The following is a 107,822-nucleotide window of genomic DNA, read 5'->3' on the forward strand; positions in this document are numbered from 1 at the left end:
GACGCCACGAGGAGCCGACATCGCACCCGACCAGTCCACGATCCCGCTGAGACGGTCGTCCTGCCACACGGCGTTCCCGCTCCAGAAGTCGCCGTGGGTGAGCACGCGAGCCTGGTCGGTCGTCGGCCAGACGGCGCGCGCAGCACCGGCCAGACGGCCCGCGACGCGGTTCGGTGCCCGTCCGTCGTCGGGCAGCCCGGTCGGATCGAGCTCGTGCACCCGTGCGAGTGCGGCGCCGAGCTGGTCGGCGGCGGATCCGAGGTCGAGGTCGGCGGGCGGCACGGAGCCGGGCAGGGCCGAGGTGACGACGGTCGGCAGCCCGTCGACGGTGCCGTGCGCGAGGAGGCGGGGCGCGAGGACGCCGAGGGGCTCCAGTCGTGCGAGCACCGCCGCCTCGCGGAGGACGGCGTCGTCGCCGCGTGGGAAGGTCCGTACGACGACGTGCTGCTCGCCGTCGTCGGCCAGGACGGTGCGGGCGTGCTGTCCGCCGGTGAGTACGCGCACGGCGTGCAGCGGCCGTCCGACCAGTGCGCTGCCGCGGTCGACGACGGCTTGCTCGACGACGCGTTCCTGCTGGCTCGTAGCGGTCACCGGGCAAGGGTAGCGAGCGCCCGATGTCACGGAACGGTAACGGCGAGAAGTCGTCCCAATCCACTCCGGGCAGGGCGTCGAATCCCCTGCACAGACCGGGAACCACCCGGAGCGCTCACCAGCCGCAGATCGCTGGTTCTCGACCCGTCGACGGGTCGGTTCGGCGCGCCATCGAACGCCGCGCCGAGCGCGACACAGCAAAGGACAGAACATCATGCGCAAGAGCCTGAAGACCACGATCACCCTCGCCACGACCGGCGCGCTCGTCCTCGGTGGCGCCGCGTTCGGTGTCGGTGCCGCGAACGCCTCGACCCCGTCGGTGCACACCGTCTCCTCCAGCTCGTCGAAGATCCCGGCGCCGGTCGCGTCGGTGCCCGAGGTCCTCGGTGGCACGACCGCGGTGAAGCTCGACTCGGGCTTCACCGACGCGCTGACCGCGCTGAAGCTCACCCCCGGGGTGTCGGGCAACGCCAAGCTCGAGGACGGGTCGGTGTCGTTCCCGATCACGGCCGGTTCGGTGACGTACTGGAACCCGGACGGCTCGTACCGTCCGTACGTGCAGGGGCTGCTCAACCACGACGACTCGGGGCTGACGCTCAAGGCCGGTGACACGACGGTGACGCTGGAGAACTTCGTGGTGAACCCGGGTTCGTCCAAGCTCTACGGTGACGTGCTGGTCAACGGCAAGGTCGCCGCGGCGAACGCGTACCTGTTCGAGCTCTGGGGCGGCACCCTCAAGCCGCTGCAGCTCGAGGGCGACAACGCGATCCTGACCGGCACCACGGTCCACGTGTCCGAGGACGCCGCGGGTCTGCTGAACAAGACCTTCGGCACCGACGCCGTCAAGCGCGGCCTGCTCGTGGGCACCGCGACCATCACCGCCAAGATCAAGTAACACCCCGCACCACCACGCAGCAGCGCCGCCCCCGGACCACGGGGGCGGCGCTCTCGTGTGTTCAGCGCAGCAGCACGAACGACCGCAGCGGAGCGGGCTCGACGTCGTGCGCCTCGACGAACCCGAGTGACTCGTAGAACGCCCGCTGCCCGGGTTCGGCGTCGGTGAGCAGCACCGTCTGGCGCACTTGGTCGTACCGGCGGAGCACCTCGGCGAGCAACGCCCGGCCGACCCCGGTCCGCTGGTGCTCGGGGCGCACGAGGACGTCCTGCACGTACACGATCGTCGCCCCGTCCGACACCGTGCGCACGAGTCCCACCAGCACGCCGTCCACGCGGGCGGTCACCACGAGGTGCGCACCCGACACCGCGGCCTCGAGCAGGTCGGGATCACGGGTGTAGGCCGACCAGCCGACCGATGTGTAGAGGCCGATCAGTTCGTCCGAGGTCGGCACGTCCGTCGCGATGGTCACCATGCGCCCATCGTGGCAGGCCTCAGTCGGTCGCCTGACCCTCCGGCACGAGCGCCTGCACGCTGAGCAGCGGCGCGTCCGACGACCGGCACGCCTGGCGCCCCTCGTCCTTGAGGAACAGCGACGTCTTCGACCCGGGCGGGTAGACCCGGTAGCCGTCGGGCGTCACCGGGGAGCAGTCCGCGGCGGAGTAGTTGCCGGCCTGCCCGATCTTCAGCGGCGCGACCGCGACCTGTCCGGGGCGGAGCGTCACGGTCGGGTGCGGCGACGAGCGGTCGAGGGACGCTGCGGCACCGATCTGCTGGCCGTCGCCGCCACCGACGAACGAGACGCCCGGCCAGCCCTGCAGCGTGCACGTCGACGAACCCGTGTTCGTGAACGCGAGGTGGATGATCGTGCTCCCGGCGGCGCCGCCGCTGCCCGGCTGCTCGGTGAGCGACAACGACGACGCGGCACACCGGGCGACCCCGCCGGACGACGACCCGGTGCCGGACGACGAACCGGTGCCCGACGACCCCGACGCGGACGACGACGGCGTCGAGGACGGCGTCGGCGTGGCCGTCACGGTCTCGGTGGCCGTCGCCGTGGCGCTCGGCGTCGCCGCACCTCCGCCGGCACACCCGGCGAGGACGCCGACGGCGATCAGCCCGACGGCGACGGACAGGACCCTGGGGACGGTGCTGCGCTGCATGGACCCACGCAACCACCGTCGAGCGACCCGGACTCGGGCGGTGTCCAGCCTCCGCGAGCACACTCGCGGTCACCGGCACGGGAGAGCCCGTGCCACGGACGACGGAGACCGCCATGACGGACAAGCACGAGCAGGCACGCGGCGACGAGGGTCGCGCGGACGGCGTCGAACCCCGCGCCGGAGCCTTCACCGACAGCGAGATCCCGGGCGAGCAGCACGTCACGAGCACCGAGCCGGTCGGCGAGTTCGTGTCGAGCGACATCCCGGGCGAGGGCCGTCCGACGCCGGACGGCGAGCAGGGTGAGTACGTCGAGAGCGACATCCCCGGCGAGCCGGAGCCGACCGGCACCGAGGGCGTCGGCCACTACACCGACAAGGACGAGTAGCCCGGGTCGTGCCCGTCAGTCGACGAGGTCCGCGGCGACGAGCCGCCGGAGCGTCTCGACACCGGCGGGCGGGCACCGGTCCGCGTCCGCGGAGGTGACCCACTCCACCTCGTCCACCTCTGCCGAGGCGACGGGCGTGGCGGAGTCGAGCGTGCCTCCAGGCCGGACCGTGAACAGCGCCATCGCGACCATCGTGCCGGGCGCCTGCCCGTGCGCGGGTTCCGTGACCGTCTCGAACGGCTCGACGTCCTGTGCCGTCAGGTGCAGTCCGGTCTCCTCGTACGCTTCGCGGAGCACCGCCTCGACGTCGGTCTCGCGCGGCTCGGTCTTGCCGCCGGGCAGGTAGAGGACGTCGCGCCCCCGCGCACGTACCATCAGGACCCGCCGGTCGCGCACGAGGAGCAGCGCGCTCACGCGCAGCGTGGGGACGGCCGGAGGGCCCACGCGCCCCGGTTCCGCCGCGCCGCGGAGCTTGCGGAGCGGCGTGGCGGCCGTGGGCGTGGGGCGGCTCAGCTCGCGTCCGCCTCGTCGGTGCGGTCCGCGTCGTCACGGGCGGGCGCGGTGCGCTCCGCGAGCGGCACGACCGGGCTCGGCACCTCGGTCTCGGGGGCGGGCTGCACGCCGAAGAGCGCGTCGAGCGCACCGACGAACTCCTCGCCACGACCGGCGCGACCGAGCTCCCGTGCGCGGACCGAGGGCCGGTGCAGCAGCACGCCCACGAGGTGGCGGAGGGCACGCTCGGTCTGCTCGACGGACTCGGGGTCGCCGTCGCGACGCTTCGCCCGGTCGATCTCGTCGTCGAGGATGTCGAACACGTGCTTGCGGAACGCGACGAGTGCGGGGGTGGTCGACTGCTCGAGCGCCTGTGCGCGGAAGCGCGACACGGCGTCGTCGACCATCGCGCGGGCCTCGGACTCGGCGTTCAGCTCGTTGATCGGCGCGTGGATGCTGATGGTCTCGAGGTCGAGCAGCTCGACGCCGTCGACACCGGCCGCGGCGGGGTCGACGTTGCGGGGGAGCCCGAGGTCGATGACGATCCGACGGACGCCGTCGTCGAGGTCCGCTGGTGCGACGACCGGGACCTCGCTCGAGGTGCAGGTGATGACGACGTCGCTCGACCCGATGGCCTGGCGGAGGTCACGCGCGGCGACGAGGTCGTGCTTCGCCGCGAACCAGGACGCACGACCAGAGGGCGAGAACACCTGGATGTTCGCGGCGCCCTTGTCGCGCAGCGCCGCGATGGTCGTCGCGGCGTAGCTGCCGGTGCCGATCAGGAGGACGCGGGTCTGCGCCCAGTCGGTCACGCGGGAGGACGCGAGCTGGAGGCCGAGGCGGACGAGCGACCGTCCGGCGGCACCGATGCGCGTGCGGGTCTTGACGCCGCGGGAGGTGTGCGCGGCCTCTTGGAAGAGGCGCTCGAGGTCCGAGGTGGTGGTGCCGTTCGAGCGGGCGTCCTCGAGGGAGCGACGCACCTGTCCGGAGATCTCGGTCTCCCCGACGACGACGGACTCGAGCCCGCTGGACACCGCGAAGAGGTGCTGCACGACGTCCTTGCCGCCGAGCACCCGGACGGAGTCGCGGAGTTCGGTCGGGGAGAGGTCGCTGGCGGTGGCGACGGCGTCGACGGTGGCCGAGACGGCGGAGTCACGGTCGTCCCCCGCGATGTCGAGGTAGGCCTCGAAGCGGTTGCACGTGGCGAGGACGACGGCTCCGTCCAACACGTCGGAGTCGGTCACGAGACGGCTCGCGGCGGTCGGTGCGCCGATGCTCAGTCGCTCCAGGAGATCGAAGCTGGCGTTGCGGTGCGACGCCGTGAGACAGATGAGCACGTGTTCCATGGTAACCCGCGCTCGGTGTGCCGGCGGTTGGCTGCACGGATGTGCGGGAACCACCCGGACAGCCGGTGGGAGAATCGTCCGGTGACCGACGCCCCCGCCTCCGCCCTCCCCGGGACGCACCCCCTCACCTCCGGCCTGACCAGCGGTTCCCCGCTCGTCCGTGCGCTCCGTGGCGACCGACCCGAGACGCTCCCCGTGTGGTTCATGCGGCAGGCCGGGCGTTCGCTGCCGGAGTACCGCGAGCTGCGGGTCGGCACGGCGATGCTCGACGCCTGCCTCGACCCGGCGATGGCGTCCGAGATCACGCTCCAGCCGGTCCGTCGGCACGGGGTCGACGCCGGGATCTTCTTCAGCGACATCGTCGTGCCGATCAAGCTCGCGGGCGTCGGCGTCGAGATCGTCCCCGGTCGCGGTCCGGTCCTCGGCTCCCCGATCCGCACGGCAGCCGACGTGGACGCCCTGCAGCCCCTCGACCCGGCGTCGCTCGCACCGATCACCGAGGCCGTCGCGCGGACGGTCGCCGAGCTCGGGAGCACGCCGCTCATCGGGTTCGCCGGCGCGCCCTTCACCCTCGCCGCCTACCTGGTCGAGGGCGGTCCGTCGAAGGACCACATCCGCGCCCGCACGCTCATGCACGCCGACCCGGAGACGTGGTCCCGCCTGCTCGCCTGGGCGGCGGACGTGTCGGGGGCGTTCCTCCGCGCGCAGGTGCTCGCCGGAGCCTCGGCCGCGCAGCTCTTCGACTCGTGGGTGGGATCGCTGCCGCGTGCCGACTACCTCGCGTCCGTCGCGCCGCACTCCGCCCGGGCGCTGGAGCACGTCGCGGACCTCGGCGTCCCACGGATCCACTTCGGCGTCGGCAGCGGCGAGGTCCTGCACGACATGACCACCCTCGGGGGCGACTCCGTCGTGGTCGACGGCGTCGGGGTCGACTGGCGCATCCCCCTCGACGAGGCCGTCCGCCGAATCGGCACCGACGTCACCGTGCAGGGCAACATCGACCCGGCGATGCTCTCCGCTCCCTGGTCGGTGCTCGAGGCCCACGTGCGCGACGTCGTCCGTCGCGGCGGATCGGCCCGTGCGCACGTCGTCAACCTCGGGCACGGCGTCCCGCCCGAGACGGACCCGACCGTGATCACCCGCGTCGTCGAGCTCGTGCACTCCCTGGGCTCCGGCCGGACGGCGGGGGAGCCGGCGTGACCGACGTCGTCGTCGTCGGTGGTGGAGTCGCCGGCCTCGTCGCCGCGCGGGACCTCGCCAAGGCGGGTGCCCACGTGGTGCTCGTCGAGGCGTCCGGCGTGCTCGGCGGCATGGTCCGTCGGCACACGGTCGCCGGCATCGACCTCGACATGGCCGCGGACTCCTTCGCCACCAGGACGGACGCGATCAGCCGGCTCGCGATCGAACTCGGACTCGGCAACGACATCGTGACGCCGGACCAGCGCGGCGCGTGGCTGATGACCCGCGACGGTCGCACCGCGCCGATCCCCGCCACGGGCCTCCTCGGCATCCCGAGCACCCCGATGGCGGCCGACGTCCTCGCCGTGATCGGGCAGAAGGCCGGACTGCGGGCGCAGATGGACTCCCTGCTGCCGTCCCCCGTCGGCGCGAAGGCGGCGTCGCTCGGCGAGCTCGTCCGGAAGCGGATGGGCGAGCGGGTGCTCGACGACCTCGTCGTCCCGATCGCCGGCGGCGTGCACTCTACGCACCCCGACCGCCTCGACCCCGACTGTGTGGCGCCGGGGCTGCGCGCCGCGCTGCTCCGGGACGGCTCGCTCGGCCGCGCGGTGCTCGCACTCCGCTCCCGTGCCGCTGCCGGCTCCGCCGTCCAGGGCATCCGCGGCGGCATCGTCCGTCTGGTCGACGAACTCGTGGCGGACATGGAGACCTACCGGGTCGACGTCCGGCTCAGCACGCGCGCGACCGCCGTCGCCGGACACCACGTCGAGGTCACCGGAGCGGACGGCGAGACCGAGACGCTCGTGGCCGACCACGTCCTCTCCTCGACGGCCGACCCGCAGCGCACGGCGGCGGCCGACCGCACCGGCATCGAGCTCGTGACGCTCGTCGTCGACGAACCCGCCCTCGACGCCGCTCCGCGCGGGACGGGCATGCTCGTGCACCCGGACGCCGAGGGGGTCGGTGCCAAGGCCCTGACGCACGCCACCGTGAAGTGGCCCTGGCTCGCCGAAGCGACGGGCGGTGCGCACGTCCTGCGCCTCAGCTACGCGACGCACGCCGACGTGTCGGACGTGGCCACGAGCCTCCCGGTCGACCCGGCCGACCCTGCCGGCGTGCGCGCCGTCCGCGACGCCGTCACCCTGCTGGGCGTGCGGTTCGGGACGGACCGCGTCCGTGGCGCTGCACGCGTCCGGTGGCACGGCCCGGACACCACCGCCGCCGGCCTCGCCGAGGGCGTCATCGGCATCGGGGAGACCTCGAGCGGTCGCGGGCTGTCGGGCATCGTCGCGTCCGCCCGGACAGCCGCTGAACGCATCCTGGACGACGCGGACCTGTGAACCTGGGCGGACCGAGCGGTGCCCGAGGGCTACTGTTGGGGAGACGCCGGACGTATACCGCTCGGCGCATGACCACCGCACACTGACCCAACGGAGGAATCGCACATGCGAGGCAAGCTCCTGTTCGTCGCCGGCGCAGCACTCGGGTACGTCCTGGGATCACGAGCCGGAAGGGCGCGGTACGAGCAGATCAAGACCGTCAGCGGCAAGATCTGGAACAGCAACGGCGTCCAGAAGGGCGTCCACACGGCTGAGGAGTTCATCGCCGACAAGACCCCGGACGTCGCGGAGTTCGTCGGCGAGCAGACCAAGAAGGTCGTCCGCAAGGTCGGGCAGAAGAAGGACGCTCACACCTCATGACCGACACCCGCGACCGCAAGCCGCGTTCGCTGTTCGGTCTGGTCGGCGACGTCCCGAAGCTCGTCAAGGAGCTCGTGACCGGTGAGCTCAACCTGCTCAAGGCCGAGATGCTGGCGAAGGTCAAGATCTTCGCGCTCGCGGCCGGGCTCCTCATCGCGGCGCTCGTCATCGTGCTGTACGCGATCGGCGTCCTCCTGACGGCAGCCGTGATGGGCCTCGCGACCGTGATGCCGGCGTGGCTCGCCGCGCTGGTCGTCGCCGTCGTCATGCTCGTCGTCGCGGCGATCCTCGGGCTGATCGGGTGGAAGCGCTTCAAGAAGGGGCTGCCGATCACGCCGAAGCGCACGATCGACAGCGTGAAGAACGACGTCAACGCGGTGAAGGGCCTCGGCAAGAAGCCGACCCCGGGGACGCAGTACGGATCGCGCAAGCCCGACGTCGGCGGCCGGTTCTGACGCCGACCCCCGGCAGCGACCGAGGTCGCGCAGACACCACCAGCACCAGCACCACCGACGGAGGAACCGTGACCGACCAGCACGACGACTTGGCCGACCGCGTCGCGGCGACCCGCGCGCAGCTGTTCGACACCCTCGACGCCATCGAGGACAAGCTCAACGTCCCGAAGCAGTTCGGCATCGCCGCCGCGAAGGTGAAGCGGCGCGCGGACGAGAACCCCGTGCCGTACCTGGCCGGGCTCGCAGCCGGCGTGGCAGTGGTCGGGGGTATCGTCGTAGCGGTGCTCCGACGGCGGTGACCGGCCGACGCATCGCCGCCGCGCGGGTCCTCCTCGTCGGGCGCTCTTCGGCAGGGGCCGAGGTAATCCCTGGCAACCGATAGGACAAAGGACCCATGAGTTCCACCGTGCCCGCTCCGGGCGACGCACACGAGACCGACCCGGCCTCCGGCATCGACCCGAACCTCCTGACGGCCTACGCCCTGTGGGCCGTCTTCCGCCGTCCGGTCGGGGCGGTGACCCCGGTCGGTGACGACGGTGTCGCCGAGCTCGACGGCGTCGTGTCCGCCGCGGCCGACCGCGGCGTCACGATCCGCGGCTTCTACGACGTCTCCGGCTTCCGTGCCGACGCCGACGTCATGATCTGGCTCCACGGCGACGACGCGCAGGCGATCCAGGCCGTGCTCCGCGAGATCCGTCGCACCCCGCTCTTCCGCGACGCCGAGCCGGTCTGGCACGCCATGGCCATGCACCGCGAGGCCGAGTTCAACAAGCGGCACACCCCCGCATTCCTCCGCGGCAAGGACCCCGAGGCGTGGATCACGGTGTACCCGTTCGTCCGCTCCTACGAGTGGTACCTCCTGCCGGAGGACGAGCGCTCGAAGATGCTCCGCGACCACGGCATCGCCGGCGCGAAGTACCGCCGTGTGCTGACGAACACCATCGCGACGTTCGCCCTGAGCGACTACGAGTGGATCCTCCCGCTCGAGAGCCCCGACCTGGTGGACCTCGTCGACCTCATGCGCGACCTGCGCTACACCGAGGCACGCCTCCACGTGCGTGAGGAAGTGCCCTTCTACACGGGTCGTCGCGTGACGACCGCCGAGCTGCCGGAGGTGCTGTCGTGACCGACACCAGCCAGATCACGAACGGACACGGAGCCGTCCTCGCCGCGACGCCCGCCGCGGTCGACGGACCCGAGCACGTCGAGGTCCCGACCGCGTACGACGCGATCCTCCTCGCCGGGTTCGGCGGTCCGGAGGGCCAGGACGACGTCATCCCGTTCCTCCGCAACGTCACCCGTGGCCGCGGCATCCCGGACGAGCGGCTCGAAGAGGTCGCGCACCACTACCGGCACTTCGGCGGCGTCAGCCCGATCAACGCGCAGAACCGCGCGCTGAAGGCGGCGCTCGAGGCCGAACTGGCGGAGCGCGGCATCGACCTGCCCGTGCTGTGGGGCAACCGCAACTGGGACCCCTACCTCGAGGACGCCTTCACGGAAGCCGCAGACCGCGGGCTGACGAACCTCATCGCGATCGCGACGAGCGCCTACTCGTCGTTCTCGAGCTGCCGGCAGTACCGCGAGGACTACGCCCGCGTGCTCGACGCCACTGGCCTCATCGACACGATCAAGATCGACAAGGTCCGGCAGTTCTTCGACCACCCGGGCTTCGTGCGGCCGTTCGTGGACGGCGTGCGTGACGGCCTCGCGAAGGCGATCGCGGAGAACGAGGGCCTCGACCTCGGCACCGAGTTGCACGTGCTGTTCTCGACGCACTCGATCCCCTCGGCCGACGCCGCCCGCTCCGGGCCCGACTTCCGCGGCTTCGACGAGCACGGCGCGTACGAGGCGCAGCACCTCGCTGTCGCCGAGGTCGTCCTCGAGCAGGCGTGGAACGAGCTCGTCGAGCAGCCCGAGCACGCACACCTCGCCGGGACGTCGAAGCCCGCGTGGAAGCTCGTCTACCAGTCGCGCTCGGGCCCCCCGACGCAGCCCTGGCTCGAGCCGGACATCAACGACTACATGAACGAGGAGCTCCAGGGCGGACCGACCCGCGCCGTGCTCATCGTCCCGCTCGGCTTCGTGAGCGACCACATGGAGGTCATGTGGGACCTCGACGAGGAAGCCACCGAGACCGCACAGGAGCTCGGCTTCTGGTCGGTCCGGACGCAGACGCCCGGCGTCGACCCGGCGTACGTCGCCGGGCTGATCGACCTCGTGCTCGAGCGCGTCAACGGCGTCCCGACGTCGGAGCGTCCGCACCTGACCGACCTCGGCCCCTGGTACGACGTCTGCCGACCGGGCTGCTGCGAGAACGTGCGCGCCGGCTTCAAGCCCGCCGCCGCCGGCCTGGCACCGTGAGCGAGCAGGCAGCAGCCGAGCGGCCGGCAGCCGAGCAGGCGCCGGCCGGTCCGGCACCGATCCGTCTCGGCACCCGGGCCAGCCGGCTCGCGATGTCGCAGTCGCAGGACGTCGCCGACCGCCTCGCGAAGGCGTCCGGCCGTCCCGTCGAACTCGTCGAGGTGACCAGCGAGGGCGACACGAACCGTGCATCGCTCGCCAGCCTCGGCGGCACCGGGGTCTTCGCCAGCGCTCTGCGCGAAGCACTCGTCGCGGACGAGGTCGACGTCCTCGTGCACTCCCTCAAGGACCTCCCGACCGCGCCGTACCCGGGGCTGACGATCGCGGCGGTGCCGAAGCGTGCCGACGCCCGTGACGTCCTCGTGGCCCGGAACGGCGCCACGGTGGACTCGCTGCCCGAGGGTGCGAAGGTCGGCACGGGGTCGCCCCGCCGGGTCGCGCAGCTCAAGGCCAAGCGTCCGGACCTCGACGTGGTGGACATCCGCGGCAACATCGACACCCGCCTCGGCCGGGTGGAGGACGACCTCGACGCGGTCGTGCTCGCCGCCGCGGGACTCGGGCGCATCGACCGACTGAGCGCTGCCACGGAGCTCCTCGACCTCGGCTTCTGGCCGAGTGCGCCCGGTCAGGGAGCGCTCGCGGTCGAGATCCGGTCGGACGAGACGGACCGGAACCTGCTCGCCGCACTCCGGAAGCTCGACCACGCGCCGACCCGCCTCACGGTGACGGCCGAGCGCGAGGTCCTGGCGAAGCTCGAGGCCGGGTGCTCCGCGCCGATCGGTGCGACCGCGGTCGTCGACGCCGAGCTCCTGCTCGTCAGCGCGACGGTGTACCGCCCCGACGGCTCCGAGTACCGCACGGCGTCGCACGCGGCGCACCTCGACGGGTCTGCGCAGGAACGCCTCGACGAGGCCCTCGACGTCGGCCGCCGTGTCGCCGCCGAACTGCTCGAGAACGGCGCGGCCGGACTCGCCGACCTGGCATCGTCGGTGTCGGACGCCCCGGCCGACGGTGACCACTCGGCCGGACCCGGACTGGCCACCCCGGCCGCCGCGCAGCCCGCCGACGACGACGCGACGTCGAGCACCGGCTCCGGCACGGCGACCAGCACGGACTAGCCACGGACGGCGACACTCCCGTGCACGACGAGCCGCGGCCACCGGTCGTGCTCGTCCCGCGCGGTGGTGCGTGGGGTGCCACGGTCGCCGGGGCTGCGCGCGCACGAGGACTCGATGCCGTCGTGGTCCCGCTCATCACCGACGCACCCCCGGAGGACCCGGCAGCCCTCGACGCGGCGCTCGCGCGCCTGGCGGCGGAAGCCGGGAGGCACGACTCCCCGTCCGCCGTCGGCACCGGTCCCGACGGGGCCGGGTCGCCAGCCCCCTGGCTCGCGGTGACCAGTGCGACGGCCGTGCGGATGGTCGCCGGACGCATGCCGAGCCTCCCGGCCGGGGTGCGCGTGGCCTGTGTCGGCCAGGCGACCGCGCGGGCCGCGCGGCAGGCGGGCTGGCGCGTCGACGTGGTGCCGGACACGGAGTCCGCTGCCGGACTCGTCGCCGCCTTCCCACAGCCCGCCGGACGTGTCCTCTTCCCGCGTTCCGAGCTGGCTGCGCCCACGCTCGTCGAGGGGCTGCGGGCCCGCGGGATCGACGTCGAGGACGTGGTCGCGTACCGTACCGTGGGGACCGGTGACGAGCCGGTCCGCCTCGACCGGGCACCCGACGCGGTGCTCGTCACGAGCGGCAGCGTCGCCTCGCAGGTCGCCCGCCGCATGACCCCGCTCGACCCGGGCACGCGCATCGCGTGCATCGGCCCCGGGACCGCAGCGGCCGCGCGCGAGGTCGGTCTGCCCGTGCACGTCGTGGCCCGCAGCCGTTCCGCCGACGCCCTGCTCGACGCCGTCGCCGAGGCACTCCGAACCGAAGCGCCCGAAGCACCCGAAGCCCCAGAACCACCCCGATCAGGAAGGTCATCGTGACCGGACAGTTCCCCCAGGTCCGCCCCCGCCGGCTCCGCGCCACCCCGGCCATGCGACGCCTCGTCGCCGAGACGCGCCTGCACCCGGCCGAACTCGTGCTGCCGATGTTCATCCGCGAGGGCGCGACCGAGGCCGTGCCGATCTCGAGCATGCCCGGGGTGTCGCAGCACTCGCTCGACTCGTTCCGGCGCGCGCTCGTCGAGGCGGCGGAGCAGGGGGTCGGCGGCGTGAACCTGTTCGGCGTCCCGACGTCGAAGGACGCCGAGGGGACCGGTGCGACCGACCCGGACGGCATCCTCAACGTGGCGATCCGCGTCGCGCGCGAAGAGGTGGGCGACGCGCTCGTCGTGCAGTCCGACCTGTGCCTCGACGAGTTCACCGACCACGGGCACTGCGGGGTCCTCGCGGCGGACGGCTCGGTCGACAACGACGCGACGCTGCTCCGTTACCGGGACATGGCGGTCGCGCAGGCCGAGGCCGGCGCCGAACTCGTCTGCATGAGCGGCATGATGGACGGCCAGATCGCCGCCGCACGGGACGCCCTCGACACCGCCGGCCACAGCGGCACGGCCCTGCTGGCCTACTCGGCGAAGTACGCCAGCGCGTTCTACGGGCCGTTCCGCGAAGCCGTCGCGTCCTCGCTGCAGGGTGACCGCCGGACGTACCAGATCGACGCCGCGGACGGGCGCCAGGGCCTCCGCGAGGTGCTGCTCGACATCGAGGAGGGCGCCGACATCGTCATGGTGAAGCCCGCGATGAGCTACCTCGACGTGCTCGCGCGGACGGCGGACGTCTCCGAGGTCCCCGTGTGGGCGTACCAGATCAGCGGTGAGTACGCGATGATCACGGCAGCGGCCCAGAACGGCTGGATCGACCGCGACGCCGCCGCGATGGAGGCACTGGTCGGCATCAAGCGTGCCGGTGCCGACGCGATCCTCACCTACTTCGCGGTCGAGGTCGCGCGGAAGCTCAACCAGGAGGCCGGCCTGCGCACGTCCGGCAGCACCGCGGCGGTGTCCGGCGTCGCCTCGACCGGGAAGGCCCCCGAATGACCACCACGACGACCACCACCAACGACCAGCTGTTCGGGCGTGCGAAGAACAGCATCCCCGGAGGCGTGAACTCGCCGGTGCGCGCCTACGGTTCGGTCGGTGGCACGCCCCGGTTCCTGACCGCCGCGAAGGGCGCGTACGTCACCGACGCCGAGGGTCGTGAGTACGTCGACCTCGTGGCGTCGTGGGGGCCGGCGATCCTCGGCCACGCGCACCCCGGCACGGTCGAGGCCGTGCAGCAGGCGGCCTCACGGGGGCTCTCGTTCGGTGCGTCGACGCCGGGCGAGACCGAGCTCGCCGAGCTCGTCAAGCAGCGGGTCTCGGTCGACGGCGACGGGCCGATCGAGAAGATCCGCATGGTGTCGACGGGCACCGAGGCGACGATGACGGCGATCCGCCTCGCCCGCGGGTACACCGGCCGTGACCTCCTGGTGAAGTTCGCCGGGCACTACCACGGGCACTCCGACTCGCTCCTCGCCGAGGCCGGGTCCGGTGTCGCGACGCTCGCGATGCCCGGGTCCGCCGGGATCACCGCCGAGACCGCCGCGCAGACGCTCGTGCTGCCGTACAACGACCTCGACGCCGTCCGTCGCGCGTTCGACGAGCACTCCGAGCGCATCGCCGCCGTGATCGTCGAGGCCGCCGCCGCGAACATGGGCGTCCTCGCCCCGGAGCGCGGGTTCAACCGTGCCCTGGCGCAGATCACGAAGTCGCACGGAGCGCTCCTCATCGTCGACGAGGTCCTCACCGGCTTCCGTGTCGGCAGCGCCGGGTGGTGGGGCCTCGAGGCGTCGAAGGTCGTGCCCGACGGTGCCGGTTGGAAGCCCGACCTCGTGACGTTCGGCAAGGTCATCGGCGGTGGGATGCCGCTCGCCGCGCTGGGTGGCCGTCGCGAGGTGATGGACTTCCTCGCGCCGCTCGGCCCGGTGTACCAGGCGGGTACCCTCTCCGGGAACCCGCTCGCGGTCGCGGCGGGCATCGCCACCCTGCGTGCCGCGACGTCGGAGGTGTACGCGCACCTCGACCGCACCGCTGCCACGATCGCGACCGCGACGAGCGAGGCGCTGTCCGCCGCTGGGGTCGCCCACACCGTGCAGCACGCCGGGAACCTGTTCTCGTTCGCGTTCACGGAGACCGCGCCGCGGAACTACGACGACGTCCGTGCGCAGGAGGCGTTCCGGTACGCGCCGTTCTTCCACAGCATGCTCGACCAGGGCGTGACGCTCCCGCCGAGCGTCTTCGAGGCGTGGTTCGTCACGGCGGCGCACGACGACCGTGCCGTCGGCCGGGTCCTCGACGCGTTGCCCGCCGCGGCGCGCGCGGCGGCGGCCGCCACGGCCTAGCGGCGCGCCCGGCGGGCGGCTGGTCCCCGCGGGACCGGCCGGGAGGCGCGGGTCGCCTACACCGCTCGGCGAGCGTGCCAGCGCCCCTCCGCACGCACGATGGCGAGCGGGAAGTCGAAGGCGTGCGACGCCGCGGACGAGGTGATCACGTCGTCCGCGGTGCCCTGTGCGACCGCACGACCGTCGCGCAGCAGCATCGCGTGCGAGGTCGAGGTCGGCAGGTCCTCGAGGTGGTGCGTGACCATCACGCTGCCGAGTTCGGGGTGCCGGTGCCGGAGCGCATCCACGGTCTCGAGCAGGTGCTCGCGCGCGGCGACGTCGAGTCCGGTCGCGGGTTCGTCGAGCAGCAGCAGCCGCGGTTCGGCCATGAGGGCACGGGCGATGAGTGCCCGACCGCGTTCGCCCTGGGACAGCACCGGCCACCGTGCGTCCCGGCGTGCGGCGAGCCCGACGTCGGCGACGTGCTGCTCGGCGGCGGCCACCTGGTCGGCCGTCGGGGTCCAGCGCAGCATGAGGTCGGTCGTGCCGGTGACGCCCGTGAGCACGGTCTCGAGCACCGTGAGCGGCGAGGTCATCCGGTGCCGAGGGTCCACGTGCCCGATGCGCTCGCGGAGTTCCCGCACGTCGACCCGTCCGAGCCGGCGCCCGAGCAGCTCGACGGTTCCGGCCGTGGGGTGTCCGGTCGCGCCGAGCACGGCGAGCAGCGTGGACTTGCCGGCACCGTTCGGCCCGAGGAGCGCCCAGTGCTCGCCCTGCCGGACGGTCAGGTCGACGTCGTGCAGGAGGTCGCGGCCGGACCGCGTCACCCGGACGCCGGTGGCCTGGATGAGGGTGTCGGTCACGACGCGGCGCCGGTCGTCAGGACGTCGCGCCGGCGGCCCGCAGTTCCTCGGCCTGGTGCTCCGCCGTCGCGGTCAGCGCACGGATGGCCGCGGCTGCACCGTCACCGTCGCGCTTGGCGATCGCCGCGCGGAGCGGCTCGACGGCGTGCTGGTAGTCCCAGAACTCCCACGGGCCCTGTGCCAGCGAGAGGAATCGTGCGCGGGGCAGCAACGACTCGGACAGCTTGTCGAGGAGCTGGTTGTCGGCGGCGCGGATCAGGAGCAGCATGACCTGCTCGATCTCGGCGTCCATGCGCTTGTCGTGCGCGTCGGCGTAGCTGCGGACGGCCTCGAGGTGGTCCACGAGGGCCTTCGCCGCGTCGTCGTCGAGCTGCGGGACGCCCCAGCGGGCGGCCATCTCCATGAACCCGCCGAGGACCTGCGTCGTGTCCGTGGCCTGCTTGCCCGTGGGGGTCGCGATACGTGTGTAGCGGTTCGCCTCCATCTCGACGAGGCCGTAGTCGACGAGCTTCGCGATGGCCTCGCGGATGGGGGTGCGACTCACACCGAGCCAGGCGACGAGTTCGTCGTCGTTGAGTCGTTCGCCGGCCTGCAGCGTGCCGTCCTGGATCGCGGCGAGCATCTTCTCGAGCACCACGTCGCGCAGGAGCTTCCGCGGCGAGTTCTCGACGGTGGACTTCGGGACCGGCATCGGTGCTCCTCACGGGTCAGACGTGTTGTACTCCAATCCTAACGTGTCAATGTGCAAGCGTTTGTGAAATGATGGCGTAGCAGTATTTCGGTCGTTCACGTCGCCGTCACGTCGACGACCGTCCGACCGTGTACTCGTCCCGCGACGACCTCCGCTCCGACGCCGATCGCATCGGGCAGGGACACCGTCCGGGTGACGTCGGCGAGCAGCGCCGGGTCGAGATCGGTCGCGAGCCGGTCCCACGCCCGCTGCCGCAGCGCGTGCGGCGCCTCGACCGAGTTGACGCCGAGCAGCGACACCGCTCGCAGGATGAAGGGCATCACGGTCGTCGGCAGCGCGGAGTCCTGGGCGAGTCCGCACGCCGTGACCGCCCCGCCCCACCGGGTGGCGGCGAGCACGTTGGCGAGGGTCGCGCCCCCGACGCTGTCCACCGCGCCCGCCCACGTCGCACGCTGCAGGGGCTTGCCGAGGTCCGACAGCGCGGCCCGGTCCACCACGTCCGTCGCGCCGAGCCGACGCAGGGAGTCGGCGTTCGCCACCCGCCCGGTCGATGCCGTCACCGAGTACCCGCGGGCCGCGAGCAGGGCGATCGCCACCGTCCCGACCCCGCCGGACGCACCGGTCACGAGCACCGGCCCGTCGTCGGGCGCGACCACCCGCTCCAGTGCGAGGATGCTGAGCTGCGCCGTGAATCCCGCGGTGCCGATCGCGGCGGCGAAGGAGTCCTCGATGTCGTCGGGCAGCACCACCAGGGCGTCGGCGGGCACCACGGTGTGGGACGCCCACCCGCCGTGCCGGGTCTCACCGAGGCCGGCGCCGTTGCACGTCACCCGGTCACCGATCGCGACGCCGTGCACGCCCGGGCCGAGGGCGGACACCGTGCCGACGACGTCGATGCCGGGGACGAGGGGATCGACCCGCGCCACGCCGGGGTTCCCGGCGAGGGCGAGGCCGTCCTTGTAGTTGACGCTCGACGTCGTGACGTCGACGAGGACCTCGCCCTCGGCGGGGTCCGGGAGGTCGACCTCCGTGAGGGCGGGCGGGGCGGAACGGGAGACGAGGACGGCGCGGGTCACCTGTCGGACGCTACCCCGTGCCTCCAGGCCGGGTCGTCACCACGAGTCTCGGGCTCGCGGGCGGCACTCAGCCGAACATGATGGCGGCTTCGTCGTACCGATCCTGGGGAACGGTCTTGAGCTCGCCGAGCGCCTCGTCGAACGAGACGTGCACGATGTCGGTCCCCTTGAGCGCGACCATGCGACCCCACCGCTCCTCGACGACCGAGTCGATCGCCGCGAGCCCGAGCCGGGTCGAGAGCACCCGGTCGTACGCCGTCGGCGTTCCGCCGCGCTGGATGTGCCCGAGGGTCGTGGCGCGGGTCTCGATGCCCGTCATCTCCTCGATGAGTGGCGCGAGCCGCTCCCCGATCCCGCCGAGCCGCGGCCGGCCGAAGGCGTCGAGTCCGCGCTCGGTGTGGGCGTTGTCCTCGTGGTCGGGGACGAACCCCTCCGCGACGACGACGAGCGGCGCACGGCCGCGGTCGTAGGCGGCGCGCACCCACTGCGCGATCTGCTCCATGCTCGTCTTCTGCTCGGGGATGAGGATCGCGTGGGCGCCCGCGGCCATGCCGGAGTGCAGGGCGATCCAGCCGACGTGGCGGCCCATGACCTCGGCGACCATGCAGCGCGAGTGCGACTCACCCGTGGTCCGGAGGCGGTCCATGGCCTCGGTCGCGATCGCGACGGCGGTGTCGAAGCCGAAGGTGTAGTCGGTGGCGCCGAGGTCGTTGTCGACGGTCTTCGGGACGCCGACGATCTTGAGCCCCGCGTCGGTCAGCCGCTTCGCTGCCGCCAGGGTGCCCTCGCCGCCGATCGCGACGATGGCGTCGATGCCGTGCCGCTCCAGCGTCCGCTCGATGTTCTCCACGCCGCCGCGTTCGCCCTCGAACGGGTTCGTGCGGCTCGTCCCGAGGATCGTGCCGCCCTGCTTCGCGATGCCCTGGATGTCCTTGCGGCCGAGCGGGACGATGTCGCCGTCGACGACGCCCCGCCAGCCGTCGCGGAAGCCCACGAACTCGTGTCCGTGGATCGCGATGCCCTTGAGCACGATCGCGCGGATGACCGCGTTGAGGCCGGGGCAGTCGCCGCCGGAGGTGAGGATGCCGATGCGCACGGGAACTCCATCGTCGGTGGTGGTGGGACACGCCCATCATGACTGACGGTGGTTCCGCATTACCATCCTGGGGTGTCCCTCGCTGTGTCCGCCACCGCCGTCGGTTGCGTCGACCACGCAGCCGGACGGATCGACACGGTCTACCGACCCACCGGGGCGGTGGACGTCCGCGCGACGCTCCGTCCCCTGCAGCGCGGTTCCGGTGACCCCGCCTTCCGTGTGGTCGGTGCGGACACCTGGCTCGCGCTCCGGACGCCCGCGGGGCCGGCGTCGGTGCTCGTCCGCCGGGCCGGACCCGACGCGATCGCCGTCTCGGCGTGGGGCGACGGCGCCGAGTGGGCGGTGGCGCACGCCCCCGAGATGCTCGGCCGCGGTGACGACTGGTCCGACCTCGACGTGACCTCGCACCCGTTCCTCGTCGACGCCCGGCACCGGCAGCCAGGCCTGCGCCTGCTCCGGACGAACGCGGTGGTCGCGGCCCTCGTGCCGGCGATCATGGAGCAGAAGGTGACCTCGCGGCAGGCGTGGCGCGCGTGGCGGTACCTCCTGCGGCGCTTCGGGACGCCCGCGCCCGGTCCGGCCCCGGCCGACATGTGGGTGCAGCCGACCGCGTCCGGGTGGGCGGCGATCCCGAGCTGGGAGTGGCACCGTGCCGGCATCGAGCCCGGGCGTTCGGCCACCGTGATGCGCGCGATGCGGGTCGCGCCGGCCCTCGAGCGCACCCTGACGCTCGGCCGTGGTGGCGCGGTGGTGTCCGACCGGCTGCAGTCGGTGCCCGGTGTCGGCAGGTGGACCGCCGCCGAGACGGCCCAGCGGGCGCACGGGGATCCGGATGCTCCGAGCGTGGGCGACTACCACGTGCCGGCCCTCGTCGGGTGGGCGCTGACGGGCGGTCCGGTCGACGACGACGGGATGCTCGAGCTGCTCGAGCCGTACCGCGGTCACCGGGAGCGGGTCGTGCGGCTCATCGGGGGCTCGGGCTTCCGGAAGCCGTCGTTCGGGCCGCGCATGACGATCCAGGACCACCGGCACCACTGAGCGTCGACACAGTCGCCGGACACACGCCGTCCGCACCCGTATCCTCCTGTTGAGAACCGATCTCAGGAGGAATCATGACCGACACCGACCCCACTCCGGCACCCGGCGACGACGAGCACCGCATCGCCGAGCACGACGTCTCGGAGCACGACCACGAGCACGACGGCGGCGAGCACGAGACCGTCGAGCACGGCGACCACGTCGACTTCGTCCACGACGGCCACCGCCACGCTCGGCACGAGGACCACTACGACGAGCACTGACGGTCGCTGACGCGACCACAGGACGGACGGGAGGCCCGTGGCGGCGCCGCCACGGGCCTCCCGTCCGCGACCTGGTCGCCGCGCGCGGCGACCGACGCCGTGCCGCCGTCACCCGGACCGCCTAGTGTCGACGTTCGTGAGTGCTGATCGTCATCGTCGCCGCGCGTCCCGGGTCGTCTCGATCGGCGTCGTCGCCGCGCTCGCCGCGTCCCTCACGGGATGTGGCGAGGGCTCAGGCGTCGACGCCGACTACGCGAAGATCTGCCGCGACAACGCGACCCAGAAGCGGCTGCCGGACGACGACTGCAACAACCACGGCGGGCACGCGGGCTGGTACTTCCTGCCGCTCAGCAGCAGCCGGACGACGAAGGTCCCGGCGGTCGGCGACCCGGTGTCCGGCGGACGGACCTCGCTCCCGGCCGGCAAGACCGCGGAGTCCGGCGTCTCCTCCCGCGGCAGTTCCGTGTCGAAGGGCGGCTTCGGCGGGTCCGGTGAGCACGGCGGGTTCGGTGGCTGATGGAGCGCGTCGAGTTCACCGAGCGGCCGGACTGGCAGCGGAAGATCCAGCAGACCGGGCTGGTCTACTCCCGGTCCGAGCGCGAGGACGGGACGGCGGTCGAGTACTGGAACGACGGCGCGGCCTACGTGTTCACCCTCCCGGAGGTCGAGGCGCTGGAGGAGCAGACCGAGGAACTGCACCGGATGAGCCTCGAGGCCGCGCGGTACCTGGCGTCCGGCGAGCTCGGCACGCTCGGGCTCACCCCGGAGGGCTTCGAGCTCGCGTCCTGGTCGCTCGATCAAGGCGAACCCGACGTCTACGCCCGCTTCGATCTCGCCTACGCCGGTGACGGGTCGCCCGCGAAGCTCCTCGAGTACAACGGCGACACGCCGACCGGGCTGATCGAGGCGTCGGTCACGCAGTGGCACTGGCTCCGTGACCGAGTCGGCTCCGGTGACCTGCCCGCCGACACCGACCAGTGGAACGGCATCCACGAGGCGCTCGTCGCACGCTGGCGGACGCTCCTGCACGAGTCGCTCCGGGCGGAGGAGGGCGGGCGCCTGTTCGTGGCGCACTCCGACCTCGACACCGCCGGTGAGGACTGGGACACCGTCGCCTACATGCGGGACCTCGCCGGTGAGGCGGGCTGGGAGCACACCGGCATCGAGATGAAGGACGTGGGCTGGCACGCCGCCGCCCGCCAGTTCGTCGGCAACGAGGAGCCCGTCGGGTCGTCGCGGAGCGCCTACACCCTGCCCGGTGACGCGCCAGGCATGCAGTGGCCGGTGATCCGGAACCTCTTCAAGCTCTACCCGTGGGAGGACCTCGTGTCGGGCGACGACCGGGCGTCCGGTGACCAGGAGTTCGGCGCGTTCCTCGTGTCCGACCGGGGCCGCCTCGGCCGCTGGTACGAGCCGGCGTGGAAGATGTTCCTCTCGAACAAGCTCCTGCTCGTCGCGCTGTGGCGGCTCTTCCCGGGCCACGACAACCTGCTTCCCTCGTTCGCCGACGGACCCGGTGGGATGACGGATTTCGTGGTGAAGCCGGTGTTCGGACGCGAGGGCGACGGCATCGCCGTGCACCGCGCCGACGGCTCGGTGACGTCGAACGGCACCGAGTACCGCCGCGCGGGTACCGGGGGCGAGCGGGTGTGGCAGCAGTACCACGAGCTGCCGGACTTCCCCGGCCGGAACGGGCACAACCACCCGGTGCTCGGGTCGTGGGTCGTCGACGGGCAGTCGTTCGGCGTCGGCATCCGAGAGTCCGACGGGCCGATCACCGACTACTGGTGCCGGTTCGCGCCGAACCTCATCCGCGTCTGAGCGCCGTCACGCCGGCACGACCACCGGACGGACGGGGTGCGGCGCGTCAGGGGTGGCGCGTGCCCTCGCCGGCGAGGACGGCTCGGTAGCCCTCGCGGAAGGTCGGGTACCGCGGTGCCCAGCCCGTCGAGCGGAGCAGCGCGTTCGAGAGCCGCTTGTCCCCGCCCGCCTGCCGCCCGTCGCCGTCACCGCGGACGGGTTGGTCGACGCCGAGCTCGGCGGCGAGGAACCGGAGCACGTCGTCGAGGCGGACCGGCTCGTCGTCGGTCCCGAGGTAGGTCGGCGCCGGGTCCTCCACGGCCGCGAGGTGCACGAGCGCCGCGGCCGCGTCGTCCCGGTGGATGCGGTTCGTGTGCGGGGAGGTGTCCGGCGCGAGTCGGGCGCTGCCGGAGCGGACCTGGTCGACCAACCGCTCGCGACCGGGACCGTAGACCCCCGACAGCCGGAGCAGCACGGCACCGGGTGCGCGCCGTCGGAGCAGCTCCTCGGCCTCGACGAGCACGGCGGCCGTCGGGGTGCTGCCACGGACCGGGGTGTCCTCGGTGACCTCGCTCCCGTCGTCCACGTCGTACACCGCGGTCGAGGACACGACGACGATGCGCGGTTCGGCGGTGGCTGCGTCGACGCCGTCGAGGACGTTCCGGAGTCCGTCGACGTAGGTCGCCCGGTACTCGTCGACGTCCCTGCTGCCCGCTGCGGTCGCGACGACCACGAGCGCGGTGTCGTCCGGGATCGTCGGGACCTCGTTCCGGAGGTCCGTGCTCCGACCGACCAAGGGCGCCGGCAGGAGCTCGGCGCGTCGACGTAGGCCGATCACGTGGTGGCCGAGCGCGGCGAAGCGGAGACCGGCCTCGGTCCCCAGGTCGCCGCAGCCGGCGACGACGACGGTTCCGTGGTGCTGCACGGGTCCACTGTGCCAGGCGTGGGCAGACGAAACGCGCGCGTTTCGACGACGCACGTGTCGATCGACGCGCGGGACGTCGGGACGCGCGCGGTTCGTGCGCCGTAGACCGGGTCAGACGGGCTGCAGCGGCTCCGGGGCGCCCTCGGGCAGCTCGACCCGGACGGTGTCGCCCGGTCGGACGGTCCCACCCGTGAGCACGACGGACATCACGCCGCCCTTCCGCTCCACGGACCCGTCCTCGGCGCGGCCGAGCACCGCCTTGAGCAACCCCGGCTCGAACCCGTTGATCTGCTGGCACGGGTTCCGGAGGCCCGTCACCCGCACGCTCGCGGTCTCGCCGAGGTGCAGGACGGTCCCGGTCGGCAGCCCGAGCAGGTCGATGCCACGCGTCGTGACGTTCTCGCCCATGTCGCCCGGAGCGACCTCGAACCCGGCGTCCGCGACCTCGTCGAAGAGCTCGGCGTGCAGCAGGTGCACCTGGCGGAGGTTCGGCTGCGAGGGGTCCCGCGCCACCCGGGACCGGTGCTGCACGGTGGTGCCGGCGTGGGCGTCCCCCTCGATGCCCCACCCGGCGACGAGCACGACCTCGTCCACGAGCGGCTTGCTGAAGTGGTGACCCCCGTCACGGGCCACGGCGACGACGATCGGTGACTGCGCTCCCACACCCTCAGCCTGGCACGGATCGACACGCCGATCGAGACCCGGTGAACGATCCGGTCCGCTGTCTCGTCGTGAAGGGTATGGGACTCCGCACACGCACCAAGGTCATCATCGGCATCGCCTCCGGCGTCGTGGTCGTCGGCGCCGCCGCAGCGATCGCCGGCCCGGTCATCTACGCGAACACCGTCAACGGGCAGGCCGCGGCCGCTCCGTCGCTCAGCACCGCGCCGTCCGGCGGCACGGGGAAGCTCCCCGCGTCCGAGGCGGACGGCAGCTGGAAGTCCACGGGCGACTCGTTCGCGGGCTACCGGGTGCACGAGACGCTCCAGGGCCAGGATGTGAACGTGGTCGGACGCACGAAGGACGTCGAGGGCACCGCCGAGGTCAGCGGCGGCTCCCTCACGAAGGCGACCGTCACGGTCCAGGTCGCGAAGATCAGCACGCCGGAGTCCGCGCGCGACGAGTACTTCCGGAACACCGCGCTGCAGACCGACCAGCACCCCACGGCGACCTTCACGCTGACGAAGCCCGTCGACGTCTCCGGCGCGCTCGACGGCTCCACCCAGGACGTCACCCTCACCGGCACCATGGACCTGCACGGCGTCGAGAAGCCCGTCACCGCCGACGCCCAGGTCGCCGTGGCGGCGGACGGCACGGTGCAGGTCGCCGGCAGCATCCCGATCACGTTCGAGGACTACGGCGTCCAGGCCCCGTCGCTCGGCTTCGTCACGGTGGACCCGAAGGGCTCCGTGGAGTTCTCCCTCGACCTGGAGAAGTGATGGTCACCGGACGCTCCGCCGACGAGCTGCTCGCCACGCTCCACCGGGAGCACGGCGACGCGCTCACGCGGTACGTCCGGCACCTGACGCGGGACGGGCACACCGTCGAGGACGTCGTGCAGGAGACGATGGTGCGCGCCTGGCAGCGACCGGCCGTGCTCGAGCGGACGCCCGACAGTGTCCGGGCATGGCTCTTCACGGTCGCGCGGAACCTCGTCGTGGACGACGCCCGGTCGGCCCGGAACCGACACGAGCACGGCACGGAGCAGCCGGTCGACCGTGCCGAGGCCGACCGCACCGACGCCGTGCTCGACCGCATCGTCGTGGCGGACGCGCTCGCCTCGCTCAGCCCGGAGCACCGTCGGGTGGTGGTGGACGCGTACTGGCTCGGCCACACCGTGCCGGAGATCGCCCGGCGGCACGACATCCCGGAGGGCACCGCGAAGTCGCGGCTGCACTACGGTCTGCGGGCCCTCCGGCTCGCACTGCAGGAACGAGGAGTGACCCGATGAGCGACGACCGCTACGCCGAGTGGGACGCCGCCTACGTGCTCGGCTCGCTGCCGGCGGACGAGCGGCTCGAGTACGAGCGTCACCTCGAGACGTGCGACCGCTGCGCGGCCGCCGTCGCCGAGCTGGTCGGACTGCCCGGCCTGCTCGGGAAGCTCCCGGCCGACCAGGCGGTCGAGATCGCGGTGCCGGACGGGAGGCCCGACACCGGTTCCGAGGGCACCCTCTCCTCCGTGGCCCACCGGGTCCGTCACCGTCGGCGCCGTCGTCGGGTGTGGGTCGCCGCCACCACGGCGGCGGCCGTGCTCGCAGCCGTGCTCGGCGGGCTCGCGGTCGGGACCGCACGGGTCGACCCGGCGTCCGTGCAGGCCGCCTCGCAGAGCGCTGCCGACCGGTACTCGCTCGTCGGTGCCCGTGGTCTCGACGTCGACCTCGCCGTCAGCGGCGAGCCGTGGGGCACGCGCTTCGACTGGGGCTGCTCGTACGGCGGGAAGTCCTGGGCGTCGGACGGCTCGGTCCAGTACGACCTCGTCGTGGTGCGTGACGACGGCACGGCGGAGACGGTGGCCTCGTGGTCAGCGGCAGGGGAGGACGCCCGCGGGCTGTCGGCCTCGACGACCGTGCCCCGAGGCGACATCGCGAGCGTGCAGGTCCGGCTCCGCGGCGACGACCGCGTCCTCGCGGACGTCGACCTCTAGCGGTCCGCTGCTTCCAGGTCCACCGGACCGATCGCGGTGTGGACGCGCGCGCTGACGGTCCGCAGCGTGCCCGCGTCGGTCCCCACGGGCCTCCAGAACAGGTCCTCCAACGCGGCCGTGTGCGCACGGATGCCGGACAGCACCGCGCGACGGCCGTCGGGGGTCATCGAGACCCAGCTGCCGCGGCCGTCGGTGGGACAGTCGGCCCGCTCGACCAGACCCCGCGCGACCATGCGCGTGACCTGGTGGCTGACGCGGGACTTCTCCCAGCCGATGCCCGCGGCGATGTCCCGCACGCGCAGCCGGTGGTCGGGGTCGCGGTGCAGCCCGATGAGGATCTCGAACTCCGGGATCGAGATGCCCGCCCCCTCCTGCACGGCGTGGTCGAGCGCCCGGTCCAGCCGTCGCCAGGCGTCGTGGTAGGTGTCCCACGTGACCCAGTCGTGCCCCTCGTCGTCCTGCGTCACCATGCTCGACAGCGTATCGACGGATGCCCGGAGCGACGCCGGTTTCATCCGTCCGGATGACCCTCCGACGACGCACGGCGTGCTCCGAGGGAGCGTCGGTGCGGCGGCATACGATCGGGACATGCCGACCCCCAGCATCGCCGACTGCACCGACGACGCCGTGGCCCTCGTGCGTCGCTGGCTGGCGGCCTCCGCGGGCACCAAGCCGGACCCGGGTGCGGCACGGCTGGCGGGGGTGCTCCGCGACGAGCAGGGGCTGGACTTCACCCGCGGCTTCGTCGACCGGGTGATCCGACCGGAGGACCCCAGGGTCGCCGCCCGCAACCTCGAGAAGCTCAGCCAGGACGTCCCCGAGTTCCTCGCCTGGTACCTCCGCGGCGCGGTCACGCTCGGCGGCGGGTTCGCGACGATGGCGCCGTGGGCCGTGATCCCGACCGCGCGGCGGATCCTGCGCCGGATGACCGGGCACCTCGTGATCGACGCAACCGCGGCGAAGCTCGGTCCGGCGCTCGCGAAGGTCGGCGGCGCGGGCACCCGACTCAACGTCAACCTGCTCGGCGAGGCCGTGCTCGGCACCGCCGAGAGCGACCGTCGACTGCAGGGCACGACGGACCTCCTCGCCCGCGACGACGTCGACTACGTCTCGATCAAGGTGAGCTCGGTCGTGCCGCAGATGTCGGCGTGGGCGTTCGACCAGACGGTCGAGCGGGTGGTCGACCGGCTCGTCCCGCTGTACCGCCTCGCCGCCGCTCCGCTCGCCGAGGGTCGCCCGGCGAAGTTCATCAACCTCGACATGGAGGAGTACCGCGACCTCGACGTCACGCTCGCGGTGTTCACGACGCTGCTCGACCGCGACGAGTTCGCGGGGCTCGAGGCCGGCATCGTGCTGCAGGCGTACCTGCCCGACGCCGCAGGGGCCCTCGACCGGCTGACCACGTGGGCACAGGCACGCCGGGCCCGAGGGGGAGCGCCGGTCAAGGTGCGGCTCGTCAAGGGTGCGAACCTCGCGATGGAGCACGTCGACGCGATCCTGCACGAGTGGCCGCTCGCGACGTGGGGCAGCAAGCGCGAGACCGACACGGCCTACCTCCGGATGCTCGACACCGCCCTGACGCCGGAGCGCACCGACGCCGTCCGGGTCGGGGTCGCCGGGCACAACCTCTTCGACCTCGCCACCGCGTGGGTGCTCGCGCAGCGCCGCGGGGTCACCGACGCGGTCGACGTCGAGATGCTGCTCGGCATGGCGTCCACGCACGCCGAGGCGGTGCGCGCCGACGTCGGCCGGATCCTGCTCTACACGCCCGTCGTGCAGCCGGAGGAGTTCGACTCCGCCATCGCCTACCTCGCCCGACGCCTGCAGGAGAGCGCGAGCCCCGAGAACTTCATCTCCGGAGCCTTCGACATCGACCGCGACGCCAGCGTCTTCGACCGCGAGCACGGCCGGTACCTGGCCTCGGTCGCCGCCCTCGACGAGCCGGTGCCCGCGACGAACCGCACGCAGGACCGCCGTCGCCCGCTCGGTGAACCCGAGCACCGCGACGCCTTCCGGAACGCCCCCGACACCGACCCCTCCATCGCCGCCAACCGCAGCTGGGCGCTGGACGTCCTCCGACGTGTCCCGAAGTCCCAACTGGGCGCGCAGACCATCCGCGGGGCCAAGGTCGTCGACCGGTCGACGCTCGAACGGATCGTCGCCCGGACCGCCCAGGCCGGCGTGAACTGGGGACGGCAGGACCCGACCGACCGCGCCGAGCTCCTCGACCTCATCGGGCACGAGCTCGAGACCCGCCGCGCCGACCTCATCGAGGTGATGGCCGCCGAGACGGGCAAGACCATCGGCGAGGCCGACGTCGAGGTCACCGAGGCCGTCGACGCCGCCCACCACTACGCCGAGAGCGCCCGACAGTTGGCCGCGCTCGACGGGGACGGCGCCCGGTTCGTCCCGCCCCGGCTGACCGTCGTCGTCCCGCCGTGGAACTTCCCGGTCGCCATCCCCGCCGGTGGGGTGCTCGCCGCGCTCGCCGCGGGCAGCGGGATCGTGCTCAAGCCCGCGCCCGAGGCCAAGCGGTGCGGTGCGCTCCTCGCCGACGTGCTCTGGGACGCCGGGGTACCGCACTCGCTCCTCCAGCTGGTCGACCTCGACGAGGACGCCCTGGGCCGCGAGCTCGTCGCCCACCCCGCGGTCGACCGCGTGCTGCTGACCGGCAGCGCCGACACCGCCCGCTCCTTCCGGTGGTGGCGCGCCGGCCTCCCGCTGACCGCCGAGACGAGCGGCAAGAACGCGATCGTCGTGACGCCGAGCGCCGACCTCGACCTCGCCGTGCAGGACGTCGTGCAGTCGGCGTTCGGGCACGCCGGGCAGAAGTGCTCCGCCGCGTCGCTCGTCGTGCTCGTCGGCTCCGTCGGCGAGAGCGAGCGGTTCCGACGCCAGCTCGTGGACGCCACCCGGACGCTGCGGGTGGCCTGGCCGGACGACCCGAGTGCGCAGGTGGGTCCGGTGATCGCCGAGCCGACGGGCAAGCTCCGCGCCGGACTCACCGAGCTCGGCCCGGGGGAGTCCTGGCTCGTGCAGCCGGAGCCCCTCGACGACTCCGGACGGCTGTGGTCCCCCGGCATCCGCGACGGCGTCCGACCCGGCAGCGACTTCCACCAGACGGAGTACTTCGGCCCGGTGCTCGGCATCGTGCGGGCGGAGACCCTCGAGCAGGCGGTGGCGATCCAGAACGGGACCGACTACGGCCTCACCGCGGGCATCCACTCGCTCGACGTCGACGAGGTCGCGGACTGGCTCGCCACCGTGCAGGCAGGCAACCTGTACGTCAACCGGGGCATCACCGGCGCGGTCATCGGTCGGCAGCCGTTCGGTGGTTGGAAGCGGTCGTCGGTCGGCACCGGCACCAAGGCCGGCGGGCCGTTGTACGTCGCGACGCTCGGCCGCTGGGAGCGCACCGAGCGGACGGTCCACAAGAGCATCCAGCTGCACGGGCTCCCGCCACGGGTGACGGCCCTCATCGAGGCGGCACGGAGCGGGCTGTCGTTCGAGGAGTTCGACCAGGTCCGTGCGGGTGCCCTGAGCGACGTCCGTGCCCGCGAGTCACGGTACGGCCGCTCGCACGACGACTCCGGGCTCGTCGTGCAGCGCAACGTGCTCCGCTACCGCCCACAGTCCGTGATCGTCCGGCACGCGGAGGACTCGGCGACGGGCGACCTCGTCCGGGTGCTCGCCGCCGCGACCGCCGCCCGCGCCCACCTCATGCTGAGCACGTCCCGCCCGCTGCCCGGACCGCTCACGCAGTTGCTCGCGTCCTCCCGGTCCCCGCTCGACGTCGTCGACCACGTGGTCGAGAGCGACGAGGAGTTCCTCGCGCGGGCGGCGTCCGGCGCGGTGTTCGACCAGCGGTGGAGCGACCCCGACGACGAGCAGCAGGACGCCCTCGACCAGGTGCTCTCCCAGCCGGACGACCGACCGCGCCACACCGCGTTCGGCGGCCCGGGGAGCCGCATCCGTCTGCTCGGCGGCGACCCCCTCGCCCTCGAGGAAGCCCTCGGCGTCAGCGTGGACACCGCGATCCACGACGCACCCGTGGTCGAGTCCGGAGTCATCGAGATGCTCCCGTTCCTCCGCGAGCAGTCCGTGTCGATCACCGCGCACCGCTTCGGCGACCTCGACCCCGACTTCCAGGAGCTCCGTGTCTGACGACCGCACGCTCCACGTCGAGGGCCTGTTCAACGCCCGAGACCTCGGCGGACTCCCGCTCCGCGCCGGCGGCACGACCCCGCCCGGCAGGATCGTCCGGTCGGAGAGCGTCGACCGGGTCACCACCGAGGGGTGGCGGACGCTCCACGACGCCGGGATCCGGACCGTCCTCGACCTCCGTGCACCGTCCGAGCGGGCGAAGGACACCGGTCCCCGCCCGGAGTGGCTCACGACGGTGGTCGTCGACCACGACGGGCTCGACGACGCCCCGGGGTTCTGGGAGGCCTACTGGGAGACCGGGCTGGTCGGGACGCCGCTGTACTACGGGCCGCACCTCGCGGAACTGCCCGAGCGCACCGGCCGTGCACTCGCCGCGATCGCGGACGCGCCCCCGGGCGGGGTGCTCTTCCACTGCGCGGGTGGCCGCGACCGCACCGGCATCGTCGCCCTCGCGCTCCTCACGATCGCGGGCGTCCAGCCTTCCGCCGTCGTCGACGACTTCCTCGTGACCGTCGAGACCGCTCCCGCCTTGTACGAGTCGATCGGCGTGCCGCTCCCGGAGGGGAAGATCGAGGCGCTCTGCGCGGAGCACGGCACGACCGTCGCGGGCGCGTTCCGCGCTGCGGTCGACGGGTTCGACGTCGACCGCTTCGTCGAACGGTCGGGTCTCGACGCGGACCGCCTGAAGGCCCTGCGCACGTTCCGCGCGCACGTCGCGTGACGCGACCCTCCGACTGGAGGCCCGGCGCACGTTCCGCGCGCACGTCGCGTGACCGACGACCTGTCCCGGGGCCCTGCCCGCGTGCCGTGCGCGCGTCACGCGACCCGTGCCTCCCGTCAGTCGCGTCCGCGACGGTGGTGCAGTTCGACCGCACCGCCCTCGAACGTCGTCGTGCCGACCAGGTCGAAGACGGACGTCGGGGCCGCGACCGGCAGGAGCGGCGTGCCCGCGCCGAGCGCGACGGGCATGACGGTCACGCGCAGTTCGTCGAGGAGGCCGGCCTCCTGGTACTGGGCGGCGAGCAGCCCGCCGCCCACCACCCAGACGTCGCGACCGGCGGCGGCCGCGACGATCGCGTCCTGGTGCCCCGTGACGTCACCGGAGACGAACCGCACGTCCGCGCCGGAGGGGACGGCGAGCTCGCGACTCGTGAACACCCAGGTCGGGCGGTCCAGGTACGCCCACGTGTCGTCGTGCTCCAGGAGCCACTCGTACGTCGTCGCTCCCATGACGAGCACGCCGACGGCGGCGAAGAACCGGTCGTGGTGCTCCTGGAACGGCTCGAACCCGAACCGGAGGAGCCAGTCGAGGTCGTCCCCGGGGGCGGCGACGAAGCCGTCGAGGGACGACGCGACGGAGTAGATCGTGCTCATGGCGGGACGGTACCGACCACCGCCGACAGACCGTCAGCGGTGGCGCCGACCGTGCCCGTGTCCGACGGCGGCGACCTCCGCGACCGTGAGGACCGCCGCGAGGAGCACCTGCACGGCCGCGAGCCCGCGCAGACGACCACCGAGCAGCGCGACCGGGACCATCGACGCGCCGTGCAGCACGTCCACGACGGCGCTCGCGGTGTGGGCGTCCCGGGAACCGGACCGCGACACGAGCACCGCCTGCGCCGTCTGCCGCACCGCGAGCACCGCGTCGAGCACCGGTGTCCCGCGCCGGCCGACGAGCCGGACCGCGTGGCCACCGGCGACCGCGAGCCGGAGGACCTCGACCGTCCTCACTTCCGACGCCCCGCCGCGAGCGCGATGACCCCGACGGCACCGAGCGCGGCGCCGAGGATGCCGTTGCCGAGCCGGCGGTGCTCGACCCACCACGTCTGCGGCGACCAGGCGTGCGCCGAGTCGTCGAACACGCCGTGTGCTCCGTGGTCACCGGGGATCGGGTCGTAGAGGTTGACACCGAGTGCGGCGCCGTCCTTCTGCGGTGCCTGCTGCCCGGACACCAGGGTCTTCGCGGCGTACCAGTCGGCGAACCGTCCGCTGATGCGGTTGCCGAGGATCGTGTAGACGGTCGACTCGCCCACCCACGTGCGGCGTCGGGGCCGTTCGGCCGTCGTGGCGATCGCCCGTGCGCCCACCTCGGGCTGGTAGATCGGCGCGACGGGCTGCGCCTGGTGCGGCAGCTTCGACTTCACCCACTGGAACTGGATCGTGTTGAGTGCCGGCATGTCGACCCGGGAGATCGCGACCTTGCTGCCCTGCTCCTCGAGCTCGGACACGACCGACTCGGTGAACCCGACGATCGCGTGCTTGGCGCCGCAGTACGCGGCCTGCAGGGGGATCCCGCGGAAGCCCAGTGCCGAACCGACCTGGATCACCTGGCCCCGATCGCGGGGGACCATGCGGGACAGTGCCGCCCGGGTGCCGTTCACGCAGCCCAGGTAGGTGACGTGGAGCGCCCGTTCGAAGTCGTCGGGGTCGGTGTCGAGGAACCGTCCGAAGACGCCGACCATCACGTCGTTCACCCAGAGGTCGATCGGCCCGAGCTCGGCTTCGACCCGGTCGGCCGCGGCCTCGACGGCCTCGCGCTCGGAGACGTCCACGAGCACCGCCAGCCCGCGGCGTCCTGCTGCCTCGACCTCGGCGACCGCAGCGTCGACACCGTCCTTCCCGCGGGCGAGGACCGCGACGTCCCAGCCCCGGGCGGCGAGCTCGCGCACCGTCGCCCGTCCGAGTCCCGCCGAACCACCCGTCACCACAGCCACACGTGTCATTGACCCGTTCTACCGGGCGTGGTGCCGCTCCCCGCCCAGCCGCGGTGTCCCCCGGTGCCGCGCGCGGGAGGACGGCCACGAGGATGATGGGCCGGTGGACACCCGAGCAGAGGACACCGTCGAGGAGGCGCCGCCGCCCGGCTGGGTCCTGAACACCCCGACGCGGATCCACGAGGTCTGGACGCTCCCGGTCTGCCTAGTGGCGCTCGCCGTTCTCATCGCGCTGCTCGGGACGCGGTTCGGCGAGGTGCTCGGCGCGGTCGTGTGCGTGACGTGTGCCGTCGTCGTCGCAGCCGGTGCGGTCGCCCTGGCCGTGGCCGGACGGACGGCGTACCACGGCCAGGACCTCCGGGCTTCGTGGCGGCTGCACGTCGTCCGGGTGGCCGTCGGCGTGACCACGGCCTCGATCGTCGCGATCGGGACGTTGGTGATCGGCCTCCCGTTCGGCTGGCTCTTCGGCGCCGTCGGCTGGGTCCCGACGATGTTCCGCTTCGCACGCTCGGTGCCCCGGATCGACCGGTTGCTCGTGGCCTGGGCATCGGTCTTCATCGCTGTTTCGTGCGCGGTCCTGTCCGTCGCCGGACTCACTGTCCACGGCTTGCCGGAGCGTCTCTCCGCGGTGTGGATCGGTCCCGGTGCGATCCTCGCAGCGCTCGCCCTCGTGATGGCAGTCGTGCAGTTCGCCGTCGCCGAGCGCACGCCTCCGGACCGCCCCCTCAGCGCCCCAGACCGAACCGCGTCGTGACCCCCGGCGCGTAGAGCACCGAGTCCGGCTCGAGCTCCGTCAACGCGAACGGCAGCCCGGCCGCCGCGACGAGGTCGTCCCGCAGGTGCACGACCGACGCCCGGTGCAGCGGCCACGTCTCGTGCTCGTTCGGCCAGAAGCGCGTCCGGCCTGCCCGGTGCACGTGCATGCCCCAGCGTGCGGTGAGGAAGGTCTCGAGGGCGGTCGGCTCCTCGATCCGCGAGCCGATCCGTACGTCCACCACCGACCTCGTGTGCGTGCCGTGCCGACGCATCGCGTACGCGGCCCGGTCCGGCTCCGGTCGGCGGAACTCGGCGTGCGCCCACCAGTACGGCAGCGCCGTCGCGGCCCGGGCACCGAGGGTCGGCAGGAGCTTCCCGGCGTCGAGCGAGAGGAACACGACGCCGTGCCGGCCCTGGTCGTCGACCGTGTAGACGCGGACGTTCACCTCGACGAAGTCCCCGACGCGACCGACCCGGACGGGCGGGAACGCGGTGTCGGTGAACCGGAACGCGATGAGGCCCACCCACGTGGTCGTGCCGTCGTCGACACCGTCCGCACCGAGCGTGTCGGGCCGGACCCCGGCCGGGAGGTGCTGGGCGACGGCCGAGATGTCCACCCGCCAGTGCACGAAGACGACGTCGAGCCAGTCCTGTTGGATCCACGGGCGACCCGGCAGCCGCGGGGCCACCGCCGAGATCGCCGTCACCGGGTGTCCGCTCCGCCCGCGGGCGCGGCGTCGTCCCACCCCTGCTGCGGGGTGTCGCACGTGCCTCGGAAGACGTACTGCGACGGCCGCTTCCGTTCGCTCGACGTCCAGTCGATCGCCGGACGTCGACGCTCGGGTGGCAGGTACCCGATCCGGTACACGGCCATGAGCTCCAGGGACGGGGGGACCCGCAGCAGCCCCTCGATCTCCTCCCACGCTCCCGGTGTCTCCATCGGGAAGGACACGAACTGGATGCCGAGGCCGAGCTCGGTGGTGGCGAGCCAGATGTTCTCCATCGCCGCGCCCATGCTGAACACCGAGTAGAAGCCGGACAGCTCCTCCTTCGGGTACTCGTGCCGGTCGAGCATCACGCCGAGCAGCAGCGGCGACCCGGCCACGAGCTTCCGGTTCTCCTCGCCGAGGGTCTGCGGCACGCGGAGGGTGTTCATGAGCAGCTGCCCGCGCTTCGTGAACACCTGCTTCGTGAACGGCTTGAGCGGCCCGGGGAGCTTGTCGAACAGCATCCCGTCGCGCCGCTCGTCCATCTCGGCCTGCGAGAACCGGAAGTAGGGCTTGTACCGCTCGAAGAACGTGCCCTCGGCCATCGTCCGCGTCATCGACGACCCGCTGATCTGCGCGACCCGGTCGATCGTCGCCCGCTCCTCGACGAGCACGAACCGCCACGGTTGGCTGTTCAGCTGCGACGGCGCCCGCCCCGCGAGCTCCATCAGCAGCCGCTGGTGCTCCTCGGACACGGGGTCGGGCAGGAACGCCCCGTTGGTCGTGCGTCGGCGTCGGATGGCTTCGAAGAGCTCCACTGCTACCTCTCTGGTCGTCGGCGCGCGAGCATCGCCCCCAGGTAGGACGGTGCGGCGGCGACCGCGACTCTCCAGTGTGCTCCGGCGCGGGGGTTCGTGCGTGGAGCGACGGCGAGCGGGACGAGCGCGGGGAGCAGGAAGAGCGCGCTGCGGTCGCGGGTCCAGACGGGTGTCGTCGCGGCCGCTCCGGTCAGGGTCGCGGTGACGACGAACAGTCCGTGGTGCACGACCCGGAGCTTCCTCGTCCGGATGAGGCGCAGGGCCACGGCCGTGCCCCAGAGGCAGTTGGCCACGTACGCGGCGGTCGCGGCGGTGACCATTCGACGGGCCGTCACGGACCGTCCGGGAGGCACGCCGCGCCTCCCGGCTGTCGTCTTCCGTCCCACAGGGGCGAACCTACGCGCCGGAGGCGCCCCGTCGTCAGGCGGATTCGCGGGTGACCAGCTTGGACAGCACGATGGCGCTGCGGGTGTGGTCGACCTGCGGTGCGAGCCGCACCTTGTCGAGCGCCTCCTCGAGGGCGGGGAGGTCACGCGAGCGCATGTGCACGACGGCGTCGGCGCTGCCGGTGACGGTGCCGGCGTCGATGACCTCGGGGACGCTGTCGAGCAGCGACCGCAGTTCGTCGGGCGAGACGGTGCCGCGGCAGTAGAGCTCGACCCAGGCCTCGGTGCCGCGGTCCTCGACGGCGGGGTCGACCTTGATCGTGAAGCCCTGGATGACCCCGTCGGCGACGAGTCGGTCGACGCGACGCTTCACCGCGGAGGCCGAGAGTCCGACCACCGACCCGATGTCGCCGTAGCCGGCGCGGGCGTTCTCCCGGAGTTGATCCAGGATGCGGTGGTCGAGCGAATCCATTGCACCAATGCTACGCGGACTTCTTGCACGCCAGGTGGGTCCCGCGCACGAAACGTGCGTCACCCGAACGGGTGCCACTGCCCCGCAGTGTGGGGGACTGCACCTGCTGGACGGTGTGTGCAAGACTCGGGACCGGCGTCGACCTGGTCCGCTACGGCGAGTGAGCCTGCATCTCGCCGGAGCTCTGCAACTCGTCCAGTGGTGGTTCCTGGCAGGCTCGGGCCCCGGTCCCCAGGAGGACTGATGTCGAACACCGCTCCCGAATCCCTCGCCGCTCCGGCCCGTGTCGCCACCAAGCGCACGATCCTCATGTGCAAGCCGACCCACTACACGGTCAGCTACCGGATCAACCCGTGGATGCACCCCGAGGAGCCGACCGACACGTCGAAGGCCGTCGAGCAGTGGCAGTCGCTCGTCGACGTCTACGAGCAGCTCGGCTTCGACATCTCGTACATCGAGCCGATCGAGGGCCTGCCGGACATGGTCTACGCGGCCAACGGCGGGTTCGTGCTCGACGGCGTCGCGTACGGCGCGAAGTTCCAGTACCCCGAGCGCCAGCCCGAGGGGCCCGCGTACATGGACTGGTTCCGCAGCGCGGGCCTGACCGTGGCCGAGCCCGAGGAGACGAACGAGGGCGAGGGCGACTTCCTGCTCATCGGGGACACCATCTTCGCCGGGACCGGGTTCCGCTCCGACAGCACCTCGCACGAGGAGCTCGCGACGATCTACGGCCGCGAGGTCGTCACGCTCAAGCTGATCAACCCGAACTTCTACCACCTCGACACGGCCATCGCGGTGCTCGACCCGGAACCCGCGGCCGACGGCACCTCGAACATCGCCTACCTCGAGAGCGCCTTCGACGACGCCTCGCTCGCGATCCTGCGCGAGCGCTTCCCGGACGCGATCATCGCGACCGAGGAGGACGCCGCGATCCTCGGCCTGAACTCGTACTCCGACGGGTACAACGTCGTGATCGCGTCCCGTGCCACCACGTTCGCGGAGCAGCTGCGGGAGAAGGGCTACAACCCGATCGGCGTCGACCTGTCCGAGCTGCTGCTCGGCGGTGGCGGCGTGAAGTGCTGCACGCTCGACCTGCACCCGGTCGGCACCGGCAACTCGGTCGCGCGGTCCTGATGAGCACCGCGACCGGCACCGCCACCGCTGCTGCGCTCGCCGTCGAGGACCGCTCCCTCGCCCACAACTACAGCCCGCTGCCCGTCGTCATCGCGTCGGGTGACGGGGCGTGGGTGACGGACGTCGACGGGAAGCGCTACCTCGACGGGCTCGCCGCGTACTCCGCGGTGAACTTCGGCCACGGCAACGCCCGCCTCCTCGACGCCGCCCGGGCCCAGCTCGACCGGGTCACGCTGACGAGCCGCGCGTTCGTGAACGACCGCCTCGGGCCGTTCGCCGCGGCCCTCGCCGACCTGACGGGCACCGACATGGTGCTCCCGATGAACACCGGAGCCGAGGCCGTCGAGTCCGCGATCAAGGTCTCCCGCGCCTGGGGCTACCGCGTGAAGGGCGTCCCGGCCGACCGTGCCACGATCATCGTCGCGTCCGGGAACTTCCACGGCCGCACGACCACGATCGTCTCCTTCTCGGACGACCCGTCGGCCCGTGACGACTTCGGGCCGTTCACGCCCGGGTTCCGCACGGTGCCGTACGGCGATGCCGCGGCGTTGCGAGCAGCGATGGACGAGACCGTCGTCGCCGTGCTGCTCGAGCCGATCCAGGGCGAGGGTGGCGTGGTCATACCGCCGGCGTCGTACCTCCCCGCCGTCCGCGAGGTCTGCGACGAGTTCGGCGCCCTGCTCGTCGCCGACGAGATCCAGTCCGGCCTCGGCCGCACCGGGCACACCCTCGCGGTGCAGCGCGTCGGCGTCACGCCGGACCTCATCACGCTCGGCAAGGCGCTCGGCGGCGGGATCGTCCCGGTGTCCGCCGTGGTCGGTCGCCGCGACGTCCTGGGCGTCCTGCGCCCGGGCGAGCACGGCTCGACGTTCGGCGGGAACCCGCTCGCCGCCGCCGTCGGCTCCGAGGTCGTGGCGATGCTCGGCGAGGGCACGTTCCAGCAGCGGGCCCTCGACGGCGAACCGCTGCTCCGCGGTCTGCTCGACGACCTCGTCGGCCAGGGCGTCGTGACGCACCGCGTGGCCGGGCTCTGGGCCGGGATCGACATCGACCCGGCGCTCGGCACCGGCAAGGAGATCGCGCACGACATGGCCGACCGCGGCGTCCTCGTGAAGGACACCCACGGCTCGACGATCCGCTTCGCGCCGCCGCTCGTCGTCACCGACGACGAGGTGCGCCACGCGATCGACGTGCTCGGCGAGGTCCTGCGCGTCCGCAGCTGACGGGGCGGGCGCGCGCCGTGCCTCCCGGCCGGCGGGTGCGCGCGCCCCGCGAGTCGCACCACGAAAGCGACATCGAACCAGGTCCGCGGCCCGGTTCGATGTCGCTTTCGTGGTTCATCGGACGCGACCGCGACCGCGCCCCCCGCCCCGCGTCAGACCGCCCAGCGCTCCGCGAGCTCGTCCATCAGCCCGTCGAGCCGTTCGTCGACGACCTGCTCCTCCGGGTGCGCCTCGTACCAGGCGATCACCTCGCGCACGCCCTGACGGTAGGGGATCCGCGGCCGGTACCACGGCACGAGCGAGCGCACCTTGCTGTTGTCGAACACCGAGCTGTTCGCCTTGTCGCCGAGCAGCGCCGCACCCCACTCCGGGTCCACCGCGTTGATCGCGTCCGCGGGCACGTGCACGATCTTCAGGTCGTCCACCCCGGCAGCGGCCGCGATCTCCTCCGCGATCTGGTTCCAGGTCGGCGCCTCGTCGCTCGTGATCGTGAAGGCCTCGCCGATCGCCGAGGCGTTGTCGAGCAGCCCCGTGAAGCCGACCGCGAAGTCCCGGCTGTTCGTCAGCGTCCACAGCGACGAGCCGTCACCCGTGATGATGATCGGCTTGCCCGCGCGCATGCGGGCGACCGCGGTCCAGCCGCCGGTCAGCGGGAGCTTCGTCTCGTCGTACGTGTGCGACGGCCGGATGATCGTGACCGGGAAGTCCTGCTCGCGGTACGCCTGCACGAGCAGTTCCTCGCACGCGATCTTGTCGCGCGAGTACTGCCAGTAGGGGTTCTTCAACGGCGTCGACTCCGTGATCGGCAGGTGGGTCGCCGGGGTCTGGTACGCCGACGCCGAGCTGATGAACACGTACTGCCGCGTCCTCCCGGCGAAGGTCTCCACGTCGGCCTGCACCTGGTCGGGGGTGAACGCGATCCAGTTGATGACGACGTCCCACCGACGGTCGCCCAGCGCCTCCGCCAGGGCGGCGCGGTCCGAGACGTCGGCCTGGAGGCGCGTCACACCCTCCGGGATCGGCCTGCCCCCGGTGGTCCCCCGGTTGAGCACCGTCACGTCGAACCCCTGCTCGACGGCTTCGCGGACGCACGCGGCGCTGATCACGCCGCTCCCGCCGATGAACAGGACACTCGCTCCGGTCATGGATGCTCCCTCGCTCCCCGCGGCACCGCGTTGCGCCGCACCCCTGCGATCCTGCACCTCCTCCGCCGCGTACCGTCACGGTTCGGACCGCGCCGATGCGGTCCACGACAGGAGTGACACGCACATGGAGTACCGCTACCTCGGCAACTCGGGCCTCAAGGTCTCCGAGATCACCTACGGCAACTGGCTGACCCACGCCTCCCAGGTCGAGAACGACGCGGCCGTCGCCTGCGTCCGGGCGGCGCTCGACGTCGGCATCTCGACGTTCGACACCGCCGACGTCTACGCGAACACCGGCGCCGAGACCGTCCTCGGCGAAGCGCTCAAGGGGGAGCGGCGGCAGTCGCTCGAGATCGCCACGAAGGTCTTCGGCCCGACCGGACCGAAGGGTCACAACGACACGGGGCTGAGCCGGAAGCACATCCTCGAGTCGATCGACGGGTCGCTCGAGCGTCTGCAGACGGACTACGTCGACCTCTACCAGGCGCACCGGTTCGACCACGAGACCCCGCTCGAGGAGACCATGCTCGCCTTCGCGGACGTCGTGCGTCAGGGCAAGGCGCTGTACATCGGCGTGAGCGAGTGGACGGCCGAGCAGCTCCGGGCGGGGCACGAGCTCGCCGACGACCTCGGCGTGCAGCTCATCTCGAACCAGCCGCAGTACTCCGCGCTCTGGCGGGTCATCGAGGGCGAGGTCGTGCCGACGTCGAAGGAACTGGGCATCTCGCAGATCGTCTGGTCGCCGATCGCCCAGGGCGTCCTGACCGGGAAGTACCAGCCGGGTCAGCCGCTGCCGGAGGGCTCGCGTGCGACCGACGACAAGGGTGGCGCGAAGATGATCCAGCGCTTCATGAACGACGAGGTGCTCACGGCCGTGCAGGAGCTCAAGCCGATCGCCGACGAACTGGACCTGTCGATGGCCCAGCTCGCGGTCGCGTGGGTACTGCAGAACGAGAACGTGGCGTCGGCGATCATCGGGGCGTCGCGGCCGGAGCAGGTGCACGACAACGCCGGCGCTGCCGGGGTCACGATCCCCGCGGAGCTGATGTCACGGATCGACGACGCCCTCGGCGGTGTGGTCGAGCGGGACCCGGCGAAGACGAACGACAGCAGCCCGAAGACCCGCGAGGCGTAGCGGAAGCCCCGCGCAACCACTGCGGGACACCACGGAACGCGAAAAGGCCCCCTACCGGAGTAGGGGGCCTTTCACCGTGGCTGGACACGGCATCGATCCGTGGACCTTTCGATTTTCAGTCGAACGCTCTACCAACTGAGCTATCCAGCCGTGGCGACCCTGACGGGACTTGAACCCGCGACCTCCGCCGTGACAGGGCGGCACGCTAACCAACTGCGCTACAGGGCCATGTTGAATTACTGTCTTGCTTGAACTGCTGTCTTGCTCGGTGTTGCTCTGCCTGCCTGCTCACTCACGAAGAGTGACCCCAACGGGATTCGAACCCGTGCTGCCGCCGTGAAAGGGCGGTGTCCTAGGCCACTAAACGATAGGGCCGCAAGCGGTGCAGTGCGCTACCGATGGACAAGCATACGGATGCCCCCCGGGTTTCACAAATCGAGCGGCCTCGGCGTGGCATCCCCGGCGTGTCGCGTGGGCCCGACCGGTCCGCGGGCATTCACTCACCGTGGAGCACCAGGCTCCGATCCGTGCCGTCGGTGCCCGCGTGCGAGCATCGTCGTCGCACCGTGCTGCCCCTCGCACGAGGGGTGACCGGCTGCGACACCTGTTGTTACTGTTGCGTCTGTTAACAGTGTTACGTGCGTGAGCCTTGCCGCGCTGTTACGAAATCGAGACACATGTCGACCTCACCGTTCTCCCTCCGCTCCCGCAGCCGCCTCGTCGCCGCAGCGGTCGCCGTCGCGCTCACCGCGGGGACCCTCGCCGCGCTCACGCCGAGCGGGCCGGCCAGTGCCGCGAGCTACCCGAGCTGGGACGACGTGGAGAAGGCCAAGGCCTCCACGCAGGCCCAGCAGGACAAGGTCTCCGAGATCAAGTCGTTGATCGAGACCCTGAAGGACGAGGCCGCCGCGAAGCAGAAGGCCGCGGAGGCAGCAGGCACGGCCTACCAGACCGCGCAGACGGAGTACGACCAGGCGACGCTCAAGCAGCAGAAGCTCCAGGGGCAGGCGGACGAGGCGAAGAAGACCGCCGCCGCGTCGGAGGCCCAGGCCGGCCAGCTCGCGGCACAGCTCGGTCGTGCGAGCTCGAGCGACGTCTCGACCGACCTCCTGACGCACCCGGGCAAGTCCGGCGACCTGCTCTACGAACTCGGGGCGATGTCGAAGCTCAGCGAGCAGGCGGACGGCATCTACGCGCAGGCCTCGCAGGACCGCGGCACGGCCCAGGGCCTCGCCGACAAGGCGGACGTCGCGAAGCGTGCCCTCGGCTCCCTCGCGGACGCTGCCGAGGCGAAGATGCAGCAGGCACAGGGCGCTGCGGACGCCGCCCAGACCGCCGTCGACGCGCAGAACGACAACCAGGACCGCCTGGAGGCGCAGCTCACCCTCCTCACCACCAAGCAGCACGGGGTCGAGGCGAAGTACCGCAAGGGGGTCGAGGAGGAGAAGAAGCGGCAGGCGCGCATCGCCGCCGCGGCCGCCCGTGCCGCCGCCCGCGCGGCCGCGACGAGCCAGGGCGGCTCGGGCGGTGGGGCGCCGAACTCGTCCGGCTGGGTCCGCCCCGCCGGCGGCTACCAGACCAGCGGGTTCGGCATGCGCGTCGACCCGTACACGCACGCCACGGCACTCCACGCCGGCGTCGATCTCGCGCCCGCCTGCTACTCCCCGATCTACGCCGCGCACGACGGCACCGTGACCTTCGCGGGCAACGGCGGCGGGTACGGCAACGAGGTCGTCCTGGACAACGGCGGCGGCATCTCCACGGCGTACGGCCACATCGTCGACGGCGGGATCCTGGTCGCCTACGGCCAGCACGTCAGTGCCGGACAGCAGATCGCGAAGATCGGCTCGACCGGCTGGTCGACCGGGTGCCACCTCCACTTCGAGACCCGGGTCAACGGCGCCGCCACCGACCCGGTCCCCTTCATGGCAGCGCGGGGGATCTCGGTATGACCGCGAGCGTCGCCAGGAGGCGTTGACCCGACCCATGAAGCAGCCCGCCCGGTCCCTGACCTGCACCGCGGTCGTCGCCGTCCTCGGCATCGGCCTGTCGGTCGCCCTCGCCGCTCCGGCACAGGCGACCCCGTCGGCTCCGAGCTGGGACGACGTGCGGGCTGCGAAGTCCGACGCGGCGGCGGCGCAGCAGACCGTCGACGAGCTGGGGTCGCGCCTCGAGGACCTGCAGGACGAGTCCGACCGTGCGTCGATCGCCGAGCAGCAGGCTGCGCAGACCTTCTCGCTCGCGGCGTCGGAGCAGCAGGAGGCCCAGTCGGACCTCGACGACCTGGCCGACCAGGCGAAGCGCGCGAAGGCCACGGCCCGTGACTCGGCGGCGCAGGTGGCCGGGCTCGTCGTCGAGCTCGCCCGGACCGGCGGCGGGGACCTGTCGACCTCGATGCTCGTCGACACGCGGGACGCGAAGGACCTGCTCTACCGCGTCGGCACGATGTCGCACCTGTCCGAGCGCTCGGCGACCGTGCTGGCGCGGGCGCAGGCCGACCAGAACACCGTCGACTCCCTCGCCGCCCAGCAGCGGCAGGCGACGACGGCGCTCGCGCAGGCGACCGACGCGACGAAGTCCGCGCTCGCGGACGCGAACGACGCGGCGTCGGCAGCGCAGGGGCGGCTCCAGCGCGAGCAGGACCAGCAGGAGGTCGTCCTGAAGCAGCTCGCCTACCTCAAGGGCACGAGCGTCGCCACGGAGACCGCCTACTGGAACACGCAGCAGGCGAAGCGGGCCGAGGTCGAACTCGCCGCGCAAGCAGGGCCGACCGCGGGCGACACCGGTGCATCGACGACGAGCCCGGCGGCCGGGGGATCGACCTCGACGAACCCGGGCACCGGCAGCGGCTCGACGACGGCGAACCCCGGCTCCGGCGGCGGTTCCACGTCGACGAAGCCCAGCGGCGGCGGCTCCTCGACCAACCCGGCACCGAGCAACCCGTCCCAGGCGAACCCCGCCCCGAGCAACCCGAGCCCGGCGCAGCCCGCTCCGTCCAAGCCGCAGCCGAGCAAGCCCACCCCGGCGAAGCCGACCCCGACACCGCCGCCCAGCAGCCCCTCGAAGGCGGCCGGCGCGATCGCGTTCGCCCGCGCGCAGCTCGGCGACGCGTACAAGATGGGCGAGGCCGGCCCGAACCTCTGGGACTGCTCCGGTCTCGTCATGGGGGCGTACGGCTCCCAGGGCGTCGCGACCGGTGGCCACAACGTCGTCTGGCAGTACAACTACTTCGCGTCGATCGGTCGGCTCGTCCCGCTCTCGCAGCGGCAGCCGGGCGACATCCTCTTCTACTCGAACAACGGAACCGCCAGCGGGGGTTACCACGACTCGATCTACACCGGCAACGGCCAGATGATCGAGGCCGCCAAGCCCGGCGTCGGCGTGGTCGAGCGCGCCGTGTGGCTCCCGAACCAGCTCCTGCCGTACGTCGCCCGCCCCACCGGCTCGCTCTAGACGGACAGACAGACCGACAGACGGACGGACGAAGGGCCCCGTACTCACCAGGAGTGCGGGGCCCTTCGTGTGGAAGACGGTCAGTGACCGGCGGGCACGTAGGCCTCCTGGCCGGCCTGCACGATCGCCTCGGCCTCGGCAGCGTCGCCCCAGCCCTCGGCCTTGACCCACTTGTTCGGCTCGAGGTCCTTGTAGCGCTCGAAGAAGTGCGCGATCTCGGCCTTCGTCTGCTCGTCGACGTCCGAGATGTCCTGGATGTGCTGCCAGCGCGGGTCCTTCGCGGGGACCACGAGGACCTTCGCGTCGTTGCCGGCCTCGTCGCTCATCTTGAAGACGCCGACCGGGCGGACCTTGACCCCGACGCCCGGGAAGACCGGGTACTCGAGCAGGAGGAGCGCGTCGACGGGGTCGCCGTCGTCCGCGAGCGTGTTCTCGAAGAACCCGTAGTCGGTCGGGTACACGAACGAGGTGAACAGCACGCGGTCGAGGTACACGCGACCGGTCTCGTGGTCGACCTCGTACTTGTTGCGGCTGCCCTTGGGGATCTCGACGACGACGTCGTACGCGGCCATGTTGCGCTCCTGAGTCTGATGTGCGGGGGGAAAGCGCGGCTAACGTTACCGGGTGAACACTCCGCGTCCCCGGTTGGACCCCGCCGTCGCCGAGACCCGGCGTGCGGTGCGCACCCTGCTCGAGACGGCCAGCGCGGAGGGCATCGTCGCGGACGGCGACCTCGTCCTCGTCGCACTGAGCGGGGGAGCGGACTCGCTCGCGCTCGCCGCCGCGACCGCGTTCGAGGCGCCGAGGCAGGCGCTCCGCGCCGGCGCGGTCATCGTCGACCACGCGCTCCAGGCGGGCTCCGCGGACGTGGCGAGCCGTGCCTCCAGGCAGGGTGCGGAGCTGGGTCTCGACCCGGTGTCGGTCCGCCGGGTGGCCGTCGGTTCCGCAGGTGGGCCCGAAGGGGCCGCCCGGGAGGCACGGCACGCCTCGATCGCGGAGGTCGCCGCCGACCTCGTGTCACCACTGGTGCTGTTCGGCCACACGCTCGACGACCAGGCCGAGACCGTGCTGCTCGGTCTGCTCCGCGGGAGCGGACCGGACGCCCTCTCCGGCATGCCGCCGCTCGCCGTCCGCACGTCGGGACCGGCCTACGGCCGTCCACTCCTCGGCGTCCGCCGGCACACGACGCGGGCTGCGTGCGTGGCCGCCGGGCTCGCGCCGTGGGACGACCCGCAGAACGACGACCCGGCGTACGGGCGCGTCCGGGTGCGGAACGCGCTCATGCCGGCGCTCGAACGCGAGCTCGGGGCCGGCGTCCCGGAGGCACTCGCCCGCACCGCCGACCAGCTGCGGGAGGACTCCGCCGCGCTCGACCACTTCGCCGAGGAGATGGCGGAGGACCTCGCGGAGCACTCGGAGGCGGGGATCTCCCTGTCGGTGCGCGGGCTCGCCGCGAACCCGCCCGCGCTGCGGCAGCGCCTCGTGCGGCTCGCCGTCGAGGGCGAGTTCGGTGTGACGCTCTCGCGGGTGCAGACGCTCGAGGTCTGCCGACTCGTCACCGACTGGCACGGACAGGGCCCGATCGACCTCCCGGGCGTCCGGGCGTCGCGGGACGGCGACCGTCTGGCGTTCAGCGCGTCGTCCTGACGGTTACCCTGGACCGGTGGAACTCTCCGACGTCCAGGCAGACCTGTCCGAAGTGCTCTTCACCCCCGAGCAGATCGACGAGAAGCTCGCCGAACTCGCCGCGGTGGTCGACCGTGACTACGCGGGGAAGGACCCCCTGCTCGTCGGCGTGCTGAAGGGTGCCGTCATGGTGATGGCCGACTTCTCCCGCCACCTCAAGATGCAGGCACGCATGGACTGGATGGCGGTGTCGTCGTACGGCTCCGGCACGAAGTCGTCCGGCGTGGTGCGGATCCTCAAGGACCTCGACACCGACCTGCACGGCCGCGACGTCATCATCGTCGAGGACATCATCGACTCCGGCCTGACGCTGTCCTGGCTCAAGCAGAACCTCGAGTCCCGCGGGGCCGCGAGCGTCGAGATCGTCGCGCTGCTCCGCAAGCCCGAGGCCGCCAAGGTCGAGGTCGACGTGAAGTACGCCGGCTTCGAGATCCCGGACGCGTTCGTGGTCGGGTACGGCCTCGACTTCGACGAGCGCTACCGCAACCTGCGCGGCATCGGCGTCCTGGCGCCGCACGTCTACTCCTGAGCGCGTCCGACTGACCCGGGCGGGGCGTGGAGTTCGCCCGCAGAGGACACCCATTCTCGCCACAGAATCGCGGCCGTATGCTGACCTGCACGCAACTTCGGCAGAGAAAGGTGTCGGGCGACCTGCCCGGATCACATGGACTTCAAGCGAATCCTCCGCGGGCCGTACATCTACATCCTGATCGCGCTCGTGGGGATCTGGATCGGGTGGGCGGTCATCAGTCAGGCCGGCACCCAGCAGATCGACACCCAGAAGGGCCTGCAGCAGCTCGCCGACGACAAGGTCTCGTCCGTCGTCGTGAACTCCACCGAGCAGCGTGTCGACCTCAAGCTCAAGGACGGCGCGACCGAGCAGTTCTACTACGCGACGCCGCGTGGTGCTGACGTCATCAAGGCCGTCGACGACGCCAACCTGCCGGACGGCTACACCGACCGCGTGCAGCAGGGGAACTGGTTCCTCTCGCTCCTCGGCATCGTCCTGCCGTTCCTGATCATCGGCGCGCTCTTCTGGTTCCTGCTCTCGAGCGCCCAGGGCGGCGGCTCGAAGGTCATGCAGTTCGGCAAGTCCCGCGCGAAGATGAACAACAAGGAGAACCCGCAGGTCTCCTTCGCGGACGTCGCCGGCTCGGACGAGGCGATCGAGGAGCTCCACGAGATCAAGGAGTTCCTGCAGGAGCCCGCGAAGTTCCAGGCGGTCGGCGCGAAGATCCCCAAGGGCGTGCTGCTGTACGGCCCTCCCGGAACCGGCAAGACCCTGCTCGCGCGGGCCGTGGCGGGCGAGGCCGGCGTGCCGTTCTACTCGATCTCCGGTTCGGACTTCGTCGAGATGTTCGTCGGTGTCGGTGCGAGCCGCGTCCGTGACCTCTTCGACCAGGCCAAGCAGAACGCCCCGGCGATCGTCTTCATCGACGAGATCGACGCCGTCGGTCGTCACCGCGGCGCCGGCATCGGCGGTGGCAACGACGAGCGCGAGCAGACGCTGAACCAGCTCCTCGTCGAGATGGACGGCTTCGACGGCAAGACCAACGTCATCCTGATCGCCGCGACCAACCGTCCCGACGTGCTCGACCCCGCGCTCCTGCGCCCCGGCCGCTTCGACCGGCAGATCGGCGTGGACGCCCCGTCGCTCGGCGGCCGCAAGCAGATCCTCGAGGTGCACGCGAAGGGCAAGCCGCTCGCCGCGAGCGTCGACCTCGAGCTCCTCGCCCGCAAGACGCCGGGCTTCACCGGTGCGGACCTCGCGAACGTCCTCAACGAGGCCGCGCTGCTGACCGCCCGCTCGAACGCGCAGCTCATCGACAACCGGGCCCTGGACGAGGCCGTCGACCGCGTGATGGCCGGCCCGCAGCGTCGGACGCGCATCATGTCCGACCAGGAGAAGCTCATCACGGCGTACCACGAGGGTGGACACGCCCTCGCGGCCGCGGCGATGCGGCACACCGACCCCGTCACGAAGATCACGATCCTGCCGCGCGGCCGTGCCCTCGGCTACACGATGGTGCTCCCGCTCGAGGACAAGTACTCCGTCACCCGCAACGAGCTGCTCGACCAGCTCACGTACGCCATGGGTGGTCGCGTGGCCGAGGAGATCGTCTTCCACGACCCCACCACGGGTGCGTCGAACGACATCGAGAAGGCCACCTCCACGGCCCGCAAGATGGTCACCGAGTACGGCATGAGCCGTGCGGTCGGGTCCGTCAAGCTCGGGTCGGGTTCGAGCGAGCCGTTCGTCGGACGCGACATGGGTGGCAGCGGCGGTCGCGACTACTCGGAGAACATCGCCGAGACGGTCGACGCCGAGACCCGTGCGCTGCTCGAGGCCGCGCACGACGAGGCCTACGAGGTCCTCAACGCCAACCGCGACATCCTCGACCGCCTGGCCGGCGAGCTCCTCGAGAAGGAGACGCTCGACGCGCCGGAGCTCGTGGAGATCTTCAAGGACGTCCGCAAGCTGCCCGAGCGCCCGCAGTGGCTGTCGAGCGACAAGCGGCCGGTCTCGAACCTCCCGGCGATCGAGTTCCCGGGGAAGGCGGCCTCGACCGCTGCCGAGCCGAGCGACACCGAGTCGTCGTCGAAGCCCCGTCGTCGCCCGTTCGGCAACCCCGGTATCGCCCCCGCGTAGGCCGGTATGACCGACCTGCCGACGAGACGCTCGCGTCGCCTCGCCGAGGCGGACCGTGCTCGCGCCGCAGAGCACGAGGCGCGCGCCGCCGCGGCGGAGCCGCCGACGGTCGCGATCGACCTCCGTGCACCCGCGCCGGTGCCGGAGATCGTGACCGGCCGTCGGCGTGACCGCGCGCCGGAGCAGCCCGCCGAGGACCGCACGCGCGTCATGGGGATCCTCAACGTCACGCCGGACTCGTTCAGCGACGGCGGACTGCACCAGGCGTACGACGACGCCGTGCAGCACGCCCGTGACCTCGTCGCAGCCGGGGCCGACCTCGTCGACGTCGGTGGGGAGTCCACCCGGCCCGGCGCCGAGCGCGTCCCGGTCGACGTCGAGCAGGACCGCGTCGTCCCGGTCGTCCGCGAGCTGGTGTCCGAGGGCATCGCCGTCAGCGTCGACACGATGAACGCGTCGACGGCCGAACGCGCGGTCGAGGCCGGCGCGGCGATCGTGAACGACGTGTCCGGCGGGCTCGCGGACGACGACATGGCCCGGGTGGTCCGCGACACCGGTGCCGGCTTCGTCGTGATGCACTGGCGTGGGCACAGCGATCGGATGTACCGGAACGCCGAGTACGCGCACGCCGTCGAGGAGGTCCGTCGCGAGGTCGAGCACCGCGTCGCCGAGCTCATCATCCTCGGCGTGCGTGAGGAGCAGGTGGTCATCGATCCGGGCCTCGGGTTCGCCAAGCAGGGTGTCCAGAACTGGGAGATCCTGGCCGGCTACGAACGCTTCGCCTCGATCGGGCTGCCGGTGCTCGTCGCCGCCTCCCGCAAGCGGTTCCTCGACGGGGTCGGCAGCGCTGCCGGCGCACCGCCGCGGGACCGCGACCTCGCCACCGCCGCCATCAGCCTGCTCGCCGCCGAACGCGGCGCGTGGGGGGTGCGCGTGCACGACCCCGCACCGACCCGTGCGGTACTCGACGTCTGGGACGCCTGGAGGGCAGCACGATCGTGAGGGACACCATCCGACTGACCGGGGTCCGTGCCCGGGGGAACCACGGCGTCTTCGACCACGAGCGCGCCGACGGACAGGACTTCGTCGTCGACGTCGCGGTCGAGGTCGACGCCCGGGTGTCGTCCGGCTCCGACGACCTCGCCGACACGGTCCACTACGGTGTCGTCGCCGAGCAGGTCGTCGCGGAGATCGAGGGCGGTCCGGTCGACCTCATCGAGACGCTCGCCGAGCGCATCGCCGCCGCCGTCCTGAGCCACCGGGCCGCGCTCGCGGTCGAGGTCACGGTCCACAAGCCGCAGGCGCCCATCACGGTGCCGTTCACCGACGTCTCGATCACGATCCGGCGGGCCCGCGGTGGCGCCCTGCCCGAGGGCGACGACGCCCGCGCCGAGGAAGAAGAGTGAGCCGCGCGGTCATCGCGCTCGGCGCCAACCTCGGTGACCGGGGCAGCACCCTGCGCGCCGCGGCCTCGGCGATCGCGGCGCTCCCCGGCGTGACCCCGGTGGCTTCCAGCCGTGAGGTCGAGTCCGTGGCCGTGACGCTCGACGGTCGCGACGAGACGAAGCCGCGCTACCGGAACGCCGTCGTCGTCGTGGACACCGACCTCGAGCCGCAGGCGCTCCTCGACGCGCTGCACGGCATCGAGGACGAGCACGGCCGCACGCGCGAGGTCCGGTGGGGCGACCGCACGCTCGACCTCGACGTCGTGGCGATCGACGACCTGGTGATCGACACGGCCACGCTCACGGTGCCGCACCCGCGCGCGGCCGAGCGGGCGTTCGTGCTCGCGCCCTGGGTCGACGCGGACCCGGCGGCGGTGCTGCCGGGCGCCGGGTCGGTGGCCGAGCTGCTCGACACCATCGGCGACGACACCGAGCGCGTCGACGAGCCACGCCTGTTCGACGACGCGACCGCGCAGGGCGCCGCGACCGTCCCGGCCACCGCGACCCGCGGGGTCGACCCGACCCGCGCCTCCAGGCCGGGGGAGCACGCATGAAACCGACCCGCGCCTCCGTCCTCGTCAGCGTCGCGGTCGTCGCCGCCGTCGCGGGCTTCGCCGTCGACGCCGTCCTCGCCTCCCGTGGCGCCCCGACGCTCCTGCTCTCCGTCCCGCTCGGCCTGACCCTCGCGTTCATCGGCGTCGCGGTCGTCCTGATGGCCCGCCCCGTCCGACGTCACGCCAAGGAGGGCGTCCTCCGGCAGCGCCCGGTCGACCCGCTGTACGCGACGCGGGTCGTGGTCCTCGCGAAGGCGTCCAGCATCGGCGGCGCGCTCTTCGGCGGGTTCGGCATCGGGCTGTTGCTGTACCTCCTGACCCGCAACGTCACCCCTTCGCTAGGCTCGACCCTGCCGAACGCCGTGGCGCTCGGCGGAGCCGTCGTCCTGACGGTGTGTGCCCTGGTCGCCGAACGGATGTGCATCGCACCGCCCGGCGACGACGACCAGGACGACCACCGCGGCGGCTCGGCGGCCACCAACTGAGGGAGCGGAGCCCGCGATGCCGAGAGAACGACTCGACGAGCCGGGCCTCGGCCTGACCGGCACCACCTGGACCCGGGTGTCGCCGAAGCTCGTGTGGACGGAACTGGTGACCACCGTCGCGATCGGTGTCGTCGTGACCGCGGGGTGCGTGCTCCTCGGTGTGGTGAACGGCGGGTTCGACCGGACCGCCGGCACCGTTTGGACGCTGATCGGCATCGCCGTCGGCATCGTCGCGCTCGTCACGGCCGTGCTCACCCCGCGACGGGTCCGCTCGATCGGGTACGCGCTCCGGGACGACGACCTCGTCTTCCGTCGCGGTCTGATGTGGCAGCGCTTCACAGCCGTGCCGTACGGCCGCATGCAGCTCGTCGACGTCGCGCGTGGCCCGCTCGACCGGGCGCTCGGCATGAGCGAGCTGAAGTTCGTCACCGCTGCGGCCGCGACGAACGTCCGGATCCCCGGGATCCCCGCGGCGGACGCCGACGACCTCCGCGACCGCCTGGTGGAGCTCGCCGAGTCCCGCCGCGCCGGACTCTGAGGGGGTCGTCGTGACCTTCCGCCCCGGACCTCCGCCGCCGACCCCGCCGAGCCAGGTCGGCAACGCCGCAGCAGCGGCCCCGCTGACCGACGGGGAGTGGCACCGGCTGCACCCGCTGACGCCCCTGCTGCGCGGCGGCATCTTCCTCATCGTCGTGCTCGGCTACGTGCTCAACAGCTTGCGCGACCAGCTCGTCGAGTTCTTCATCCCCGGCGGTGGACCGTCCGACGACGGCGACCCGGTCCGCTACGTGTACGAGCACGGGGCCGTGGGCTGGGTGCTGCTCGGCATCGCGGTGCTCCTGGTGTTGCTGATCGGGCTGTTCTACCTGTCGTGGCGGATGCACGAGTTCCGCGTCACGGGCGAGATCGTCGAGGTCCGCTCGGGCGTGCTCTTCCGCAACCACCGGAAGGCCCGGCTCGACCGCATCCAGGGCATCAACATCTCGCGGCCGATCATCCCGCGGCTCTTCGGCACCGCGAAGCTCGAGATCGCGCAGGCCGGCAACGACGCCAACGTGCAGCTCGCCTACCTCGGGTCGAAGCCCGCGGAGGACCTCCGCCGCCGCATCCTCGTGCTCGCCTCGGGCGCCAAGGAGGACGAGCAGCAGGCTCCGGGGCGACCGTCCTCCGGCGTGCTGCAGGACCGGCTGGACGAGGTCTTCTCGCCCGAGCTCGACCCCGCCGCGGTGCAGGCCACCCGGGTCGTCAAGGTCCACCCCGGTCGGCTCATCGCGTCGATGCTGCTCTCCGGGACCACCGTGTTCCTGCTCGCGGCGATCGTGGCGATGGTCGTGAGCATCGCCGTCACCGGCGAGTACGGCATCCTCTTCGGACTCTTCCCTGCCGTGATCGGCGCCGGCGGCTACTACGTGCGGAAGTTCTCACGGTCGCTGCAGTACACGATCGCCGAGACGCGTGACGGCATCCGCATCGGCTTCGGCCTCGTCTCGACGTCGAACGAGACCCTCCCTCCCGGGCGCATCCACGCCGTGAGCGTCGCGCAGCCGCTGCTCTGGCGTCCGTTCGGCTGGTGGGACATCCGCATCAACCGCGCCACGAACGCCGGCAACGGGCAGTCCACCAACCAGCAGGCGTCCTCGATCGTGCTGCCCGTCGGCCGCGCAGAGGACGTCCGCGAGGTCCTCGACATCATCCTTCCCGGCCTGGTCGGCACCGCCGTCGCGGGCCCGCGGGCATCGCAGGAGGAACTGCGCGAGGGGTCGGCGGAGGCCGTCAGCGTCGTCGACGACAGCCTCACCACCTCCGGCGACCGCGGCGGCTTCGTCCACTCGCCCCGCCGCGGCGCGTGGCTCCGCCCGCTGTCCTTCCGCCGCAACGGGTACCGGTTCGTGCAGGGCGCGGTCCTGTTCCGCCTCGGTGCCGTGTGGCGGTCCCTCGTCATCGTGCCGCTGCCGCGCGTCCAGAGCGTCAAGGTCGAGCAGGGGCCGCTCGAACGCGCCCTCCGGCTCGCCTCGGTGCACGTGCACACCGTGCAGGGCCCCGTGAGCGCGCGCCTCGGTGCGCTCGACGCGCACGACGCGCAGCGGCTGTGGTCGGACACCGCGCACCGTGCCGTCGAGGCCGCCGCGGTCGACACCTCCCACCGGTGGCGCGAACGGGAGGCACGGCTCGCGCCCGCCGCGGACGGACCCGACGCGCAGGGGGTCGCCCCCGGCGCCGCGCCGACCACGTCGACGCCCGAGCCCGCCTGGCGGGGGCAGGACGGGCCTCCCGGCTGGGACCGCACCCCCACCCCCGGAGCTGCGCGGTGAGGGCGGGACGGCTCGGCGTCGGCATCGTCGGCGCGGGACGGGTCGGACCCGTCCTCGGGGCCGCGCTCGCGAACGCGGAGCACGCGGTCGTCGGCGTGACCGCGGTGTCCGACGCCGGGCGGGACCGCGCCGAGGCCATGCTCCCCGGGGTGCCCGTCCTCGCGACGCCGGACCTCGTCGAGCGGAGCGAACTCGTGCTGCTCGCCGTACCGGACGACCAGCTCGGGTCCCTCGTCCAGGGCCTCGCGGACGCCGGGATCTGGCAGCCAGGACAGCTCGTCGTGCACACGAGTCCCGACCACGGCACCGACGTCCTCCGACCGGCGCTCGCCGCCGGGGCGATCCCGCTCGCGATCCACCCGGCGATGGTCTTCACCGGCACGAGCGTCGACCTCACCCGCCTCCGCGACGCGTACTGCGCCGTCACCGCCCCGGCTCCCGTGCTCCCGATCGCGCAGGCGCTCGTGGTCGAGATGGGTGCGGAGCCGTTCGTCGTCGCCGAGCAGGACCGGCCCGCGTACGCCGACGCCGTCCGGGCAGCCGCGAGCTTCTCGACCGCGATCGTCGAGCAGTCCGCCGGGACCCTCGACGGCATCGGGGTCGAGCACCCCGGCCGGGTCCTCGGTGCCCTGGTCCGCAGCGCGGTCGACAACGCGCTCGCCGCGGCCGACGGCCAGGCGCGGCTCTGACAGTCGGTCCTGACGTCCGCGGTTCCCGGCCGGCCGTCCGCGCCGGGTAGCATTTCCGCATCCCCCACGACCCCACCGGAGCCGCACCCTTCATGAGCGAAGCAACCGCCGCCGCAGCAGACGACCTGTCCGCCGAGGAGACCAGCGAGCAGCGACAGGTCCGGCTCGACAAGCGGTCGAAGCTCCTCGACGCGGGGATCGAGGCCTACCCGGCCGCGCTCCCGATCACGACGACGATCCCCGAGGTCCGCGCGCAGTACGCGACGCTGGAGACCGGCGAGGAGACCCAGGACGTCGTCGGCGTCGCCGGGCGCATCGTGTTCTCGCGCAACACCGGCAAGCTCTGCTTCGCGTCCCTGCAGTCCGGTGACGGCTCCCGCATCCAGGCGATGGTGTCCCTCGCCGAGGTGGGCGAGGAGTCGCTCGCGCGGTGGAAGGAGTTCGTCGACCTCGGCGACCACGTCTTCGTGCACGGCCGCGTCATCTCCTCGCGTCGTGGCGAGCTGTCGATCATGGTCGACGACTGGGCGATCGCGGCGAAGGCGATCCTGCCGCTCCCGAACCTCCACAACGAGCTCAACGAGGAGACCCGGGTCCGCCAGCGGTACCTCGACCTCATCGTGCGCGAGGACGCTCGGAAGACCGTCCGCGCCCGTGCCGCCGTGATGGCCTCGCTCCGGCACACCTTCGCGTCGCACGAGTACCTCGAGGTCGAGACCCCGATGCTGCAGACCCAGCACGGCGGGGCGTCGGCTCGCCCGTTCGTCACGCACTCGAACGCGTTCGACACCGAGCTGTTCCTCCGCATCGCGCCCGAGCTCTTCCTCAAGCGTGCGGTCGTCGGCGGCATCGACCGGGTGTTCGAGGTCAACCGGAACTTCCGCAACGAGGGCGCCGACTCGACGCACTCGCCCGAGTTCGCGATGCTCGAGGCCTACCAGGCGTACGGCGACTACGAGCAGATGGCCGACCTCACCCAGGAGCTCGTGCAGAACGCCGCCCGTGCGGTGACCGGCGGCTCGCTCGAGGTCACCTGGGCCGACGGCACCACGTACGACCTCGGCGGCGAGTGGCCGCGCATCGACATGTACGGCTCGCTGTCCGAGGCGGCCGGGCGCGCGATCACCCCGGAGACGCCGCTGTCCGAGCTGCAGGCACTCGCCGATGCCGAGGGCGTCGAGGTCGTACACGCCACGCACGGCAAGTACGTCGAGGAGCTCTGGGAGCACTTCGTCATCGACTCGCTCGACCGCCCGACGTTCGTGATGAACTTCCCGGTCGACACCTCGCCGCTCACCCGACAGCACCGCGCGCGTCCCGGCATCGTCGAGAAGTGGGACCTCTACGTCCGCGGGTTCGAGCTCGCGACGGCGTACTCGGAGCTCGTCGACCCGGTCGTGCAGCGGGAGCGGTTCGTCGAGCAGGCGAAGCTCGCTGCCGGCGGCGACCCCGAGGCGATGCGCGTCGACGAGGAGTTCCTGCGGGCCCTCGAGCACGCCATGCCGCCGTCGGGTGGCATGGGCATGGGCATCGACCGGCTGCTCATGGCGATCACCGGCCTCGGCATCCGCGAGACGATCCTCTTCCCGCTGGTCAAGTAGCCTTCGGTCGGGGGAGTTAGGATGACCCGGTGCCGCATGGAGTCGTGACCGGGATCATCTTCGCCCTGACGCCGACCGTCATCGTCGGCCTCATCTTCTGGTTCGTCATGCGCGCGATCCTGCGGGCGGACCGCACCGAGCGCGCCGCCTACGCCAAGGTCGAGGCCGAGGAGCGCGCCCGCTTCGAGCGGGAGCACGGCCGTCCCGCGCCGTCGCCCGCGTCCGCCGAGTAGTCGCCCACCGAGTCGGCAGCGCCGCTGACGGCGACGCCGTCCGGGTCGGTGTGCACACTCATCGCGTTCACCGGCGGTTCACGCAGCGGTGCTGCACTGGCGGCATGACCACCGTCCCGCCGGACCCCGCCGACCTCGACCCCGAGGACGCCTTCGGCCACCCGGTGCTCGGCGACCCCGCACGGGACGAGCAGTGGGTCGACGGGGACGAGGACGACGTCGACGTCTGACCGCCCGGGCTTCGTCACCCACCGTTCACCGGCCCGTCGCGAGCAGGTCGCTCCGCGGGGCGAGCATCGTCGGCATGCCCATGCAGCAGTTCCCTGCCGGTCGCAGCCTCGTCGGCGACATCGAGAGCGAGTACGACGAGTTCGACCGCGACGCCGACCTCGAGGTCTCGAAGCGCCGTGACGGGTGGCTCGAACCCTCCTGGTGACCCCCACCCGTTCGGTATTCGGGGTACGACGGCCAGATCACACCGACCTGGTCCGCCGTACCCCTTTCTTGTGTCCACCCGGCGCGGTGAGCCGGGGTACACCCTCGGAAACGCGGAAGAAACACCACTGCAACGCCGGAAACATCGCGTCACACCCTTGTTCTCGGGCCTGGAGTGGGGCCAGACTGGCCCCACGCTGTACCCCGTGGGGGACGGTTCGGAGGGTGAAGCACGGAGAAGCCTGGGAATCGATCACATCGATTTGTGGGGTACACCTCGCAACCGCTTTACTCATCAACACCCCCACCTGAGGCCCATCACCGTCGAACGCAGGGAGAGCGTCACATGACGATCGCAACGGCAGCACCGACCACGAACGGCACCACCACCCGCCGCAGCACGACCAAGAAGGCCGCGGCCGCGAAGACCGCGGACGCGACCGTCGAGTCGACCACCCTCGGCACCGAGGTCGAGGCCGACGAGCAGCTCGCCGGCGTCCGCGGCGCCTCCGTCGACCAGGTCGGCGACTACCTCCGCCACATCGGCCGCCTCTCGCTCCTCACCGCCGAGGAAGAGGCACAGATCGCCCGGCGCATCGAGGTCGGCCTGTTCGCCGAGGAGAAGCTGCACACCGAGTCCGGGCTCGACAAGAACCTCCAGCGCGAGCTGCGCTGGCTCGTCCGCGACGGTGAGCGCGCCAAGGAGCGCATGATCACGTCGAACCTGCGCCTCGTCGTGAGCATCGCCAAGCGCTACTCGCAGCGCGGCCTGCCCTTCATGGACGTCATCCAGGAGGGCAACCTCGGCCTCGTCCGCGCGGTGGAGAAGTTCGACTTCACCCAGGGCTACAAGTTCTCGACCTACGCCACGTGGTGGATCCGCCAGGCCATCTCGCGCGGTCTCGCCGACAAGGCCCGCACGATCCGCATCCCGGTCCACACCGTGGAGCTCATCAACAAGATCAGTCGCACCGAGCGCGACCTCACCGTCGACCTCGGCCGTGCGCCGATGCCCGACGAGGTCGCGGCGGAGCTGAGCATGAGCGTCGAGGAGCTCCTCGACCTGAAGGGCCGTTCGCACGAGCCGGTGTCGATCCACACCGTCGTCGGCGACTCGGACGACAGCGAACTCGGTGACTTCATCGAGGACGAGGACGCCGCGAGCCCCAACGAGCTCACCGAGACCACGCTGCTGCACCGGGACATCCGGTCGATCGTGGCCGAGCTGCCGAGCGACGAGGCGAACGTGATCCGCATGCGCTACGGCCTCGACGACGACAAGCCGATGACGCTCGACGAGATCTCGAAGATCGTGCACACGACCCGTCAGGCCGTCAGCCGGGTGGAGTCGCGCGCCAAGCTGCGCCTGTTCGCCAAGGCGGTCTCGCAGGACATGCAGCTGTACCTGACCGACTGAGGTCAGCGAGGAACTTCGGCCGGGGCAGCTGCTCCGGCTCGGGGAACCGGACCGACCTGTGGGAAGGCGGTCCGGTGGGGTGATGGGAAGGCCCGTCCCGGCGATGCCGGGGCGGGCCACTCGTACGTCCGGGCCCGGTACGACCCCGCCCGCAGCGTCTACTGCTCGAGGTCGTGCGAGAGCCGCTGGCGCAGGTCCTGCGGGATGAGTTCGATGAGCTGGTCGGGACGCACCGGCAGGTCGAGCAGGCTGAGCTTCACCCGCCCGGTGCGGCCGTGCCGTGCTGCGTCGAGCCGGACCACGCTCGACGCGTCCTTCCGGAGGCGGACGTCGATCTGGGCGCCCGTCGCGACCTCGCCGACGACGAGACCGTCGACCTCGAGTGCCGCACTCCGCGTGCCCTCGGCGATGTCGAGTCGGTACCGCTCCCGCGCCGCCAGGACCACCGAACGGTCGATGCCGGCCATCGGGGCGACCGGGGTGACGACCGATCCCGAGAGCGCGGGGGAGAGCACCGGGCCGCCCGCTGCGTAGTTGTAGGCGGTCGACCCGGCCGGGGTTGAGGCCACGATGGCGTCGGCCCGGTAGTAGCCGTAGCCGAGGCCGCCCACGCTGAGGTCCGCCGAGACCTGCCCGGCCCCGGGGCGTCGCACCACCGTGAGGTCGTTGAACGCGAGGTACTCCGTGCGGGCACCGCTCCAGGACAGCTTCGCCTCGAGGGCGTGGTGCGGCTCGAGCTGGTACTCGCCGGCGGAGAGCCGTTCGAGCGCCGCCTCGAGCTCCGGCGGCTCGATCTCGACGAGGAAGCCCACGTTGCCGTAGTTGACGCCGAGCACGGGGACCGGGCGTCGGGCGACGAGCCGCATCGCCCCGAGCATGGTGCCGTCGCCACCGAGCGCCACGACCATGTCGACCCGGTCGGTGAACTCGTCCTCGTCGACGACGTCGATCGTGCCGCCGAGGCGCTGCGCGTCCGCCCGTCGGGCGATGAGCTCGCCGCGGCCGGAGGCGTTCCAGCGGCGCAGGGTCTCGACGGACTCCTGCACGTTCTTGGTCGGGTGGACGACGAGGCCGACGACGGGCTGCTCCATGCCCGGATGGTACCGACTCCCGCCGGACAGCACCCTCCGGGTCGCGTCGTGACGGACCGCCGGACGGGAGGCGCGGGGCGGGCCCGCACCGCGCCTCCCGGCCGTCTCGTGGTCGCGCCGGGCGCGGCGCGCGACCGCGCTGTGCGCCAGGCGCACCAGGGGTCACGCCCACGGCGAACAGGGGCAGACCACTCGGGGTCGGCTGGTTAGTCTCGATGTACGTCACCGGGCCAGTACCGGTCCGGCAAGGGAGAGCACATGTTCGAGAGATTCACCGACCGAGCCCGTCGTGTTGTCGTCCTCGCTCAAGAAGAAGCGAAGATGCTCAACCACAACTACATCGGCACCGAGCACATCCTCCTCGGCCTCATCCACGAGGGCGAGGGCGTCGCCGCCAAGGCGCTGGAGTCGCTCGGCATCTCGCTCGATGCCGTCCGCGAGCAGGTCCAGGACATCATCGGGCAGGGGCAGCAGCAGCCGACCGGGCACATCCCGTTCACGCCGCGCGCCAAGAAGGTGCTCGAGCTGTCCCTGCGCGAGGCGCTGCAGCTCGGCCACAACTACATCGGCACCGAGCACATCCTCCTCGGCCTCATCCGCGAGGGCGAGGGCGTCGCCGCCCAGGTGCTCGTCAAGCTCGGCGCGGACCTCAACCGCGTCCGCCAGCAGGTCATCCAGCTCCTGTCCGGCTACCAGGGCAAGGAAGCCGTCGCCGTCGGCGGCGAGACCCAGCAGAACGCGCAGCAGGGGTCGCAGGTCCTCGACCAGTTCGGTCGGAACCTCACCCAGGCCGCCCGCGACGCCAAGCTCGACCCGGTCATCGGGCGCGAGAAGGAGATGGAGCGGGTCATGCAGATCCTCTCCCGTCGCTCCAAGAACAACCCCGTCCTGATCGGTGAGCCCGGCGTCGGCAAGACCGCGGTCGTCGAGGGCCTCGCCCAGGCGATCGTCAAGGGCGACGTCCCGGAGACGCTGAAGGACAAGCAGCTCTACTCGCTCGACCTCGGGTCGCTCATCGCCGGGTCCCGCTACCGCGGTGACTTCGAGGAGCGCCTCAAGAAGGTCACGAAGGAGATCCGCACCCGCGGCGACATCATCGTCTTCATCGACGAGATCCACACGCTCGTCGGTGCGGGTGCTGCCGAGGGCGCGATCGACGCCGCGTCGATCCTCAAGCCGCTCCTCGCCCGCGGTGAGCTGCAGACCATCGGTGCGACCACGCTCGACGAGTACCGCAAGCACTTCGAGAAAGACGCCGCACTCGAGCGCCGCTTCCAGCCGGTGCAGGTCAACGAGCCGTCGCTGCCGCACGCGATCAACATCCTCAAGGGCCTCCGCGACAAGTACGAGGCGTTCCACAAGGTGTCCATCACCGACGGTGCGATCGTCGCCGCGGCGAACCTCGCGGACCGCTACGTGCAGGACCGCTTCCTGCCGGACAAGGCCATCGACCTGATCGACGAGGCCGGCGCACGCCTCCGCCTGTCGATCCTGTCGGCGCCGCCGGAGCTCCGCGAGTTCGACGAGAAGATCTCGACGGTCCGCGGGTCGAAGGAAGCCGCGATCGAGGAACAGGACTTCGAGAAGGCCGCGTCGCTCCGCGACGAGGAGAAGAAGCTCCTCGGCGAGCGTCTCCGCCTCGAGAAGCAGTGGCGTGCGGGTGACGTCGCCGCGTCCGGCACCGTCGACGAGGGCATCATCGCCGAGGTGCTGGCGCAGGCCACGGGCATCCCGGTGTTCAAGCTCACGGAAGAGGAGACCTCGCGCCTCGTCTTCATGGAGAAGGCCCTGCACGAGCGCGTCATCGGTCAGGAAGAGGCCATCTCGGCACTCTCGAAGACGATCCGCCGCACCCGCGCTGGCCTGAAGGACCCGAACCGCCCCTCTGGCTCGTTCATCTTCGCCGGCCCCACGGGCGTCGGGAAGACCGAGCTCGCCAAGGCGCTCGCCGAGTTCCTCTTCGACGACGAGGGCGCGCTGATCTCCCTCGACATGTCGGAGTTCGGCGAGAAGCACACGGTCTCGCGGCTCTTCGGTGCCCCTCCCGGGTTCGTCGGCTTCGAGGAGGGCGGCCAGCTCACCGAGAAGGTCCGCCGCAAGCCGTTCTCCGTGGTTCTCTTCGACGAGATCGAGAAGGCCCACCCGGACATCTTCAACTCGTTGCTGCAGGTCCTCGAAGAGGGTCGTCTGACCGATGGTCAGGGCCGGGTCGTCGACTTCAAGAACACCGTCATCATCATGACCACGAACCTCGGTTCGCAGGGCATCGCTGGTGGTCCGGTGGGCTTCCAGATCGAGGGCGACTCGGGCGTCGGCTACGACCGCATGCGCTCGAAGGTGAACGAGGAGCTCAAGAAGCACTTCAAGCCGGAGTTCCTCAACCGCGTCGACGACACGATCGTGTTCCCGCAGCTCTCGCAGTCCGAGCTGCTGCAGATCGTGGACCTCTTCGTGAAGCGTCTGGCGGACCGCCTGCTCGACCGCGACATGACGGTGGAGCTCACGCTCGCCGCCAAGGAGCAGCTCATCAAGGTCGGGTTCGACCCGGCTCTCGGGGCTCGCCCCCTGCGTCGCGCGATGCAGCACGAGGTCGAGGACCAGCTGTCCGAGCACATCCTGCAGGGTGAGCTGAACGCCGGCGACCACGTGAAGGTCGACTTCCACGACGGTGCGTTCCAGTTCGAGACCGGGCGTCAACCGGGTCGCGAGGAGGTCCTCACCGGCGCTGCCGAGCCGGCTGGCGAGATCGAGTCCTAGGACGCGACCACCTTCTGACGGGCGCGCCCCGCTCAGCGGCAACGCGAAGCGTTGTGCGGGGCGCGCCGACCGAGCCTGCGAGGGAGGACGGTGCCAGCTGGCACCGTGCCTCCCGTCCGTCGTGGGTCGTGACCAGTCCGTATCCCGTCACGTTGCGCGGATGGCACACCACATCCACTGCTCGGTCGCGGTACGGTGGTTCCACACCCGAGGCGTTCCCCCCAGCTCCTCGGATGTGAGCGGCTCGACTGTTCCCCCCAACGTGTCGAGTCGCCAACGGCCCCGGTCCTCACGGACCGGGGCCGTTGCTCTGTGCCGGCCGTTGCTGTGTGCCGGCCGTTGCTCTGTGCCGGGTGGCGCTGTGTGCCGGAGCGGTCAGGCGTCGCGCAGCGTCGTCGCGAAGGTCCGGACGGCGTCGTCGAAGCGCTCCGGGTCCTCGTTCCACTCGAGCGTGTGCGGCGCCGTCGCGAAGCTGACCACCGTCGCGCCGCGCTGGACGGCGGCGGACACGTCGGTCGCCGCCACGAACGGGTCCGCCGTGGACCGCAGCAGGAGGGTCGGCGTGCCGGATGCCTGCCAGGTCGCGGTCCGGACCGGTTCCGCAGCACCCGCGAGCCGCGAGAGGACCGGTGTCGTCGCGATCCGTGCGGCGACGCTCCCGACGAACCGGGGTAGTCGGACGGCGCTCACGGCACCGCGGAGGGCGGACCGGACGTCGAGCAGTGGCGCGATGCCGACCAGACCGTCGACGGGCGTGCGTGACGCGGCGATCGAGCACGCCAGGGCACCGGCCGACCAACCCTGCAGGACGACGCGCTCGGCGCCGCGGGCGCGGGCGGAACGGACCCGGTCGACGATGCGGTCCGCAGCGCCTGGGTCGAGGGAGCGGAGCGGCAGGTCGGTGGTGTCGACGATCTCCGACGATGCCTCGAGGGCGTCCCAGACCGGGATGCCGCGGAGGACCTGCCGCGGGCCGAGCGACTGGCCGTGCACGTGGACGACGTGCGTGCGCGAGACGGTGGTGTCGGGGCCGGTGGCCGGGCCGGGGAGGACCTCGGCGACGAAGTCGTGCATGAGCGCGTCCCACGTCCAGTCGCCGGCCTCGGGTGCGGGGCCGTCGAGGAGCTGCCGACGCACGGTGTCGCCGTCGCCGTCGCTCTCGCCGAGGACCGCGCCGACACGGACCGAGGTGCTGCCACGGGTGATCCGGTAGGTGCCGGGGAGCCGGGTGTCGCGGGTCGCTGCGAACTCGACCTCCGTCGACGACGAGGACCGGACCGTCGCGGTCGCGGTGTAGGGCGTGGGGAAGAGCAGCCGGCGGGCGACCAGGGCGCCGAGGCCGAACGTCCCCGCGGCGCCGATCGCGGTCCCGATCGCGGTGGTGCGTCCTGTGGCGGTCATCTCGCTCCTGATGGGTCGGGTTCGGTGGTGGCGGGCGCGGCGAGTCCGGCTTCGCGGGCGCGGTCCTCGATCTCGAGCTCCAGGCGGTGCAGACGGCTCCGCCACTCTCGACGCTGCCACACGTTGGTGAAGTACAGCCCTCGGTTCCCCGACGCCGACTCGAGTCGGTGCAGGTCGGGTTCGAGCGTGCGGAACCGCCGGCGGGCAGCGCGCCACTCGCGGAACTCACGGACGGCGTCGGGCAGCACTCCGCCTGCAGCGCCGAGGGCCAGCAGGACCATCGAGGTCAGGAAGACCGGCGCGTAGACGACCGACAGCGCGCCGACGACCGTGGACGCACCGAGCACGTGGGCGGCGTCCATCGCGACGGCGATCGCGGCGAGCAGCACCATCGCCGCGGCCCCGACGACGAAGAGCCAGTACATCCGACCCATCTGCTCGCCGCGCCGGAACGCACCGAGCACGGCGACGGCCGACCGCGCGATGACGATCGCGATGAAGGACATCTCCACCGCGGAGTAGAGGGCGGTCGGGAGCTGGTCGCCGTACACGACCATGAACTGCGCCGTCGGGCGCGGGGCGTCGATCAGCGAGAACAGCACCACCAGGGTGACGAGCACCGCGACGCACGCGACGATCCGACCCGGTCGCAGCAGCCGGGCCGTGCGTGCCGCGGCCTCGACCGACTGCGCGAGCGCGAACATCCCGCAGACCATCAAGCAGCGCCCGACGACGTCCGCGACGTTCGGCACGCCGGTGGCCCGCGCGAGCACCCCGAGCACGTCGGGCTGGTTGATCGAGAGGCCGACCGCGACGAACGCGCAGCACACCGTGAGCCACGTCACGCTCGCGGACTGGGTGCGGACGAGCCACAGCCGCACGAGGAGCACCACGAGGATGCCCCAGACCGGCAACGACCCCCAGACGTGCAGGGTCACCGGAAGATCCCGGGCGTGCGCTCGCCGGGGTCGAGCAGACCGATGTGGAGGGCCAGCTGGTCGGCGACGAGCTCCACCGTCTGCTCGTGCGGGGTGTCGAGCGACCGGGTGAACGCCGCCCGTCCGGTGAGCAGCCCCGTGTACGCCTCGTGGTCGCAGCCGTGGTCGGCGAGGAACACGTGCGCGAGCTCGTGGAGCACGGATGCCGTGCGCGACCGCTCGGACAGGCCGGAGCGGGTCTCCAGCAGCGCGCGGTCGCGACGTTGGATGAGCCGTGCGGACAGGTCGCCGGGGAGGTCCGACGTGCGCACCTCGATCGGCTTGCCGAGCGTCGCCTCCGCCCGTGCGACGAGCTCCGCCAGGGTCAGGCGTCGGGGGAGCCCGAGCCGCTGCACCCGCCGACGGGCGTCCGCCTGCCGCCGCAGGGCTGCAGCGCGCTCGCGGACGGTGCTCACGACGTGCTCCCCGGACCGTCGAGCGCCCGCAGGTGTTCCGTGAACTCGCGGATCTCGTCGGCCGAGGCGAACTCCCCGAGCCGGCGAGTGGCGAACGCGAGGACCTCGCGCTTGCGGAGCTCCAGGACGAGTTCGAGCTGCGCCTGCACCCGCGCCGGGACGTCGGTGCTGCCCGCGGCGTCGGTGAGGTAGGCCGCCGGGACGCCGAAGAACGCGGCGAGGGCCTCGAGCAGACGCTGGTCACGGACAGCCGGGCCGTTCCCGCCGAGCATGTAGCCCCAGCGCGGACGGCTCATCGACGCGCCCTGCGCCTCGATCTCCGCAGCGATCTCCTTGTAGGACGGACGCTGCCCCGAGTTCGCCTCGACGACGTCCATCAGGAGCTGCAGCTTCCGCGACAACTCGCGTCGGTGTGCGTCGTCGTCCGTGTACTCGATCACGGCTCCCCTTCCCGCGCTTGTCTCAGACATGGTAAAACGGTGTCCGAGGGATCGACCGTTCGTTCTACCCTGGCACGTCCGGCCGGTCCTGTCAGGTCGGCATTTCGTGGGGGGATGCCGAGGTGACCGCACGACGGACGGGAGGCACGGTGCCAGCTGGCACCGTGCCTCCCGTCCGGATCGTGGTCGCTTTGCGATCTGTTGGTCGCGTTGCGACCCGTTGGTCGCGTTGCGACCCGTTGGTCCCGTTCCGGCTCAGGCCGGGACGTCGCCGCGCCAGCCGGGCTCCGTCGGAGCCGCCTCGACGCGCTCCTTGAAGTTCTGCAGGTCCTTCTTCACGGCGTGGCCACCGACGCCGACCGCCGAGCCGAGCTTCTCGAGGAGGCCCGACGGCTGCCAGTCGATCTGCGCCGTGACGCGGGTCGTCGTGTCGGAGAGCTTGTGGAACGTCACCGCGCCGGCGTGGTCGGTGTCGCCGTCCTTGACGGTCCACGCGACGCGCTCGTCCGGGTGCTGCTCGGTGATGACGGCGCGGAAGTCGCGCTCCTGACCGGCGACCTCCACGGTCCAGTCGGTGGTGGTGTCATCGACCTGGACGATCTTCTTCACCTCGTCGAGGAACTCCGGGAACTCCTCGAAGCGGGTCCACTGGTCGTAGGCCTGGCGGACGGGGACGTCCACGTCGACGGTCTCGATGATCTGGGGCATGGTGCTCCTTCGTCGTGTTCGGTCTCGATTGCCCGTGCGACGGTAGGCGTGGCGGTCTGGGTGCGCGTCCGGGGTCCGCGTCCCCCGGTCGCACGCTCGCATTCGGGCGCTCGCGCTCGGGCGCTTGTGTTCGGGCGCTCGGGCGCTCGCGCTATCGTGAGGTCGATGAGCGAACACGGCCGGCACGCCTTCCACGAACGCGACGAGCACGGGATCCTCGTGCGACCGGCCGTCGCCTCCGACGTCCCGCACATCCAGCGCCTCATCGCGCCGTACGTCGACCGCCGCATCCTGCTCGGCAAGGAGAACGTCGCCCTCTACGGCTCGATCCAGCAGTTCCGCATCGCCGAGGGGCCCGACGGCGTCCCGATCGGCTGCGGCGCCCTCGCCGTCTTCTGGGACGACATCGCCGAGGTGCGGACCCTGGCCCTCGACGCCGACTGGATCCACAAGCGCGTCGGGCACCGCATGCTCGAGGGACTGGAGCACGACGCCCGCGAACTCGGCATCGCCCGCATCTTCTGCCTGACGTTCGAGGTCGACTTCTTTGCCAAGCACGGGTACCTCGAGATCGGCGAGAGCGTGGTGTCCCCGGACGTCTACGCCGAGCTCGTGCGGTCCTCGGACGAGGGCGTCGCCGAGTTCCTCGACCTCGCCCGGGTGAAGCCGAACACGCTCGGCAACACCCGCATGCTGAAGATCCTCTGACGCGTCGCGCGGCATCCCGGCGTGCCGCTGGTCCCGCCCTACCCTGTGCGCATGTCGTCGTTCCGTCACCCCGTCGGACCCGAGCGTCCCAGCGTGTACTGGCGCCGTCGAGCCATCGCGCTCGGAGCGGTCCTCGTCGTCGTGATCGTCGTCGTGCTGATCGTCGTCGGCCGGGGCAACGGTGCCACTCCCGCGGCGGCGCCGTCGGCGTCCGCGGGGACGTCCGGTTCGTCGTCGTCCTCGTCGGCACCTGCGGCGTCGTCATCGAAGGCGTCACCGCCTCCGTCGCCCTCCGCGTCCGCCGCTGCCGACGGTGCCGCGTGCACGAAGGACCAGATCGAGCTGACGCCCGTCGTCGACAAGACCGCCTACGGCCCCACCGAGGACCCGAAGATCGCGATGTCGATCACGAACACCGGGTCGAACTCGTGCCACATGGACCTCGGATCTGCGCAGCAGGTGCTCACCATCAGCTCCGGTGAGGAGCAGTACTGGTCGTCGAAGGACTGCCAGACGAACGGCACGGATCAGGACGTCACGATCAAAGCGGGGCAGAAGCTCACCACCCCCTCGATCGCCTGGGACCGCACCCGGTCGTCGGCGTCGACGTGCGATGCCTCGCGGCCGTCGGTCACCGGAGGGGGAGCGAGCTACCACCTGTCGGTCGCGGTGGGGAACATCGAGTCGGCGAAGTCGGTGCAGTTCATCCTGCAGTGACATCGGCTCTGGTGCCCATCGTGGGCTTCGAACCGTGGTTGCGACATCGAACCGTGTGTTGATCGGGCTCGATGTCGTGATCGTGGTTCGACGCGGGGATGCGCACGCCGAAACAGAACGGGCCCGTCGTCCGGAGACGACGGGCCCGTTCAGGGTGTTTCGGTGATCAGCCGATGACCGAGATGTTCTCGGCCTGCGGGCCCTTGCGGCCCTCGGTGATCTCGAACTCCACCTTCTGGTTCTCCTCGAGCGACTTGTAGCCGTTGCCAGCGATCGCGGAGAAGTGGGCGAAGACGTCAGCGCTGCCGTCGTCCGGCGCGATGAAGCCGAAGCCCTTTTCGTTGTTGAACCACTTGACGGTCCCAGTTGCCATGATGGCGTTTCCTTACTTTCTTGCGGGGCGACAATTTCTGCCGCTGATCCGCCGACGGTCGTCGTCGGATCGATGCGCCCCGCGGGCATGGGCCGGCGGAACGGGTTCGGGGCCAGGCGACCTGGGAAGGTCAATGACCGATGGCGCTCGAGGTGCGCTGAGCACCGGAAGAACGATGGACTCCCGCCGGAGCGGTTGGTACCAACTTACAGGCAACGGGCGACAACGGAAGAGCCGAGGTCGCAATCGGACCCATGAATCTGGTGGACTAGGGGTGATGGCAGACAAGGAACAGCGCTTCCGCAGCGAACAGCTCGAGGAGGCCCTCGCGAAGCAGGACGTCGCCGCGGTGGCGTTCGCGCTCCGGAACGACATCGTGATCGTCCCCCGACTCGTCACCGGCAAGAAGGACATGCAGGTGCGGGTCTTCGGCCGTGAGGGCTCGGACAAGCGCATCCTGCTGCTCTTCTCGTCCGCCGACGCCTACACCGCGATGGTGCCGAACGAGAAGATCCGGCAGGTCATGGTCTACGACGGGCCACGGCTCGAGGAGTTCCTCGCCGAGCACCTCGACTCGCTCGAGGGCGTGTTCTTCGACATCGCCGGCCCGAACACGATGCAGTCGACCCCTGAGGACCTGCTGGCCGCGTTGCGCGCGTAGCGGATCACCCGGCCGGGAGGCGCGGCTCGCCTCGGGCACGGCGGTCCCGTCCCCTGGGCGGTCGCTTCTCCGCGGTCGCGCTTCTGGGTCGTCACGCTTTCGGGCAGCGGCGGGTCACGATGAGCGGTCGCCGGTCAGAACGCGCGGTCGAGTTCGCGTTCGCGCGCCGACTTCGTCATCGAGAACGCCACCCGCAACGCTTCGCGCAGGTGCTCCGCACCCGAGCCGAGCACCGTCGTGAAGCCGAGCCGCGAGGCCTCGCTCGCGCGCTGCTTGGCACCGGTCGCCGGGCGGATCTCGCCCGCGAGGCTGATCTCCCCGATCGCCGCGAGCGTGTGCGGGTACGGGCGGTCTCGCGCCGCACTTGCGAGAGCCAGTGCGATCGCGAGGTCGGCACCCGGCTCGGTCAGCTTCATGCCGCCGACGGTGGACACGTAGACGTCGGCGTCAGACAGCTTCAACCCTGCACGCCGTTCGAGCACCGCGAGCAACATCGCCACGCGGGAGGCGTCAACACCGTTCACCACCCGACGCGGCTGCGGTGCGGAACTCGGGACGACGAGCGCCTGCACCTCGACCGGCAGCGCGCGACGGCCCTCGAGCGCCACGGTCACGCAGGTGCCGGAGACGGGCGCACCGTTGCGGGACATGAAGAGCCCGCTCGGGTCGGGGACCTCGTGGATGCCGTCGCCGCCCATGTCGAAGCAGCCGACCTCGTCCGTCGGTCCGAAGCGGTTCTTCAGTGCGCGCACGAACCGGAGCGCGGTCTGGCGGTCACCCTCGAAGTGGCAGACGACGTCGACCAGGTGTTCGAGGAGCCGCGGCCCGGCGATCGTGCCGTCCTTCGTGACGTGGCCGACGATGAGCACCGGGAGCGCGCGGTCCTTCGCGACCCGGATGAGCGTGGAGGCGACCTCGCGCACCTGCGAGGTCCCGCCCGCGATGCCGTCGATCGTGCTCGACGAGATCGTCTGCACGGAGTCGGCGATGAGGAGGTCGGGCTGCACCTGGTCGATCTGACCGAGGATGACGCCGAGGTCGACCTCACTCGCGAGGTACAGGTCGTCGTGCATCGCCCCGGTGCGCTCGGCCCGGAGACGGACCTGGTCGACCGATTCTTCGGCACTGACGTAGAGGACGCGCTTGCCCGTCGCTGCCGCGCGCGAAGCGACCTCGAGCAGCAGGGTGGACTTGCCGACACCAGGCTCGCCGGACAGCAGGACGGCGGCTCCGGGGACGACCCCGCCGCCGAGCACCCGGTCGAACTCACCGATACCGGTCTGCCAACGCTGCACCGACGTGCCACGGGCTTCGGTGATCGGGCGGGCGATGCGGGCTCCGGCGACGGCGACCGCTGCGGTGCCGCGGGAGCTGGCGGACGCGGCCGATGTGTCCTCGACCGTGCCCCACGACTGGCACTCGCCGCACCGGCCGACCCACTTGATGCTGGTCCAGCCGCACTCGGTGCAACGGAAGAGGGACTGCGGGCGTGCCATGACGGTCAGGCTAGGCCGAGCCGCCGACATCACCCGTGCGACGCTCGGCGTGCTCGGGCAGCGGGATCGATCCGGTCATCCGACGCCGCAGGCGGTCGACCCGACCCGGGCGGTCAGCATGGTCGAGCGCACCGGCGTCGTCGGTGTCCCGCTCCGCGCGTGCCGCCGCGACCGCACCCGCGCCCGAACCCAGCTCCTCGGCCTCGCGAGCGGACAGGTACTGCCGGATCGCCGCCACCGTGTCGACCCGGGCGTCGACCGCCGGCTCGAACGCGCTCGCCCAGATCTCGTACCCGCGGTCGTTCGGGTGGAAGAGGTCGCCGTAGCTGTTGAAGAACGTCCGACGGAGCCCGACGCGCTTCGTGATGACGTGCAGCGGAGCGACCGTCAGCCCCAGCTCGTCGGCGACGCGGTGCACGATCTCGTTCGCAACCGCGACCTTGCGCTCCCGGTCCGGCACGAACATGCACGGCAGCTCGGCCACGATCGCGTGCGACGGTACTGCGCCGTAGATCGCCCGGATGTTGCGCTCGAACTTGTCCGGGTCGAAGTCGGCGATGTCGTTCGCCCCGATGGACACCGTGCAGATGTCGGGCGTGTACCCGCGGAGCTTCGGCAGCTGATCCTGCTTCGCGGCCCAGGTCGTGGCCCCGGACACGCTGAGGTTCACCACCCGGACCGTCATCCGCGAACGGTGCCGGATGCGCCGTGCCAACAAGCCGACGTACCCGCGGTTCGGGACTGTCGCGCCGACGCCCTGTGCCGCCGAGTCGCCGATCGCCAGGTACGTCAGCTGACCGTCGTGCTGCAGGTGTTCCCGCCACCACTGCGCGTTGACCGGGAGCATGTCGACCACGCGCTGTGACGCTGCTCGTTGCCCCCGGATCCCCGCCCGGGCACCGAACACGCCGGCACCGACGACCGTCAGCCCGCCGAGGATCGACGAGAGCAGGGCGATGATGGTGCGTGACTTCATGCGGTGGACGGTACGCGGGACGGCTCGACCGTTCTCGGTGCGCGGGCTGAACGGTGGACGAGCGCACCCGATCAGCTACCTGTGGAGGGCTGGCCGACCTGCCGGTGGTGCGACGGGCCTCCCGGATCGTGTAAACTCTTTCCCGGTACCGTGTCCGAGCGGCCGAAGGATCATGTCTCGAAAACATGTGTGGGGGCAACTCCACCGTGGGTTCAAATCCCACCGGTACCGCCAGCGAAAACCCCCGGTCAGCCGGGGGTTTTCTGCTTCCCAGAACAGCTCGTGGTGACGATTTGGTGCAATGCCGAGCGCTCGGTCCCGGGCTCGGCAAGCGAGCGGTTCCTGGCGGACGTCGTTCGGGCGATCGTCATCGTGGTGTCCGCAGTGGGGCATGGCCGAGATCAGCGCTCGGGAGATAGCCTTCGATCCCGCCGGCGGCGCGCTTGACAAGGTTCACTGTCCACGCTGACGGACTCCTCATCACCCAGCCGAGTTTGATTCGAGTGGCGGCGTCAGGCGCGGCGCGAAGGTGTGGACATCATCCGATCACTCGGATACCTGCGCACACCGCGAGCGCGGCGAGTCCTCCCATCAGCAGGAGACCTGACCAGGTCGTCAACACGAACTTGCGATCCGCGATCTTGGCATTGATGAGGGCTTGCCGCAGCAGGTTAGGCCCCAGGTCCTCGTCGGTAATTGAGCATTCGAAGGCTGCGATATAGGCGGCGGGATCGAGATACTTGCTCGCGATCGCTCGATAGAAGATGACTTCGCGGGCGTCTGATGCCTTAAAGCGGCGAACGGGGATGAGGCCGAGGAACGCGCTCGTTGCGGCGCCGCCCAGGAAGACGGCGGATAGAAGCGCGAGCGGGATGAGCGCCGCGGGGCGACAGCCTTCTTGTACAACCGCATACAGACCGCCGCCTGCGACCCCGATGAACGCGAGCAGCGTCGTGAGCTTCGCATCGCTGTGCCGAATCCAGCTGTTGACAAGCTCAAGTTGCTGCCATCCGGGAACGATCAGCTCGTCCGGCTTCCTGCGCTTCATCGGCGGTTCAATCCTTTGCGTCGATTGATCGCCGACGCTTTCTTTGCAGACATGACCTTTTCGAGAACGCCAACGCGAGCTGCGCGCATGGAATTCGCGCGAGCTTCGGCAGACTCTGGGCGCTCGGTGTCGCCAGCCAGAATCGCGTCGCAGAAGGCTTCACCGCACTCCGAACACCACGTTGCGGTGAGAACTCGACCGTTCCGGCTGTCGTCTTCTTCGGGAACGTTCTCGATGATTTTGTTGTCCCATAGCGGTGATGGTGAATCGTCCGAGCCGTGAGCGCATGACGTGGTGAGGTAGTCGTTGTCTTCGATGTTCGCCCACACATCCGCGGTGACGACCATCTCGCCCAGCTCGGCAGTCTGGGCGGCCTTCGCCGCGTAGTTCACGGGCTTACCGGACCAGATCGGCTCCTGCTCCGCCGGGTTTCGCGGCGTGCCGATGCGCTTCGCGAGCACTCGTCCGCTCGCGATGCCGACTTTGTATCCGGTGATTGGAGCATCCGGCCACTTATCGTGGATCTTCGCCGACAGGTCAACGCTGAAGGTCTTCACTGTGATGCCCGCGCACGTCGCCTGTTCGTAGCGACGCTCACCCCAGAACAGTCCGAATGCCCCGTCGCCCTGGATTTGGATGAAGTCCGCACCGAAGTGCTTCAGGACGGCCACAGCGTTGTCGGTCGAAGCCTCGTAGATGCTCGCGGTTGACGCAGCGTGCTTTCCTGTCCCGAGGCGGGACGAGCCCTTGAGATCCACGACGACCGCCACGATGTCCTCGAGCTGATGCCACTCGCGCTTCTGGATGGGAAGCTTCTCGACATCGAACGATTCGGGGCTCTTCACGACGACATCAGGCGTCGACGCGAGCTCGGAATCGATGTCCTCGGTGATGGAGCCGAGCAGATCAGAGAGTTCAGAGTTCAAGAGTCCTCCGGTTATCGAGTAATCGTCGTGAATTCCCATTCTCGGTTAGACCACCGACACTTGCCGCGCGCAGCAGAGCACGGTCGAGCACGCGAGCAGCGCTTCATGGAGCGTTCCGTCAGATCCCTGGTTCGTCCCGCAGCCGTCTGATTCGACGCACGCCGATCTCGGCGGCTTCGATGTCGGATCGCTTTCCTCGAAGCACGCTTGCGATGAGCTCGTCGAGTACGGGTTCGGTCAGATCGTTGGTTCCGGCCTCGTTCGTCGATGCTCGGAAAACTCTGTACCCCCGAACGAAGCGGGCATTGCCCTCGTCAAACGTGATCCGTCCGGCATCGCCCTCGCTCGGACGGGTTCGGGTCGGCCTCCATGAGCGCCAGGTGTGCGGCGTTGATCTCGTCGAGCGTGATCGTCGTGCTGGATGGTGCGACGAGCTTCGTGATCGCGGTGCCGGCGGCGACCATCGAGATCGCCGAAGCGTTCTCCTTCAGCCCGCCGATGGCGCGTGCGAACGCGACCGGAGTCGCTTCGACGTGCTCGATGCGGCTCGAGGCGACGGACTCCATGCGGATGAGGAAGCCCGACAGAGGGCTCAGCACGCCGTCGGCGACGCGCTCGAGGTCGGCGGCCTCGTACCGGGCGCGGGCGAGGTCGCGCTCGGCGATGACGGGTACGTCGAGGTTTGCGATCCGCGGTGGGATCGAGACCGTGACTTCGGAGAGCGTCTGGTCCTCGCGGGTTCCGCGGCGGCTCGTGCTCGCCCCGGGGAGCACGCGCTGTACGTGGGCTGGCCAATTCGTCATCGCGACTCCTTTCTGGCGACACATGTCGACAATGTCAGTTATTGGGAAAAAACAATACCGACTACGTTGCTGCCGCGGCGCACGTGTGGACCGCGCGGCTCAGGCGGGCGGGAAGTGCATCGCAATCGCCTCGGCGACCGCGATCACGTCGACTGTTCCATCGAGCGCGGCGAGCTGCTTCGCGAGCCGCTTCGGCCAGCAGACATCAACACCGCGCACGGTGAACGAGCCGCCAAAGAGCGGCCAGTCGGCGTCGACGAAGCAGAGCGCGCCGTGCGTGGAGACCGGGCCGATGACGTCCCGCACGAGCGCCACCTGATGAAGCACGCTCTCGACGAGCTTCGTGCGGTCGCCGCCGACGATGAGCTTCTCGGTGCGGGGCCGGAACAGCCCGCCGTCGACTTGCAGGCGGGGCCGCTTGTTCCGGTAGCGCTTCGCGTCGATGACCCAGACGCCGGCTCGGGTGATGACGATGTGGTCAATGTTCGCGCGGGACCGGGGGATACGACGATCGTGAAGCACGACGAGGTGCTCGTTGGCGATCGCGTCGAGGGCCCGGCCGACCTCGGCCTCGCCAGCGGCGCCGGACTTCCACGCGACGGTGCTCTGCCGCTCGCCGGAGAGCGCCACGGCGATCGTGCCGATGCGGCCGTTGCCCCAAGTGTCACGGATCTTCGCCTCGTCGCGCGCCCGCCGGCGGTCGTACTCGCGCTTCGCGGATGCGCCGGCGCCCCTGGTCTCGATCGTCTCCATGACGTCCACCCGATCAGATCGGCAGCGCGAGCGACGAGCCCCAGTGCGGGGTGCGGCCTGGGACAGGACGAGAACGCAAGCGTAACGAGGACCTGCGGGTCTGCTCGGGCTGCAGCTTCGCGATGGTGACCGCTGCGGGCTCGTCCGCACCCAGGGAGTCAGCGCCAATCGCTCCCGACCTCCCGCGTGGCCCGATCAGTGCCTTCGTTGCCGGTGGCGCCGGGGCCGGGGTTGGCACGAACAGGTTCGCGCTTGGTCTCCGCCTCGGGCCTTTCGAATGATCCAGTCTGCCGAGGCGGGCCCCTCCGCGTGAGAGGCAGTGTGCTCGTAGACCTGTTTCCAACGGTGTACCTGGTGGAACCAGCTGGGTCACAGTGCAGGTACACCATCAGGTGCGCTTCGATCGGCGCGTTAATGGGGATCGGGATGTTGTACCTGGTTGTATCTGTTTGTTCTGAAAAGAAGTTCTCGAGACAAAAATCCCCCACGAACATGGTGCTGGGGCCTTGATGTCTCCCTTAGGTGGTTTCTACCTGGCTGCAGGTCCACCAGGTACGCGGCAGAAAAGCCCCGATCAGCGCGAAGATTGGGCGTTCCTACTCAGCAGATACCTAGCCGTTCGAGCAGTTACGCGTGCAGTTACCGACGGGCTCAGGCTGGCTGACTAGCTCGATCGGAACGCACCCGCTTGCTCTGCGAGGCGGATCACCGCGTCGTGTCGACCGGTGCGGAGCGCTGCCGCTGGACTGAGGCCACCGAGATCCTGGTCCTGCGAGTTGAGCCAGACGGCGTCGCCCCAAGCATCCTCACCTGCCGGATCAAGGCGGGTGAGCACATCGTAAAGTCCAGGTAGTAGCGGAGCTTGCTCATCGAATTGGAACGAAGGGAAGAGATGGAAGTGGTCCGCAGAATCGACGACCAGTACGTCGCGGTCTGCGACCAGTACCTCGAGAGCTTCGCAGTCGATACCCAGCAGAGCGAGCACTCCGGCGGTGTCGTAGAAGGGGCCGACTCGTTCGTCGAGGGTCGCGGCCGGAAGATTCGCTGAGTAGCTATCAGCAGTAGTGAGCGCGCGGATGATCGTGGCAGCCTCCTCGCCGGTCATGCGACCGTCTGCGACCCGTTTGCCTACCTCTCGAACGACCGTGTTTCGGACGGCACGGCCTCCCGCGCCGAGCGCGGCATCAGCAAGCGCAATCGCCTCTTGGGAACGAGCCTCGCTCTGTTCGAAGCGACGAGTGCGATCGATGTGTTCGAGCACACGCCGAACCGTGTCCGAAACGTCAGCGGCATCAGTCGCCAGTTCTGAGACCAAGCGGCGCAGGATCGGGTCGTCAGTCCAGGCAGTCATGCCACGCGCCTCTCGGGGTGGGGGCGGAAACCGATCACTGCAAGCTCTTGCGAAGGTGACGCTCTGCACTGAACCTCCAGAGCACATGGAGGCTCCGGTACTCGCCCTTGCGCCAGGCAAAGAGCCCGGTGCGACGCCATACGTGCATTGCGTACATGCGGAAGCTGTTCGTGCAAGATGCTCGCTGATCCTCGGTGAGGTGGTTTGGGAAGGGCCCTGGTAAGCCTTCGAAGTCCGGCAATAGGTGCTCGAAGACCTCCCGAAACGTTGGTCCGCGTCCCTCCCGACTCCGGTGCGCGGCAATGAACTGGGCGGCGGCCACGGCCCACTCATCGCCCGCGGGCCCCTGCGTAAGCTCTTCCATCAGGTATGCCCAAGTTGCGGGAGGAGGCGTCAGTATTTCCGGCCACCAGAAATCCGGTCGTGCTACGAGGCGAGTCATGACCTGGCCTCCAGGCGGGCCAGAGCTCTCTCCCACGCCTCAGGCAGCGTACGGCGCACCACAAGAACCCAGCCGACGAGGTTCTCCTTTTCTCGCTGATTTAGCTCGGACCATCCATGCCGGCCCCTGTCGGGGCCTGCTACGAAGCGATCGGCGATCAGGTGCGCGGTTTCTTCCGCGAGGAGGGCATCAAACAGATTTGACGCAGCGAGGGGCTCGAATGCTGAATCGGGGTTCTGCGGCTTCATGGGCTGACAGAGACGCTTACGACTCGCCTGTAAGGATTGACCATGCGATTGAATCTGCCTTGACGTTGAGGCACGCGCAACCTCCGAGTCGAGTCCTTCGGTCGCTTCTGCTCGTTTACCAGCAAAAAGAGACTTCGACCAGGACTTGAAGCTTTGCGGTCAAACTCGGCCCCGGGCCGCACTACGAGTGATCGAGGGGTCGCTCGACTCCTAAGCTGCCACATAGCCCAGAGGCAATCGTGTCGATGTCGCTTGGCTGCGCCTCGTGTTGCTAGTGGGACGGCTGCTTCGCTCAGACGAAAACGCGAGCATCGGATGCGTAGCCGCCAGGGCGATCGACGGCCTCAGTGTGACCACGCTCGGACCACCGCGCGGCCATCCGGCCCTTCGAAGGAGAAGCGAAGCCGCCGTTCAGGGACCGTCTGGCCAGTGCGGGGGCCAAGCGGGCCCAGGGCTGACCGTGGAGGGGCTACCGGCTGGTCACGCGGCGCGTCGCACGTCAAATTCGTAGGGCGAGGGCTTCGTTCGCGCTGCGAAGCTGCCGCGCTGACCAGGCTGTGGCCACCTCCGGGTCAAGCGGCGGACAGATCGGGCCATCTCCTGGTCGGAAGAGTCCGTCTATTGGTCAGTGGAAGATCGAGACGAAGAGCCGCAGTGACGTGCGTTCCTCGGGCGCCCGCCTGTCGCGGCCGGAGCGTGCAAATGCAGCCGAGGTTAGACGCATCCGCGCCCTGATGGGGCGAAAGAAGAGCCTGCGACTGCGTCCCTTCGGGACGGCGCGGAAGGCCTGCGACGACGCTCGTTCCTCGGTCGCCGCGATGCGGCTACGCCGCTGCAACAGACTCGCAGGAGAGGTCTCCGCGATGCTGCGACCTGCGCTGATGCGAGACCGATGGCCGCCGCGTGCCCGCGTCGGCGTCGGGGAGGAAGGGGGCTGGTTCCGCAGGCTCCACCACCCCCGCGGCCGCTGCGCGACCAGACCGGTACCACTGTGCCAACAGGCGCTCAGTGGTGGTACCGGTCGATCCCCGACTTTCCAGGGGCTACGGATGGTCCTGGTACCAGCCCGCGCTTCGCGTCCTCCGGATTCCGGTCTGGTACCAGATGGTGTGGCACCATCCGTTTCCCCTGATCACAACAGCAGTTGTGACCTCGATTCGTCGCTGAAGCTCCGATCTCGGCGCAGAGAAGAAAAGGGCATAAGGGGGAGTGGCACAAACCGGCGTTTCCATCCTCGCTGCGCTCGTCGGAATCTTGGTTGTGGTCGGCGCAGCCGACACTCCTTCGGGACCCCCGAGCCTCTCGCTGCGCTCGGTCTCCGGTGCCCCTCACCCCTCGTCGCTGGCGCTCCTTGGGGCCCTTACTGCGTCGCTACGCTCCTTGCCCTCTAACGCCCCATCGGGGCCGTTCTCGGGTGCCTCGCGCCGGCGCCGATCCTCCGCGTTGCTCCCCCTCGGACACCGGCTGGGATACACCCCTGCCGGGGTGGCATCACGAGCGCCTCCTACGGCCGCGTGAGAGGCCAAACGTCGCCAACAGGACTGCTCACCCAACCGTAGGTCCGGGGTAATGATTGACGAATCGATCCCAAGGAGGGTGCGTGAGCATGCGCTCGCGCCCGGCCCCCTTAGCGAGAGACCTCCGGGCTGGGCTCCCGGCTGACCAAGTTCCAGCGCCAGGGTAGAAGAAATTTGCTCTGCTCTTGGTTTTGTGCCCTAAACTGGCCGCAGGTCCGGATGACATGAAAGGGACCAGAGCCAGCGACGGCTCGACGAGTGGGTACGCCAAGCAACCGTTAACAGGTTCGGCTATCACGGCCTCCTCGAAAGCATCGACTTTCGAGGAACACCCATGTCTCCGTCTTCTCCCGCCCCGCTCGCGCAGCCCCGTGAATTGCTCACGCCGGACGCCCTTGCCGCTCGGCTTCACGTGACAACCCGCAACTTGCGGCAATGGCGCCTCACCGGGGCGGGCCCGCGGTTCGTTCGTGTCGGGCGGTTTCCGCTTTACCGGCAGGAAGCCGTCGAAGCGTGGCTCCTTGAGCAGGAGTTTGCCAGCACCTCCGACGAACTGCGCTGAACTATGGGTTCAGTTAAGTCCTATGAGACAAAGACCCGCGGCAAGCTTTACGAAGTTTGGTATACAAAGCCCGACGGGACTCGCGGTCATGACCGTGGCTTCCGCAGAAAGACCGAGGCCCTGAACTACCTCAACACCGTCGAGGTGTCGAAGCTGCGAGGTTCCTACGTCGACCCGACGGATGCGCGGGTTTCGATTGGCGAACTCGGGACAGCCTGGCTCGAGATGCACCGATTCAAGCTCACTCAAAGCAGCTTCCACTCCGTTGAAAGCTGCTGGCGCGTGCACGTTGAACCGAAGTGGGGCGGGTACGCCGTGGGCCGAGTCACCAAGCGAGACGTCCAAACGTGGCTGAACGAACTCGGGCAATCGCTCTCGCACACCTCGGTAGCGCGGGCCCGAGACCTGCTCGCTGGCATCCTCGATGAAGCCGTCGAGGAGAACCGCGTGGTGAAAAATCCCGCGCGCGGCCTCACTGTCCGGAAGAAGCCCATCCCGGACGAAGTGTTCCTGACACATCGGCAGGTCGAGGCGTTGGCCTCAGAGGCCAGGTACGGCGACCTCATTCGGCTACTTGCCTATACGGGGCTCCGATGGGGCGAGGTGACTGCCTTGCGGGTTCGTAGCGTTGACCTTGGTCGACGTCGCCTCAACATCCGAGAGGGAGTGACTGAGGTGAACGGCCAGCACATCCTGGGCAGTGTGAAGTCGCATGAACGGCGCTCCGTCGCGTTCCCCGACTTCCTCGACTCGGCTGTTGCCGCGGCCTGTCGAAACAAGCACCCCGACGATCGCCTCTGGTCGTCACCGGTTGGAGGCTTTCTCCGGCCGGGGCACTCCCGTCAGGGGTGGTTCGCGAAGGCCGTCCAGCGGGCGATGGCGGCCGACGCTAGCTTCCGCCGAGTCACACCGCATGACCTCCGGCATACCGCTGCGTCACTCGCGATCAGCGCTGGCGCCAACGTCAAAGTGATCCAGCGGATGCTGGGCCACAAGTCGGCGAAAGTGACTCTCGACACTTACGCGGCGCTCTTCCCTGACGACTTGGACAACGTCACCTTCGCGTTGAGCCGGCAACGAGCGGAACAGCTATAGCGACGGTCGTGGTCGTGGTCGTGGTCGTGGTCGTGGTCGTGGTCGTGGTCGTGGTGACGGTCGCGCCCACGGGCGTGACCTCCTCGGCCCTGAAGCTCAAGTTTCATCGCAGGACACGGTCTCGCATAAGGCACCTTGCCGGAATCAATTTCGGACCAGCTATCTGAGACAGGGGGAGCGCCGAAGGTACGCGGACGGAGACAGGCGACGCTCCGTCTCGCTGAACGACCGGCTATTGAGACTGTTGAGCACTTCCCGCGCCCGGCCGAGGATGAGCTCCCGCGGGAGGGGGTGAGACGACCGTCTTCCGCCCGAACCGAACCTGATTTCCAGTGCGTGAATGACGATCGAGCCGAGACCAGCGATCTTCGGCGGCCGGTCATTTGCCGTTGGCCTTCCCTGGCAGGGCCGCTGAGCCACCCCACGATGACGGGGTCGCACGCGTACCGACTAACACGGCATGATCGGCACGTGCCTCCGATCCATCGCCGCTCAACCGTCGTGCTCGTCACCGTCGTCGCCGGCACCGCTGCCCTCGCCGGTTGCAGCAGCCACAACGAAGCTTTACCGAAGGACTACGGCCACCAGTGGATGTCGCAGATGTCGTCCCAGCTCTCCGGCGACTTCGGTGGCGGTGGCGGCCAACTCGTCCTCATGGACGACAACGCGAAGAAGGCGACCCTCAGTCTCGAGCTGCAGCAGGACTTTGAAGGCCCGTACGACGTCCTCGCCGTCTGCCGGTCCACAAAGACCGTCCACGTCTCCCTCCATGTCTTCACCGTCAAGAAGGACGGCAACGGCGAGGCCTCCACCTTGCGGGAACACCTCGGCGAAGCAGACATCGACTGCGGCGCCACCACCCGCATCCCCATCGACGTACCCAAGGGTCGCGCCGGCATCGACATTGCAGCGTCCACCACCGACCGGTCCGAACGGGCTCTCTTCGACTCGTTCATCGTGAAGCGCGGCGACAAGGCTTAGCACCCTCGTGGCTCGTAGCACGTGAGTCGCTCGGCACGGGCAAGCTCGCTACTTCAATCGAACGGTGGGCATGGCCGGCGAGCGACCGGCTATCTCTAATGGTCAGTGGCTGGCCTGGGGTCGGCTGGCAGGCTGGCTCGTCCTCCCGGAGGCCGATGCCGGCCGGAACCCCGCGGACCGCGATGAGCGCAGCGACGCCCACGAGCAGGAGAGCGAAAGGCCAATCACGGACGTCCTCGACCAGGACGACGATGGCGAGCACCGTGAGCACGGCTGTGCCTGCTCCGAGTGTGACGCGTGTCACGACGGGCACCGGAACGTCTCGCCGTGGTCGCACCGTCTCACGCACCGTTCGCGACGGTGAACGCGGCCACGAGCCCCGCCACCAGGACGATGAACCCAGCCACGAACCACGGGATGGCGGGGGGAGCCCACCGCTGCTGCCCCCACCCGTGGTGCCGTACGGTCTTGACCACGGCAACCACGAGAAGGGCCGTTCCGATCACCACGCCCGCGATCAGGATCGGCAGGAACAGGTCAGCTCCGTTCATGGCTCGACTGTAGACATCACCCGCCCGTTGGCGGGCTGGATCTGTGGTGACTGGCTAGCCGACCGCGACGCCGCAGAAGTGTCCGGAACCCCATCCCCTAGCGGTCGCTGCGACGCGCCAGAGTCAGAGAAGGGCGCCGGGCTGGTTGGCCACGACTCCGGATGCGATGCGGAGATCACCCATTGAGCCGGCGGGCATCGGTAGGCGGAACGTGTTGACCGCTGTGCGTTCCCCGGTGTCGATGTGGAACGCATGAAAGGTGATGGTGCGTTGGTGCCTCGTGTAGAGCAGTACGTGATCGTCGTCGAGCCACCCGACGCATGGGGCATCGGCCTGTTGGTATTCGTCAGAGTCGATCGGGACGGGCGGCGTATCTCGCCTATCGAGGTCGAAGACCTCCACGCGCTCCTCGAACGACCGATCGATGGTGATGGATCGTCCGAGGAGCTTCTGACCGTTCGGGCTCCACACTCCGGACCCCTCGGTGACGAACCCGTACCGCTGCTCGATGAGCCCGGCTGACCGGTCGAACACTTCGATCGCACCCACCGGATGACCCCACCAATTGCAGTTGATCACCAGGCGGTGGCCGTCGGGTGAGAACTGCAACGCATCACCTCCTAGGTTGCTCCCCAGCGTGAATCGCGTCGGAAGTTCAAGCCACCCGTCCTCGAGTGTGGGTAACGGAAGCCCTGACCGCATCTGGTCCCCGGCGTCGTTGCGGAGCCGGTAGATCGACTGCGTTGGGCGGTGGTTGACCCAGTCGGCCCACTCGACGCGGCACTCGTCGGCCGCGTTGCCGTAGAAGATACGCGTGTTGCTCGGCCACGCTGGTTCCTCGGTCTCGACCCCAGACAGGAGGTCCAACAAGAATCGTCGATCTGGGAGCAGCGCGGATCCGCTGTAGCCGTACCGAAGCGTCCTGCCATCGACCGACAGCTGAAAGCCGTCAGGGTTCTGCTCTCGGAACATGGACGTGAGCTTGATGAGGCCTCGTCCGGGTTTCCACACCCACACCGCTTCTCTGGCGCTGACAGAGAATGACACGGTCTCACGATGTCAGTCCTCACGCTTACGGACAGTCACCAGACTGCCCTCCTTGAGCTTGGCAGTGGGGGCGCTGCCCATCCGACGACCACTCCGAAGCGTGTCTCCCGAGCCGATCGACCCCTGAACCAAGCGGGCGGCAATCAGTATCGAGCAGCTGCAAGGTTGCTCCGGCTGGCAGTCATGGGAGACAGTGGCACCATGTTTGCGCCCGAACGCACCGAGTACGACTTTTCGGTGTGGAACTGGCTTTACGGTCCGAAGGTGGAACGTTTCCCCAACACCGGACCCGACGGCCCCGTACGAATCCGCTCCGTGGTCCTCGACATGGACACCGTCGTCGAGATTGGCGCGATCCTCAAAGAGTGGGCTGGAGGGACGGAGCCGAGGTACACGGTCAACGGTGGTTCAGCGTACGGCGATCGAGATGTTTCCGAGGCGGAACTCGACTCGCTGGTGGCCGAGGACCGGGCTCGTCTGATCGTCACCGTCAACAGTCCGAACCTCACCCCGCCCCAGAATGGGCTGGTTACCTTCCATAGCAACCCCACGGTGAACGTGCCGTCGCAAGTTGTGCGCGACAAGATCGTTGAGAAACTTCAACACAACCGGCCGCGCGTCAAGTGGCGGCTGGTAACTCGGCTCTTCCCGCTCGTACTGCCGTTAGTGCTTGCTGCTCTCTGGATCTGGCTTGAAGCCGTCCAGCCAATGCCAGCGCCCGCGCACGCGCTCGGATCGGTTCTGATCGCCGCGGCGTTCGTTGTAGTCGCGCGACCGATCTACAACGCTCGCCACAACACGATCCTTGGTCCAGGCCATCGCATCCGCATGGAGTCTCGAGCGCAGACGATCGCGCGTCGAGCTGATGAGAAGAAGAACGTGAAGGTCGCCGCGATCACCACATTGGTCACAGTTCCGCTCACGATCATTCTGACAAGCCTATTCGGCTTTATCCTCCGCTGAGATCTGCAGCTCGCGGCCCGTCAGCGAGGAGGTCACACCCGCGACGCCAATGGGCCACCGACACCGTCGTCCGATCTACTGTCGCCAAATTGCGTTCGCGGCTGCGTGCTCTGGGCAGAAGTCTCCGAGGCGGCGTGCGCTTTCGCCGTGGTCCGCTGTAAGGCACCCGGGGCTGCGGGCGACCATACGTACGTTTCCGACGCTGTCGCCGGGGAAGTCCATCAACGCAATGGATGCCATGCACGGGCGGAATCGCATCGAACCACGACGGTCTGCATGGCGCTCATCGTCCTATCCTCTCGTCGGCCGCTGGCCGCCGGCGGCGAAGCCCCACTTGAGTCCTGTGGTTGCACGACCAGGGCGCGACCTAGGTTCCGTAGCCACAAGAGCTTGGAATAACGACGGGGCGTGTTCCGGTAGGTCATGGACTGGCGGTACAAGTGAGCATGTCGCCGACAGACTCGGTTCCGGAGGTCCGGCGATGGAGAGTGAACAAGAAGTCGATGCGATGAAGCGAGGCTTCGTGGGCGGCGGTGTCATCATCGCCGCGGTTCTCAATAAGGCGACGTTGGTCGCAATCCTGGTTGGCGAGACATGGGCCGTTTGGCCGATGGTCCCACTGGCAGCAATGGAGGTCGTGTTCCTCGCACTCTGGCTCCGCCGCCGTCGGCGCCGATTGAGCGGACCTCAGCGCGTCCGATAGCCGATCCCTGCCGGACACTCGTGTCAAGAGCTGCGGGCCGCTTCGATTTACGCTGATTGCATGAACGAGTGGTGGGACCTGATCGATGCGTCCGGAGTGCCCACGGGTGAGACGTTCCGTCGTGGTGACACGGGCTGGCCGAGTGGGGCGTTTCATCTGGTGGTCACCGTATGCATCTACCGAGCCGACGGAACCGTCCTTCTCACGCAACGGGCTCCGACGAAGGAGTTTGCCTTCGGGTGGGAGTTCCCCGGTGGGAGCGCCCTCGCAGGCGAAACAGGTCCTGTAGCAGCATGCCGAGAGTTGCGCGAGGAAACCAATGTCAGAGTCGAACCCGAGGCACTGCGCCGGGTCGGCCGCTTCGCCGAGGAGACGGCACTCGTGGACCTCTTCGTCGCGCAGGAACCGAGTCGGTCCGTGGTGCGAGCGGATCCTGCCGAGGTGATGGACTGGAGCTGGGTCTCCCTGTCGGAGGTCAACGCGCGACGCCAGAGCGGTGTGATGGCAGCCCCGTGGGGCCCGCGGCTCGAAGCGCTGTGGCCAGCGGCGACAACATCGATCGTCGCTACCGACCAACCACGAAAGCACACGTCTCAGTAGCCGATCGCCTATCGGACACCGATCCACAGTCCGAGGAGTGCTGCGAGGGCGCAGGCGACAAGGTTCACAAGCCCGTGTACCGCGGCCGCCTGGTGTCGGTGCTCGAGAGCGAGGCGGACGGTTTCGACGCTGGCGGTGCTGAATGTCGTGTACCCGCCGATCAGGCCGGTGCCGATGACAGTTACCCAGAGCGTTGGCAGGAAAGTTGAGCCGAGACCGGAGACGATGCCGAGCGCGAAGGAGCCGGTGAGGTTGATGACGGCGGTGCCCCAGGGGAACCGTGACCCGATCCATCTACGCAGGGCGGTGTCGAGGAGGAGCCGCAGCGAGGACCCTGCCCCGCCGGCGGCCGCGGTCCCGAGGATCAGCCAGACGCTCACCGCACACCACCCGCAGGGACAGCCGTGCGGGCGGCAAGGATGCCGGCCAGGGTCGCGGCAGCTCCGATGAGGACGGTGCCGACCCCGTATGCGGCGGCAGTCCAGAGCTGCCCGGTGGTGAGTAGTTCCGCGATGCCGACGGCGAGGGTGCTGTAGGTGGTGTACCCGCCGATGATCCCGGTCCCGACAAACAGCCGCATGGTTCGGCGTATGCCGGTGTCGGGGCCGGTCCGGGTGAGGGTTTCCAGGAGCGCGCCGAGGAGGAACGCTCCGGTGATGTTGATGAGGAACACGCTGACCGGGACACCGTGGACGGGCGGAAACCAGGTGGTCAGCAGCAGCCGAATGGTGGTGCCGATCGCGCCGCCGAGACCGACGAGCAGTGTCTGCCGGGAAAGCGGTCGGGTGTGGGTGGGCATGGGTGTCCTATCTGCCGTCGAGTGCGGGAGATAGGGACTGTTGGCGTCGATGCTGTTGGGTCCGGCGAGCCCCACCACCGGGTACCCCGTGCGACGGGGTACCCGGCCAGTGTGTCACGCCGAGGCGGTGGTGTGCTTGGTGCGGCGGAGGATGAGCGCGCCGATGCCGGCGGCGATGAACGAGCCGACGAGGATGCCGACCTTGGCATGGTCGTCGTGGATGCTGCCGTCGCCGTAGGCGAGTTCCCCGACGAGCAGGGACAGAGCGGCTGTCCGGTCAGCGCTTTCGTCGCTTGCTCGTCCGGGGTCTCGACAGCGGGAGAGGCGTTGTGTTGTTGATGGCATCTGAGGAGGCAGCGAATGGCTAAGACCTGGTTCATCACCGGCGCGTCAAAGGGCTTCGGCCGCGAGTGGGCGGAGGCCGCCCTGGAGCGCGGCGACTCCGTCGCGGGCACCGCGCGGAACACCGACGACGTGCAGGCGCTCGTCGAGCAGTACCCCGACACGTTCCTGGCGATCCGCCTCGACGTGACGGACAAGGACGCAGACGTCGCCGCCGTCCGGCAGGCCGCCGAGCACTTCGGCCGGCTCGACGTCGTCGTGAACAACGCCGGCTTCGGCCACTTCGGCATGGTCGAGGAACTCACCGAGGACGAGGTCCGCGCGCAGCTCGAGACGAACTTCTTCGGCGCGCTCTGGGTCACGCAGGCGGCACTGCCGATCATGCGCGAGCAGGGCTCGGGGCACATCGTGCAGGTGTCGAGCATCGGGGGCATCAGCGCGTTCCCGACCGTCGGCGCGTACCACGCGTCGAAGTGGGCGCTCGAGGGGCTCTCGCAGTCGCTTGCGCAGGAGGTCGCGGGCTTCGGCATCCACGTGACCCTCGTCGAGCCGGGCGGGTTCTCGACCGACTGGTCGGGCCCGTCCTCGAAGCACAGCGAGGAACTCGACGCCTACGCGGACGTCCGCGAGGCCGCGTCAAAGCGGCCATCGGCATCCGACCCGGGCAAGCCCGAGGCGACGCGGTCGGCGATCCTCAAGGTTGTTGACGCGGACCAGCCGCCGCTGCGGGTCTTCTTCGGCAAAGCACCGCTCGGCATCGCCGAGCAGGACTACGAGTCGCGCCTCGCGACCTGGCGCGAGTGGCAGCCGGTCGCCGAGGAAGCGCACGGCTCCTGACGCACCCAGCTTCATCGATCCAGAACGAAAGGAACGACACATGCCCTTCATCACCGTCGGCGCCGAAAACGGCCACGACATTGACCTCCACTACGACGACTTCGGCACGGGCGACCCCGTCGTCCTCATCCACGGCTGGCCGCTGTCCGGCCGCTCGTGGGAGGGCCAAATCCCCGCACTCGTCGAGGCCGGCCACCGCGTCATCGCCTACGACCGCCGCGGCTTCGGCCAGTCCTCGCAGCCCTGGGGCGGCTACGACTACGACACCTTCGCCGCGGACCTCGACAAGCTCATCACCGAGCTCGGGCTGCCGAACGTCACACTCATCGGCTTCTCGATGGGCGGCGGCGAGCTCGCGCGCTACGCGTCGCGGTACGGGACCGGCAACATCAAGAAGCTCGTGTTCGCGAGCGCGGTGCCCCCGTACCTGTGGAAGTCGGACGACAACCCGGACGGCGCGGTCGACCAGGACCTCGCCGACTGGTTCGCGAACGGCATCACGGACGACCGCCCCGCGTTCCTGCACCGGTTCGTCGACATGTTCTACACCGCGGGCGGCGAGCCGGGCCTGCTCAAGAAGCCGCTCGTGAGCGACGACCAGCGTGCGTACGACCTGTCGATCGCCGAGCTCGCCTCGCCGAAGGGAACGCTCGACTGCACCGTCGCCTTCGCGACGACGGACTTCCGCGACGACCTGACGAAGATCGACGTCCCGACGCTCGTCATCCACGGCGACGCCGACGGCATCGTCCCGTTCGAGGCCTCGGGCAAGCGCACCGCGGAGGCGATCCCGAACGCGCAGACACACGTCATCGAGGGCGGCCCGCACGGGGTGCTCGCCTCGCACAAGGACGAGTGGAACCGGGTCGTGCGGGACTTCCTGGCCGGATCCACGGGCACCGTCACGCCGTGAGTATCCACATGGCACCGGGCGGCGAGCACACCCTCGCCGCCCGGGACCGCATGCGCGACCAGAGCCTCCCGCTCGACCAGCGCTTCACCCACGACTTCACCGACCACGACCCCGCGGACGGACAGCCCGCCGGCGGCGCCGGCATCGCCTGGTTCTGGGAGCACTTCGGGCGCGCCTTTGATTACGAGCGCGACGACGTCGAGACCATTGTCGCACCCGGATTCGTCACGACTATCTCCACGATCACCGGCACCCACGTTGGCGAGTGGAACGGATGGGAAGCCACCCGCCGCCGGTTCTCAATCCGGAACGTGCAGGTGCTGGGCTTCCGTGACGGCCTCGCGAGCGACCGCTGGGGCGCCACCGACGAGTACGGCATCGCGGAACAACTCGGGCTCATCCATCCACCTCGGTAACGACCGAGCCGGCGCGATCACAGCACCGGCGCGGTCCGCGCGACCAGAGTGTGCCCGGTGGGTCAGTTAGGTGTCGGTGCGAGGTGCTGCCAGCTCGAGGTTGATGTCGTCCGGGTCCTGAACCGAGAGGATGACGAGCCCGAACGGTGGCAGGTCCGAGATCTCGCCCCGCGGGATCCCTGCGTCGTCCAGTCTTCGCGCGGCCTCGTACAGGTCGTCAACGGAACCGACACGGAGGGTCAGATGATCGAGGCCGACCCGATCGGCGTCGAACCGATCGTCTGCCGACGCGACCGGACGGAGACCGAGGGTAACGCCGTGGAACGTGAAGGAGCAGCCTCCGTAAGTTCGCCATGGGTCGTCATGCACGGTCGGATCGTCGATCTCATCGCTGAAGTCGCTCCCCGGCGGTCGCCCGAACAGTCGCTGGTAGAACGCCTTGCTGCGTCGAATGTCCGTCACCGTCAGCCGCACGTGAGCAAAGCCCAATGGGTTGATAATCCCGCCGCTCATCACCCCAGCCAACACCACTGGATCGCGCCCGGTTGACGATCGGCTAGCGGTCGATCCGCGCGAGCCAGTCACGGACCAGGGCGGCGGTGATCCCGGGCTGCTCGAGGTGCACGTTGTGTCCAGCACCGTCGAGGACGACGAAGCTGCCTCGCGGGTAGTGGTCCCGGAGTGCGAGCCCGTCCTCGTAGCCGACGACGTCGTCCTGCCGACCGAACAGGTGCAGGGCCGGAGCGGTGAACGGTTCCGGGTGGCGCTCCTCCGGCACGGCGTCCAGCGCGTAGTCGGCGGCGACGCGGTCCATCACAGCAGGGTCGGCGCCACGGAGACCGGGCAGCACGTACCGCTCGAACGCCGTGAACGCGGCGGCGTCCTGGATGACGCTGACCTCTTCGAATGCTTCTCGCGCGTCGCCGGCGGCTTCGAGGACGGACGGTTCGGTGTGCAGCACGCTGCGCTCGGGGACAACGCGGTCTGTGTGGGCAGGATGTACGACACCCGCCAGGGTCGCGACGCCCAGCACGTGGTCTCGGCGTTCGTGCGCGACATGTCGGGCGATCATGCCGCCGAAGGAGTTCCCGATGACGGCGAAGGGCTCGTCGCCGAGGTGGTCGTCGATGTCGGCGAGTACCTCGTCGGCCACGTCGACCGCGCTCTTCGCGGTCGCGGTCGCCGCGGCGGCTTCGGCCCACGGCAGGTCGAGGAGCACCAGCCGCCACGGCAGGTCCTGCACCGCGTCCGCCAGCGGCAGCATGATCCGGTGGTCGACACCGAACCCGTGAAGGGCAACAAGCGGACGACCAGAACCAAGGACTCGCACGATCACCCAGCAAGCCTACGATCAGCCCGTCCCGATAGCCGATCGGCTATCGGACACGTAGTCGGGCCGCGGCAGCGTAGCTTCGGCTCATGTTCGCAGCAGGAGCAGAGGGTTGGTGGTGGGCCCTGCTCATCTTGCCGGTCGTCGTAGCAATCGGCTTCTACCGCGATCGGCGCAACCGGCGGAAGTGACCGCTGGGCGATCCTCTACCGACCCCAATCGGCCACGGGCGTTCGCTTCGATCAGTCACGTCTCGGCCGGACGGGCCCGTGAAGTGCGAAGCCGATCGCTCCCACGACCGCGAGTACCAATCCAAAAGCAGCGATGACCAGCCCGGCCGCCACGAGTCCGAGGTAGTCCTTCCCGAGGCCGACGCCGAGAAGGGTCATGACGAGGCCCGCTGCTAACGCCCCCGCGCCGATCGCAAGGCCGAATACGCGAGGAGGGACCCGGGACAGCATGCTTGCATTCAACTCCTCACGATCGCCGGCCGATCGTCGTTCAGCCCCGTCTCGATAGCCGGTCCTTCACTGAGGCAGGGTGGCGGGCCCGTCGTCATGAGACTTGTCCGCGCTCGGCCTGGGGTCAGTGTCGCCGGCTTGGGCATCCCACTGAGCTCGACGCTTGATGGCCTCATCAGCCAGAAGGTTGCGACCTGCTCGTTGCGCAAGGACTAAGACGACGGCGCACGCCGCAGCACCAGCCGCGAAGAAACATCCCTCCAGGATGCGCTCCGTGTCCCCGTGTGCAGAAGCGAAGTAAGCGATTGCGATCGCGGCGAGCCCGAAGCACGGCAGCACAAGCACCGCAGAAAGTCCAACGATCCACTTCACCCGTCGACGGTACCTCGCCGGACATGCACGAGCCCGGCCCGCGTCTAGCCGATGAACTTGAGTCTCGATAGCCGATCGGCTAGCGGTCGTGCGTGTCCTCTCTCGATCCTCTGCGCCGGCGGATAGCTCGGAGAATCGCTCTCCAGCAGGCGAGGTACCCCAAAACGCTGATTGCTATGGCGATCGGTTGAGGAACGTTCACGAGCATGAGCACCACGGCCGCGAGGAGCGCTGCCAGGAAAGCCCCGAGGAGAAGTAGGGTCTGGAGGTTGCGCAGCCGCCGCTCGGCCCTTGTCGGTCGCATGTCTTGAAGCTAACGGAAGTGTCCACTAGCCGATGGGCTACTGAAACGGAGCTGTCAGCGCAGTGCGTCGGTCGACATCTTGCTCCGGTAGTGATCGGCCTTGGTAGTAGCGAACAAAGTGCCCCCGCTCGTATGCACGGTGACGCTGTGATCGCTTGCGTCAGCTGCGAAGCGTCTCCGGATCTGCCTGCACCACGCCAGGTGCTACGAGAACGCTGTGCATCTCGCCGCGATTCACCGGTCGGCGGAACGCGGCGTACTCCTCCTGCTCGCCGGTCTCCGGGTCGACTGACCGCATCGAAACCTGCCGACCCTCGGTGACCATCGAGAGCAACCGCCGGTCATCGACCCAGCCGAGGTGCTCGACGTCCTGGTCATAGTGCTCCGGACGGACGGCGATCGGTTCGACCGTGCGTCGCCAGCGGTCCCATACCGAGACAACCCGGGACAAGTACCCGTCCGTCTGCGTCTGCCCGACGAGGAGGCGCGACCCGTCAGCGTTCCACGGCGCCTGGCCGTGGAGGTCAACGGCCCACCGCGTGCCGATGTCGTCGCCGTCGCGCAGGTCCACCACCTCTGTCATCGGGTACGGATTGTGCCCCCACCGCCACGTCACCGCGAGGAGGTCCCCGCTTGACGAGAACGCGAGCAGAGTGCCCGTCGCCGCGACACCGAGGTCTGGTGCACGCGACTCGAGTCGCCGCCACACCCCCCGATGCTGCACATGCACGACCGGGCGGGTCAGGGAGTGGTCGACGACGTCGGTGTACTCGATGAGGGCCTCGGTTCCCTCCACGTGCTGTATCTGCCGGACGTGATTGCGGTGCGGCGCCTCGGAGGTGGTCTCCCCAGTACGCAGATCGAGCGTCCGGAGCTCGTCCGGCGGTCTGTCGAGGTTCGACGACTGGGCGAGGTACCGGATCGTCGTGCCGTCCGCGGACAGGGTGTATCCGGAGTGCAGCCAGCCGTGCGGTGTGTCCAAGTCGGTGAGCCGGATCGGCCCCCGGCCAGGGTCCCACGCCCAGACCTGCTCAGCGGCCGGCATCACCCACGGCACGGGATTCGCGGGTCGCCCGCTCCGGGCACGCGGTCGGACCGGGCCGTTTGGGTACCTCAGCGAGGTCAGTGCTCGAGGCGCCGGCCGACGCCGCGGTGCCGTCACCCGCGGTCCAGCGGCGGGCACCGCGCTCGCGTCGATCTCGAGCGGAGCCTGATCCCACTCGGGCGAAGTCGTCAGTGCCCGAACGTCATCCGAATTCGGATCGGGCCCGAGCAGGCTCTGCACGAGCGCGGTACCGAGGGCTGCACAGAACCGCACCGCCTCGTTTGACTCGGTGTCGATGTCCTCGTCGAACGCGTGGTACGAGTAGTGCTGCAGGCCCTTGAGGACCTCGACCGCCGACCAGCGGTCCTGCACGGGTGACCCGTGCACGTAAGGGGCGTGGTCGTCGTCCGAGCCGTGGTGCTCGTCGAACGTCTGCTCGATCTGCGCGACGAGTAGCTGCCCGGTCTCCCGGTCGTTCCGGGTCGACGCCTTCCGCGGTGCGATGCTCCCATCCGGCCGCCGGAAGCGCCAGGACACCGGCCCACCGAACCGCGGTTGCAAGCTTGCCCAGACGAGCACGCGGATGTGCTCGTGGTCCACCAGCGAATGACTCATCGTCCCCCCTCCTCGCCAGCGTGTCGGAGACAGTCGTGCGAGCGCGACCCCCGTAAACGGGCCACTCCACGTGCCGTACTACAGAAATTGTTCGCTGGGGACTCCTGCGCTGTAGGGAAAGATCGAGCTATGCAGCACTTCGGGGAGTGGTTGGGCAGTAGCCAGTTCGGAGATGTGATGGCGCGTGCGACGTACGGGTTCCCGAGTAGGACACCGCACCAGCGGTTTCGTCGCGATCAGATGCCGGCGCGCTATTGGGAGGGCCGGGCGTGGCAGTTCCGCGATGAGGATCAGACCCGGTTCTCGGACGCGTTCCTGCTCTGGAACCGCGACGAGGCGCTGCGCAACTATGACCTGTCGCTGGCGTACTTCGACACCCTCGACGCAGCCGAGTTCGAGACGGCGCTCACGGCAGTCCTGTCCAAGGGGCGGTCATTGCGGCCCGTGGAGGACCTCACCCAGTGGGAAGGTGTCGAGGGCGTCTACGTCATGGTGTTCGACAAGTTCAAGCAGCTCTACGTCGGCCAGTCGGCGAACGTGCGGAAGCGCATCCGGCAGCACTGGACTGGCCGGAAGAGCTTCGACCGGCTCGTGTACGGCACCCCGTATGACTCCATCCTCCCGATCGACGAACTCCGTGCGCTCGACACCACCCGCCTCTACGCCGCACGCAGCCTGCACCCGGACGCACTCGAAGAACGCCTTGAGCAGGCCGCGGACCCCCGCTTCACCCTGAACCGCACGGCCGGCGGCCCGTTCAACCCACTCGCGATCCTGCTGACCGGCGCTCGAGCACGCGACCACGCCCTCACCGCCGTCCCGGCCACTCGCGAGGAGTATCGGGCAGCTCGGGAAACCATCAGGGAGCACATCGAGGCGGCTCGACACGATGCAACCTCACCGATTCCCCTGCTCGCCGGACTCGACATGAGAATTCGTGTGGAAGTGGATCAGGACGGCCGACAGCACTTCTGGTCCAACCGGGACCTGGTCGGCGACGCACTCCGGAGCGGGCTACTCACCCCGGCGCAGTTCGAGGAGTTCCTCACCCGGCTTGGCGAGAACGTCGTGTGGCCCGCGGAGCGCCCACCAAGACGCTAACGACGTTACGGACATGCGGAACGCTTCGCTGATTAAGCGGGCTGCACTGCCCGCCGCTCGAGCCTTCGCAGGCTTAGACCAGCAGCGGCGGAGGCGACAACCGCGGCTAGCAGACCGACCGTGACTCCGGTGAAGACACTGTTCAGCAGCAGGGCGAGCGCTAGACCTGCGCAGATGCCCACGATCCCACCTGTGACGACGATCGCCGCTACTTGGCTCCGCCGTCTCCCCCAACGATCACGCTGACGCCACAACCATGATGTGACCATGCCGGCGACCGCTCCGACGAGCGCGAAAACGATCGCGGCAGGTACCGCGTAGATCAGCGAGATGATCACCCATGTGATGGTCGTCGTCACATCCACCGCGCCGAAAAGACCCCACAGCGCCACCCACAGCACGGGCAGGACGAGCGCGCGTCTGATCGGGGAGATCGCGCGGTCGCTGTCGATCCGGCACTCATCGAAACTCTTTCCCCTCACGGAACCGACCCGCGGTGCGGGGTGTTGGCAGCCTCATCATATGGGCGTGCGGACACGAGCACTTCCTCGGTAGAAGCCAGCCTGACTAACCACTAGCTGACCGCATCATGCGACGGCTACGAGCACGGCCTCCGACGAAGCCGACCTCTGAACCTGCCTGCAGACGCGCCGCCCCTCCGCCGAATCAGTTCCGATAATGACGCCAGCTGTTGCTCCTCACTTAGACAAGTGAGGAGCAACAGCTGTATCACGCGTCGGGGTGGAAGCGGCCCGAACAACCGCTTATGAAGCCCTATCCATAGACCTGAATCAGATCAGGCAGAACGAGTAGCAACGGCAGCACGGTCAAGATGCTGAGCACGATTCCGACGATGATCGCGGCCGTGCTGAGTCCGCGGCCTTCTTCGCCGGTGCGAGCCACTTCCCGCCGCGCGATGATCCCTACGACGATGCCCGCGATGGGGACGACGATCGCGAGGATGATCGCGACGATCGCGATCGTGCTCGTCCGCTTCTGCGGGACGACACCAACTTGCCCGTGGTCACTCATCGCTTGTTCACCTTCTTGGTTACCTTTCCGGTCACGCCGCATGTCGTCGACATGTTCTTCACATAGGTGAACGGGGCACCCTTACGGTGACATCCACCTGGTAGTCCTCACCGGAGAGAGTCTGTTCGCTGATCTTATGGGTCATCCTCGCTGCTGCCGCGCTGAGCGTGATCGGCAGATTCCTGCCCAGGCATCGCGTCCGGCGACGTCGACGCCACTGACGCCGGTCCGACAAGTGCGCGCTCGGCACGGAGGTACGCGTACACGGTCTCTCGACTGACGCCGAACTCCCGTGCCAGCACGCTCTTCGGAACCCCAGCAGCGACCCGTGCACGCAACTCCTCCACCTGCGCAGCTGTCAACGATCGAGCCCGCCCCCGGTACACACCCCGCTGCTTCGCCAGCGCGATGCCCTCGCGTTGGCGTTCGCGGATCAGTTCGCGTTCGAACTCCGCGAACGCACCCATCATGTTTAGCAGCAGGTTCGCCATCGCGCTGTCCTCCCCGGTGAAGGTCAGCTGCTCCTTCACGAACTCGACGCGGACCTTCTTGTCCGTCAACCGGCGCACGAGCCGGCGGAGGTCTTCGAGGTTGCGGGCGAGCCGGTCCATGGAGTGCACCAGCACCGTGTCTCCGTCGCGGACGAACCCGATCATTGCTTCGAGCTGCGGGCGGTCAGCGTCCTTCCCGGATGCCTTGTCCTCGAACACGCGATCCAGCGCGACACCGTCAAGTTGCCGCACCGTGCTCTGATCCAATGTGCTCACCCGCACATACCCGACCCGCTGACCCGACACCACGGCCTCCGACCCTCATCTGTCAGGTTGAAGTCTAAGACCCTCGGATGCCGGTGTCAGGAAAGGTCGAAGACGACCCTATTCGGACGCGAACCGAGACCGCCACCTGACGTCCAGTTGGGGTGGACTCCAGTCAGACAGCACCGACGCTTCAGAGATCTTCGACCCGCGCGGTGAAGAACGCCGCCGCACTCGGCTCCCAAGCTGGATGGTCAGCCTCGAACGTGTCGCGCAGACCGTCGTACCAAAGCTCAATCTTGAAACCTTCGCCCACTTCGTCCGAAAGCCGCTTGGCCAAGCGTCGCCCCGCTTCGAGTGGGTTTACGGGGGAAGGAAACGGACCGTTGTGATCTACATGATCCGTTTCGCCTTCGATTCTGCGGTGCCACCAGTCGAGGTCAGCGACAAGCGCCTCCGACAATCCCACGTCGGAGTGCCTGGTGGGTCCGGGGAACCAGAGCACCTCAGGCCCGTACCCACTTTCCAAGCGAATTGTCGGAATATCAGACATGTCCACACCTCAATCGCATATGACTGAAACGCCAGAGGTCGACACGCAATGTGTCTTCGCGTGTCGACCTCTGGAGATGGTACTACTGAGCATAGGCGGTGACTACAGCCCAGTTTCCGTTGCTTACAGCCACCAGGGCTTTGTACGAATGCACCTTCTTGTTCTTGTAATAGACATCGAGCGGTCCGTTGTAGTTGAAGTTATCAGCCTTGGCGTTATAGCTCACTCCGTTGCCGGGTGCGCGGAGCGTGTGATCCAAGGTGACGTACATCAGGTCTTTCCAGCTCGCTCCGTTGAACGCCTGGGGATACTGCCGAATCGGCCTGTCAAAGTCACGACCGTGCTTTCCGGCGATGTGTCGCATGCCGTAATCGCCTCTCTTGTCGGACTTGTCGTAATACGGGGAGCCCTTGCCGCAGCTCAGATGGGCCTTGTGCCCGGGGGCTCCGTAGGCGCCAGCTCGCGACAGGTTCTTCACAACATGTCCAGCCTTCGCACTGTCGGGGCACTCCGGGTAAACGCTGTGGTACTCACGCACCGCTGCGGCCTTCGACTGCGCACTCGTTCCAGCGGTACCGTCGGTGAAGCTCACCCGCTCCCCATCGCCAAAGCCGATGCTCCAGTCGCTTGCGGAGTTTGTCGAGTCAGTCGAGGACGAAGCCGCTGCCGACCTCGATGCAGAAGAGCCGGTGTCGTCGTCATCCGGCGCGTTCGCTTCATCCTCGGCATTCATGGCGTCCGCCGCCGTATCCGCTGCGGAACTCGCCGTAAAGGTCCATACCGGCGAAAGGACGTCGGAAATGCCCGATCGACCGCCGGCGGTTCCCTTAAGTTCTAGAGTCCAGTAATAGGTCGCCCCGTCCGTGAGGACCCCCGCCGGGATCGGATACGGGTCACTGGTCCAGCCAGTGGCGATGATGGGGTCTGTTGCACCGTCTGGGTTAGCGCTCAGCGTGTACTTTCGCTGCACGTCGGACCCGAACGTGTCGTTCTCGGGTACGGCGTCGAGCGTGGGTGTCATTCCGGCCGTTTGCGGCGAGGGCGGTGTCGGGTTGAGTGTTTCGTTTGCCCAATCCCCGAGAGTGAAGGAATACGCCGACGAAACAGTGTCGGTGGTCGCGTCGTTCGCATCGACACGGTTTGCGATAATGGTGTGCGCGCCTCCGACCGCCGGAACGGCAACGGTTTGAGAGGTTGTCGAGGTCTCGCTCAACGGCGTCACCGAGTACTCGTCGTCGTCCAGAGTGATGCGAACCTGTTCGCCGCTGAAAGTAGCCGCGGTGGTCGTCACTGAGCAGGAGATGTCATCTTCGGGGATAGCCGCGACCCATGCCCCACTTTGGTAAGGAGTAGGGCATGAAATACGCGGTGCTGCGGGGTTGGTGTACCAGCCCTGCACGTCGACGACGTAGTTCGTGGCCTCGGCCGCGTTGCGGAGCGCGATCTTCCCGTTCGCACCAAGCGGCACGGTGATGGTGTTGGTCTGGATCTCGTTGGGCTGGAAGTTGACCGCGGTGATGCCCGGGTTGGTCTTCCCGTCCGCGTACACGTCGGCGTAGCCGGCGCTGCCGCCGTGCGCGACGATCAGCGTCAGCGTGACGGCCGTGATGCCGGAGCCCATGACCGGGACGCCGGCGGTGCCGGCGATCTGGATGGAACGGACCTCGTTCTTCGCCAACGCCGTATTTCCCGACGCCCGCGAGTCATACGCACGCCCATACGACGGCGTGAACACGGCGCCGCCCTTCCCTGCGGCGGTGAAGTACCCCTGGATGTCGACGAGCAGGTTTGTGGTCGTCGACGAGTTCGCGATCGTGATCTTCCCAGCTGCGGACAGCGGCACCTGCGCCTGCATCGACGTGGTTTCCGATGGTGCGTAGTGCAGCGAATTCTGCGGCTTCGTGCCACCGGTCGCGTACGGGGTGAGGTACCCGTCCGCGTCCGTCGAGTTCACCGCAATCAGGTTCACCACCGCAGCGGACGCACCAGCGGGCACGCCGTTCGCGCCGGTGATCTGCACGTCGATGCTCTTCCCCGGTGCGATCGCCGCCTTCGCAGCGCCCGTCCCGGAACGGGTGTCGACCAGCCGCTTCGCAACCGGCACGAACCCGCCAGCAGCGGTGCCGTCCGTGTTGGCCGTGTAGTACCCCTGCACGTCCAGAATCAGGCGGCTAGCGGTCTCGGTCATGACCTGGATCGTGCCATCGGATCCGACCGCGAGCGTGGCGCTGTTGGAGGTGTACTCCCCCGAGACGCCGTTGTAGATCAACATCGTCGTCCGACCGGTGTCCGCGTCGGGACGACCGAAGAGGGTGCCGTACCCGGTGGACGCGCCGACCGTCGCGTTCAGCGACACCGCCCCGACGGAACCGTCATCCGGCAGGCCAGCGAGGCCGGCGACCTTGATGGTGCGGTACTTGCCGGCCTCCATCGGCGTGCTGAACCCGCCCGTCCCCGCCTTCGTATCGAGGATCCGGCCAGTCGCGGGCACGAACACACCACCGGTGCCGGTGTCATTCAGTGCCTGGGCTGGTGTGGCTACCAGGAACGAACCAATCAGTGCCAGCGCGGCGAGGGTCGCTGCAGCGATGCTGCGCTTCCTCGTGCGCGGAGCGTGCAGCAACGAGCGCACGAAACCCCCTACGTCATGCTGACCGCACGGGCTGCTGTCAGCTTGCGCAGCATAAGAGAAAGCTGAGGAACGCTGCGTGGCACCCGTCTGGGGGTAGAAGTAAAAACCCCAGGTCAGAACCGTTGGTACCGCTACGGTCTTAGTGCTCCTTCAGGAACCGGGCAGCCGCGAGGTCACCCACCGACGTGACACATGCAGCTAAACGGATACGCCGCCCCCGCAGGCGGACTGCCCATAAAGGCGAGTTTGGTGACCGATCGTCTATCGGACGCTCGGTCTGCTGGTCGAGTCCACGATGATCGCGTCGACTCGTCCCCGGGGAATCGGGTCACGGCGGTCGCGCTGTGAGAGGGTCGCTGTATGACGTGGACCGGCGCCGCTGAGGCACAAAGCTATGGGTCGACGATCCTCGAAGGAGACGGAGTCCGGTTCCGTGCGCTCGACGACGGAGACCTCCCCGACCTCGTCCGTTGGTGGCGTGACCCGGAGTGGGCGGTGTTGCAGCAGATCCTCGTGCGCCCGCGACCTGAAGCGCCGATCGTTGAGATGTTCCGGAGTTGGAGCAAGAGCGAGCGCAGCGGCGAGGTGGGCTTTAGCGTCGTTGACCGCGCCTCGGGTGAGCTTGTTGGTCACGTCACGCTTTTCGGCGCAGCACTCCCGGTGAGGGCTGCGACGTTGGCGGTCATGATCGGGAGCGAGCACGTCGGGCGCGGGTATGGGACCGATGCGGTTCGTCTGCTGACGGAGTATGGGTTCCGAGAGATGGGTTTGAACCGCATCGAGATCCAGGTGCACGCGTTCAACGACCGGGCACGGGCGGTGTACCGCAAGGCCGGCTACGTCGAGGAGGGAGTCCGTCGCGAGGCAGTGTTCCACGACGGTCTGTTTCATGACGAGGTGATCATGTCAGCACTCGCTCGAGACTGGCCCGCAGGCTCATCGAGCGGCCCGCGCGAGGACTGAGGGACGCGAGCTGTGTCGAACGTCCGCTAGCGGATCGACTACAGGCGCTCCCACGAGCGTTGCAAGGCACGCACGGAGTGTTCGAGCTCATCGGATTGAGCAAGGATCGGTCCGTCAGAGATGTCTGGGTTACGTCTCGGATCATCGGCGGCGTGCTGTGGCAGCAGGTGGCAGTGCAGGTGGGGCATGCGATGACCCATCACGAGGTAGTCAATCTTCTTCGGCGTGAAGGTCTGCTGGACTGCTCGGCCGGCGCGCTGCACGTCGGCCCAGAACGCCTCAAGTTGCGAGGGCGATAGATCTTCGAGGCCCGTAACGTGCTCGCGGAGGATCACGATGCTGTAGCCGGGGTGCGCCTGGTTGCGTGCGAGCCGTACGTAGCTGGCGTTCGTCCGGGCGATCAGGACACTGTGCTCATTCGTGGGCAGGTGCGCGTCAGCGCACATGCCGCACGTTTCTTCGGCCGCCAGCCGCGCCCACTCGTCATCCGACCACCACATCCCGCCACGGTAGCGAGACCGGCAGAGATCGATCCCGACGCCCTCCATGGTGCCCGCTAGCCGATCGGCTACCGGTCTGTCGAACGCTGCTCGCCCTCGGGCAAAAGATGCCCGATGGCTCGTAGGACGTCGCCCAGCCAAACGAGTTCCCAGTTCAACGTCCGATCGGCGGCCGGCGCTGACGTCAGGTTGTCCCACGACTCGGTCAGCTGCCCGATCGTGGCCTCGGGTGGATCGCTCGACACGTCGTACAGGCCCGGAGCGGGCAACGAGTAGAAGTAGTCCTCACGCAGCACGACCGACTCCCCGTTCGCATGTTCGACGTGCTGAAGGATCCGATCGAACACGAGACGGAGATCAGTCACCGGGATCTGAAGACCGTTCCACTCAGGCATCCCACGAACATGGCGCAGAGGGGCTGTCTCGTCAACCGATCGCCTAACGAGACCGGCCGTGCTGTGTCATTGCCGCTTACGGTCGGTGCCGGCGAAGACGGACGGGTAGTCGTCAAGCCACGCCCAGCGCTGCAACGGCCAACTGACCACGATCGCCCGTCCCACGACGTCGCTTTCGGGGACGAAGCCCTTCGACGGCAGGCCCTGGTGCAGACGGGAGTCGGCAGACTCATACCGGTTGTCGCCCATGACCCACAACTCCCCGGCTGGAACAGTCACGTCGAACGGAATCCCGGACGCCGCCTGACCATCTTCCTTCCGCAGATACGGTTCAGCGATCGGGACCCCGTTGACCTCCATCTGACCGAGCGCGTTGCAACACTGCACGTGATCGCCCGGGAGTCCGATCACCCGCTTAATAAGGTAATCGCCCTGGCCGGCGCCGAGCCCTACTGCGCTCAGCACGGTCGAGAGGGCGCTCGGCGACGCTGGGGTTGTGCCCTCAACAGACGCTCCGGCGTCGAGCCACCCGCCCGGGTCCCGGAACACGACGACGTCGCCGCGGTGCAGCGTCGCGCGCTCGTTCACAATCACACGATCATCGATCTGCAGAGTGTTCTTCATGGAGCCGGAGGGAATGTAAAAGGACCGAATCAGGAAAGTCTTCACCAGGAACGACACCAGGAGCGCCACCAGCAGGATGACCGCCAAGTCGCGCAGAAGCCGCCACCCGTTCGTCATCCCGCGCTCCGACGTCGCCGTGTGCTCCCCCATGAGCCGCAGCATAATCGCCGTCCGATAGCCGATCGGCAGGCGGTCACTCCTTGCCGTTTCGCTTGCGGATGATCCCGAGGACGATGCCGTAGACCAGCACAGCCCCGAGGAGGGGCAGCGCGATCCACATCCCTGATGCACCCGCAGCGAACATGGGCAGAGGCTACGCCGAGCAGTGCGCCCTTCGTCCGATAGACGATCCTTGGCCGAGACGAAGCCCTGTCCGCCCGCAGCGGCTGAAACTCGCGCCCGTAGGCTTCTCGGGTGGAAGCCTCGTACGGGATCTTCATCAACGGCGCCTACGGCGTCGGCAAGATGACCGTGCTCGACCATGTCGGCAACTTGCTGGCCGCTGTGAGCCGCCCTTTTAGCCTGATCGACGTCGACTGGTTCCATCGATCCTCTCCCGTCGCCGCGTTCGACCCACAGAACCAGGTCATCGAAGCCCGCAACATCGCAGCCGTGTGGGCGAACTATCAGACGGCCGGGCCGCGCCAGCTCGTCATGAGCGGCGTGATCGCTGAGCTAGCAGACAAGCGTCGATATTCGGAAGCTGTAGCGCTGCCTCTTCGATCGGTGCGTCTCACAGCAGAGCCTTCGACCGTCGAGGAGCGGCTGCGCGCACGCTACGACGTATCCCGACAGGCTGAGTTGCGCTGGCACCTAGACCGCTGGAAGCAACTCAACGAGCGTCTCACCGACGCCAACCTGGATGAGGTCGTAATCGCTACGGACGGGTTTGGGTCAGCTTCGGTGGCATCGCTGATCGCACGCCACTTTGGCCTCGTTGACGCGTCTCGTTAGCCGATCGCGAACCAAGACGGCGACGTTGATCTGTGAACGTGAACGCTGCTAGCGTTCGACGAACTAGTCCGATGAGGGGAAGGTGGCAACGATGCCGTTCACCGCCTCTCGTGGACTGTTCCCCACAAAGCCTGCGCCCGAACTTGTCGGACCGCGGCCGATCCCTCCCGGAGTCATGGCAACGCAGCACTGAGCTGACCAGCAAGGGTCAGGCCTTCGCCGCCGCGAGCGTTCTGCTCGCGTGCTTCTGCATGCCCGCGCCGTCGCCCGGCGGCGGCGCGCTGACTTCACGGGAACATCTCCATGCTCTTCACCCCTGCCCGATTCCGGGCTTCACTCGCAAGCCTGCGCGAACACCGCTTCGTCACGTTCGCGGTGCTGACCGACACCATCGGCGCCGGCCTCACGCTGCCGCTGACAATCGTCTACTTCACAATCACCACCGACGTGCCCCTCGCGGTGATCGGTGTGCTCTCCGCCGTTGCGTCACTGGTCGCTCTCCCTATCGGACTCATCGGCGGGATCCTCACCGACCGGTTTGGCGCGAAGGCATCGATGATCCTCAACAACCTGCTCTCCGCAGCGGGCTTCACGCTCTACCTCTTCGCCCACGACCCAGTGATGATCTTCGCCGCGATCTGGGACTGCTGCAGGTTGAGTTGACTCATTCGTCTAGGCCGCGAGTGCGACCTGTGGGTTGATGATCGTCTCGTACTCGATCGGGGTCAACTTCCCGAGACCACGTTGACGGCGTCTCCGGTGGTACGTGCCCTCGATCCAGGTGATGATCGCCAGCCGGAGCTCCTCGCGTGTGGCCCAACGTCGCCGATTGAGGACGTTCTTCTGCAGCAGAGCGAAGAACGATTCCATCGCGGCGTTGTCCGCGCATGCACCGACGCGGCCCATCGATCCGAGCAGGCCGGCGTCATCGAGCGCCCGGACGAACTTCTTCGACCGGAACTGGCTGCCGCGGTCCGAGTGAACGACGGTTCCTGCTGGGTTGCGGCGCTGCACCGCCATCTGCAGAGCGGCGACGGCGAGCGAGGACCGCATCCGATCGCTGATCGAGTACCCCACGATCCGGCGAGAACAGGCGTCCTTCACCGCGCAGAGGTAGAGCTTGCCCTCTGCGGTGTTGTGCTCCGTGATGTCCGTCAACCACAACCGGTCCAGATCCGGCGCCGTGAACGCCCGTCGGACCCGGTCGTCGTGCACTGGTGGTCCCGCCTTCCGGTTCAGGCCGCGCTTCTTCGCATGCAGCGACCAGAGCCGCTGCTGCGAGCACAACCGCCATACCCGCCGCTCGGACGTCGTATGGCCGGCTGCATGAAGGTCGTCGGCGATGAACCGATAGCCGAACGTCGGGTCGTCCCGGTGCGCGTCGACCGCGGCATTGGTCAGATGCGCGTCGTCCCAGTCCCGCTGAGAGACCGGATCGGCGCGCCACCGATAGAACGCCTGCTTCGAGAACCCCAGCACCCGGCAGGCCACCGCGACGGGAATCCGGTCTGCGGCGAGTTCGAGGACCAGCGGGTAGATCATTTTGGGAGTTGCGACTGGGCGAAGTACGCGGCCGCCCGGCGGAGGATCTCGTTCTCCTGCTCGAGCAGCCGGATCCGTTTCTGCGCCTCCCGCAGCTCGGCTTGCTCGACCGCTTTCGCCGACGGCGACGCTGCGACATTGATGCCGTCGTCACGGTCCGCGAGGCGCAGCCAGCGGGCCAGACAGGACTCTGACACCCCGAAGTCTTTCGCGACCTGCCGCACCGATGTCTCGCCCTTCCGGGCGACCGCGATCACATCACGGCGGAACTCTTCCGGATACGCCTTCACCATGGCGCACATCCTTCCAGCAGGAGCCAATGCCCCTACCTGTCAGGAGTCAACCGAACCTGCAGCAGTCCCGGTCGCCGCGTGGCGCACCTGGTCCGCGGCAGCATGCTCGACTACGTCGAGTTCGACCGCGATCTCGTGGTCGCGAAAACCATCGTCCCGGACAGCATCGCCGGTCAACGCCTCGACGACGCTGATGTCCGGAACCGTTTCGGCGTCACCATCGTGAAGATCAAGACCGCCACCGGACGGTGGGAACCTGCCAGCGCCAACACCGTCCCGCAGACCGGGGACACCATCATCGTCATTGGTTCCAGCGACCGCACCGAACGCTTCTGCACCCACCCCTAGCTGACGCAGCGCGACGATACTTAGACGCGCAGGCCGTTCGAGCCCGGCAGGTCAGGGTGACCGCTCGGGCCGACTGTTCGCGCCGCAGTGTGGGAGCGGACCTGCCACCCTGGCGGCAGCTGCGACCGGATGAGCTGCAGCGCCAGCTCTTCGGAGGCTGCGATCGCGCTGACCTGCACCGTGTCGCGCGCACCGGTCGCCGCGATCGTCGCAGTCACTTCGACGCTCATCGCACCAGCCTCACACAGCAGAGCGGACGGTCAGCGCTGTGCCTCGAGCTGCGCCAGCAGTCCCGCAACGTGGCCCCGCCGGTCCGGGGCAGCGCACTCCTCGAGCCGTTGCCCCAGCCGGCGTGCCGCATCCACGACGATGGGATGCTCCATCCCATAGGTGCGCACGCCGGCGAACACCATGCTGATGAGTTCCTCCGCGGCCGGCCACGTCGGCACTACCCGCACGGCGCCGTCACGGTCCGTGTACGCCGTGATCGAGGACTGTTCCCGCCACAGCGGCACCAATGCCGTTGCCGACATGTCGAGCGCGCTGACTGCCGTATACGGGTCGTTGGATCCCGACGCCAGCCCCCGCACGGCGATCTCCACCAGCTGCTGCAGTGCGAACAGCACGTCCTGGTGCGGTGTCCGCGCTGAACCGACCGACACCGTGTTCCGCAGCAGCACCGTCAGCTGCCGGCGCAGCACAGCTGCATCCGCGTCGTCCGGCACGAAGACGCGGAAGACCGGGTCCCCGGTGATGACGTACTGTCCGGGCATCGCAGCCATCACCACCCGAGCATCCCGGTTCGCTGCCCATGCCCGCACCTGCTCCCACTGCACCGACTGCACGTACCCGTCCTTCGATGCAGTCTCGACGAGCTCCACCGCTGCCGGGGGCACTGGAGGGACCGCACGCAGCAGGACCGAGTCGGTCTCCTCGGATCGGTAGACCTCCTGCACGGCGCGTTTGAGGTCCGTCTGCACCTGCTCCTGCAGCGATGTGATTTGCGTACTCGACGCGATGTGGTGGATGAAGAACACCAGGACGGCGACGTCCAGCACGCCCAGGAGCACCGCGACGTGGATTGCGATCACCGGCACGAACGCGTCGCCGTCGTCCACCGCGGTGTGCACGGATCGGAGCACCACGATCGCATACAAGAACGTCGCCGTGAATGCGGCGAGCACGAACTGGTTCGCCCGGTCCGTCATAAAGTTCCGCACCAACCGGGGCCCGTACGTCGACGACGTCGTCGCCAGGACCGAGATCGTGATCGAGAACGACGTGCCCGCGACGGTGAGCATCGCGGTGCCGATCGTCGTCAGGATCGATCGGCCGCCACTGGCGCTCAACGCGTCGAGGAACCACAGCCTGGTGCCACCATCGATCAGCGTCCGATCCAGCAGCACCAGCAGTTCCGCGACCACCACTGCCGCAATCCCCGTGATCGCTGGGACGAACCAGAACGATTCGCGGATCCGGAGGAACAGCGTCTGCATGGCACCAGTCAAGCGGTCTGCCGCTGCGACCGGCCAGATCGAGGATGCTAAGCCGGCCCGGCTCTCGGACTGTTCTGCAGGGACCGGTGCCTGCTAAGGATCAGGAGGCGGCGGGAACGTAGTGCGAAGCCACCGCAGGCTACCGTCGCGGACAGGCACCGCACGGCTCCCCGGTACCGCATCCAACGAATCGATCACCTGCGCAACGGTCGACATCGCGGGAACCGGCTGGACACACGCTGACCAGACCAGCGGCGAAGATGCCGAGTAAAGGTCGACCGGTTGGCCACGGCGCTGACGTTGGCACGGCGGTAACGTGTGGTCGATGCCCGTGTAATTGTGGCGTGAGGGTGTCTACACCGGACCCGAACCGGTCTGCAGACATCCTTCCGTCCGTTCTACCGGGATACCAGCATCCACACATCAGCGGCGCTGGTGACGGCGCCTAGCGGCTAGCCGGCGCTGTCGCGCTGCGGGCCATGTCCGTACTTTCGCAGCACCTCGGCGCGTGCGGCATCGAGCGTGAGCGTGCCGGTGAGCATTCGCCGAACCCGGGAGAGCGCGTCGGCATTCGGGGTGAAGCCTCGAGAGCGCATCGCGAGCTCCAGAAACGCCACCTCAGCCTCGACATTCAACGGGAGCTGCGGTTCTGACACCTACCAATAGTCCCCCCGACGTCGTGCAGACATCGGCCGGGTCTCCGATCTCTCGGCCACTTGCCACGGTTCGCGTTCCTGATCGGCGCTGACCCGACCCGGCAGCGCCGTCCACGAATCTCGATGCCCATCCCGCAGCTGCGGTTAGACGCCTGCCGCAGCAGGGCACTTGAGCGCTCCTTGTATGCAACAAGCTCACCGGCTTGTATCGTCGCTCGGGCTACTCCGCGGACCCTAGCCGCGGGAGCCCGGATCCCTGTTCCCGGGCTGGCATCGTCCTGATTGTGCAGCGTCGAACCCGACGGCGTCGTAGCGCGAGGGTGTCGGGATGTGACCCGAACCCGACCCGGACACCCTCGCACCGCTCGTCCGCCCCCGCTGGCTGAGTTTCGGCAAGCCTGATGGTGGGACACTCGAAGGTGGGAAGGAGCCTGGCGGTGTCGACGACGGAAGCAGAGGCGGTGCCCTCTGGCGTGCTGTTGCTGGAGTCGGTCAACCGGCTCCGAGCCGCGGAGACGCTGCTCCAGACGCGTGCTCGTGCACAGGCCGGGTTGAAAGCGAACGAGTTCCACGCGCTGCAGTACATTGCCACGGCCGCCGCCACCGGCTCCCCGGCACGACCGCGCCATGTTGCCGAGACCCTCGGAGTGACCGAAGCAGCGGTATCGCAACTGCTCGATCGGCTCGTCGCGCGTGGGCTTGTGCATCGGGAGCGGGACACGGAAGACCGCCGCGGCCGCGTGCTCTACCTCACGGACGATGCCCGTGCCGCGCTCCGAGATGCATATGGAGAGCTACCGGGCGCCGTGCAAGACCTCCTCGACGCGGTCCCCGAAGAAGATGCACGGCGGGTGGCATCCCTGGCGGCTGCGGTCCAAGACATCGTCGACCGCACCGCGATGACCAGATAACGTCACTGCTTCAAAAACTTAACAACCAGGGTGTGGTGTTCTTACGCTTCCTCTGAACCGCCCGATTGGGGTGGCTTCTGACCGGAAGGCGTACGGCATGCACCAGCTCGACACAGCACCAACTCCCGCTGCGCGCCACGTGTCCACACCCGTTCGGGTCGTCCTGCCGGAAGTGCAGCAGGCCCGCCGCGGACGGCTGCTGGTTGAGGCGTCGCTGGTTATGGGCGTGGTGGCCGTGCCGACGTTCTTCGCTGCGCTGATCTGGTGGGCGGTGCAGGCATGAGCGGCCGGATGCGGGCGTTGACGCCAACAGAACCGCTCGACGTGGGCCAGCTGCTCGCAGCCGACCCACCCCACACCCCGCATCATCCGGCCCGGGAGCCCCGCGGGTTGGCGGGGGCTCGAGCGGATCGGCGCCAGTGGCACCGCCGTGGCATGCGGTCCCCGGAGGAGATCGTCGCGCTCGTCCACGAACGAGTCCACACGCTCCCCACCGGAATCCTGTCAGCAGACGGTGCCGAGTTGTCGGATCCGGTCTACGGGGACTTTTTCCTGGAGCCACGCCCGTGACCGCGCAGAGTGTGGTCCGGCTTCCGGTTCCGGACGGGTTGACGGCAAAGCATCGGCTGGTCTTCCACCGGCTGAGCCGCCTCGAAAACGTCCTCCGAGCTACCGGTCAGCGGGACCCTCGGGCGGTGCGGAGCGTCTGGCTCGGACGTTCCCCGAACTCAGCGTGATACGCCGACGCGAACCGGCCCAGATGCGGCAAACCGACCTGCCGGGCAACATCAGCGACCGTGTCGGCATCACCTTCGGTGAGCAGGTGCTGCGCCATCTGCAGCCGGATCCGCTTCAGATACTCCAGTGGAGTTGCCTCGTGAGTGCGTTGGAACGCGGACTGCAACCCACGGACGCTCATCCCCGCGGCGACCGCGATCTGCTGCACGGTGAGCTGCTCGGTGGTGTGTTCGAGCATGAACGCTTCTGCCCTGGCAAGCCGCGCTTTCGCCGGCGACGCGTTCCGCTCCCCGGCCGGCCAATGCGGGATCGCGGTCAGCAGGCCTGCGGCGGCGATCACGGTCAGTTCCTCGTCACGTTCCGGGGTCACCTCAGCAGGGCCTTCGAGGATCTCCGCCGCGACCGTGCGGATCATCAGCCACCACGCCGCAAGAGTGGCGCCCTCGGGCACGTGGTACGGCTTGAACGCCAACGGGTGCGGCGCCCATCCGCCGCGCTCCGCAGCGGCTTTCTGCACCACGTCCCGGTCGATGCGCAGCGTGTCCTGCTGGAACGAGATCCATCGGAACGGTTCGTCGTCGCGGTGGAACAGGATCGGCCGACCGATTGGAGCGCGATGCTCACCGATCGTGCCACGACCGGACTTGAACCAGGTGACCACCACATCAGCGCCGGTGCGGACTGTGCCCGACACGGTGCCGGTGCAGGACGTCGATTCCAACGACAGCCGCTCCGACGCAACCACCGTCTCCTCGAACCGGAACGAACCCCCACCGCCGTCGACCGTCAGTTCAGTCACGTTGTGGGTGCGGGCGAGCGCACCCCGCGCCTCGCCGACGTCGCTGGTCCGCACCGTGTCCCGGGTGCGGATCACCATGCCAGTCTCCATCCGCTGATCGTCGCCGGATCCACACCAAACCACAAAACCCGCCCTTCCCGAATCGTCTCGACGACGATCCCACTGACAGAGCAGGCCAGAGCCGTTTCTACCAATTCGTGCCGCAGCGTCTTCGACCGCTGGCACTGCGCCCTCCCGGCCGGTCACGACGGCCTGCACTGCTGTGATGAGACGACCGCGACAACGCGGTGGAACAACAACGCCGCCGGCAGGACCCTCCGACACCTCTTCCGCAGCCCTGCCCGTCACACCGACCGGCCGTGCAGCGATGTAACGCACGATGACCGGTAACCCGCCACGACAGCATCGGGACTTCTGCGCCGCGGCGTACCGGGCGCACGCAGTCGGCCTCCGAGGCTTCGTCACGACGATCATCCTCGACCCGTATCTTGCCGAAGACGTCGTTCACGAGACCTTCCTCGACCTCTGGCGCCACCCGGGCCAATGGGACCCCGCCCGCGCTGACCTGCTGTCCTGGCTGCGGACCATCGCACACCGCCGTGCGATCGACCGGATCCGCAGTATCGAAGCCGCCCGACACCGCGACTTCCGCGTCGGGATCCGCGACTACGACAGCGGCGCTCACGCAGACGATCGAGACGCACTCTTCATCAGGGCGCAGCTCAGCGCAGCACTGGCAGGACTTACCGATAAGCAACGCGAAGCCGTGCTCCTGCGCTACCTCGGGGAACGCACCGTCCCGGAAATCGCCCAGCAACTAGGAATCAGCACTGGCACCGCCGGCACCCGCGTT

120 protein-coding genes and 4 tRNA genes (2 of these 124 running past the window's edge) are annotated in these 107,822 nt (G+C 69.5%); 63 read left to right on the forward strand and 61 right to left on the reverse strand.

From position 1 onward, the window contains the following. Positions 1–591, reverse strand: partial view of a phosphotransferase family protein gene (locus ACRQ4C_RS00835; protein ID WP_439689709.1) — the 5' portion only. 255 nt of this gene lie to the left of the window's left edge; 591 of the gene's 846 nt are visible here — the first part of the coding sequence; the start codon lies at positions 589–591; its stop codon lies beyond the left edge, outside the window. 214 nt (positions 592–805) lie between these two features. Here ACRQ4C_RS00835 and ACRQ4C_RS00840 point away from each other — a divergent pair, with 214 nt between their 5' ends. Beyond that, positions 806–1,486 (forward strand): hypothetical protein, encoded by a 681-nt coding sequence (locus tag ACRQ4C_RS00840; protein ID WP_290133275.1) that lies wholly within the window; start codon positions 806–808, stop codon positions 1,484–1,486. A gap of 61 nt (positions 1,487–1,547) precedes the next feature. Here ACRQ4C_RS00840 and ACRQ4C_RS00845 read toward each other — a convergent pair whose 3' ends face one another. After that, positions 1,548–1,961, reverse strand: coding sequence for a GNAT family N-acetyltransferase (locus ACRQ4C_RS00845; RefSeq protein ID WP_439689710.1), 414 nt, complete (start codon positions 1,959–1,961; stop codon positions 1,548–1,550). Between the two features lie 19 nt (positions 1,962–1,980). Further along, positions 1,981–2,649 carry a DUF4232 domain-containing protein gene (locus ACRQ4C_RS00850; protein WP_439689711.1) on the reverse strand — a complete coding sequence of 223 codons (669 nt, stop codon included), beginning with the start codon at positions 2,647–2,649 and terminating at the stop codon, positions 1,981–1,983. 113 nt (positions 2,650–2,762) lie between these two features. Here ACRQ4C_RS00850 and ACRQ4C_RS00855 point away from each other — a divergent pair, with 113 nt between their 5' ends. After that, complete coding sequence (locus tag ACRQ4C_RS00855; protein WP_439689712.1) at positions 2,763–3,035, forward strand: hypothetical protein; 273 nt, start codon at positions 2,763–2,765, stop codon at positions 3,033–3,035. A 15-nt stretch (positions 3,036–3,050) separates the two neighbouring features. Here the strand turns inward: ACRQ4C_RS00855 and ACRQ4C_RS00860 are convergent, their stop codons facing one another. Then, positions 3,051–3,449 carry an NUDIX hydrolase gene (locus ACRQ4C_RS00860; RefSeq protein ID WP_439689713.1) on the reverse strand — a complete coding sequence of 133 codons (399 nt, stop codon included), beginning with the start codon at positions 3,447–3,449 and terminating at the stop codon, positions 3,051–3,053. A 95-nt stretch (positions 3,450–3,544) separates the two neighbouring features. Further along, a complete protein-coding gene (locus ACRQ4C_RS00865) occupies positions 3,545–4,864 on the reverse strand; it encodes a glutamyl-tRNA reductase (RefSeq protein ID WP_290133270.1) in 1,320 nt (439 codons plus the stop codon). Positions 4,865–4,912: 48 nt separating this feature from the next. Here ACRQ4C_RS00865 and hemE point away from each other — a divergent pair, with 48 nt between their 5' ends. The 11 genes from hemE to hemL all read left to right on the forward strand — a co-directional run bounded on the left by hemE (position 4,913) and on the right by hemL (position 14,941). Next, positions 4,913–6,073 (forward strand): uroporphyrinogen decarboxylase, encoded by a 1,161-nt coding sequence (hemE, locus tag ACRQ4C_RS00870; RefSeq protein WP_439689714.1) that lies wholly within the window; start codon positions 4,913–4,915, stop codon positions 6,071–6,073. Beyond that, the gene (locus ACRQ4C_RS00875; RefSeq protein WP_439689715.1) at positions 6,070–7,392 is read left to right on the forward strand and encodes a protoporphyrinogen/coproporphyrinogen oxidase; all 1,323 of its coding nucleotides are present in this window, start codon (positions 6,070–6,072) and stop codon (positions 7,390–7,392) included. Before hemE ends, ACRQ4C_RS00875 begins: the two co-directional genes overlap by 4 nt. A gap of 105 nt (positions 7,393–7,497) precedes the next feature. Then, positions 7,498–7,752 carry a hypothetical protein gene (locus tag ACRQ4C_RS00880; protein WP_058724481.1) on the forward strand — a complete coding sequence of 85 codons (255 nt, stop codon included), beginning with the start codon at positions 7,498–7,500 and terminating at the stop codon, positions 7,750–7,752. Then, complete coding sequence (locus ACRQ4C_RS00885; RefSeq protein WP_290133267.1) at positions 7,749–8,207, forward strand: phage holin family protein; 459 nt, start codon at positions 7,749–7,751, stop codon at positions 8,205–8,207. Before ACRQ4C_RS00880 ends, ACRQ4C_RS00885 begins: the two co-directional genes overlap by 4 nt. 68 nt (positions 8,208–8,275) lie before the next feature. Further along, the gene (locus ACRQ4C_RS00890; RefSeq protein ID WP_439689716.1) at positions 8,276–8,506 is read left to right on the forward strand and encodes a DUF3618 domain-containing protein; all 231 of its coding nucleotides are present in this window, start codon (positions 8,276–8,278) and stop codon (positions 8,504–8,506) included. Between the two features lie 95 nt (positions 8,507–8,601). After that, positions 8,602–9,333: a hydrogen peroxide-dependent heme synthase gene (gene hemQ, locus ACRQ4C_RS00895; protein WP_439689717.1), complete on the forward strand. Its 732-nt coding sequence runs from the start codon at positions 8,602–8,604 to the stop codon at positions 9,331–9,333. Next, the gene (locus tag ACRQ4C_RS00900) at positions 9,330–10,568 is read left to right on the forward strand and encodes a ferrochelatase (protein WP_439689718.1); all 1,239 of its coding nucleotides are present in this window, start codon (positions 9,330–9,332) and stop codon (positions 10,566–10,568) included. Before hemQ ends, ACRQ4C_RS00900 begins: the two co-directional genes overlap by 4 nt. A gap of 59 nt (positions 10,569–10,627) precedes the next feature. Further along, the gene (gene hemC / locus ACRQ4C_RS00905) at positions 10,628–11,686 is read left to right on the forward strand and encodes a hydroxymethylbilane synthase (protein WP_439690930.1); all 1,059 of its coding nucleotides are present in this window, start codon (positions 10,628–10,630) and stop codon (positions 11,684–11,686) included. 20 nt (positions 11,687–11,706) lie between these two features. Then, complete coding sequence (locus ACRQ4C_RS00910; RefSeq protein ID WP_439689719.1) at positions 11,707–12,546, forward strand: uroporphyrinogen-III synthase; 840 nt, start codon at positions 11,707–11,709, stop codon at positions 12,544–12,546. After that, positions 12,543–13,598 (forward strand): porphobilinogen synthase, encoded by a 1,056-nt coding sequence (gene hemB / locus ACRQ4C_RS00915; protein WP_439689720.1) that lies wholly within the window; start codon positions 12,543–12,545, stop codon positions 13,596–13,598. The genes ACRQ4C_RS00910 and hemB overlap by 4 nt, the downstream gene beginning before the upstream one ends. After that, on the forward strand, positions 13,595–14,941 hold the full coding sequence (hemL, locus tag ACRQ4C_RS00920) for a glutamate-1-semialdehyde 2,1-aminomutase (protein WP_400411347.1): 1,347 nt from the start codon (positions 13,595–13,597) through the stop codon (positions 14,939–14,941). The genes hemB and hemL overlap by 4 nt, the downstream gene beginning before the upstream one ends. 56 nt (positions 14,942–14,997) lie before the next feature. On the opposite strand, the gene ACRQ4C_RS00925 is transcribed toward hemL, so the two are convergent. The 4 genes from ACRQ4C_RS00925 to ACRQ4C_RS00940 form a co-directional block, all read right to left on the reverse strand. Next, positions 14,998–15,783, reverse strand: a complete 786-nt coding sequence (locus ACRQ4C_RS00925) for an ABC transporter ATP-binding protein (RefSeq protein WP_439689721.1) — start codon at positions 15,781–15,783, stop codon at positions 14,998–15,000. A 16-nt stretch (positions 15,784–15,799) separates the two neighbouring features. Continuing rightward, positions 15,800–16,474 (reverse strand): GntR family transcriptional regulator, encoded by a 675-nt coding sequence (locus ACRQ4C_RS00930; RefSeq protein ID WP_290133259.1) that lies wholly within the window; start codon positions 16,472–16,474, stop codon positions 15,800–15,802. Positions 16,475–16,569: 95 nt separating this feature from the next. Continuing rightward, positions 16,570–17,550 (reverse strand): acrylyl-CoA reductase family protein, encoded by a 981-nt coding sequence (locus tag ACRQ4C_RS00935; RefSeq protein WP_439689722.1) that lies wholly within the window; start codon positions 17,548–17,550, stop codon positions 16,570–16,572. Between the two features lie 67 nt (positions 17,551–17,617). Beyond that, positions 17,618–18,646 carry a 6-phosphofructokinase gene (locus ACRQ4C_RS00940; RefSeq protein ID WP_290133257.1) on the reverse strand — a complete coding sequence of 343 codons (1,029 nt, stop codon included), beginning with the start codon at positions 18,644–18,646 and terminating at the stop codon, positions 17,618–17,620. A gap of 72 nt (positions 18,647–18,718) precedes the next feature. Here ACRQ4C_RS00940 and ACRQ4C_RS00945 point away from each other — a divergent pair, with 72 nt between their 5' ends. From ACRQ4C_RS00945 to ACRQ4C_RS00960, 4 genes are all read left to right on the forward strand, one after another. After that, a complete protein-coding gene (locus ACRQ4C_RS00945) occupies positions 18,719–19,684 on the forward strand; it encodes a DNA-3-methyladenine glycosylase family protein (RefSeq protein ID WP_290133256.1) in 966 nt (321 codons plus the stop codon). 74 nt (positions 19,685–19,758) lie between these two features. Beyond that, positions 19,759–19,947 (forward strand): zinc transporter permease, encoded by a 189-nt coding sequence (locus ACRQ4C_RS00950; protein ID WP_439689723.1) that lies wholly within the window; start codon positions 19,759–19,761, stop codon positions 19,945–19,947. A gap of 136 nt (positions 19,948–20,083) precedes the next feature. Further along, a complete protein-coding gene (locus tag ACRQ4C_RS00955) occupies positions 20,084–20,464 on the forward strand; it encodes a tRNA-dihydrouridine synthase (protein WP_439689724.1) in 381 nt (126 codons plus the stop codon). Further along, positions 20,464–21,768 (forward strand): glutathionylspermidine synthase family protein, encoded by a 1,305-nt coding sequence (locus ACRQ4C_RS00960; protein WP_439689725.1) that lies wholly within the window; start codon positions 20,464–20,466, stop codon positions 21,766–21,768. Before ACRQ4C_RS00955 ends, ACRQ4C_RS00960 begins: the two co-directional genes overlap by 1 nt. 46 nt (positions 21,769–21,814) lie before the next feature. Here the strand turns inward: ACRQ4C_RS00960 and ACRQ4C_RS00965 are convergent, their stop codons facing one another. Together ACRQ4C_RS00965 and ACRQ4C_RS00970 are read right to left on the reverse strand one after the other, a co-directional pair. After that, positions 21,815–22,672 (reverse strand): NAD-dependent epimerase/dehydratase family protein, encoded by an 858-nt coding sequence (locus ACRQ4C_RS00965; RefSeq protein ID WP_439689726.1) that lies wholly within the window; start codon positions 22,670–22,672, stop codon positions 21,815–21,817. A 111-nt stretch (positions 22,673–22,783) separates the two neighbouring features. Next, complete coding sequence (locus tag ACRQ4C_RS00970) at positions 22,784–23,335, reverse strand: MOSC domain-containing protein (protein ID WP_439689727.1); 552 nt, start codon at positions 23,333–23,335, stop codon at positions 22,784–22,786. A gap of 77 nt (positions 23,336–23,412) precedes the next feature. Between ACRQ4C_RS00970 and ACRQ4C_RS00975 the strand changes: the two genes are divergently transcribed. Genes ACRQ4C_RS00975 through ACRQ4C_RS00985 form a run of 3 tightly spaced genes read left to right on the forward strand, consistent with a single transcriptional unit; the run spans position 23,413 to position 25,318 of the window. Next, entirely contained in the window at positions 23,413–24,111 is a 699-nt protein-coding gene (locus ACRQ4C_RS00975) for a YceI family protein (protein ID WP_439689728.1), read from the forward strand. After that, a complete protein-coding gene (locus tag ACRQ4C_RS00980; RefSeq protein ID WP_290133251.1) occupies positions 24,111–24,623 on the forward strand; it encodes a sigma-70 family RNA polymerase sigma factor in 513 nt (170 codons plus the stop codon). The genes ACRQ4C_RS00975 and ACRQ4C_RS00980 overlap by 1 nt, the downstream gene beginning before the upstream one ends. Further along, positions 24,620–25,318 carry an anti-sigma factor family protein gene (locus ACRQ4C_RS00985; protein WP_439689729.1) on the forward strand — a complete coding sequence of 233 codons (699 nt, stop codon included), beginning with the start codon at positions 24,620–24,622 and terminating at the stop codon, positions 25,316–25,318. The genes ACRQ4C_RS00980 and ACRQ4C_RS00985 overlap by 4 nt, the downstream gene beginning before the upstream one ends. On the opposite strand, the gene ACRQ4C_RS00990 is transcribed toward ACRQ4C_RS00985, so the two are convergent. Continuing rightward, positions 25,315–25,788: a MarR family winged helix-turn-helix transcriptional regulator gene (locus ACRQ4C_RS00990; RefSeq protein WP_400411316.1), complete on the reverse strand. Its 474-nt coding sequence runs from the start codon at positions 25,786–25,788 to the stop codon at positions 25,315–25,317. The two genes, ACRQ4C_RS00985 and ACRQ4C_RS00990, sit on opposite strands and share 4 nt — an antisense overlap. A 118-nt stretch (positions 25,789–25,906) precedes the next feature. Here ACRQ4C_RS00990 and ACRQ4C_RS00995 point away from each other — a divergent pair, with 118 nt between their 5' ends. Beyond that, the gene (locus ACRQ4C_RS00995) at positions 25,907–29,482 is read left to right on the forward strand and encodes a proline dehydrogenase family protein (RefSeq protein ID WP_439689730.1); all 3,576 of its coding nucleotides are present in this window, start codon (positions 25,907–25,909) and stop codon (positions 29,480–29,482) included. After that, positions 29,475–30,203 (forward strand): tyrosine-protein phosphatase, encoded by a 729-nt coding sequence (locus ACRQ4C_RS01000; protein WP_439689731.1) that lies wholly within the window; start codon positions 29,475–29,477, stop codon positions 30,201–30,203. Before ACRQ4C_RS00995 ends, ACRQ4C_RS01000 begins: the two co-directional genes overlap by 8 nt. Before the next feature lie 116 nt (positions 30,204–30,319). Here ACRQ4C_RS01000 and ACRQ4C_RS01005 read toward each other — a convergent pair whose 3' ends face one another. Genes ACRQ4C_RS01005 through ACRQ4C_RS01015 form a run of 3 tightly spaced genes read right to left on the reverse strand, consistent with a single transcriptional unit; the run spans position 30,320 to position 32,205 of the window. Next, positions 30,320–30,856, reverse strand: coding sequence for a dihydrofolate reductase family protein (locus tag ACRQ4C_RS01005; protein ID WP_439689732.1), 537 nt, complete (start codon positions 30,854–30,856; stop codon positions 30,320–30,322). Between the two features lie 33 nt (positions 30,857–30,889). Beyond that, a complete protein-coding gene (locus tag ACRQ4C_RS01010) occupies positions 30,890–31,213 on the reverse strand; it encodes a hypothetical protein (RefSeq protein WP_439689733.1) in 324 nt (107 codons plus the stop codon). Beyond that, complete coding sequence (locus ACRQ4C_RS01015) at positions 31,210–32,205, reverse strand: SDR family oxidoreductase (RefSeq protein ID WP_290133244.1); 996 nt, start codon at positions 32,203–32,205, stop codon at positions 31,210–31,212. The genes ACRQ4C_RS01010 and ACRQ4C_RS01015 overlap by 4 nt, the downstream gene beginning before the upstream one ends. A gap of 94 nt (positions 32,206–32,299) precedes the next feature. Between ACRQ4C_RS01015 and ACRQ4C_RS01020 the strand changes: the two genes are divergently transcribed. After that, positions 32,300–32,950: a hypothetical protein gene (locus ACRQ4C_RS01020; protein ID WP_439689734.1), complete on the forward strand. Its 651-nt coding sequence runs from the start codon at positions 32,300–32,302 to the stop codon at positions 32,948–32,950. Here the strand turns inward: ACRQ4C_RS01020 and ACRQ4C_RS01025 are convergent. From ACRQ4C_RS01025 to ACRQ4C_RS01040, 4 genes are all read right to left on the reverse strand, one after another. After that, positions 32,922–33,659, reverse strand: coding sequence for a YqjF family protein (locus ACRQ4C_RS01025; protein WP_439689735.1), 738 nt, complete (start codon positions 33,657–33,659; stop codon positions 32,922–32,924). The genes ACRQ4C_RS01020 and ACRQ4C_RS01025 overlap by 29 nt on opposite strands. Beyond that, positions 33,656–34,477, reverse strand: a complete 822-nt coding sequence (locus tag ACRQ4C_RS01030) for a nitroreductase family protein (protein WP_439689736.1) — start codon at positions 34,475–34,477, stop codon at positions 33,656–33,658. The genes ACRQ4C_RS01025 and ACRQ4C_RS01030 overlap by 4 nt, the downstream gene beginning before the upstream one ends. 2 nt (positions 34,478–34,479) lie before the next feature. After that, positions 34,480–34,812: a hypothetical protein gene (locus ACRQ4C_RS01035; protein ID WP_290133240.1), complete on the reverse strand. Its 333-nt coding sequence runs from the start codon at positions 34,810–34,812 to the stop codon at positions 34,480–34,482. An 85-nt stretch (positions 34,813–34,897) separates the two neighbouring features. Then, entirely contained in the window at positions 34,898–35,335 is a 438-nt protein-coding gene (locus ACRQ4C_RS01040; RefSeq protein ID WP_290133239.1) for an Lrp/AsnC family transcriptional regulator, read from the reverse strand. 243 nt (positions 35,336–35,578) lie between these two features. Between ACRQ4C_RS01040 and ddaH the strand changes: the two genes are divergently transcribed. Continuing rightward, positions 35,579–36,469 carry a dimethylargininase gene (gene ddaH, locus ACRQ4C_RS01045; RefSeq protein WP_290133238.1) on the forward strand — a complete coding sequence of 297 codons (891 nt, stop codon included), beginning with the start codon at positions 35,579–35,581 and terminating at the stop codon, positions 36,467–36,469. After that, positions 36,469–37,692 carry an ornithine--oxo-acid transaminase gene (gene rocD, locus ACRQ4C_RS01050; RefSeq protein WP_439689737.1) on the forward strand — a complete coding sequence of 408 codons (1,224 nt, stop codon included), beginning with the start codon at positions 36,469–36,471 and terminating at the stop codon, positions 37,690–37,692. Before ddaH ends, rocD begins: the two co-directional genes overlap by 1 nt. 152 nt (positions 37,693–37,844) lie before the next feature. Here the strand turns inward: rocD and ACRQ4C_RS01055 are convergent, their stop codons facing one another. Then, entirely contained in the window at positions 37,845–38,837 is a 993-nt protein-coding gene (locus ACRQ4C_RS01055; protein ID WP_439689738.1) for an NAD-dependent epimerase/dehydratase family protein, read from the reverse strand. A 124-nt stretch (positions 38,838–38,961) separates the two neighbouring features. Between ACRQ4C_RS01055 and ACRQ4C_RS01060 the strand changes: the two genes are divergently transcribed. After that, positions 38,962–39,972, forward strand: a complete 1,011-nt coding sequence (locus ACRQ4C_RS01060) for an aldo/keto reductase family protein (RefSeq protein ID WP_439689739.1) — start codon at positions 38,962–38,964, stop codon at positions 39,970–39,972. Positions 39,973–40,049: 77 nt separating this feature from the next. Here ACRQ4C_RS01060 and ACRQ4C_RS01065 read toward each other — a convergent pair. The 3 genes from ACRQ4C_RS01065 to ACRQ4C_RS01075 form a co-directional block, all read right to left on the reverse strand. Beyond that, positions 40,050–40,122: transfer RNA gene (locus tag ACRQ4C_RS01065), tRNA-Phe, on the reverse strand. 1 nt (position 40,123) lies between these two features. Continuing rightward, positions 40,124–40,200: transfer RNA gene (locus ACRQ4C_RS01070), tRNA-Asp, on the reverse strand. Positions 40,201–40,274: 74 nt separating this feature from the next. Then, a tRNA-Glu gene (locus ACRQ4C_RS01075) sits at positions 40,275–40,347 on the reverse strand. 302 nt (positions 40,348–40,649) lie between these two features. Between ACRQ4C_RS01075 and ACRQ4C_RS01080 the strand changes: the two genes are divergently transcribed. Then, positions 40,650–41,924, forward strand: coding sequence for a M23 family metallopeptidase (locus ACRQ4C_RS01080; RefSeq protein ID WP_400411276.1), 1,275 nt, complete (start codon positions 40,650–40,652; stop codon positions 41,922–41,924). A 34-nt stretch (positions 41,925–41,958) separates the two neighbouring features. Further along, complete coding sequence (locus ACRQ4C_RS01085) at positions 41,959–43,425, forward strand: NlpC/P60 family protein (RefSeq protein ID WP_439689740.1); 1,467 nt, start codon at positions 41,959–41,961, stop codon at positions 43,423–43,425. 80 nt (positions 43,426–43,505) lie between these two features. On the opposite strand, the gene ACRQ4C_RS01090 is transcribed toward ACRQ4C_RS01085, so the two are convergent. Continuing rightward, positions 43,506–43,997, reverse strand: coding sequence for an inorganic diphosphatase (locus ACRQ4C_RS01090; protein ID WP_290133232.1), 492 nt, complete (start codon positions 43,995–43,997; stop codon positions 43,506–43,508). Positions 43,998–44,049: 52 nt separating this feature from the next. Here ACRQ4C_RS01090 and tilS point away from each other — a divergent pair, with 52 nt between their 5' ends. The 15 genes from tilS to ACRQ4C_RS01165 all read left to right on the forward strand — a co-directional run bounded on the left by tilS (position 44,050) and on the right by ACRQ4C_RS01165 (position 56,932). After that, positions 44,050–45,072, forward strand: a complete 1,023-nt coding sequence (tilS, locus tag ACRQ4C_RS01095) for a tRNA lysidine(34) synthetase TilS (protein ID WP_439689741.1) — start codon at positions 44,050–44,052, stop codon at positions 45,070–45,072. Positions 45,073–45,088: 16 nt separating this feature from the next. Next, entirely contained in the window at positions 45,089–45,640 is a 552-nt protein-coding gene (gene hpt, locus ACRQ4C_RS01100) for a hypoxanthine phosphoribosyltransferase (protein ID WP_031272831.1), read from the forward strand. A 135-nt stretch (positions 45,641–45,775) separates the two neighbouring features. After that, entirely contained in the window at positions 45,776–47,761 is a 1,986-nt protein-coding gene (ftsH, locus tag ACRQ4C_RS01105) for an ATP-dependent zinc metalloprotease FtsH (RefSeq protein ID WP_290133230.1), read from the forward strand. A 6-nt stretch (positions 47,762–47,767) separates the two neighbouring features. Continuing rightward, positions 47,768–48,763: a dihydropteroate synthase gene (folP, locus tag ACRQ4C_RS01110; RefSeq protein WP_439689742.1), complete on the forward strand. Its 996-nt coding sequence runs from the start codon at positions 47,768–47,770 to the stop codon at positions 48,761–48,763. Next, on the forward strand, positions 48,760–49,167 hold the full coding sequence (gene folB / locus ACRQ4C_RS01115; RefSeq protein ID WP_290133228.1) for a dihydroneopterin aldolase: 408 nt from the start codon (positions 48,760–48,762) through the stop codon (positions 49,165–49,167). Before folP ends, folB begins: the two co-directional genes overlap by 4 nt. Continuing rightward, positions 49,164–49,760 carry a 2-amino-4-hydroxy-6-hydroxymethyldihydropteridine diphosphokinase gene (gene folK, locus ACRQ4C_RS01120; RefSeq protein ID WP_439689743.1) on the forward strand — a complete coding sequence of 199 codons (597 nt, stop codon included), beginning with the start codon at positions 49,164–49,166 and terminating at the stop codon, positions 49,758–49,760. The genes folB and folK overlap by 4 nt, the downstream gene beginning before the upstream one ends. Continuing rightward, entirely contained in the window at positions 49,757–50,245 is a 489-nt protein-coding gene (locus ACRQ4C_RS01125) for a DUF3180 domain-containing protein (protein ID WP_290133226.1), read from the forward strand. The genes folK and ACRQ4C_RS01125 overlap by 4 nt, the downstream gene beginning before the upstream one ends. 16 nt (positions 50,246–50,261) lie before the next feature. Beyond that, on the forward strand, positions 50,262–50,783 hold the full coding sequence (locus tag ACRQ4C_RS01130; RefSeq protein WP_400411260.1) for a PH domain-containing protein: 522 nt from the start codon (positions 50,262–50,264) through the stop codon (positions 50,781–50,783). Between the two features lie 10 nt (positions 50,784–50,793). Beyond that, the gene (locus ACRQ4C_RS01135) at positions 50,794–52,557 is read left to right on the forward strand and encodes a PH domain-containing protein (RefSeq protein WP_439689744.1); all 1,764 of its coding nucleotides are present in this window, start codon (positions 50,794–50,796) and stop codon (positions 52,555–52,557) included. After that, positions 52,554–53,246 carry a Rossmann-like and DUF2520 domain-containing protein gene (locus ACRQ4C_RS01140; RefSeq protein WP_354670487.1) on the forward strand — a complete coding sequence of 231 codons (693 nt, stop codon included), beginning with the start codon at positions 52,554–52,556 and terminating at the stop codon, positions 53,244–53,246. The genes ACRQ4C_RS01135 and ACRQ4C_RS01140 overlap by 4 nt, the downstream gene beginning before the upstream one ends. A gap of 92 nt (positions 53,247–53,338) precedes the next feature. Continuing rightward, positions 53,339–54,847 (forward strand): lysine--tRNA ligase, encoded by a 1,509-nt coding sequence (gene lysS, locus ACRQ4C_RS01145; protein WP_439689745.1) that lies wholly within the window; start codon positions 53,339–53,341, stop codon positions 54,845–54,847. A 29-nt stretch (positions 54,848–54,876) separates the two neighbouring features. Then, positions 54,877–55,080 carry a hypothetical protein gene (locus ACRQ4C_RS01150; protein ID WP_290133222.1) on the forward strand — a complete coding sequence of 68 codons (204 nt, stop codon included), beginning with the start codon at positions 54,877–54,879 and terminating at the stop codon, positions 55,078–55,080. A gap of 104 nt (positions 55,081–55,184) precedes the next feature. Beyond that, positions 55,185–55,310: a hypothetical protein gene (locus tag ACRQ4C_RS01155; RefSeq protein WP_290133221.1), complete on the forward strand. Its 126-nt coding sequence runs from the start codon at positions 55,185–55,187 to the stop codon at positions 55,308–55,310. A gap of 74 nt (positions 55,311–55,384) precedes the next feature. After that, positions 55,385–55,516: a hypothetical protein gene (locus tag ACRQ4C_RS01160; RefSeq protein WP_275935013.1), complete on the forward strand. Its 132-nt coding sequence runs from the start codon at positions 55,385–55,387 to the stop codon at positions 55,514–55,516. A 345-nt stretch (positions 55,517–55,861) separates the two neighbouring features. Continuing rightward, positions 55,862–56,932, forward strand: a complete 1,071-nt coding sequence (locus tag ACRQ4C_RS01165) for a sigma-70 family RNA polymerase sigma factor (RefSeq protein WP_290133220.1) — start codon at positions 55,862–55,864, stop codon at positions 56,930–56,932. 158 nt (positions 56,933–57,090) lie between these two features. Here ACRQ4C_RS01165 and ACRQ4C_RS01170 read toward each other — a convergent pair whose 3' ends face one another. Next, positions 57,091–58,023, reverse strand: coding sequence for an NAD(+)/NADH kinase (locus tag ACRQ4C_RS01170; protein ID WP_400411247.1), 933 nt, complete (start codon positions 58,021–58,023; stop codon positions 57,091–57,093). 258 nt (positions 58,024–58,281) lie between these two features. Between ACRQ4C_RS01170 and ACRQ4C_RS01175 the strand changes: the two genes are divergently transcribed. After that, positions 58,282–60,780, forward strand: coding sequence for an ATP-dependent Clp protease ATP-binding subunit (locus tag ACRQ4C_RS01175; RefSeq protein WP_290133218.1), 2,499 nt, complete (start codon positions 58,282–58,284; stop codon positions 60,778–60,780). A 375-nt stretch (positions 60,781–61,155) separates the two neighbouring features. Here the strand turns inward: ACRQ4C_RS01175 and ACRQ4C_RS01180 are convergent, their stop codons facing one another. From ACRQ4C_RS01180 to ACRQ4C_RS01200, 5 genes are all read right to left on the reverse strand, one after another. After that, positions 61,156–62,181, reverse strand: coding sequence for an alpha/beta fold hydrolase (locus tag ACRQ4C_RS01180; protein ID WP_439689746.1), 1,026 nt, complete (start codon positions 62,179–62,181; stop codon positions 61,156–61,158). Continuing rightward, positions 62,178–63,119, reverse strand: coding sequence for a hypothetical protein (locus ACRQ4C_RS01185; RefSeq protein ID WP_439689747.1), 942 nt, complete (start codon positions 63,117–63,119; stop codon positions 62,178–62,180). Before ACRQ4C_RS01185 ends, ACRQ4C_RS01180 begins: the two co-directional genes overlap by 4 nt. Continuing rightward, positions 63,116–63,574 (reverse strand): hypothetical protein, encoded by a 459-nt coding sequence (locus tag ACRQ4C_RS01190; protein WP_439689748.1) that lies wholly within the window; start codon positions 63,572–63,574, stop codon positions 63,116–63,118. Before ACRQ4C_RS01190 ends, ACRQ4C_RS01185 begins: the two co-directional genes overlap by 4 nt. Beyond that, complete coding sequence (locus tag ACRQ4C_RS01195; RefSeq protein ID WP_290133214.1) at positions 63,571–64,044, reverse strand: hypothetical protein; 474 nt, start codon at positions 64,042–64,044, stop codon at positions 63,571–63,573. The genes ACRQ4C_RS01190 and ACRQ4C_RS01195 overlap by 4 nt, the downstream gene beginning before the upstream one ends. Before the next feature lie 225 nt (positions 64,045–64,269). Then, entirely contained in the window at positions 64,270–64,722 is a 453-nt protein-coding gene (locus ACRQ4C_RS01200) for an SRPBCC family protein (RefSeq protein ID WP_290133213.1), read from the reverse strand. Positions 64,723–64,887: 165 nt separating this feature from the next. Between ACRQ4C_RS01200 and ACRQ4C_RS01205 the strand changes: the two genes are divergently transcribed. Further along, positions 64,888–65,430, forward strand: a complete 543-nt coding sequence (locus ACRQ4C_RS01205) for an amino-acid N-acetyltransferase (protein WP_290133212.1) — start codon at positions 64,888–64,890, stop codon at positions 65,428–65,430. A gap of 51 nt (positions 65,431–65,481) precedes the next feature. Beyond that, the gene (locus tag ACRQ4C_RS01210) at positions 65,482–66,147 is read left to right on the forward strand and encodes a hypothetical protein (RefSeq protein ID WP_439689749.1); all 666 of its coding nucleotides are present in this window, start codon (positions 65,482–65,484) and stop codon (positions 66,145–66,147) included. 166 nt (positions 66,148–66,313) lie between these two features. Here the strand turns inward: ACRQ4C_RS01210 and cspE are convergent, their stop codons facing one another. Then, positions 66,314–66,520, reverse strand: a complete 207-nt coding sequence (gene cspE, locus ACRQ4C_RS01215; protein WP_022904520.1) for a transcription antiterminator/RNA stability regulator CspE — start codon at positions 66,518–66,520, stop codon at positions 66,314–66,316. Between the two features lie 277 nt (positions 66,521–66,797). On the opposite strand from cspE, the gene ACRQ4C_RS01220 reads away from it, so the two are divergent. Next, positions 66,798–67,181, forward strand: a complete 384-nt coding sequence (locus tag ACRQ4C_RS01220) for an SseB family protein (protein WP_290133210.1) — start codon at positions 66,798–66,800, stop codon at positions 67,179–67,181. A 134-nt stretch (positions 67,182–67,315) separates the two neighbouring features. Here the strand turns inward: ACRQ4C_RS01220 and radA are convergent, their stop codons facing one another. Both radA and ACRQ4C_RS01230 read right to left on the reverse strand, forming a co-directional pair. Then, a complete protein-coding gene (radA, locus tag ACRQ4C_RS01225) occupies positions 67,316–68,677 on the reverse strand; it encodes a DNA repair protein RadA (RefSeq protein WP_439689750.1) in 1,362 nt (453 codons plus the stop codon). 10 nt (positions 68,678–68,687) lie between these two features. Then, positions 68,688–69,653 carry an SGNH/GDSL hydrolase family protein gene (locus tag ACRQ4C_RS01230; RefSeq protein ID WP_439689751.1) on the reverse strand — a complete coding sequence of 322 codons (966 nt, stop codon included), beginning with the start codon at positions 69,651–69,653 and terminating at the stop codon, positions 68,688–68,690. 144 nt (positions 69,654–69,797) lie between these two features. On the opposite strand from ACRQ4C_RS01230, the gene ACRQ4C_RS01235 reads away from it, so the two are divergent. Beyond that, a tRNA-Ser gene (locus ACRQ4C_RS01235) sits at positions 69,798–69,887 on the forward strand. A gap of 304 nt (positions 69,888–70,191) precedes the next feature. On the opposite strand, the gene ACRQ4C_RS01240 is transcribed toward ACRQ4C_RS01235, so the two are convergent. The 6 genes from ACRQ4C_RS01240 to ACRQ4C_RS01265 all read right to left on the reverse strand — a co-directional run bounded on the left by ACRQ4C_RS01240 (position 70,192) and on the right by ACRQ4C_RS01265 (position 75,224). Next, positions 70,192–70,701, reverse strand: a complete 510-nt coding sequence (locus ACRQ4C_RS01240; protein WP_439689752.1) for a Pycsar system effector family protein — start codon at positions 70,699–70,701, stop codon at positions 70,192–70,194. Continuing rightward, entirely contained in the window at positions 70,698–71,627 is a 930-nt protein-coding gene (locus ACRQ4C_RS01245) for a hypothetical protein (RefSeq protein ID WP_439689753.1), read from the reverse strand. Before ACRQ4C_RS01245 ends, ACRQ4C_RS01240 begins: the two co-directional genes overlap by 4 nt. Before the next feature lie 314 nt (positions 71,628–71,941). Next, a complete protein-coding gene (locus ACRQ4C_RS01250) occupies positions 71,942–72,430 on the reverse strand; it encodes a hypothetical protein (RefSeq protein ID WP_439689754.1) in 489 nt (162 codons plus the stop codon). A gap of 99 nt (positions 72,431–72,529) precedes the next feature. Then, positions 72,530–73,183 (reverse strand): nuclease-related domain-containing protein, encoded by a 654-nt coding sequence (locus tag ACRQ4C_RS01255; RefSeq protein WP_439689755.1) that lies wholly within the window; start codon positions 73,181–73,183, stop codon positions 72,530–72,532. A 664-nt stretch (positions 73,184–73,847) separates the two neighbouring features. Continuing rightward, the gene (locus tag ACRQ4C_RS01260) at positions 73,848–74,534 is read right to left on the reverse strand and encodes a hypothetical protein (RefSeq protein ID WP_439689756.1); all 687 of its coding nucleotides are present in this window, start codon (positions 74,532–74,534) and stop codon (positions 73,848–73,850) included. A 438-nt stretch (positions 74,535–74,972) separates the two neighbouring features. Then, positions 74,973–75,224: a hypothetical protein gene (locus ACRQ4C_RS01265; RefSeq protein WP_439689757.1), complete on the reverse strand. Its 252-nt coding sequence runs from the start codon at positions 75,222–75,224 to the stop codon at positions 74,973–74,975. 2,082 nt (positions 75,225–77,306) lie between these two features. Between ACRQ4C_RS01265 and ACRQ4C_RS01270 the strand changes: the two genes are divergently transcribed. Both ACRQ4C_RS01270 and ACRQ4C_RS01275 read left to right on the forward strand, forming a co-directional pair. Continuing rightward, positions 77,307–78,398, forward strand: coding sequence for a tyrosine-type recombinase/integrase (locus ACRQ4C_RS01270; RefSeq protein WP_439689758.1), 1,092 nt, complete (start codon positions 77,307–77,309; stop codon positions 78,396–78,398). A 471-nt stretch (positions 78,399–78,869) separates the two neighbouring features. Beyond that, on the forward strand, positions 78,870–79,379 hold the full coding sequence (locus ACRQ4C_RS01275; protein ID WP_439689759.1) for a hypothetical protein: 510 nt from the start codon (positions 78,870–78,872) through the stop codon (positions 79,377–79,379). Positions 79,380–79,720: 341 nt separating this feature from the next. Here the strand turns inward: ACRQ4C_RS01275 and ACRQ4C_RS01280 are convergent, their stop codons facing one another. Both ACRQ4C_RS01280 and ACRQ4C_RS01285 read right to left on the reverse strand, forming a co-directional pair. Beyond that, entirely contained in the window at positions 79,721–79,930 is a 210-nt protein-coding gene (locus ACRQ4C_RS01280; RefSeq protein ID WP_439689760.1) for a hypothetical protein, read from the reverse strand. Positions 79,931–80,053: 123 nt separating this feature from the next. Continuing rightward, complete coding sequence (locus ACRQ4C_RS01285; protein ID WP_439689761.1) at positions 80,054–80,977, reverse strand: hypothetical protein; 924 nt, start codon at positions 80,975–80,977, stop codon at positions 80,054–80,056. A 201-nt stretch (positions 80,978–81,178) separates the two neighbouring features. Here ACRQ4C_RS01285 and ACRQ4C_RS01290 point away from each other — a divergent pair, with 201 nt between their 5' ends. Continuing rightward, positions 81,179–81,940, forward strand: a complete 762-nt coding sequence (locus ACRQ4C_RS01290) for a hypothetical protein (protein ID WP_439689762.1) — start codon at positions 81,179–81,181, stop codon at positions 81,938–81,940. Positions 81,941–82,703: 763 nt separating this feature from the next. Continuing rightward, positions 82,704–83,243: an NUDIX domain-containing protein gene (locus ACRQ4C_RS01295; RefSeq protein WP_439689763.1), complete on the forward strand. Its 540-nt coding sequence runs from the start codon at positions 82,704–82,706 to the stop codon at positions 83,241–83,243. 8 nt (positions 83,244–83,251) lie between these two features. On the opposite strand, the gene ACRQ4C_RS01300 is transcribed toward ACRQ4C_RS01295, so the two are convergent. From ACRQ4C_RS01300 to ACRQ4C_RS01310, 3 genes are all read right to left on the reverse strand, one after another. After that, complete coding sequence (locus ACRQ4C_RS01300; RefSeq protein WP_439689764.1) at positions 83,252–83,623, reverse strand: fluoride efflux transporter FluC; 372 nt, start codon at positions 83,621–83,623, stop codon at positions 83,252–83,254. Continuing rightward, positions 83,620–84,042, reverse strand: a complete 423-nt coding sequence (locus tag ACRQ4C_RS01305; RefSeq protein ID WP_439689765.1) for a fluoride efflux transporter FluC — start codon at positions 84,040–84,042, stop codon at positions 83,620–83,622. The genes ACRQ4C_RS01300 and ACRQ4C_RS01305 overlap by 4 nt, the downstream gene beginning before the upstream one ends. Positions 84,043–84,156: 114 nt before the next feature. Then, positions 84,157–84,387 (reverse strand): Na+/H+ antiporter NhaA, encoded by a 231-nt coding sequence (locus tag ACRQ4C_RS01310; RefSeq protein WP_439689766.1) that lies wholly within the window; start codon positions 84,385–84,387, stop codon positions 84,157–84,159. A 15-nt stretch (positions 84,388–84,402) separates the two neighbouring features. On the opposite strand from ACRQ4C_RS01310, the gene ACRQ4C_RS01315 reads away from it, so the two are divergent. Genes ACRQ4C_RS01315 through ACRQ4C_RS01325 form a run of 3 tightly spaced genes read left to right on the forward strand, consistent with a single transcriptional unit; the run spans position 84,403 to position 86,550 of the window. Beyond that, positions 84,403–85,221 carry an SDR family oxidoreductase gene (locus ACRQ4C_RS01315; RefSeq protein ID WP_439689767.1) on the forward strand — a complete coding sequence of 273 codons (819 nt, stop codon included), beginning with the start codon at positions 84,403–84,405 and terminating at the stop codon, positions 85,219–85,221. 40 nt (positions 85,222–85,261) lie between these two features. Next, positions 85,262–86,134 (forward strand): alpha/beta fold hydrolase, encoded by an 873-nt coding sequence (locus tag ACRQ4C_RS01320; RefSeq protein ID WP_439689768.1) that lies wholly within the window; start codon positions 85,262–85,264, stop codon positions 86,132–86,134. Then, on the forward strand, positions 86,131–86,550 hold the full coding sequence (locus tag ACRQ4C_RS01325) for an ester cyclase (RefSeq protein WP_439689769.1): 420 nt from the start codon (positions 86,131–86,133) through the stop codon (positions 86,548–86,550). Before ACRQ4C_RS01320 ends, ACRQ4C_RS01325 begins: the two co-directional genes overlap by 4 nt. Before the next feature lie 66 nt (positions 86,551–86,616). Here the strand turns inward: ACRQ4C_RS01325 and ACRQ4C_RS01330 are convergent, their stop codons facing one another. The 4 genes from ACRQ4C_RS01330 to ACRQ4C_RS01345 all read right to left on the reverse strand — a co-directional run bounded on the left by ACRQ4C_RS01330 (position 86,617) and on the right by ACRQ4C_RS01345 (position 90,677). Then, the gene (locus ACRQ4C_RS01330) at positions 86,617–87,063 is read right to left on the reverse strand and encodes a VOC family protein (protein WP_439689770.1); all 447 of its coding nucleotides are present in this window, start codon (positions 87,061–87,063) and stop codon (positions 86,617–86,619) included. Positions 87,064–87,106: 43 nt separating this feature from the next. Then, positions 87,107–87,886: an alpha/beta fold hydrolase gene (locus tag ACRQ4C_RS01335; protein WP_439689771.1), complete on the reverse strand. Its 780-nt coding sequence runs from the start codon at positions 87,884–87,886 to the stop codon at positions 87,107–87,109. Between the two features lie 521 nt (positions 87,887–88,407). Then, on the reverse strand, positions 88,408–88,713 hold the full coding sequence (locus tag ACRQ4C_RS01340) for a hypothetical protein (RefSeq protein ID WP_439689772.1): 306 nt from the start codon (positions 88,711–88,713) through the stop codon (positions 88,408–88,410). Between the two features lie 464 nt (positions 88,714–89,177). Next, positions 89,178–90,677: a hypothetical protein gene (locus ACRQ4C_RS01345; RefSeq protein WP_439689773.1), complete on the reverse strand. Its 1,500-nt coding sequence runs from the start codon at positions 90,675–90,677 to the stop codon at positions 89,178–89,180. 129 nt (positions 90,678–90,806) lie between these two features. On the opposite strand from ACRQ4C_RS01345, the gene ACRQ4C_RS01350 reads away from it, so the two are divergent. Beyond that, a complete protein-coding gene (locus ACRQ4C_RS01350) occupies positions 90,807–91,778 on the forward strand; it encodes a GIY-YIG nuclease family protein (protein ID WP_439689774.1) in 972 nt (323 codons plus the stop codon). 32 nt (positions 91,779–91,810) lie between these two features. Here ACRQ4C_RS01350 and ACRQ4C_RS01355 read toward each other — a convergent pair whose 3' ends face one another. The 5 genes from ACRQ4C_RS01355 to ACRQ4C_RS01375 form a co-directional block, all read right to left on the reverse strand. Further along, the gene (locus ACRQ4C_RS01355) at positions 91,811–92,260 is read right to left on the reverse strand and encodes a hypothetical protein (RefSeq protein WP_439689775.1); all 450 of its coding nucleotides are present in this window, start codon (positions 92,258–92,260) and stop codon (positions 91,811–91,813) included. A gap of 292 nt (positions 92,261–92,552) precedes the next feature. Beyond that, on the reverse strand, positions 92,553–92,810 hold the full coding sequence (locus ACRQ4C_RS01360) for a DUF4190 domain-containing protein (protein ID WP_439689776.1): 258 nt from the start codon (positions 92,808–92,810) through the stop codon (positions 92,553–92,555). 134 nt (positions 92,811–92,944) lie between these two features. Next, complete coding sequence (locus ACRQ4C_RS01365) at positions 92,945–93,607, reverse strand: recombinase family protein (RefSeq protein WP_439690931.1); 663 nt, start codon at positions 93,605–93,607, stop codon at positions 92,945–92,947. Positions 93,608–93,758: 151 nt separating this feature from the next. Then, positions 93,759–94,034, reverse strand: a complete 276-nt coding sequence (locus tag ACRQ4C_RS01370) for a hypothetical protein (protein WP_439689777.1) — start codon at positions 94,032–94,034, stop codon at positions 93,759–93,761. A gap of 166 nt (positions 94,035–94,200) precedes the next feature. Further along, positions 94,201–96,750, reverse strand: coding sequence for a hypothetical protein (locus ACRQ4C_RS01375; RefSeq protein ID WP_439689778.1), 2,550 nt, complete (start codon positions 96,748–96,750; stop codon positions 94,201–94,203). A 360-nt stretch (positions 96,751–97,110) separates the two neighbouring features. On the opposite strand from ACRQ4C_RS01375, the gene ACRQ4C_RS01380 reads away from it, so the two are divergent. Then, a complete protein-coding gene (locus tag ACRQ4C_RS01380) occupies positions 97,111–97,713 on the forward strand; it encodes a GNAT family N-acetyltransferase (RefSeq protein WP_439689779.1) in 603 nt (200 codons plus the stop codon). Between the two features lie 38 nt (positions 97,714–97,751). Here ACRQ4C_RS01380 and ACRQ4C_RS01385 read toward each other — a convergent pair whose 3' ends face one another. The 3 genes from ACRQ4C_RS01385 to lepB form a co-directional block, all read right to left on the reverse strand. Further along, positions 97,752–98,213: an HIT family protein gene (locus tag ACRQ4C_RS01385; RefSeq protein WP_439689780.1), complete on the reverse strand. Its 462-nt coding sequence runs from the start codon at positions 98,211–98,213 to the stop codon at positions 97,752–97,754. 68 nt (positions 98,214–98,281) lie between these two features. Further along, a complete protein-coding gene (locus ACRQ4C_RS01390; protein ID WP_231049483.1) occupies positions 98,282–98,608 on the reverse strand; it encodes a hypothetical protein in 327 nt (108 codons plus the stop codon). A 66-nt stretch (positions 98,609–98,674) separates the two neighbouring features. Further along, entirely contained in the window at positions 98,675–99,382 is a 708-nt protein-coding gene (lepB, locus tag ACRQ4C_RS01395) for a signal peptidase I (RefSeq protein WP_439689781.1), read from the reverse strand. 264 nt (positions 99,383–99,646) lie between these two features. Here lepB and ACRQ4C_RS01400 point away from each other — a divergent pair, with 264 nt between their 5' ends. Both ACRQ4C_RS01400 and ACRQ4C_RS01405 read left to right on the forward strand, forming a co-directional pair. Then, positions 99,647–100,186, forward strand: a complete 540-nt coding sequence (locus ACRQ4C_RS01400) for an AAA family ATPase (protein ID WP_439689782.1) — start codon at positions 99,647–99,649, stop codon at positions 100,184–100,186. A gap of 303 nt (positions 100,187–100,489) precedes the next feature. Then, positions 100,490–100,849, forward strand: coding sequence for a hypothetical protein (locus tag ACRQ4C_RS01405; RefSeq protein ID WP_439689783.1), 360 nt, complete (start codon positions 100,490–100,492; stop codon positions 100,847–100,849). A gap of 9 nt (positions 100,850–100,858) precedes the next feature. On the opposite strand, the gene ACRQ4C_RS01410 is transcribed toward ACRQ4C_RS01405, so the two are convergent. Further along, positions 100,859–102,021 (reverse strand): IS3 family transposase gene (locus ACRQ4C_RS01410; RefSeq protein ID WP_439689784.1). Its coding sequence is split into 2 segments (ribosomal slippage): positions 100,859–101,742 and positions 101,742–102,021, totalling 1,164 coding nucleotides; the frame shifts between segments, so codons are not numbered across the junction. 78 nt (positions 102,022–102,099) lie between these two features. Between ACRQ4C_RS01410 and ACRQ4C_RS01415 the strand changes: the two genes are divergently transcribed. Further along, the gene (locus ACRQ4C_RS01415) at positions 102,100–102,369 is read left to right on the forward strand and encodes a cation:proton antiporter regulatory subunit (RefSeq protein ID WP_439689785.1); all 270 of its coding nucleotides are present in this window, start codon (positions 102,100–102,102) and stop codon (positions 102,367–102,369) included. A 20-nt stretch (positions 102,370–102,389) separates the two neighbouring features. Here ACRQ4C_RS01415 and ACRQ4C_RS01420 read toward each other — a convergent pair whose 3' ends face one another. The 3 genes from ACRQ4C_RS01420 to ACRQ4C_RS01430 form a co-directional block, all read right to left on the reverse strand. Beyond that, a complete protein-coding gene (locus ACRQ4C_RS01420; RefSeq protein ID WP_439689786.1) occupies positions 102,390–102,599 on the reverse strand; it encodes a hypothetical protein in 210 nt (69 codons plus the stop codon). 30 nt (positions 102,600–102,629) lie between these two features. Next, the gene (locus ACRQ4C_RS01425; RefSeq protein ID WP_439689787.1) at positions 102,630–103,865 is read right to left on the reverse strand and encodes a DUF2254 domain-containing protein; all 1,236 of its coding nucleotides are present in this window, start codon (positions 103,863–103,865) and stop codon (positions 102,630–102,632) included. Positions 103,866–104,317: 452 nt separating this feature from the next. Beyond that, entirely contained in the window at positions 104,318–104,521 is a 204-nt protein-coding gene (locus ACRQ4C_RS01430; RefSeq protein ID WP_439689788.1) for a hypothetical protein, read from the reverse strand. 437 nt (positions 104,522–104,958) lie between these two features. On the opposite strand from ACRQ4C_RS01430, the gene ACRQ4C_RS01435 reads away from it, so the two are divergent. Together ACRQ4C_RS01435 and ACRQ4C_RS01440 are read left to right on the forward strand one after the other, a co-directional pair. Then, a complete protein-coding gene (locus ACRQ4C_RS01435; protein WP_439689789.1) occupies positions 104,959–105,432 on the forward strand; it encodes a MarR family winged helix-turn-helix transcriptional regulator in 474 nt (157 codons plus the stop codon). 97 nt (positions 105,433–105,529) lie between these two features. Next, a complete protein-coding gene (locus ACRQ4C_RS01440; RefSeq protein ID WP_439689790.1) occupies positions 105,530–105,715 on the forward strand; it encodes a hypothetical protein in 186 nt (61 codons plus the stop codon). 393 nt (positions 105,716–106,108) lie between these two features. On the opposite strand, the gene ACRQ4C_RS01445 is transcribed toward ACRQ4C_RS01440, so the two are convergent. Next, positions 106,109–107,047, reverse strand: a complete 939-nt coding sequence (locus ACRQ4C_RS01445; RefSeq protein ID WP_439689791.1) for a helix-turn-helix domain-containing protein — start codon at positions 107,045–107,047, stop codon at positions 106,109–106,111. A gap of 301 nt (positions 107,048–107,348) precedes the next feature. Here ACRQ4C_RS01445 and ACRQ4C_RS01450 point away from each other — a divergent pair, with 301 nt between their 5' ends. After that, positions 107,349–107,822: the 5' portion of a sigma-70 family RNA polymerase sigma factor gene (locus ACRQ4C_RS01450; protein WP_439689792.1), read on the forward strand. It continues 57 nt past the right edge of the window; the window shows 474 of its 531 coding nt (coding positions 1–474); the start codon lies at positions 107,349–107,351; the stop codon falls past the right edge of the window.

It is taken from the genome of Curtobacterium sp. SP.BCp (assembly GCF_051903255.1).
Taxonomy (GTDB): Bacteria; Actinomycetota; Actinomycetes; order Actinomycetales; family Microbacteriaceae; genus Curtobacterium.

What these genes read in the sequence shown, in the direction of transcription:
- ACRQ4C_RS00840 (WP_290133275.1), top strand. Translation starts at nt 806, where the DNA reads ATGCGCAAGAGCCTGAAGACCACGATCACCCTCGCCACGACCGGCGCG.
- ACRQ4C_RS00845 (WP_439689710.1), bottom strand. Translation starts at nt 1,961, where the DNA reads ATGGTGACCATCGCGACGGACGTGCCGACCTCGGACGAACTGATCGGC.
- ACRQ4C_RS00850 (WP_439689711.1), bottom strand. Translation starts at nt 2,649, where the DNA reads ATGCAGCGCAGCACCGTCCCCAGGGTCCTGTCCGTCGCCGTCGGGCTG.
- ACRQ4C_RS00855 (WP_439689712.1), top strand. Translation starts at nt 2,763, where the DNA reads ATGACGGACAAGCACGAGCAGGCACGCGGCGACGAGGGTCGCGCGGAC.
- hemE (WP_439689714.1), top strand. Translation starts at nt 4,913, where the DNA reads ATGTGCGGGAACCACCCGGACAGCCGGTGGGAGAATCGTCCGGTGACC.
- ACRQ4C_RS00880 (WP_058724481.1), top strand. Translation starts at nt 7,498, where the DNA reads ATGCGAGGCAAGCTCCTGTTCGTCGCCGGCGCAGCACTCGGGTACGTC.
- ACRQ4C_RS00885 (WP_290133267.1), top strand. Translation starts at nt 7,749, where the DNA reads ATGACCGACACCCGCGACCGCAAGCCGCGTTCGCTGTTCGGTCTGGTC.
- hemQ (WP_439689717.1), top strand. Translation starts at nt 8,602, where the DNA reads ATGAGTTCCACCGTGCCCGCTCCGGGCGACGCACACGAGACCGACCCG.
- hemL (WP_400411347.1), top strand. Translation starts at nt 13,595, where the DNA reads ATGACCACCACGACGACCACCACCAACGACCAGCTGTTCGGGCGTGCG.
- ACRQ4C_RS00930 (WP_290133259.1), bottom strand. Translation starts at nt 16,474, where the DNA reads ATGCCGGTCCCGAAGTCCACCGTCGAGAACTCGCCGCGGAAGCTCCTG.
- ACRQ4C_RS00950 (WP_439689723.1), top strand. Translation starts at nt 19,759, where the DNA reads ATGACCGACACCGACCCCACTCCGGCACCCGGCGACGACGAGCACCGC.
- ACRQ4C_RS00960 (WP_439689725.1), top strand. Translation starts at nt 20,464, where the DNA reads ATGGAGCGCGTCGAGTTCACCGAGCGGCCGGACTGGCAGCGGAAGATC.
- ACRQ4C_RS00975 (WP_439689728.1), top strand. Translation starts at nt 23,413, where the DNA reads ATGGGACTCCGCACACGCACCAAGGTCATCATCGGCATCGCCTCCGGC.
- ACRQ4C_RS00980 (WP_290133251.1), top strand. Translation starts at nt 24,111, where the DNA reads ATGGTCACCGGACGCTCCGCCGACGAGCTGCTCGCCACGCTCCACCGG.
- ACRQ4C_RS00985 (WP_439689729.1), top strand. Translation starts at nt 24,620, where the DNA reads ATGAGCGACGACCGCTACGCCGAGTGGGACGCCGCCTACGTGCTCGGC.
- ACRQ4C_RS00990 (WP_400411316.1), bottom strand. Translation starts at nt 25,788, where the DNA reads ATGGTGACGCAGGACGACGAGGGGCACGACTGGGTCACGTGGGACACC.
- ACRQ4C_RS00995 (WP_439689730.1), top strand. Translation starts at nt 25,907, where the DNA reads ATGCCGACCCCCAGCATCGCCGACTGCACCGACGACGCCGTGGCCCTC.
- ACRQ4C_RS01005 (WP_439689732.1), bottom strand. Translation starts at nt 30,856, where the DNA reads ATGAGCACGATCTACTCCGTCGCGTCGTCCCTCGACGGCTTCGTCGCC.
- ACRQ4C_RS01015 (WP_290133244.1), bottom strand. Translation starts at nt 32,205, where the DNA reads ATGACACGTGTGGCTGTGGTGACGGGTGGTTCGGCGGGACTCGGACGG.
- ACRQ4C_RS01040 (WP_290133239.1), bottom strand. Translation starts at nt 35,335, where the DNA reads ATGGATTCGCTCGACCACCGCATCCTGGATCAACTCCGGGAGAACGCC.
- ddaH (WP_290133238.1), top strand. Translation starts at nt 35,579, where the DNA reads ATGTCGAACACCGCTCCCGAATCCCTCGCCGCTCCGGCCCGTGTCGCC.
- rocD (WP_439689737.1), top strand. Translation starts at nt 36,469, where the DNA reads ATGAGCACCGCGACCGGCACCGCCACCGCTGCTGCGCTCGCCGTCGAG.
- ACRQ4C_RS01055 (WP_439689738.1), bottom strand. Translation starts at nt 38,837, where the DNA reads ATGACCGGAGCGAGTGTCCTGTTCATCGGCGGGAGCGGCGTGATCAGC.
- ACRQ4C_RS01060 (WP_439689739.1), top strand. Translation starts at nt 38,962, where the DNA reads ATGGAGTACCGCTACCTCGGCAACTCGGGCCTCAAGGTCTCCGAGATC.
- ACRQ4C_RS01080 (WP_400411276.1), top strand. Translation starts at nt 40,650, where the DNA reads ATGTCGACCTCACCGTTCTCCCTCCGCTCCCGCAGCCGCCTCGTCGCC.
- ACRQ4C_RS01085 (WP_439689740.1), top strand. Translation starts at nt 41,959, where the DNA reads ATGAAGCAGCCCGCCCGGTCCCTGACCTGCACCGCGGTCGTCGCCGTC.
- ACRQ4C_RS01090 (WP_290133232.1), bottom strand. Translation starts at nt 43,997, where the DNA reads ATGGCCGCGTACGACGTCGTCGTCGAGATCCCCAAGGGCAGCCGCAAC.
- ftsH (WP_290133230.1), top strand. Translation starts at nt 45,776, where the DNA reads ATGGACTTCAAGCGAATCCTCCGCGGGCCGTACATCTACATCCTGATC.
- folP (WP_439689742.1), top strand. Translation starts at nt 47,768, where the DNA reads ATGACCGACCTGCCGACGAGACGCTCGCGTCGCCTCGCCGAGGCGGAC.
- ACRQ4C_RS01125 (WP_290133226.1), top strand. Translation starts at nt 49,757, where the DNA reads ATGAAACCGACCCGCGCCTCCGTCCTCGTCAGCGTCGCGGTCGTCGCC.
- ACRQ4C_RS01130 (WP_400411260.1), top strand. Translation starts at nt 50,262, where the DNA reads ATGCCGAGAGAACGACTCGACGAGCCGGGCCTCGGCCTGACCGGCACC.
- lysS (WP_439689745.1), top strand. Translation starts at nt 53,339, where the DNA reads ATGAGCGAAGCAACCGCCGCCGCAGCAGACGACCTGTCCGCCGAGGAG.
- ACRQ4C_RS01155 (WP_290133221.1), top strand. Translation starts at nt 55,185, where the DNA reads ATGACCACCGTCCCGCCGGACCCCGCCGACCTCGACCCCGAGGACGCC.
- ACRQ4C_RS01160 (WP_275935013.1), top strand. Translation starts at nt 55,385, where the DNA reads ATGCCCATGCAGCAGTTCCCTGCCGGTCGCAGCCTCGTCGGCGACATC.
- ACRQ4C_RS01165 (WP_290133220.1), top strand. Translation starts at nt 55,862, where the DNA reads ATGACGATCGCAACGGCAGCACCGACCACGAACGGCACCACCACCCGC.
- ACRQ4C_RS01170 (WP_400411247.1), bottom strand. Translation starts at nt 58,023, where the DNA reads ATGGAGCAGCCCGTCGTCGGCCTCGTCGTCCACCCGACCAAGAACGTG.
- ACRQ4C_RS01175 (WP_290133218.1), top strand. Translation starts at nt 58,282, where the DNA reads ATGTTCGAGAGATTCACCGACCGAGCCCGTCGTGTTGTCGTCCTCGCT.
- ACRQ4C_RS01180 (WP_439689746.1), bottom strand. Translation starts at nt 62,181, where the DNA reads ATGACCGCCACAGGACGCACCACCGCGATCGGGACCGCGATCGGCGCC.
- ACRQ4C_RS01195 (WP_290133214.1), bottom strand. Translation starts at nt 64,044, where the DNA reads ATGTCTGAGACAAGCGCGGGAAGGGGAGCCGTGATCGAGTACACGGAC.
- ACRQ4C_RS01200 (WP_290133213.1), bottom strand. Translation starts at nt 64,722, where the DNA reads ATGCCCCAGATCATCGAGACCGTCGACGTGGACGTCCCCGTCCGCCAG.
- ACRQ4C_RS01205 (WP_290133212.1), top strand. Translation starts at nt 64,888, where the DNA reads ATGAGCGAACACGGCCGGCACGCCTTCCACGAACGCGACGAGCACGGG.
- ACRQ4C_RS01210 (WP_439689749.1), top strand. Translation starts at nt 65,482, where the DNA reads ATGTCGTCGTTCCGTCACCCCGTCGGACCCGAGCGTCCCAGCGTGTAC.
- cspE (WP_022904520.1), bottom strand. Translation starts at nt 66,520, where the DNA reads ATGGCAACTGGGACCGTCAAGTGGTTCAACAACGAAAAGGGCTTCGGC.
- ACRQ4C_RS01220 (WP_290133210.1), top strand. Translation starts at nt 66,798, where the DNA reads ATGGCAGACAAGGAACAGCGCTTCCGCAGCGAACAGCTCGAGGAGGCC.
- radA (WP_439689750.1), bottom strand. Translation starts at nt 68,677, where the DNA reads ATGGCACGCCCGCAGTCCCTCTTCCGTTGCACCGAGTGCGGCTGGACC.
- ACRQ4C_RS01230 (WP_439689751.1), bottom strand. Translation starts at nt 69,653, where the DNA reads ATGAAGTCACGCACCATCATCGCCCTGCTCTCGTCGATCCTCGGCGGG.
- ACRQ4C_RS01240 (WP_439689752.1), bottom strand. Translation starts at nt 70,701, where the DNA reads ATGAAGCGCAGGAAGCCGGACGAGCTGATCGTTCCCGGATGGCAGCAA.
- ACRQ4C_RS01250 (WP_439689754.1), bottom strand. Translation starts at nt 72,430, where the DNA reads ATGACGAATTGGCCAGCCCACGTACAGCGCGTGCTCCCCGGGGCGAGC.
- ACRQ4C_RS01255 (WP_439689755.1), bottom strand. Translation starts at nt 73,183, where the DNA reads ATGGAGACGATCGAGACCAGGGGCGCCGGCGCATCCGCGAAGCGCGAG.
- ACRQ4C_RS01260 (WP_439689756.1), bottom strand. Translation starts at nt 74,534, where the DNA reads ATGACTGCCTGGACTGACGACCCGATCCTGCGCCGCTTGGTCTCAGAA.
- ACRQ4C_RS01265 (WP_439689757.1), bottom strand. Translation starts at nt 75,224, where the DNA reads ATGAAGCCGCAGAACCCCGATTCAGCATTCGAGCCCCTCGCTGCGTCA.
- ACRQ4C_RS01270 (WP_439689758.1), top strand. Translation starts at nt 77,307, where the DNA reads ATGGGTTCAGTTAAGTCCTATGAGACAAAGACCCGCGGCAAGCTTTAC.
- ACRQ4C_RS01280 (WP_439689760.1), bottom strand. Translation starts at nt 79,930, where the DNA reads ATGAACGGAGCTGACCTGTTCCTGCCGATCCTGATCGCGGGCGTGGTG.
- ACRQ4C_RS01290 (WP_439689762.1), top strand. Translation starts at nt 81,179, where the DNA reads ATGTTTGCGCCCGAACGCACCGAGTACGACTTTTCGGTGTGGAACTGG.
- ACRQ4C_RS01295 (WP_439689763.1), top strand. Translation starts at nt 82,704, where the DNA reads ATGAACGAGTGGTGGGACCTGATCGATGCGTCCGGAGTGCCCACGGGT.
- ACRQ4C_RS01305 (WP_439689765.1), bottom strand. Translation starts at nt 84,042, where the DNA reads ATGCCCACCCACACCCGACCGCTTTCCCGGCAGACACTGCTCGTCGGT.
- ACRQ4C_RS01310 (WP_439689766.1), bottom strand. Translation starts at nt 84,387, where the DNA reads ATGCCATCAACAACACAACGCCTCTCCCGCTGTCGAGACCCCGGACGA.
- ACRQ4C_RS01315 (WP_439689767.1), top strand. Translation starts at nt 84,403, where the DNA reads ATGGCTAAGACCTGGTTCATCACCGGCGCGTCAAAGGGCTTCGGCCGC.
- ACRQ4C_RS01320 (WP_439689768.1), top strand. Translation starts at nt 85,262, where the DNA reads ATGCCCTTCATCACCGTCGGCGCCGAAAACGGCCACGACATTGACCTC.
- ACRQ4C_RS01330 (WP_439689770.1), bottom strand. Translation starts at nt 87,063, where the DNA reads ATGAGCGGCGGGATTATCAACCCATTGGGCTTTGCTCACGTGCGGCTG.
- ACRQ4C_RS01345 (WP_439689773.1), bottom strand. Translation starts at nt 90,677, where the DNA reads ATGAGTCATTCGCTGGTGGACCACGAGCACATCCGCGTGCTCGTCTGG.
- ACRQ4C_RS01350 (WP_439689774.1), top strand. Translation starts at nt 90,807, where the DNA reads ATGCAGCACTTCGGGGAGTGGTTGGGCAGTAGCCAGTTCGGAGATGTG.
- ACRQ4C_RS01360 (WP_439689776.1), bottom strand. Translation starts at nt 92,810, where the DNA reads ATGAGTGACCACGGGCAAGTTGGTGTCGTCCCGCAGAAGCGGACGAGC.
- ACRQ4C_RS01380 (WP_439689779.1), top strand. Translation starts at nt 97,111, where the DNA reads ATGACGTGGACCGGCGCCGCTGAGGCACAAAGCTATGGGTCGACGATC.
- ACRQ4C_RS01385 (WP_439689780.1), bottom strand. Translation starts at nt 98,213, where the DNA reads ATGTGGTGGTCGGATGACGAGTGGGCGCGGCTGGCGGCCGAAGAAACG.
- ACRQ4C_RS01390 (WP_231049483.1), bottom strand. Translation starts at nt 98,608, where the DNA reads ATGCCTGAGTGGAACGGTCTTCAGATCCCGGTGACTGATCTCCGTCTC.
- lepB (WP_439689781.1), bottom strand. Translation starts at nt 99,382, where the DNA reads ATGGGGGAGCACACGGCGACGTCGGAGCGCGGGATGACGAACGGGTGG.
- ACRQ4C_RS01405 (WP_439689783.1), top strand. Translation starts at nt 100,490, where the DNA reads ATGCTCTTCACCCCTGCCCGATTCCGGGCTTCACTCGCAAGCCTGCGC.
- ACRQ4C_RS01420 (WP_439689786.1), bottom strand. Translation starts at nt 102,599, where the DNA reads ATGAGCGTCGAAGTGACTGCGACGATCGCGGCGACCGGTGCGCGCGAC.
- ACRQ4C_RS01425 (WP_439689787.1), bottom strand. Translation starts at nt 103,865, where the DNA reads ATGCAGACGCTGTTCCTCCGGATCCGCGAATCGTTCTGGTTCGTCCCA.
- ACRQ4C_RS01440 (WP_439689790.1), top strand. Translation starts at nt 105,530, where the DNA reads ATGCACCAGCTCGACACAGCACCAACTCCCGCTGCGCGCCACGTGTCC.
- ACRQ4C_RS01445 (WP_439689791.1), bottom strand. Translation starts at nt 107,047, where the DNA reads ATGGTGATCCGCACCCGGGACACGGTGCGGACCAGCGACGTCGGCGAG.